General features: G+C 62.5%; 64 protein-coding genes and 2 tRNA genes (1 of these 66 only partly in view). 49 read left to right on the top strand and 17 right to left on the bottom strand.

Annotation, left to right across the window (positions count from 1 at the left end; translation table 11 throughout):
* Positions 1 to 551: 551 nt before the first annotated feature.
* The 11 genes from ACYVRU_RS08300 to ACYVRU_RS08250 all read left to right on the top strand — a co-directional run bounded on the left by ACYVRU_RS08300 (position 552) and on the right by ACYVRU_RS08250 (position 16,906).
* On the top strand, positions 552 to 1,484 hold the full coding sequence (locus ACYVRU_RS08300) for an ATP-binding protein (protein ID WP_461186013.1): 933 nt from the start codon (positions 552 to 554) through the stop codon (positions 1,482 to 1,484).
* 62 nt (positions 1,485 to 1,546) lie between these two features.
* Complete coding sequence (locus tag ACYVRU_RS08295) at positions 1,547 to 1,978, top strand: helix-turn-helix domain-containing protein (protein WP_198160973.1); 432 nt, start codon at positions 1,547 to 1,549, stop codon at positions 1,976 to 1,978.
* A complete protein-coding gene (locus ACYVRU_RS08290) occupies positions 1,927 to 3,087 on the top strand; it encodes an IS3 family transposase (RefSeq protein WP_231699631.1) in 1,161 nt (386 codons plus the stop codon). The genes ACYVRU_RS08295 and ACYVRU_RS08290 overlap by 52 nt, the downstream gene beginning before the upstream one ends.
* A 165-nt stretch (positions 3,088 to 3,252) precedes the next feature.
* The gene (locus ACYVRU_RS08285; RefSeq protein WP_461186012.1) at positions 3,253 to 4,662 is read left to right on the top strand and encodes an ATP-binding protein; all 1,410 of its coding nucleotides are present in this window, start codon (positions 3,253 to 3,255) and stop codon (positions 4,660 to 4,662) included.
* Positions 4,663 to 4,835: 173 nt separating this feature from the next.
* Positions 4,836 to 10,829: an InlB B-repeat-containing protein gene (locus ACYVRU_RS08280; RefSeq protein WP_227069490.1), complete on the top strand. Its 5,994-nt coding sequence runs from the start codon at positions 4,836 to 4,838 to the stop codon at positions 10,827 to 10,829.
* A gap of 60 nt (positions 10,830 to 10,889) precedes the next feature.
* Positions 10,890 to 11,384 carry a hypothetical protein gene (locus tag ACYVRU_RS08275; protein WP_114538866.1) on the top strand — a complete coding sequence of 165 codons (495 nt, stop codon included), beginning with the start codon at positions 10,890 to 10,892 and terminating at the stop codon, positions 11,382 to 11,384.
* A gap of 760 nt (positions 11,385 to 12,144) precedes the next feature.
* Positions 12,145 to 12,813, top strand: a complete 669-nt coding sequence (locus tag ACYVRU_RS08270) for a DUF3800 domain-containing protein (RefSeq protein WP_461186011.1) — start codon at positions 12,145 to 12,147, stop codon at positions 12,811 to 12,813.
* Between the two features lie 705 nt (positions 12,814 to 13,518).
* A complete protein-coding gene (locus ACYVRU_RS08265) occupies positions 13,519 to 14,145 on the top strand; it encodes a hypothetical protein (protein ID WP_147272670.1) in 627 nt (208 codons plus the stop codon).
* Between the two features lie 77 nt (positions 14,146 to 14,222).
* Complete coding sequence (locus ACYVRU_RS08260) at positions 14,223 to 14,381, top strand: hypothetical protein (protein ID WP_157011821.1); 159 nt, start codon at positions 14,223 to 14,225, stop codon at positions 14,379 to 14,381.
* Positions 14,382 to 14,411: 30 nt separating this feature from the next.
* Positions 14,412 to 15,362: an Rpn family recombination-promoting nuclease/putative transposase gene (locus tag ACYVRU_RS08255; RefSeq protein WP_181869638.1), complete on the top strand. Its 951-nt coding sequence runs from the start codon at positions 14,412 to 14,414 to the stop codon at positions 15,360 to 15,362.
* An 86-nt stretch (positions 15,363 to 15,448) separates the two neighbouring features.
* The gene (locus ACYVRU_RS08250) at positions 15,449 to 16,906 is read left to right on the top strand and encodes a hypothetical protein (protein ID WP_114538871.1); all 1,458 of its coding nucleotides are present in this window, start codon (positions 15,449 to 15,451) and stop codon (positions 16,904 to 16,906) included.
* A gap of 60 nt (positions 16,907 to 16,966) precedes the next feature.
* On the opposite strand, the gene ACYVRU_RS08245 is transcribed toward ACYVRU_RS08250, so the two are convergent.
* Positions 16,967 to 17,674, bottom strand: coding sequence for a TraX family protein (locus tag ACYVRU_RS08245; protein ID WP_227069380.1), 708 nt, complete (start codon positions 17,672 to 17,674; stop codon positions 16,967 to 16,969).
* Positions 17,675 to 17,747: 73 nt separating this feature from the next.
* Between ACYVRU_RS08245 and ACYVRU_RS08240 the strand changes: the two genes are divergently transcribed.
* From ACYVRU_RS08240 to ACYVRU_RS08220, 5 genes are all read left to right on the top strand, one after another.
* A complete protein-coding gene (locus ACYVRU_RS08240) occupies positions 17,748 to 18,434 on the top strand; it encodes a CPBP family glutamic-type intramembrane protease (RefSeq protein WP_114538872.1) in 687 nt (228 codons plus the stop codon).
* 9 nt (positions 18,435 to 18,443) lie between these two features.
* Positions 18,444 to 19,067, top strand: coding sequence for a J domain-containing protein (locus ACYVRU_RS08235; RefSeq protein WP_114538873.1), 624 nt, complete (start codon positions 18,444 to 18,446; stop codon positions 19,065 to 19,067).
* A gap of 148 nt (positions 19,068 to 19,215) precedes the next feature.
* On the top strand, positions 19,216 to 21,030 hold the full coding sequence (gene typA / locus ACYVRU_RS08230; protein WP_114538874.1) for a translational GTPase TypA: 1,815 nt from the start codon (positions 19,216 to 19,218) through the stop codon (positions 21,028 to 21,030).
* A gap of 300 nt (positions 21,031 to 21,330) precedes the next feature.
* Positions 21,331 to 22,668 (top strand): peptidylprolyl isomerase, encoded by a 1,338-nt coding sequence (locus ACYVRU_RS08225; protein ID WP_302011495.1) that lies wholly within the window; start codon positions 21,331 to 21,333, stop codon positions 22,666 to 22,668.
* A 98-nt stretch (positions 22,669 to 22,766) separates the two neighbouring features.
* Entirely contained in the window at positions 22,767 to 23,558 is a 792-nt protein-coding gene (locus tag ACYVRU_RS08220; protein ID WP_114538876.1) for an ABC transporter ATP-binding protein, read from the top strand.
* Between the two features lie 443 nt (positions 23,559 to 24,001).
* Here ACYVRU_RS08220 and ACYVRU_RS08215 read toward each other — a convergent pair.
* Positions 24,002 to 24,094: transfer RNA gene (locus ACYVRU_RS08215), tRNA-Ser, on the bottom strand.
* A gap of 70 nt (positions 24,095 to 24,164) precedes the next feature.
* Positions 24,165 to 24,256: transfer RNA gene (locus tag ACYVRU_RS08210), tRNA-Ser, on the bottom strand.
* Between the two features lie 260 nt (positions 24,257 to 24,516).
* Between ACYVRU_RS08210 and ACYVRU_RS08205 the strand changes: the two genes are divergently transcribed.
* Positions 24,517 to 25,308: an amidohydrolase family protein gene (locus tag ACYVRU_RS08205; RefSeq protein WP_114538877.1), complete on the top strand. Its 792-nt coding sequence runs from the start codon at positions 24,517 to 24,519 to the stop codon at positions 25,306 to 25,308.
* Between the two features lie 175 nt (positions 25,309 to 25,483).
* Here ACYVRU_RS08205 and ACYVRU_RS08200 read toward each other — a convergent pair whose 3' ends face one another.
* The 3 genes from ACYVRU_RS08200 to ACYVRU_RS08190 form a co-directional block, all read right to left on the bottom strand.
* The gene (locus ACYVRU_RS08200) at positions 25,484 to 27,190 is read right to left on the bottom strand and encodes an FAD-dependent oxidoreductase (protein WP_114538878.1); all 1,707 of its coding nucleotides are present in this window, start codon (positions 27,188 to 27,190) and stop codon (positions 25,484 to 25,486) included.
* 141 nt (positions 27,191 to 27,331) lie between these two features.
* Complete coding sequence (locus ACYVRU_RS08195; protein WP_114538879.1) at positions 27,332 to 28,690, bottom strand: helix-turn-helix transcriptional regulator; 1,359 nt, start codon at positions 28,688 to 28,690, stop codon at positions 27,332 to 27,334.
* Positions 28,691 to 28,807: 117 nt separating this feature from the next.
* Complete coding sequence (locus ACYVRU_RS08190) at positions 28,808 to 30,118, bottom strand: hemolysin family protein (RefSeq protein ID WP_114538880.1); 1,311 nt, start codon at positions 30,116 to 30,118, stop codon at positions 28,808 to 28,810.
* Between the two features lie 186 nt (positions 30,119 to 30,304).
* Between ACYVRU_RS08190 and ACYVRU_RS08185 the strand changes: the two genes are divergently transcribed.
* A complete protein-coding gene (locus ACYVRU_RS08185; protein ID WP_461186010.1) occupies positions 30,305 to 32,266 on the top strand; it encodes an MDR family MFS transporter in 1,962 nt (653 codons plus the stop codon).
* 357 nt (positions 32,267 to 32,623) lie between these two features.
* On the top strand, positions 32,624 to 33,565 hold the full coding sequence (locus ACYVRU_RS08180) for a serine O-acetyltransferase (RefSeq protein WP_452040777.1): 942 nt from the start codon (positions 32,624 to 32,626) through the stop codon (positions 33,563 to 33,565).
* 101 nt (positions 33,566 to 33,666) lie between these two features.
* Here the strand turns inward: ACYVRU_RS08180 and ACYVRU_RS08175 are convergent, their stop codons facing one another.
* A complete protein-coding gene (locus tag ACYVRU_RS08175; RefSeq protein ID WP_461186009.1) occupies positions 33,667 to 33,822 on the bottom strand; it encodes a hypothetical protein in 156 nt (51 codons plus the stop codon).
* 163 nt (positions 33,823 to 33,985) lie between these two features.
* Here ACYVRU_RS08175 and ACYVRU_RS08170 point away from each other — a divergent pair, with 163 nt between their 5' ends.
* The 3 genes from ACYVRU_RS08170 to ACYVRU_RS08160 all read left to right on the top strand — a co-directional run bounded on the left by ACYVRU_RS08170 (position 33,986) and on the right by ACYVRU_RS08160 (position 36,238).
* Positions 33,986 to 34,357, top strand: coding sequence for a hypothetical protein (locus ACYVRU_RS08170; RefSeq protein WP_461186008.1), 372 nt, complete (start codon positions 33,986 to 33,988; stop codon positions 34,355 to 34,357).
* Positions 34,354 to 34,854 carry a type II toxin-antitoxin system VapC family toxin gene (locus ACYVRU_RS08165; protein ID WP_173111151.1) on the top strand — a complete coding sequence of 167 codons (501 nt, stop codon included), beginning with the start codon at positions 34,354 to 34,356 and terminating at the stop codon, positions 34,852 to 34,854. The genes ACYVRU_RS08170 and ACYVRU_RS08165 overlap by 4 nt, the downstream gene beginning before the upstream one ends.
* 211 nt (positions 34,855 to 35,065) lie before the next feature.
* Positions 35,066 to 36,238 carry an iron-containing alcohol dehydrogenase gene (locus ACYVRU_RS08160; RefSeq protein WP_418381332.1) on the top strand — a complete coding sequence of 391 codons (1,173 nt, stop codon included), beginning with the start codon at positions 35,066 to 35,068 and terminating at the stop codon, positions 36,236 to 36,238.
* An 18-nt stretch (positions 36,239 to 36,256) separates the two neighbouring features.
* Here ACYVRU_RS08160 and ACYVRU_RS08155 read toward each other — a convergent pair whose 3' ends face one another.
* Positions 36,257 to 36,946, bottom strand: coding sequence for an ATP-binding protein (locus tag ACYVRU_RS08155; protein WP_461186007.1), 690 nt, complete (start codon positions 36,944 to 36,946; stop codon positions 36,257 to 36,259).
* Between the two features lie 284 nt (positions 36,947 to 37,230).
* On the opposite strand from ACYVRU_RS08155, the gene ACYVRU_RS08150 reads away from it, so the two are divergent.
* From ACYVRU_RS08150 to hydF, 9 genes are all read left to right on the top strand, one after another.
* Positions 37,231 to 38,604 carry an ATP-binding protein gene (locus ACYVRU_RS08150; RefSeq protein ID WP_157011835.1) on the top strand — a complete coding sequence of 458 codons (1,374 nt, stop codon included), beginning with the start codon at positions 37,231 to 37,233 and terminating at the stop codon, positions 38,602 to 38,604.
* 388 nt (positions 38,605 to 38,992) lie between these two features.
* Entirely contained in the window at positions 38,993 to 40,273 is a 1,281-nt protein-coding gene (locus tag ACYVRU_RS08145; protein ID WP_114538890.1) for an ATP-binding protein, read from the top strand.
* Between the two features lie 114 nt (positions 40,274 to 40,387).
* Positions 40,388 to 40,879 (top strand): helix-turn-helix domain-containing protein, encoded by a 492-nt coding sequence (locus ACYVRU_RS08140; protein ID WP_461186006.1) that lies wholly within the window; start codon positions 40,388 to 40,390, stop codon positions 40,877 to 40,879.
* A 199-nt stretch (positions 40,880 to 41,078) separates the two neighbouring features.
* A complete protein-coding gene (locus ACYVRU_RS08135; RefSeq protein ID WP_461186005.1) occupies positions 41,079 to 42,389 on the top strand; it encodes an aminotransferase class I/II-fold pyridoxal phosphate-dependent enzyme in 1,311 nt (436 codons plus the stop codon).
* Between the two features lie 128 nt (positions 42,390 to 42,517).
* A complete protein-coding gene (locus ACYVRU_RS08130; RefSeq protein ID WP_461186004.1) occupies positions 42,518 to 44,356 on the top strand; it encodes an NAD(P)-binding protein in 1,839 nt (612 codons plus the stop codon).
* Positions 44,350 to 46,143: a [FeFe] hydrogenase, group A gene (locus ACYVRU_RS08125; protein WP_461186003.1), complete on the top strand. Its 1,794-nt coding sequence runs from the start codon at positions 44,350 to 44,352 to the stop codon at positions 46,141 to 46,143. The genes ACYVRU_RS08130 and ACYVRU_RS08125 overlap by 7 nt, the downstream gene beginning before the upstream one ends.
* 101 nt (positions 46,144 to 46,244) lie before the next feature.
* On the top strand, positions 46,245 to 47,477 hold the full coding sequence (gene hydE / locus ACYVRU_RS08120) for a [FeFe] hydrogenase H-cluster radical SAM maturase HydE (protein ID WP_461186002.1): 1,233 nt from the start codon (positions 46,245 to 46,247) through the stop codon (positions 47,475 to 47,477).
* Complete coding sequence (hydG, locus tag ACYVRU_RS08115) at positions 47,474 to 48,919, top strand: [FeFe] hydrogenase H-cluster radical SAM maturase HydG (protein ID WP_461186001.1); 1,446 nt, start codon at positions 47,474 to 47,476, stop codon at positions 48,917 to 48,919. The genes hydE and hydG overlap by 4 nt, the downstream gene beginning before the upstream one ends.
* Before the next feature lie 11 nt (positions 48,920 to 48,930).
* The gene (gene hydF / locus ACYVRU_RS08110; protein ID WP_452040933.1) at positions 48,931 to 50,235 is read left to right on the top strand and encodes a [FeFe] hydrogenase H-cluster maturation GTPase HydF; all 1,305 of its coding nucleotides are present in this window, start codon (positions 48,931 to 48,933) and stop codon (positions 50,233 to 50,235) included.
* 452 nt (positions 50,236 to 50,687) lie between these two features.
* On the opposite strand, the gene ACYVRU_RS08105 is transcribed toward hydF, so the two are convergent.
* Entirely contained in the window at positions 50,688 to 52,862 is a 2,175-nt protein-coding gene (locus ACYVRU_RS08105; RefSeq protein ID WP_461186000.1) for a YhgE/Pip domain-containing protein, read from the bottom strand.
* On the bottom strand, positions 52,859 to 55,453 hold the full coding sequence (locus tag ACYVRU_RS08100) for a YhgE/Pip domain-containing protein (RefSeq protein ID WP_461185999.1): 2,595 nt from the start codon (positions 55,451 to 55,453) through the stop codon (positions 52,859 to 52,861). Before ACYVRU_RS08100 ends, ACYVRU_RS08105 begins: the two co-directional genes overlap by 4 nt.
* Before the next feature lie 379 nt (positions 55,454 to 55,832).
* Between ACYVRU_RS08100 and ACYVRU_RS08095 the strand changes: the two genes are divergently transcribed.
* The 6 genes from ACYVRU_RS08095 to ACYVRU_RS08070 all read left to right on the top strand — a co-directional run bounded on the left by ACYVRU_RS08095 (position 55,833) and on the right by ACYVRU_RS08070 (position 64,766).
* The gene (locus tag ACYVRU_RS08095) at positions 55,833 to 56,429 is read left to right on the top strand and encodes a hypothetical protein (RefSeq protein WP_114548524.1); all 597 of its coding nucleotides are present in this window, start codon (positions 55,833 to 55,835) and stop codon (positions 56,427 to 56,429) included.
* A gap of 1,080 nt (positions 56,430 to 57,509) precedes the next feature.
* On the top strand, positions 57,510 to 58,418 hold the full coding sequence (locus tag ACYVRU_RS08090; protein ID WP_417175481.1) for a methionine synthase: 909 nt from the start codon (positions 57,510 to 57,512) through the stop codon (positions 58,416 to 58,418).
* A gap of 27 nt (positions 58,419 to 58,445) precedes the next feature.
* A complete protein-coding gene (locus ACYVRU_RS08085; protein WP_173111117.1) occupies positions 58,446 to 59,357 on the top strand; it encodes an energy-coupling factor transporter transmembrane component T in 912 nt (303 codons plus the stop codon).
* Positions 59,330 to 61,246 (top strand): ABC transporter ATP-binding protein, encoded by a 1,917-nt coding sequence (locus tag ACYVRU_RS08080; RefSeq protein ID WP_461185998.1) that lies wholly within the window; start codon positions 59,330 to 59,332, stop codon positions 61,244 to 61,246. The genes ACYVRU_RS08085 and ACYVRU_RS08080 overlap by 28 nt, the downstream gene beginning before the upstream one ends.
* The gene (locus ACYVRU_RS08075) at positions 61,234 to 62,022 is read left to right on the top strand and encodes an ECF transporter S component (protein ID WP_157011849.1); all 789 of its coding nucleotides are present in this window, start codon (positions 61,234 to 61,236) and stop codon (positions 62,020 to 62,022) included. Before ACYVRU_RS08080 ends, ACYVRU_RS08075 begins: the two co-directional genes overlap by 13 nt.
* 410 nt (positions 62,023 to 62,432) lie before the next feature.
* Entirely contained in the window at positions 62,433 to 64,766 is a 2,334-nt protein-coding gene (locus ACYVRU_RS08070) for an anaerobic ribonucleoside triphosphate reductase (RefSeq protein ID WP_157011851.1), read from the top strand.
* Between the two features lie 322 nt (positions 64,767 to 65,088).
* Here the strand turns inward: ACYVRU_RS08070 and ACYVRU_RS08065 are convergent, their stop codons facing one another.
* Entirely contained in the window at positions 65,089 to 66,354 is a 1,266-nt protein-coding gene (locus ACYVRU_RS08065; protein ID WP_461185997.1) for an ABC transporter permease, read from the bottom strand.
* A complete protein-coding gene (locus ACYVRU_RS08060) occupies positions 66,347 to 67,165 on the bottom strand; it encodes an ABC transporter ATP-binding protein (RefSeq protein ID WP_461185996.1) in 819 nt (272 codons plus the stop codon). Before ACYVRU_RS08060 ends, ACYVRU_RS08065 begins: the two co-directional genes overlap by 8 nt.
* A 117-nt stretch (positions 67,166 to 67,282) precedes the next feature.
* On the opposite strand from ACYVRU_RS08060, the gene ACYVRU_RS08055 reads away from it, so the two are divergent.
* On the top strand, positions 67,283 to 67,882 hold the full coding sequence (locus ACYVRU_RS08055; protein WP_173111098.1) for a TetR/AcrR family transcriptional regulator: 600 nt from the start codon (positions 67,283 to 67,285) through the stop codon (positions 67,880 to 67,882).
* A gap of 183 nt (positions 67,883 to 68,065) precedes the next feature.
* On the opposite strand, the gene ACYVRU_RS08050 is transcribed toward ACYVRU_RS08055, so the two are convergent.
* Both ACYVRU_RS08050 and ACYVRU_RS08045 read right to left on the bottom strand, forming a co-directional pair.
* Complete coding sequence (locus tag ACYVRU_RS08050) at positions 68,066 to 68,347, bottom strand: type II toxin -antitoxin system TacA 1-like antitoxin (RefSeq protein ID WP_114538906.1); 282 nt, start codon at positions 68,345 to 68,347, stop codon at positions 68,066 to 68,068.
* Positions 68,348 to 68,350: 3 nt separating this feature from the next.
* The gene (locus tag ACYVRU_RS08045) at positions 68,351 to 68,605 is read right to left on the bottom strand and encodes a hypothetical protein (protein WP_114538907.1); all 255 of its coding nucleotides are present in this window, start codon (positions 68,603 to 68,605) and stop codon (positions 68,351 to 68,353) included.
* 637 nt (positions 68,606 to 69,242) lie between these two features.
* Here ACYVRU_RS08045 and ACYVRU_RS08040 point away from each other — a divergent pair.
* The 11 genes from ACYVRU_RS08040 (at position 69,243) to ACYVRU_RS07990 (ending at position 81,563) form a co-directional block, all read left to right on the top strand.
* Positions 69,243 to 70,214, top strand: coding sequence for a substrate-binding domain-containing protein (locus ACYVRU_RS08040; RefSeq protein WP_461185995.1), 972 nt, complete (start codon positions 69,243 to 69,245; stop codon positions 70,212 to 70,214).
* A gap of 19 nt (positions 70,215 to 70,233) precedes the next feature.
* The gene (gene pstC, locus ACYVRU_RS08035; RefSeq protein WP_173111095.1) at positions 70,234 to 71,220 is read left to right on the top strand and encodes a phosphate ABC transporter permease subunit PstC; all 987 of its coding nucleotides are present in this window, start codon (positions 70,234 to 70,236) and stop codon (positions 71,218 to 71,220) included.
* Positions 71,217 to 72,215, top strand: a complete 999-nt coding sequence (pstA, locus tag ACYVRU_RS08030) for a phosphate ABC transporter permease PstA (protein ID WP_173111092.1) — start codon at positions 71,217 to 71,219, stop codon at positions 72,213 to 72,215. Before pstC ends, pstA begins: the two co-directional genes overlap by 4 nt.
* Before the next feature lie 29 nt (positions 72,216 to 72,244).
* Positions 72,245 to 73,039, top strand: coding sequence for a phosphate ABC transporter ATP-binding protein PstB (gene pstB, locus ACYVRU_RS08025; RefSeq protein ID WP_114548497.1), 795 nt, complete (start codon positions 72,245 to 72,247; stop codon positions 73,037 to 73,039).
* Positions 73,040 to 73,297: 258 nt separating this feature from the next.
* Positions 73,298 to 73,396 (top strand): hypothetical protein, encoded by a 99-nt coding sequence (locus ACYVRU_RS08020; RefSeq protein WP_231699629.1) that lies wholly within the window; start codon positions 73,298 to 73,300, stop codon positions 73,394 to 73,396.
* Positions 73,397 to 73,656: 260 nt separating this feature from the next.
* Positions 73,657 to 75,003: an ATP-binding protein gene (locus tag ACYVRU_RS08015; RefSeq protein WP_114548496.1), complete on the top strand. Its 1,347-nt coding sequence runs from the start codon at positions 73,657 to 73,659 to the stop codon at positions 75,001 to 75,003.
* Positions 75,004 to 75,016: 13 nt separating this feature from the next.
* A complete protein-coding gene (locus ACYVRU_RS08010; RefSeq protein ID WP_147272672.1) occupies positions 75,017 to 76,417 on the top strand; it encodes a helix-turn-helix transcriptional regulator in 1,401 nt (466 codons plus the stop codon).
* Between the two features lie 210 nt (positions 76,418 to 76,627).
* On the top strand, positions 76,628 to 78,496 hold the full coding sequence (locus tag ACYVRU_RS08005) for an FAD-dependent oxidoreductase (RefSeq protein WP_302222664.1): 1,869 nt from the start codon (positions 76,628 to 76,630) through the stop codon (positions 78,494 to 78,496).
* A 257-nt stretch (positions 78,497 to 78,753) separates the two neighbouring features.
* A complete protein-coding gene (locus tag ACYVRU_RS08000) occupies positions 78,754 to 79,797 on the top strand; it encodes a Na/Pi cotransporter family protein (protein ID WP_461185994.1) in 1,044 nt (347 codons plus the stop codon).
* Positions 79,798 to 79,983: 186 nt separating this feature from the next.
* Positions 79,984 to 80,715: a response regulator transcription factor gene (locus tag ACYVRU_RS07995; protein ID WP_114538915.1), complete on the top strand. Its 732-nt coding sequence runs from the start codon at positions 79,984 to 79,986 to the stop codon at positions 80,713 to 80,715.
* Complete coding sequence (locus tag ACYVRU_RS07990; protein WP_231699542.1) at positions 80,712 to 81,563, top strand: sensor histidine kinase; 852 nt, start codon at positions 80,712 to 80,714, stop codon at positions 81,561 to 81,563. Before ACYVRU_RS07995 ends, ACYVRU_RS07990 begins: the two co-directional genes overlap by 4 nt.
* Positions 81,564 to 81,622: 59 nt before the next feature.
* On the opposite strand, the gene nrdG is transcribed toward ACYVRU_RS07990, so the two are convergent.
* From nrdG to pknB, 3 genes are all read right to left on the bottom strand, one after another.
* Positions 81,623 to 82,183: an anaerobic ribonucleoside-triphosphate reductase activating protein gene (gene nrdG / locus ACYVRU_RS07985; RefSeq protein ID WP_232325508.1), complete on the bottom strand. Its 561-nt coding sequence runs from the start codon at positions 82,181 to 82,183 to the stop codon at positions 81,623 to 81,625.
* Positions 82,184 to 82,552: 369 nt separating this feature from the next.
* Entirely contained in the window at positions 82,553 to 83,425 is an 873-nt protein-coding gene (locus ACYVRU_RS07980; protein WP_461185993.1) for a mechanosensitive ion channel family protein, read from the bottom strand.
* A gap of 72 nt (positions 83,426 to 83,497) precedes the next feature.
* Positions 83,498 to 84,665 carry the 3' portion of a Stk1 family PASTA domain-containing Ser/Thr kinase gene (pknB, locus tag ACYVRU_RS07975; protein ID WP_461186014.1) on the bottom strand. It continues 749 nt past the right edge of the window, so 1,168 of the gene's 1,917 nt are visible here — the last part of the coding sequence; its start codon lies off the right edge, out of view — the gene reads right to left on this strand; the stop codon is at positions 83,498 to 83,500.

Genomic DNA, 84,665 nt, shown 5'->3' with positions numbered 1-84,665 from the left:
GATCAAGCTATCATTGGGAGGGATGAGCCCCGTGCAATACAGGAGAACCTTGGGGCTTGCAGCATAGGTTTTGGGACGGAAAAACGTCAGCATCCCCAATTTTAGGATTTTGCAAAGTGACTATCGGAAACACCCGGTAAAGGCTACAATGCGCTAAGAAGCGAAACGCGAACAGGAGCGCGCTATGCCCAACGAACTGCCTCCGCGAGACGAATACCTGCCTCGCATTGTCGACGACCAAGTGCGCCGCTACCTTGAGATTTTCGGGGCGGTGGAAGTGGCCGGAACGAAATGGTGCGGGAAAACCTGGACGGCCTGTCGCCACGGCGAAAGCGTCAGCTACGTCGACGACGCCCTGGCCCTAGCCCAATCCGACCCTCAGGCGATGCTTGCGGGCGAGCAGCCCCACGTCATTGATGAGTGGCAACTTGCACCGGCCATCTGGAACACCGTTCGCCATGCCGTGGATCGCAAGCGGGGGCTGCGCGGCGCGTGGCTTTTAACGGGCTCTTCCACCCCCTCTCGCGAAAGACGAGGATCAGGCGAGAGCGATGCACAGCGGCGCCGGCCGCATAGGCCGCATTCGCATGCACCCGATGAGCCTTGCCGAATCGGGCGACTCGACAGGTCAGGTTTCCCTGGCCGCGCTTTTCCGCGGAGAATTTGCGCGGGCCACGGTGCCGGGGGACGCGGCCTCCCTTGCCGCTGCGGCGTGCCGCGGTGGTTGGCCCGAGACGTTGGATCTTTCCCCGAGCCAATCTCTTCTCACCGCAAGGGAGTACCTGAACCTATTGTTCTCGGAAAGCGTCCCGCGCCACGGCCGAGACGGAGGTTTGGCACGGCGCATCGCGCTTTCCCTCGCGCGAAACCTGGGGCAGGCAGCAACTTACAAGACGCTTCTCGCGGACGTATCGGGCGGCGATGAGCCCTTGACGACGACAGCTACGGTGGCCTCGTACCTCGAGCTGCTGAAGAATATGTATGTAATCGAAGAGGTGCCGGGCTGGGTGCCGGCGAGGCGATCCCCTAAACGGCTCTCGGTGAAGCCGAAGCGCTACCTCGCCGACCCCTCCCTGGTCGTGGCGCTCCTCGGCATGAACGAGGAGGCGCTTCTCGCCGATTGGCAGACGTTCGGGCTGGTGTTCGAGAACATGTGCGTGCGCGACCTCATGGTGTACGCGCAGGCGCTGCCCGATGCTCCGGCCGTGCCGGTGAGGTATTACCGCGACGACGCCGGCCTTGAGGCGGACGCCATAGTCGAGCTGCCCGACGGGCGGTGGGCAGCCTTCGAGTTCAAGCTGGGCATCGCGAAGGCCGATGCGGGCGTGGCGACTCTGAAGCGCGTGCGTGAGAAGGTGACGCGCAACCCCCATGCGCGCACCCGGCCGCCCGAATTCGTGGCGGTTCTGACGGGCACGGGCGAGTATGCCTACCAAGCCGAAGAGGGTATCTACGTCATTCCCCTGCGCGCCCTCGGCGCCTGAGTGCTGCTAATGTCTAAGTAGACAGTGAATTCCGGAATTCCATCTTCAAAAGTCTGTCGGCGATGGCGATAATGGAGTCGCCATCGCCTCTTTCCGAACGATGGGAGCCTGCCATGTCCAACAATATACTCAACCCTCTGGAGAAGGAGCTCCTGATAAGGCTCTACAGGAGCAATCCCGACATCAAGCTCTCCGACTTCTGCCGCGCCAACAACGTGAGCGAGGCGGCGTTCAAGACCTGGCTCAAGAAGTACGGCGCCGAGGGGCTCTCCGGGCTGTATCGCTCGAAGAAGACGCCGAGCCTGCTTCCCGAGGGCGTGGACGAGACGGAGGAGACCCTGCGCCGCGAGCTCATCAAGACCAGAATCGAGCTGGAGCGACTAAAAAAAGGCTACATCCGGATCCCGAGAGAAGATGGGACGCCGGGAGAGTTCGTGCCTGTATCCGAGAAGAGTGCGCGATCATCGAGGCGCTCTCGAAGGAGTTCCCTGTAACCGGGCTCTGCAGCCTGTGCGGCGTGAGCCGCTCCGGCTTCTACAAGTGGAGGAAGAGGGGCGGGGATCCGCCGAAAGACCGCGCGAAGGTGCTGCGGCTGGTGCAAGGCTGCCACGACGCCCACCCCTCGCACGGGTACCGGTGGGTGCACGCCTACCTCAAGAGGAGCGATGGCATAACGGTGTCCGCGGAATACGTCAGGAGATGCTTTCTCTACCTGGGCATACGCGCCGAGACCAAGCATCAGAAGAAGGATCGCGAGCGCAAGGCGCGCGATCCTTACCCCAACCTCATCTTCTCCACGTGGGAGACGGTCGATCGCCCGCGCCAGGTGATAGTCTCCGACATGACGGCGTTCTGGACGCGGAGCAGGTACTGGGAGCTCGCTCTTTACTTCGACGTGTTCACGAAGCAGATCATAGGGCGCGGCCTCACGAAAAGACGCGGCTGGCCGGGCATCTACCACGACGGCCTCGAGCAGGCGAGGGAGGAGATCGAGAGATCCAGGGCGGAGGCCGTGGGGAGGCTGGAGGCGGGATCGGGCGACATCTGCGTGCTGCACACCGACCAGGGGAGCGTCTACACATCCAAGGCCTACAACGAGATCATCCGCGAGAGCAGCATCGTCCGCTCGTGCTCGCGCGCGGGCAAGCCCACGGACAACCCCGTGAACGAGTCTTTGAACGGCTGGATCAAGGAGGAGCTCTTCACGGACTTCGGGCTCTACGACAAGCGGGATTGGGAGGTGGAGCAGGTGGTCGACGACTACATCGAGTGGTACAACGCGAAGCGACCTTGCTGGTCTCTCGGGTACATGACGCCGAACGACTTCTACGACGCCTTCATGGCGGGGGAGGTGGAGAGGCGCGACACGTTCGCGGGTCGCGTGATCGACCCGACGCCGAAGTTCGTGCGCGAGAAGCTCGCAAGGGCCGAGGCCGATGCCGAAAGCAACGCGATCGGCACAAGCGAGCTCCTCTGCTTCGATGCCGGTGTCTACGTCCCTCTAAAGAAAAACAGCTCCAGTGTCTACGAACGCGATGCGGATTCCAGCTCTGGTGTCCACCATTGCCACGGGGAAGATGGAAAAAGTGTCTACGAAGCTTGACTAGTACAAAGAACTGGTAAGCCCGAAGCCATGAAAAGCGGCAAAATCGTCAATTTCTGCAAAATGAAGAGTTACATTATCGTAGAAATCGACCAAATAAAGAATTGCATTATTGAAAAAGCCCAGCTAAAATAGACAAAACGATAGCAGCGAAAGGAGTCCTCCTTGTTTCGCAGGAAGGTCTACGAGTCTCTACAGCGTTGGGCGACCCGACGTGGTCAGACAGCACTTCTCGTGACAGGTGCGCGCCAGATCGGTAAAAGCTATCTGGTAGAGCGCTTGGGTCGCGAGAAGTATCAGCGCCTTCTGACAGTCAATCTCTACCTCGATAAGGCGGCGAAGCGCTCGCTGGCTGAGGCCTCCAATGTAGCGGATCTCGTAACACGCCTCTCTCTCATGGCTGACCAGCCCCTCGTTCCTGGCGAGACGCTGATCTTCATCGACGAGATCCAGGAGCTTCCCGACCTCATGACCATGGTGAAGGGTCTTGTTCAGGACGGCCGATTCTCTTATGCGTTCTCGGGTTCGATGCTGGGAACCGAGCTGAAGCACGTGCGCTCCTATCCTGTGGGCTTTGTGACCGAGGTCACCATGTTCCCTATGGACTTCGAAGAGTTCTGCTGGGCGACGGGTGTCCAGAACGAGGCTCTTTCCGTCGTCCGGGACTGCTGCACGTCCCTTCAGGCGGTGCCTGGCTACCTGCACGAAGCCCTACTCGGCTACTTCCGCAGCTACATGGTAGTAGGGGGAATGCCTGCAGCAGTGCAAGCCTTTCTCGACAACGCCGGCAATATGGGACCGGTGCGAGAGGTTCAGGCTGAGCTGGTGGTTTCGTATGTTCACGACATCACGAAATACGCCGGCACTGCGGCTCCAACCGTGAGGGCGATCTTCGAACAGCTTCCTCTTCAGCTGGACGCGCGCTCGCAGCGGTTCCAACTGAACTCCCTAGGAAGGGATGCGCGCTACAGCAAGTTCAGCTTCGATTTCAACTGGCTAGTTTCGGCCCATGTCGGCCTGAAATGCAACGTGGTACGCGATCCGAAGAGGCCTCTCAAGGCCACGGAAGACGCGGGGAACTTCAAGCTGTATGAGTCGGACACGGGGATGCTGGCGAGTCGCTACGACATTTCGGTGGCGCGCGGTTTGTACAGCGATGATCGCACGCTCAATCTCGGATTCATGTTCGAGAACGTGTTCGCCCAGGCGCTTACTGCTTGCGGGTGTGATCTGTTCTACTACATGAACCGCAAGAGGGGAGAGGTTGATTTCCTGGTTGAAAATGCCCGGGGAGACGTAGTTCCACTTGAGATCAAGTCGGGCCGCACGCCCCGCGCCCATGAAGCTTTGAACAAGCTGCTCGCCACTCCGGAATACGGGATTGAAAAGGGCTACGTGCTTTCGCGCCTCAATGTGGAGCAGCGCGATCGTGTTGTCTACCTCCCCTGGTACGTGACGGCGTGCCTGCCCGAGGCTCTCGGCCTGAGAAAGCGCTCCGATGAGGAGGACTCGTTCAGCATAACGCTTCCGTCCCTATCCGCGCCCACAAGAGAGAACTCCAGCGGAGTAGTGTGAGGCTTTTCTCTTTCGCCGCTCACCCCTGAAAATGTACCGCTCGAATAGGGTTTAGAGCGTTTAGAAAGCATTTTCGTCGTTCTTTACCCTGTCATTTGCCTACCAACTTGTTTTGGACACTTCGTAAGAAAGTTCCGAGAAACCCCTGGTCAGAGCTTTGAATCTTGCTGTCGGTGCTGCTGGTGTTCTCGTTCCTGAACGTGACCATGTTCACGGACTACGCCAACGCCGAGGGTGACAACGGGGAGGCGACCGAGTTCGCCGAGCCTGTCGGAGAGCCCGAGGCCCAGGCGCAGCCCGAGGACGAGGCCAACGGCCCGGAATCTGAGGAGCCCGCGGAGGAGGTGAACGAGGCCGAGCCCGCCGCCGAGCCCGAGGCCCCTGCCGTGGCGGAGGAGCCCGAGGAGAGCTATCCGGCCCAGCGCCTGACCGCCGAGGCGGGCGATGGAGTGACTGTCGTCATGGAGGCTCCCGAGGGAGCGCTCCCGGCCAACAGCTCCATGAAGGTGGAGACGGTGTCATCGCGCGCTGTCGAGAAGACAGTCGAGGAGGTCGTGGCTGATGAGGGCAAGAAGGTCGAGGAGCAATCTGCCTACAGCATCACTCTCTTCAACGCTGCGGGTGACGAGGTGTCTCCCGCCAAGAAGGTGAAGGTGTCGTTCCGCAACGCCGGAGTCGACGGCGATGAGATTACCGTCATGAAGGTCGCGAATGGAGCCCGTGCTGTCGAGGTTGCCGAGATTCGGGATAACGGCACAGCTGCTTTCTCCGATACTGCTCCGACCGAGTCTGGCAACGTCTACGTTCTGGTTGGCAAGAAGGCCGAGATCAAGGCTCCCACGGTCGAGCAGAAGACCGTCACCCTCCGCGTCGTATACGAGACGGGCGCGGTGCGCGACGTCATTCCGATAGCGGTCGAGAAGAAGGACGGTGCTTACGCCGGCACCTACAAGCTCGATCTGAACGGTTTCACCGCAAGCTGCGACGCAGAGATGGCCACCATCGACGAAACGGGGCTTGTCTCCTTCAGCTTCCAAGACGACGAGCCGGTGACCATCGTGGTGACCCTGCGGGGCGAGAAGGCGACCTACACGGTCAACCACTACAAGCGAGGCGCCAACGAGGGCGAGGAGACGCTTGCGGAATCCGTGCAGCGGGAGGGCATCGTCGGCACTTCGACGGAGGCCGTGGCCAATACCTATGAGGGCTACACGTGCGAGGGCGTCGCGCAGACGATCGTGACGGTCGAGAACGACGCCGTGGTGAACATCTACTACGCGCCCAACAGCTACAAGCTGAGCTACGAGTCCAACGGCGGCTCCTACGTCCCTCCGGTGCTTGGAGTCCACGGGCAGACGGTTGACGCCATCACCTATATCCCCTACAGCAAGGTTCTCACCTGCGGCAAGACCGTCCATTCACACGACGGCGACTGCTGGGGGCTGACGTGCAAGATTGAGGAGCATACCCATAGCTATACGGAGTCGCAATGGAAAGGTATTCCGCTCTTGGGTGGTCATATGGAGTACAAGGGCGGCTGTTACGGAAGCAGCTGGAGCCGGAATCCGAGCTGTGGGAAAACTGCCCACACCCATGGCGACAGCTGCTACGGCTACACCTGCGGACTCGAGGCGCACCAGCACACCGACGGCGAGTGCTACGAGGTGACCCTCGAGTCTTGGACGCCGACCCCGCAGAAGCAGGGCTACACGTTCGAGGGCTGGTACGAGGACGAGGCCCTGACCACCCCGGCGCAGAACACCTACGTGCTCACCGGCGACCGCACCCTCTACGCGAAGTGGACGGCCGGTCAGGCGCTCTACACCATTGTCTACCTGACCGAGAATGCTGACGACGGCAACTGCTCATACTTCGGCAGCATTGGCAATCAGCTCGCCGAGGTCGGTACTACTGTGACCGCGAACGCGAACTCCGCCAAGCCCTCCGGTCTCGATACCGCGCACTTCACCTTCGCCGAATCGACCTCCGCGACCGTCAAGGCCGACGGCTCCACCGTCGTCACGGTCAAGTACAAGCGCAACACTTATACTCTTACGTCCGAAGAAAAACACGGTGGGAAAAAGCTGACCTTGACAGCTAAATATGGGGCTCACATTACTGATGCCTTCAACAAAGCTTTCAACGAGCCAACTGGAAACGACATCGCGTGGTCTCTTGAAAACGATCAGAGCACGAAAGTCGCCGCAATCGATGTCATGCCCGGTAGGAATGCTACAGTCTACGAGTTTGAGTACAGCTCGAAAAAAAGTCAGACGCTTAGCTATTGGCTCGAGAATTATGCTTCGGATACCACTACCATGTACGACGGTCGTACTTATGGTCTGTACAAAACTATTAATGTGAAATTCAATTACCTGAATAGCGCCGATTTCCCGGATCATACTGGATATATGAGACACGACGCCTATATCGATGGTAGGTCACGGGGCGTTAATTTCGGCGAATACACTACCAGCAATGGCACAACTGGCGATTTCTACTATAACGCCGCGAGCTATAGCCTCGATCTATACGGCTACGAGGGCGTGAAACTCTCCACCAACTCCGTGAAACTAGGTGCTGACATCACTTCGTATCTCACTGAGCCGGAGGCCCCGGTCGACGGCGCGACGTTCGCCGGCTGGTTCATCGATCCCGAGCACACGACGCCATTCACTGGCACTGCGATGCCCATGGGTCTGGCGCTGTACGCGGACTGGAACATGCCGACGTATAAGATCACGCTCGACGGTCAGGGCGGTACCTTCACTGACGATGCGCAGATGCCCGAGGACGTGGAGTACGGCGAGATTATCGGCTCTCAGCTTCCCACTCCCGAGAAACCCGGCTATATCTTCACCGGCTGGGTCACCAGCCCCATCACCGAAGCGCCGTTCGATCCTCGCAAGCCCATCACCGAGGACACCACGCTCTATGCCTCCTGGATGGCGAGCTCCACAGTTGAGTACACCGTGATCCATAAGGTCGGCGGCGAGGTTATCGCTACTGAGAAGCACACCGGTATGGTTGGATCCACGGTTACGGCAAGCGCTCTTTCCGAGGATGCGCTCGGTGAATACAAGGACTACCTGCCGACTCCGGCTACCCAAACTACGACGCTCGTCCGCGGCGAGAACACGATGGTCTTCGAGTACGCGAAGCTCGACGACATCAAGTACACGGTCGAGTACAAGCTCCCCGATGGCTCCATCGTTAACGAACTCACCCAGAAGGACGTTCCCGCGGCAGCTCGGATGCAGGTTGTTGGCATCTCCCAGGAGGCCGCCACTTGGGCCTCCGACAACGGCTACATGTTCAAGAACGGCACCACCCAGGTCGTCTCCGACATGGGCCTCGGCAAAGTGGTAACTTTCGATCTCGACTACCAGCCCTACACTATTACTTATGTGCTGGGCAATGGCGAAACTTGGGAAAACGACTTCTATACAAAGAACGATCTAGAGATCAGTATCAGCAAGCAGCCTACGTGGGAAGGTCACAGATTTGTTGGCTGGAAGGTCGACGGAGTTGATACCAAGGTTGAGCAGATAATTAGCAAAGATCCATCGACTGATCTTTTGCCTCCGGAGTCGCTGGGGCAGACCATCACACTTGCCAAGGGAACCATTGGCGATCTGACGATAGAGGCGTTGTGGCAGATTGATGTCGTTGTAACGGCACCCTCAAAGACTATGACCTATGATGGCACCAATATTATGGTTGCTGGCGGGTGGACTGATGCGACCGCTACGAATTTGCTACCAGGTCATAAGGTGGTCATAAGCTCTGATGCAATCAAGCTGTCTGATGGCTCCAGTGAGATGATCAATGCTGGTGAAAAACTGACCACGCTTGATAAATCCGATGTGAAGATTTATTGGTCTGGTGTAGATGTAACACGTCTGTACAACATCACTGAGATTAAGAACGGTCTTGCTAAAATCGGCCAGCGCGAGGTGACCGTCACGGGCGAGGGCTGGCCCTCCGAGCAGCCCTACACCGGCAAGCCCTACACCAAGGACGGCGAGTACGCCTTCGACAACGTGGTCGCCGGCCAGACGGCCACCATCGGCTACGAGCTCTCGGGCACCGAGGTGGGCCACTACGACGGCGCGTTCGGCGACGACTTCAAGGTCATGGCCGGCGCCGACGACGTGACCGCCAACTACACGCTGAAGACCAAGACCCCGGGCTCCCTGGACATCACCAAGTCCGAGATCGCCCAGTACGTCACCCTCACCCCCGTCGACGTCGTTGAGACCTACGACGGCGCCGCCCACGCCGCCGGCGTGGCCACCGCCGCCGACGCCAACGGCAAGGCCGTGAAGGTCGAGTACAGCGTCAACGGGACCGACTGGACCACCGACCCGGCCTCGATCACCGCGACCGCCGTGGCCGACTCCGTGACCGTCAACGTGCGCGCCTCCGTCGAGTCCTCCTACGAGGGCTACGTCACCGGCACCCAGAAGCTGACCATCACTGCTAAGGCGTACGGTATTAATACAGCCTCCGACAGCAAGGAATACGACGGCACTCCTCTGACAAACAAAAATGCTGAGGTTGCAGGCCTGGTTGCTAAGGACACGGCGTACGTCGAGGGAACTGGAGAGATCACCGACAAGGGCGAAGTGCCGAACTCGGCTGGCGATGTCAATTGGGCTAGCGGCACCGATGAGCGCAATTACATCCACGATACCTCGCTTGACGGCATCGGGGTGCTGACCGTGACCGCAAAGAAGATCGACCCGACGCCGACTCCGACCCCGGAGGATCCGGACGCAGTTGAACACAAGCTGACCCTCCAAGGCCTCGAGAATGTTACATACAACGGCTCTTCGCAGCCGCAGCACGAGAAGATCGTCGTGAAGGACGGCGATAAGAAGCTCGTCGAAGGCAAGGATTACGAATTACGCTGGTCCTCCGACACGACCAACGTCGGCACCGTCCGCGTGACGGTCGTCGGCAAGGGCAACTACGATGGCGAGGACTGGGCGGAGTACCAGATCATGCACTTCCCCGTCACCGTGACGGCCAACGGCGCCGGTAAGACCTACGGCACGGCAGATCCGGCCCTCACGGCCACGGTCAGCCAGAAGCCCAGCGACGGCTTTGACATTGCCTGCAATGTCACCCGCGCTCCTGGCGAGGACGTCGATGACTATGTGATCACGCCTTCTGGTGACGAGATCCAGGGTAACTACCGCGTGAGCTACGTGACCGACATCTTCGAGATTGTCGCCTCCGGGGCCAACGTGGTTACCGTCTCCAACCTGTCGGACGCCACGGGCCTGACCAAGACCTACGACGGCGCGGCCACCTCGGTCTCCCCGACCGCCGCGGTGGCCGGCTCCACCTTCGAGTACTCGCTCGACGGCGTTAACTGGACTGCCGCCAACCCGAGCTTCACCAACGCGGGCACTTACTCGGTGTGGGTGCGCGCGAACGCCGCCAACTACGAGACCACCCGCGCCGTCCGCGCGACGGTGACCATCAACCCGCGGCCTGCCGTCATCGTCGCGAACAGCGCGACCAAGACTGCGGGTGCCGCCGACCCGATCTTCACGGGTACGGTGACCGGCCTGGTTCGCGCCGGAGATCTCGGTGCCGTCTCGTTCGGCCGGAGCAACGCGGCCGAGGGCGTCGGCTTCTACCCGGGCGTGATCGGTGCCACCTACCTGGCCAACCCGAACTACTCGGTGACGGTGGTTCCCGGCAACTTCACCGTCCTGGCCGCTACGGCTCCGGTGATCCCGGCTGCTGTGACGCCCGCGACGCCGGCCCCGGCTGCGCCTGCTGCCCCGGCGGCTCCCGCTCCCGCCGCTCCGGCTCCGGCCGCCACTCCTGCGGCTGCGACGCCGGCTCCGGCCGCCGAGCCCATCGAGGACGATGCCACGCCGCAGGCCGCCGCGCCCGCTGAGGGCACGCCGCTGGCCGAAACCGAGGAGATCGAGGACGAGGCGACCCCCATGGGCGCCTTCGACGAGCCGCACTGCTGGGTTCACTGGGTGATGCTGCTCGGCATCCTCATCACCGCCGCCTACGGCGCCATCGTCGTCCGCCGCCGCCTGCATTTGGCCGACGACGTGGACGACTACGAGAAGCAGGTGCTCGGCATCGAGGACGAGGCCCCCGAGGCCGTGCCCGCCGACGGTCGCCAGGCCCTGTAAGAGACAGCCGCGAGGGGGCGGCCCCGCCGCCCCCCTCCGTGAAGGAAAGGAGAGACTGAGATGAGAAAGAACAACTGGATCGTCGCAGCGATCGCGGCCGTCGCCTGCGGAGTTCTGCTGTGGGCCTGGTTCGCGCTGGGCTTCAACCACGTGGACGACCCGCTGGACCTGGTGGTCGCCGTGGTGTGGTGGCTCGCCGTGGCCGCCGTCGTGGGCGGCATCGTGTGGGCCGAGGGCAAGAGGCGCGAGAAGATGCGCCTGGCCTTTATCGGCGAGGGCATCGTGTACAACCCGGAGGCCGGGCTCGTGATGCCCGACGCCGGCGAGAGCGAGCTGGCGGCGCTTGAGCGCACGCTCGCCGGCATGGCCTTCCCCGACGAGGTGGCTGCGCTGGACGAGCGCGTGCGCCCCGCGTTCCGCTGGGTGGTGCGGAGCCGCAAGTTCGACCGCAACGGCGAGGTCTGGGAGGGCGAGGTCGTCCCCGCCCACGACCCCGAGGCCGAGCCGCGTGCGTTCTCGTCCCGCGAGGACCTGGCCGCCCTGCTGGCGGCGTAGGGGAGGCCCGCTGGCCCTTAGGGGCCGCGACATAGCCAACCGAGAGGGGGCCGGCGCTCTGGCGAGCGCCGGCCTCCTTTTCTATGAAATAGGAGGTAATTTCAGCGGAAAGATGCTGGGATGAAAAACTAAACCAGGGGAAGCAGCAAAAACGCCCGAGGAAGGTAAACTGCGTACCGTTCGGGCGTTTGCTGGCGCAATCATACCACAGATTCAGAGAATGGTTGTGACGCTTCCGTGTCGGCCGACGAACAGGAGGCGCCTTATCCCCTTGATGGTCTTCGCGCACCTTCTCAGCTCCCTTTCGATTGCGGCGTCCGGGACTTTTCTCATGCGCCTCGAGTCGAGGACGATGCAGGGCGATTGGTTGCGGGCGCGCTGCACGCGACTGCTGCGCTCCCATCAGCGCGGCCCTGCTTTCCGCACCTTCCGTATCCCCGCCAGCGGCGGGGCGCATGCCTCCGCAGCGCAATGGGGGCGCCCCTGCGACTCCGTCGCGGTCGGCGCGGGGAACGGATCGGGACATTCCCGCGTCGTTTCCGCGGTCGGGATCAAGTAGGATGGCCTTGGTTCGAAGTCGAGACCGGTCCTGACGGCCGAGCCCAGTCGATCGCGGCGCGCCAGCTCCTCGTGGCTTGACGCGAGGTTGCAGGCCGTGATATAAGATTAGCGCGGGGCGCGCGAGAGCGGGTCCACCCATCGGCGGGGAACAGTCCCCGCCTTTTTATTTCTCGGTGCCATGCTGAGGGGAGGGGGTAAAATGAGCGAGTTGAGCGTTTTCGTCGACGAGTCCGGAGATTTCGGGGCGCTCGCCGCTCACTGCCCCTTCTATATTGTGAGCCTTGTCGTTCACGACCAAGACGAGCCCATCGACGCCCAGCTGGGGAGGCTGGAAAAGGTGATGCGCGAGTCGGGGTTCGACAGGTATGGGCCGGTTCACACCGCGCCGCTGATTCGCCGGGAGGCGCCGTATTCCGAGCTCGATGGTAGGCAGAGGCGCCGCATGTTCGATGCGCTCTTCGCGTTCAGCCGCCGCTGTTCCATGAGGCACAAAGTTATTCTCGTCGATAAGCGCTGGTTCGGGGACGGCGATGCCCTGGAGGAGCGCATCGCTCGCGAGCTGGGTGAGTTTTTACCTGAGAATATTTCTTTCTTTCAGTCCTATGACAGGGTCATCGTGTACTACGATAGGGGGCAAAAGGAGATAAGTCGCACGCTCAGGGTCGCCTTCGCGGCCTCGCTCAGCCACGTCGAGCACAGGGTTGTCGCACCGGCCGATTACGTCCTGTTCCAGGTCGCGGATCTTTGTTGTACGATCGAGCTAGTTGAGAGACGGCGCACCGAGCGCGGGCTCACGAAGTCCGAGGCTGCGTTCTTCGGAGGCGCCGGAAGTTTCAAGAAGACCTATCTGAAGGAGTTCCGCCGCTGAGCCTTCTAGCTTCTGTGTGGGTTTGGGCGAGAGAGAACGGCGTTGGAGAGGGCGGATACATACTCCCCCAAAATCCGGGGCTCGCACCAATTCGTCTTGAACTCGAACCATTCTTCTTCGTGTGGGCGCGCAGCGAGCTGCGTGACGATGTCGACGAGGGATTTCTTGTTGCCCAGCTTGTCCGTACCCGTGTGCTCGCATGCGTCGAACTCGTTGAGAACTTTCGGGATGAGCGCGAAGTCGCTCGGGACGATGGACTGCTGGCCGCGTTCCTGGCGGCGTAGGGGCGGCCCTCGGGTCCGCGAGGGCCTGCGGATCCGAGGAGCAGCCGATGACCAGAGGGGGCAGCGCTGATATGTCCTCCTTCTGTGTCGCTGCGGTTTTGGGGGCATCTTCCTGGTGGTTTGCGACGCGGGTGCGGTCGGCGCGGGGAACGGATCGGGACACTCCCGCGTCATTTCCGCGGTCGCGATCGAGTAGGATAGTTTTCAGTCCGAAGCCGAAGCTAGCGGCGGTCGCAAGGGAAACAAATGAGAAAGATGCGTTTCCAGGGCCGCCTGTTTGTGGTATAAAAGATTCTGCCGGAGGGTCGGAAGGCCCGATGGCTCCAGACTGGCGAGGGTGCTCCCTCGCCGTTTGCATTTAAGGGGGCGTGCTGTTTTGCGACTACTAAGCTGCTTCACCGATGAGGCGGGGGCGCAAGACATGGCCGCCGGCTACTATTTGACGGCGTTGGTGTTTCACGACCAGAGCAAAGAGCTTGCGCAGTATATCGGGCCTTATCTGGATCGCTTGAGTCTGGAGGGGTTGGCCGATATTCCGTTCCATGGCGTCGATCTCATTCACGGCCATGGAGACTACGAGGGAATCTCTCCTGAGAAGAGAAAGCGCCATTTGATCGCGTTTTCCATGTTCGTCCGCACGTTGCCCATTACTTACAGGGTCTTTTCCTACGAGAGGGCGTACACGGAAGATCGCGATCGGCTTGAGGCGCGCTTGCGCAAGGATATAATCGACTTCGTGTTCGACCGTCTCGACGACTTTCAGCTATACGATCGGGTGGCGATATACTACGATGGAGGCCAGGAGGCGGTGACAGCGTCTCTGCACGGGGCGTTCGATTACGCCCTTGCGCGCAGTGCCGCGGTCTACAAACCGCTTTCCCACCAGGAAAAGAGGCTGGCCCAGGCGGCGGACTACCTGTGCACGGTCGGCCTCGCCGAGAGACGCTACGAGCGCGGAGACGTGAGCGCCTCCTACCGGCGCTTCTTCGGAACGCGTAGAAACTTCAGGCAGAACTTTCTTAAGCAGGTGAGACGCAAGCTCGCATAGTGCGATTCGTGCTAGGGGCCTTCGACTGAGACATAGCTAACGACCTCCGCGCGCGGGAAAGGGTTCTGCTTGTCGACGTGTATGTCGACTTGGAGGCTCTCGGCGGCACCGAGGCCTACCACGTCGGCGCCTCTATCAAGGATGCGGGAAAGCGCGCCTTTGCGGTAAGCAGAATCGAAGATCCGGAGACGGTGGCGGGGCTGCTCGCCCGTGTCGCCTCGCTGCCGGCGGGCTAGAGGAAGGCCGCGCCGAGGATGCCATCGCGGTTGGCGCGTAGCGAGCTGCGCGACGATGTCGGCTGCAGTGTCCATGGGAACCTCCTCGAGCCAATAGCAGATATCGAGTATATCGTCACCGAAGACGACGTTCGCCCAACACTCACCAATCACGGCGTGCGTCTCGATGCCTTCGTGAAGACGAAAAACGAGATCTACGATATTGAGATGCAGACAACCAAGCGAGAAGACCTCGGACGGAGAATGCGGTACTACCAGGGAGCGTTGGATACGCTGACTCTGCGGAAGGGAGAAGGTTACGAAGAGCTACCTCCTTGTATCATTATTTTCATCTGCATGCACGATCCGTTCGATGAAGGACTTCCTGTGTATACGCTCGATGTGAACTGCTTGGAGAAACCCAGTGCGCGCATCGGTCATGGCTTTCTTTGGAAAGCCCTATCCGCCCCTGCTTGGGGCAAGCTCCCCGAGGGGCGCTTGCGGAACCTGCTACACTATGTTTGGACGGGGGAAGCCGGGGAAGATCCGCTTATGGGCCAGCTTGCCGTTGCGGTGAAAAAGGCCAACAAAAACGAGAATTGGCGGAAGGAGAAGATGGCGTTGCTGACGTTTGAGGAAGACATGGAAATTCAAAGGCGCATTGCTGAGAAAAAGGGACAAGAGCGCGGTCAAATAATCGGCCTCCAGATGGGGCTTGAACAGGGCCTGGCCGAGGGCCTTGAACAGGGCCTGGCCGAGGGCCTTGAACAGGGCCTGGCCGAGGGTCGGGAGCAAGGCCTGGCCGAGGGTCGGGAGCAAGGCCTGGCCGAGGGCCGAGAGCAAGGCCTGGCCGAGGGCCGCGCGGAAGCGGCTAGCGAGGTTGCTTCGCTGATGGCGTTGCTTTTGGGCGCCGAACGGCTCGACGACGCTCGACGGGCAGCTGTGGAAGAGAGTTACCGGGATGAGCTGATACGTGAGTTTGGCATCTCCCAGGCCGAATAATGCGGTTGATGAGCTGATAATTCTGTCAATATTTGGTAAACTTGAATCATCTTTAACGAGATGCTGAAATGGGAAGGAAGCGGGTGATGATCGTGGGAGACATCACGCGGTTTACCAATAAAGGAATGGGTTTGGCGATGCGGGTTTTGGCTGCCGGCTTGGCCGCATTGCTCGCTCTGACATTTTTGAATCTGACGGTGCTTCCCGGCACCGCCCTGGCAGAAGAGGCCGACGGCGTCGATGCGGCTACCGAGCACCTTGTTTTGCCTGCACCCGAGGAGCCCGAGGCGGGATCGAACGTCTTTGTGTACCTGCATTTAAATGGGCCGGCTCTGGATACGGCGAAGGCGGCCGGGTTGGAGGTCAACCGGGAGGGCTGGTTCACGGTAGGCGTCATTGCATTGAAAGGCATTGCAAAACCGAGTGAAAAGCCCTTGAATTACGAGGTTGACCAAACTGAGCTTAAAGCTATGCAAAATCAGATAGGCACGGCTTTGCGGTCGATCAACTATTACCCTGGTGCCCAAGCACTGAGCCTGAGTGCTGCGAAGTGGACCGCCCTTAAGGTGTGCTCCGGAGCGACTGATTATGCGGTGGCAGGGCATACGTGGCACCTCGACGGAGAACTGTGCGATCAGCTGGTGAATTTCGATGTCCGCTACATTGACGCCGAGGGCAACGCACTTGCTGTGGGCGACGTAGATGATCAGGGCAACAAGACCGACACGCGCACCATTTTGGCTGCCGTTGGGTCGGAGATAGCTGCGGACGACCAAATCATCGACATCGAAGGCTACGAATATTCGAAAGAGCTAACTACAGAGAAGAATGGCGGCGAGTCCGTTACGGTAGCAGCTGAATCTCTCGCGCGATCCTCCGTTTCCGGCATGACCTTGGTCTACAAAAAGACAGCCGAAGAGCCGGTCAAGCCCGAAAACCCTGGCGATAACGATCCTGCCGGCAAGCCCGTCGTCCCCGACGATAATGGTAACGGGTCAGTCGACAACAACGGTGGCGTGAAGCCGCCGGCGCCTTCCGACAACGAAACCCCGAAGGTGCCAAGCATCAAGGTTCCCGCGCCGCCCACACCTCAGCAGTCGCAGAGCAATGCCCAGAATAACGACACCGCCACCGGTGCCAACGGCGGTGGGTTCAATGCGGGCGAGCGCACGGCTGTGTCCGAGCCCGCGCCCCAGGCCGCTCCCGCGAAGGTCGAGCTTGCCGAAACGACTTCTGCCGAGCAGCCTGCAGCCGAGACGGTTTCCATCGACGATGATGCAACACCGATGGTTGCTCGAGTCGGCGGCGCCGAAGCCATTGCCGAAGAGGAGGTTCCCATGGGGGCCTTCGACGCTCCGGTTGATCCGGCTCCTTGGGTCGCGGGTCTGGGGGCTATTGGAACGGCGCTGTGGGGCGTTATCGCCGTGCGCCGACGTCTCGTGATGGCGCAGCGGCTGGCGTCTTTCGAGGGCCAGGTGCTGGGCAATAGTGCTGTCGAGGCTGATGCCGTCGCCGTTCCGAATGCCGGGCATCAAGCGCTTTAGCCTTGCTTTAAAGGGAGCGCTTCTAAAGGACCGCCGCGCCCTCAGGGTTTGGCGTTTCAGCTAGAGAGCAAGCGCTTGCGCCAGCGCCCACAGTGCTAGAAGATGCCCAGGGTAGTACCCATAGAAGAACCATTTCAACGGTCGGCCTCGCTGGCCGTTGTAGTTCAGCATGAGCGCTGTTGCCAACCCGAACCCAACGGTGTAATAGCCGAGTACGCCTAGGCTTAGCAGCGCAGGATCGCTGACTGCCCATGAAAGAGCCGGCAGCCCTAGGCTCAAAAAAGGTACGAGCATCGCGAGCGCTACCCCGCGCGGCCGATCGTGAAAATGCCAGAAAAGCAGAATCATAAGCGGGCCGATAATGCCCCAGTCGCAAAAGGAACTGACGGCCAGCTCTCCAAGGAGGCCCAGCGCGCATAGGACAAGGTTCTGCCGCTGGTGGTCGACAAGCCACAGCATCCCGAGCCCGATAAGCAGGGTGATGAGCACGTTACCCGTCGCTCCGAACAGCAGCGAATAGGGAATTTGCGAGACAACCGCGAACACGGCGAGTCGCTCTGCATAGCGTCGCACGCTGGAGGTGTGTCGATACCCCTCGCACAGCAGATACGCCATAATGGGGAAGGTGAGGCCGCCCAAAGAATACAAAGCGACCATGGCGCCCCCTGGCAGCTCGCTGCCGAACACGTTGGCAACATGGTTGCACGTCATGCCCACGATAGCTGCCACCTTCAACACAAAGGCGGTAACGGGGGGCATAGGCTTCATGGGGATCCTTTCGCGAGGCCGGCTGAAAGGTGCCGGCGCAGTCAAAGAGGCGCACCTATTATAATGATGCGCCATGGGAAATACCAAAATCATACCGTGTGGCTTTGGGCCTGTGCTCGTCTTGGTGCTGCTCGCCGGCGTCGTGGGCGGCCTCGGTCAGTGGTGGGCCGACGGGGGTTCGCAAGCAGTGCAGCTGGCGCGCTGTGGCGCATTGCTTGCCGAGGCTTGGGAGGCGGCGGTGGTGGAAGAGGTGCTTTTCCGCGGCGTGTTGTTGTGGGCATGCCTGTCTTGGGCGCGTCGCCGGAATGAAGCATACCCAAGAAGAGCGCCGCGCGCTCATCGTCATCGGTTCGCCGGCTTACGCGCGGTCGTTGATCCCGTCGGTTTCGCGGTAATGGCGAGTTCCCTCATATTCGGATTGGCCCACCTGTTCCCTGAAGGATCGCTGATGGCGCCAGGAGCCGACATTGGTGTTGCTGCGATCCAGGGCGTTCTCAAGGTGACGCAGTCGACGTTGTTCGGGGCTGTCATGGCGCTGCTCGTCGTTCGTAGTCCCTACGGCTCGCGTCCTTTCCCGCAGCGGGCGCTTTCCCTGATGGCCCCCGTAATCGTTCACGGCCTTTTCGATCTGCTGTTCTGGGGCCCCCTTTTGCTGACAGGCGGCGTGCTGCCCTCTACCTACCTCACGGGCAATCCGGCCGATCTCGTACCTTTGGTGATCACAACGGTTCTGCTGGCATGGGCCGTAAAATCATGTTAGGCTTTGCCCATGAACAGAACTGAAGCCCTGCATATACTCGGCCTGGAAGACGACGCCACGGCCGACGACATCAAAATCGCCTATCGCGAGACGGTGCAGATTCTGCACCCGGACAAGTTCGCGGGCAATGAGAAGCTGCAGAACCGCGCCACGGAGCAGTTCAAGCGCCTGCAAGAGGCTTACGACCTGCTGTCTTCGGGCGCAGGCGGCGGCCGTGGCGGCCGCGGTGCGCGCTCCGGCAGCTCGTCCGGCGCATCCTCCTCATCCGGCGCCGCGCGTGCCTGGACCGAAGTCGAAGACGGTGTGGAAGTGGAATACCTCACCGAGGCCGAGATTAAGGCGCGCCTTGCTGGCATCGCCGCCGCCCGCGCCCAGCTGGTGGCCCAGCGCGACACCGTCTCCGACGAGCGCCGCAACGGCCTGGCCATGGCGGCCATTGGCGCGGTGGCCACGCTGCTCACCATCCGGCGGCCTTTCGGCATCCTCGGCATGATCGCCGCCGTCGCCGGCACCGCCACGGTGTGGGGCATCATTCAGTTTCTCGGCGCCCAGCGCAACCTCAACACGCTGAACGAGCATCTGGCGAAGCTCACCGAGGAACGCAAGGAGTACGAGGCTCTCCTCGAGGAGTAGTTGCTCCCGCCGTCTCGTCCGGCCGTGCGCATCGTACCCCTTCTGCCGCGCCCGTTTGTCGTCCCGGTGCCGTCTGCGGCCATTTCCCGCTATTGCCCCCGCAAAGCGCTATAATTTCTGTGCCCAAAAACGAACCGAAAGAAGATTCATGAAGCAAGAGAACATCCGCAACGTCGCTATCATCGCCCACGTCGACCACGGCAAGACCACTCTCGTAGACCGTCTTCTGTGGGCTTCCCACGTCTTCCGCGAGAACCAGCAGGTGGAAGAACGCGTCCTCGATTCCAACGATCAGGAGCGCGAGCGCGGCATCACCATCCTTTCCAAGAACATCTCCATCACCTACAAGGGCGTGAAGATCAACGTCATCGACACGCCGGGCCATGCCGACTTCGGTGGCGAGGTGGAACGCGTGCTCAACATGGCCGACGGCGCCCTGCTCATCGTCGATGCCTACGAGGGCCCCAAGCCCCAGACCCGCTTCGTGCTTTCCCATGCGCTCGAGCGCGGCCTGCGCATTGTGGTGGTCGTGAACAAGATCGACCGTCCCAACGCCGACCCCGAGGGCGCCGTGGACAAGGTCTTCGACCTCATGGTGGAACTGGGCGCCAGCGACGAGCAGCTCGACTTCCCCGTGGTGTACGCCTCGGCCGTGAACGGCTACGCCCGCCGCGAGCCCGACGACGGCAATATGGACATGGTGCCGCTGCTCGACACCATTCTGGATGAGATTCCCGCCCCCGACGTGGATATCGACGGCCCGGTGGCCCTGCAAATTTGCACGGTGGACCACTCCAGCTACGAGGGCCGCATCGGCGTGGGCCGCTTGTCCTCTGGCACGCTGCACGAGAAGGAGCAGGTGCTCGTTGTGAAGCCCGACGGGGCCGAGCGCCGCGCGCAGATTCGCAAGGTGTACACCTTCGAAAACCTTGGCAAGGCCGAGGTCACGGCCGCTGATGCCGGCGATATCGTGGCCGTCATCGGCATCGAGGACGCCGACATCGGCGACATCATCACCGATCCGGAAAGCCCCGTCACCGAGATGGCCCCCATTGCCGTGGAAGAGCCCACCATGGCCGTCGTCTTCGAGGCGTCCACGAGTCCCTTGGTGGGTCGCGAGGGCGAGATCGTCGGCGGCCGCCAGCTGAAGGAGCGCCTGATGCGCGAGAAGGAGAGCAACATCTCCATGCGCATCAACGAGCTGGAGGACAAATCCGGCATCGAGGTGGCCGGCCGCGGCGTGCTGCACCTGTCCGTGCTCATGGAGACCATGCGCCGCGAGGGCTTCGAGTTCCAGGTGGGCCGCCCCCGCGTGGTGTACAAGACCGCTGAGGACGGCACGAAGCTCGAGCCCATCGAGGAAGCCACGGTGGACGTGCCCAACGAGTACGCGGGCAAGGCCATCGAGGTCATGGGCACCGCCGGCGGCATCATGGAGCACATGGCCTCCGATGAAACTATGACGCACCTCTCGTTCTCCATCCCCTCGCGCGGCACCATGGGCCTGAAGACACGCATCCTGAACGCCACCCACGGCGAGGCCATGCTGTTCCACCACTTCAAGGAGTACGGCCCCTACACCGGCGAAATGGCCGGCCGCAAGAACGGCGGCATGATCGCCATGTCCACGGGCAAGGCCGTCGCCTACGCGCTGGACACGCTGCAGGAGCGCGGGCGTCTGTTCGTGGCGCCGGGCGACGATTGCTACGAGGGCATGATCGTCGGCGAGTCCGCCAAGGAAGGCGACATGGTGGTGAACGTCGAGAAGACGAAGAACCTGGGCAACCAGCGTTCCAGCTCGGCCGACAAGGCCATCCAGCTGACGCCGCCCATCACCTTCACCTTGGAAGAGGCCCTGGAATACATCGAGGACGACGAGCTGGTGGAGGTCACCCCGCAGTCCGTCCGCCTGCGCAAGCGCCTGCTCTCCGCCACCGACCGCAAGAAGGCGAAGAAGAACTAACCCGTACCTTATGGCCGAGCCACATACCTACCCGTAGGGGGCGACCTTGGTCGCCCCCTTTCTGTATGGGAAATTGCGTGAATCAAAATATCCGAATATGACCCAATTCATAAGCTTTGAAGTGGGATTTCTTCCTCGTTCTCATTGACGTACCGTGAATCAAAAGTGGGCAAATTGTGCGGCGGTTGTTACCGTGCCGTCATGCGTGGGAAAATGCCTTTTGAACTTATCGGGGACTGTCTCAAAACGCCATCGTGAATTGAACCTCGGCCGTCCCCGTTGCCTATGAGGAAGGTGCTTATGAAGAAGCTGTCTTTTGCGAAATCGCTTGCTTCCGTTGGTTTGGCGGCTGTGTGCGCCCTGGGTATCGTCGGGTGCTCCGAGCAGACCAGCGATACGCCCACCTATACGGGCGGTGTCGCGGCCACGGTCAACGGGGTGGAGATTCCCGAAGACAAGGTCACGCAGGCCATCCAGGACATCCGCGCCCAGATGAGCCTCACCGAGGAGGACGCCTGGGGCCAGTGGCTCGCCGACAACGATTACACGCCTGAGTCGGTGCGCGAGGAGATCGTCAACTCCTTCGTCGACCAAGAGCTGGTGAAGCAGGGCGGCGAGGCCGAGGGCATTACCGCCGATCCCACCGAGATCGATCAGTACGTGGAAACCATGCGTGGCCACTATGATTCTGATAGTGCCTGGGCCGAGGCCCTCGAGGCCGTGGGCATGACCGAGGACGAGTATCGCGACAACATCGCGCTGTCTCTGGTGTCCCAGCAGCTGCAGGAGAAGGTGGGCGAAGGCGCTGCCGAGCCCACGGACGAGGAAGTGCTCGAGAGCGCGAAAACCTACGTGAGCTCCTACGACGGCGCGAAGAAGTCCTCGCACATCCTGTTCGAGGCCTCCGACGAGGCTCAGGCCCAGGAAGTGCTCGACAAGATCAACGCCGGCGAGCTCGACTTCGCCACGGCCGCCGAGTCCTATTCCAAGGACACCGCTTCCGCCGCCGAGGGCGGCAACGTGGGTTGGGACCGCCTGTCCAACCTCGTGACCGAGTACACCACGGCCCTGGCCGACTTGAACAAGGGCGATGTGAGCGGGCTCGTGACCAGCACGTACGGCATTCACATCATCCAGTGCACCGATGTGTTCGAAGCGCCGGAAGAGCTGACGAGCCTCGATCAGCTGCCGACGGAGTTCCAGGACTCTATCCGTACCATGCTGCAGTCTTCCAACCAGTCCAATGCTTATTACACGTGGCTCGAGGAGCAGCGCAACGCTGCTGACATTCAGATCAACGACATGCCCGAGGGGCTGCCCTACTACGTCGATATGGCGAACTACTCCAAGACGGAGACCTCCACGGATGGCACGGGTGTGACGGCCGTCGATGCCGATGGCAACCCCATCGTGCTGGATGAGGAAACCGCCGAGGGCGAAGGCGAGGGCGCTGAGGCTCCCGTAGCCGAGGGCGTCGACGAGGGCGCTGAAGGTGCCGAAGATGCCGCCGCGGCCGCTGCCGATGAGGCTGCTGCCGATGCTGAGGGCGCCGCACCTGCTGGCGATGACGCCGCCGCCGAGCAGCCGACCGAGGGTGCCGCCGATGGTGCCCAGCCGGCTGAGGGAGCTGCCGAGTAAGGCGACGCTCCCGCCGCTGCGAGGACGTCCTTGCGAATGAGAGAAGAACGAAGCGCCCGCGCATCCGTGCGGGCGCTTTCTTGTTGGAGGAGAAAGCCATGACGGACCTGTCGCCGCTGCTGCGTATCCGCGACGCCCATGTGCGCCGCGCGGGCCGCGAGATTCTCGCGGTGGATGAGTTCTCCCTTGCCGAGGGAGAATCGGCGGCACTGCTGGGACCCAACGGCTCGGGGAAGTCGACCTTCATCGGCCTCATTACCCGCGAGATACACCCGCTGCACCGCGATGAGGCGCCCGTGCTTTTTCGGGGCGATGCGCGCGTCACCTTGGCCGACATCAAGCGAGCGCTGGGCGTGGTGTCGTCCACGATGCAGGATCAGATTCGCGTGCATGTGCCGGCCCAGGATATCGTGGCCGGCGGCTTGTTCGGCTCGCTGGGGATACCCCAGCGCTGCACGGTAACCGACGGCCAGCGCGCTCGCGCCCGGGCAATCATGAGCGAGCTGGGCATCGGCGACTTGGCCGAGCGGGATATTCTCACGCTATCCACGGGCCAGGCGCGGCGCGTGCTCATCGCCCGGGCGCTCGTGCACGACCCGGACGTCCTCATCTTCGACGAACCCTGCACGGGACTCGACCCCGAAGGAATGTACTATGTTCGGCAAACGATGAGCGCTCTCGCCCGCGCCGGCCGCCCGGTGCTGCTGGTTACCCATTATCCCGAGGACATTGCCCCGGAAATTCAGCGGCTGCTGCTCGTGCGCGACGGTCGTATCGTGGCTGACGGCCCTAAGGAGGCGCTGCTCACCAGTGAGACCATGAGCGGCCTGTTCGGCGTCCCCTTGGAAGTGGTGCGCACTCGCGATCGTTACAGCCTCGTGGACTGCTAGGTCGTGGACTGCTAGCGCTGCGCCGCATTTTCCTTCGAAGAGCTTCAATGAATTGTGTACGGCGCATCCTATGGTTGAGGTTCCCCCTTGCGTTTTCCTCCAAACCGTAGCACGGGGCGCCATTTTGGCAGCTGGGTTCGGCCCCCCTGTAGCACGGGGCGCCATTTTGGCAGCTGGATTCAACGTGAGCGACAGAAAGGGCGGTCGTGCTACGGTGTAATCTAGAGTTAACAAATAGTCACAAACAGCTGAACTGGGGAAACTCGAAAGTTGTCAAAGTTAGCAGAAGCAAACTCCGTAGCACAAGGCGGAATAATGTCGTATTGGCGGCAGCGCTGCGGCAAAAAGGGGCTCCGTGCTACGGATTGCGTTAGCGACGACACCAGCGCCAGCGTAAACAGAGAGAAAGGGGCCTGGATACGGGAGTATATCGGAACCGAAAATGGCGGAGGAGGAGGGATTCGAACCCTCGTCACCGGGAGCACCGGTGAAACGGTTTTCGAGACCGCCGCATTCAACCACTCTGCCACCCCTCCGCAGGGGCGATGCGCCGCCTAAAGGGGCGCCATATCAAAGCGAGCCTGGAAGAGGCTCGCGGGATAAGTCTGGCGGAGAGATGGGGATTCGAACCCCAGATACCCTTTTGGGGCATACACGATTTCCAATCGTGCTCCTTCGGCCAGCTCGGACATCTCTCCGCATAGCGTCTGCCTCACGAACGTGAAGCGTCTTAGAAGTATAGCGCAGCTGCGCTGCGGTCTCAAGAGGTTTTTTCGTGTGGAGGCTTTCGCCGCAACGGTTCGGCGGATCTTGCGAGGGATGATCCAAGACGCACCTCATCGTCGAGGATGGCTAACCGTTAAACCTTCGGATTCCCCAGTGAGCCTCCATTGTCCGTTTATCTCACGGAGGAACTGCGTACAATAGGCAAAAAGCGTGCTTGTCAAAAGGAACCGCTATGCCCGTCATTGATGCCCATTCCCACATTTATCCCGACAAGATCGCCTGCAAGGCTTCCTCGGCCGTGGGCGATTTCTACGGCGTCGACATGAACGCAAAGAATGCTTCGGCGTCCTCGATGCTCGCGGCGTGCGAAGGCTCGCCCATCACCCATCACCTGGTGCATTCCGTGGCCACGACGCCCGGGCAGGTGCCGATCATCAACGACTTCATCGCCGAGCAGTGCCGCGCCCACGACAACTTCGTTGGCTTCGCTACTATGCACCAAGATTTCGAAGACGTGGAAGGTGAGATCAACCGCGCCATTGATCTGGGACTGAAGGGCGTGAAGATCCATCCCGACACCCAGAAGGTGAACATGGACGACCCTCGGCTCATGCACCTGTACGAGGTCATCGAGGGCCGGCTGCCCATCGTCATCCACACCGGCGACTATCGTTACGACTTCTCGCATCCGCGCCGTCTGAAGCGCATCCTGCACACGTTCCCGAACCTGGTGGTGGACGCGGCCCACTTCGGCGGCTGGTCGGTGTTCGATTACGCCCTCGAGTATTTGGAAGACGAGAACTGCTACGTGGACACGTCCAGCGCCCTAGAGTTTCTGGGCCCGCGCCGCACCGTGGAGCTGGTGCGCGCCTACGGCGTCGAGCGCGTGATGTTCGGCAGCGACTTCCCCATGTGGAGCCCCGTGACCGAGTACAACATGCTGGCCGCCATGCCTTTCACCCAGGAAGAGTTCGAAGCCATCACCTGGCACAACGCCGAGCGCTTTATCGGCCAGGAAATCTAGAAGGCTCCCAGGTACCGCAAGGGGTCGTCTTGGACCTCTCGTATATCTCGCTGAACGACAGACGGAGAACCCTTTGCCCTTGGGGCTGTAGGGTTCTCCGTCTTATGGGGCAGGAGTGCCCCCATTCGGCGCATCGGGGAGGGAGGCAGGTGCGCCAGATTCGGATGTGCGGAACTTACGCCTGTTCAGCGAGATACTTGCCTGTCAGGTACCCATAGGTGAGAGCGGCGGCGTGGCTGGCCCCAGACAAGGTGAAGGGGTAGTCTTCCACAAAACGGCCGCCTTGCACGTTGCCGACGGCAAACAGACCGGGGATGGGGTTCGAGTCATCGTCCAGCACGCGCGCGTTGTCGTCGGTCACAAGGCCGCCCATGGTTACGAGCAGGCGCATGCAGCTTACGTCTTCCACTGAAGTGTGCTTGAGCATATCGTAGGTGATTGCATAGAACGGCGGGTCCACCACAGGGAACATCTTCTCCGCAGCTTTGCCGAAGTCCTCGTCGACGCCCTTCTCGCACAGCTCATTGTAGCGAGCGACCGCGGCGGACAGGTTCTGGGTGGCATCCGCGCTGAGCTCCAGCTGGGAGGCGAGCTCTTCAAGCGTGTCGGCTTGGGCAGAAAAACCCTCGCCGTCGCCGTAGCTGCGGATGTTCTGCATGACCATCTCAAGCATCGGGTATTGCTCGGGCCAGTGGCTGTCTATGATTTGGAAAACCTTGCTGCCCGGTTGGTTCTGCATGACCTTGGCGATATTGGTCATGCTGAGATCCTCGTTGGTGAAACGCTCGCCATGCTCGTTGACTTGCAGGAAGAACTCCTGGCCGAACTGAAGGATGTGAGCCATTACCGCATGGGGCCCCACGTCCAGGTGGCCGCCGACGTCCATGCCCATCTGCTGGCCGTCGCCGGTATCGGCGGGGTTGCCGTCGTGATCCGTCACCTCGTATGAGAACAGGAATTTGTCCTGGTTCTTCAGAATCCACGGAGCATACTGCCCCAGCATTTTCTCGTTGTGCGAATAGCCGCCCGTGGCGAGCACCACGCCCTTGGAGACACGATAGCGCGTGTAGCCCTCGCCCTCATCATTGCGGCAGATCACGGCAGTTACCTGCCCGTCGGTCGCCTCGAGCTTCACAGCCGGAGAGTAGAACTGCACTTGCGCGTTGCCCGTGGCCAAAGCCGCATCCACATTAGCCTGCAAAACGGGCGTATGGGTCTCGTCGCCGCCGCTGATGCAGCAGCATCCGGCGAAGAGGCGCTCGTGGTCGATTCCGAAACGGTAGATGCCGCTCGTGAGCGTATCGGCGCAGACGAACAACTGGCTAGGATCTTCGGGAAGCTCGTCTTCCATGCCGAGCCACAATAGGCCGTCATATGCGGAGGTGTACCACTCGAAAGCCTCTCCGCAGTTCTTCAGCCACTTCGTGGTTATGCGATAGTCTGCGCGATGCGACATTTGCGTCATGAGCTCGTTGGCCACCTCGGTGGGGCTGATGTCCTCGATTCCGATGGAGCGCGTCTTCTCGGTGCCGAAGGCGGCGAACATGTTCGAGCGAGCACTGGGCTTGCTGCCCTTCTCGACGCCGACTACCTTGAGTCCTCCTTCAGCAGCAGAACGCAGGGCTCCCACACCCGCCACGCCCAGGCCGACCACGCACACGTCGCAATCGACGGTCTCGAGGATTTTTTCCTCGGGGATGTCGGTTTCCACCAGGGTGCCAGTGTCAGCGAGGGCGGTCTGGTCGTCGCCAGCTGCCTCGGTTGGCTGTTTTGGCGCGCAGCCAACAAGGCCCGCGCCGGCCGCTGAAGCGCCCGCCAGGCCCAGGGCCGTTAGAAACCCGCGCCGGGTCATTGCCCCCGCGCTCTTTTCCTCCATTGCCATAATTTCCTCCTCTTCCGTTGTACGGCAAGATAGTGCCCATATCACCGCATTTTCGGAGGCGGCGAAACAGGAGAAACGTATGAAATAAGGGAAAACTCTTCTCCTACGAAACGTATGAATACCTTTTGAACAGGGAGAACTCTAATTTTCTCGAACAGCTTCAACGAGAGAGATAAGCTCCTGGCGCGAATGGACGTCGCATTTGGTGTAGATGTGCTGCAGGTGAGATTTCACCGTGCTCTCGCTGATTACGAGCTTCTCTGCAATGTAGGGGGCGCTTCGTCCGACGATATAGAGATTGAACACATCGCGTTCGCGAGCAGTCAGGCCCATGCTGTCGCCGAATGATTCAAGGGGACGACCCGAGAGCGAGGTGAGCTTCGCGCCGCCGCTTGCGGACAACAGCAGCGACACGGCTCGATCCTCCAGAATCCAAATGGATGCCACGACGAGCAGAAGGGCCATGAAGAGCATGGCGACCCTGCTTGCGATGTGGAGTCCGAAAAAAACGGAAGCTAGCAGGGGGAGGGATCCTAAAGTCCCCACACACCAGGCAGTGGCTAAGATTCTCACACGAGTACCAGGATACAGCCTCCCCAGGAGTAATCCCATGTAGAGGGCGCCGCATTCCAAAAGAGAGTATGCGATGCCGGCCAACACGTAGGCAAGGTAGGTGAGAGTCGATGAGAACAGCACTAAGATAAGAGCGACCAGCGAAAGGGTTGCAACCACTTTCGTCCACACCGACAGGTTGAAGTCCCGGCCGCGGTTAAAGAGCCAGAGCACGAGTGCGAGCGATATGGCGGTAATGATGACGGGGAACATCTCGCCTTCTGCCTGCTGCAGGAAGACCGAGTACTGTAAGGATCCCACCACCAGTCCGATAACAAAGAAGCTGCAGAGGATTTTAGCCAGCGAAGACGGCTCGAGGGTAAAAGACCGCTCGGTCTCCGATGCGGAAGGCGCGGGGCGCTGGATGAGGCAAAGTGCCACCGCAGAGGCTGCCACGCTCATGCCGGCGAGGGCTTGGCACCATGACGCAGACAGAAGCGAGGGGAGAATCGCCGCCGCCGATGCGAGCACCTCGATCTCTATCATCAGCTCGACAATGCCGATATCGCGCTGGGCGCAGACTGCCGCCAGCCAGCAGAAGAGAAGAACGGTTCCCCCGGCAGACATGAGGATGAGTCCAAAAATGGAGAGGGGCTCTCCCGTGCCTTGCACGGCCAGGCCCATTAGGCAGCACGAGGCGCTTGCTATGGCGAGGGGAACACTCGCAAGCGCGCGTCTCCCTCGGTTGCCCGCGATGATCAAAGCGCAAGAAACGAGGGAGGCGACGGCTACGTCTACAATGGTCGCCGGCACGCTGCCTTGTCCCAGGGGAAGATGCCAGGAAATCTCGCAGGGCGCCTCAAATGACTGGGCCGCCAGAAGGGCGGAGATACCCGCCACAGCTATCAGGAGATTTCTGCCGAGCCACCGCCCATGATTGCGCTGCAACGGTATGTCCCTTCTTGTTGTGGCCCTCGATCATATGGGGACATTATACATGAGGCCGTCGCTCGGTCGAAGGGCGGCCCGAAGACCGCCCGGATACGAAGCTCTCGGGGCCGCCCGTTATTCCTCGTCGGGACGGTCGATGGCCATGCAGATGCGGTCGATGCGGAGGCGATCCATGGCGAGCACGGTGAACGTCACCTTCGTGCCGCGATCTTCCAGCACCGCCACGTCGCCCTCCTTGGGAATGCGGTCGAACAGCGACAGCAGAAGGCCGCCGGCGGTTTCCACATCGTTGGCTTCTTCGGGCTCGAAGCCGAGCAGTTCCACCAGGTCATCAATGGCGAGGGTGCCGTTGATCTGGTAAGTACCGTCGGGCAGTTCCTCAATGTCATCGTCGGTGTCGTGCACGTACTCGTCGTCGATGCGGCCGACGATCTGCTCCATGATGTCGCTCATGGTGACGATGCCCGCCGTGCCGCCGTGCTCATCCACGACAACGCACATCTCGGTGCGACCCTCCTGCATGGCCTGCAGCAGCTTCGCGATGGGCGCGCCCTCGGGCACGGGCGGCAGCTCGCGAATCTTCCAATCGCTCATGGGCGCGTCCTTGGGCACGTCCACGAGGTCCTTGGTGTGCACGAAGCCGACGATGCGGTCCTTCGAGCCGTCGCACACCGGGTAGCGCGTGTACTTATACTGGCGCACGATGTCCCAGTTCTCTTCCAGCGTGTCTTCCAAATCCAGACAGATGACGTCGGTGCGCGGGGTCATGATCCCCTCGGCGTCTTTGTCGCCCAGATCGAAGATGTTGTCGACGAACTCGTTCTGCTCCGGATCGATGAGGCCGCTTTCCGTGGACTCGTCAATGAGCAGCTTGATCTCCTCGCCGGTGTACACCTCGTGCTCGTCGGCCGGGTCGTGGCCGAACAGGCGCATGACTCCGTTGGTGATGCCGTTGAAGATGACCATGATTGGGTAGGTGACGCGGTAGAACACGCGCAAGGGACCGGCGGTGTGCAGGGCGTACTTCTCGGTGGCGAAGATGGCGAAGGACTTCGGGATGAGCTCGCCGACCACTACGTGCAGGGTGGTCACGATGAAGAAGCCCACGGCCACGCAGATGGGGTACACCGTCGCCTCGGGGAAGCCCCAGGCCAGAAGCGGTGCTTCCAGAACGGCGGAGACGGCCGGCTCGCCCAACCAGCCGATGGCCAGCGATGCCAGCGTGATGCCGAGCTGGCAGGCCGACAGGTAGGCGTTGATGTGCGTGGTTACGTCGCGGGCGGCCTCGGCGCCGCGGCGCTTCTCGGCGACGGCCATGTCAATCTGGCTCTTGCGCACGCGCACCAGCGCGAATTCCGCGATGACGAAGAACGCGTTCATCAGCAAGAAGAACACCACGAGCAACAGGCATATAGCGGTTTGCATACCGATCAATCATCCTTTCAGGGCAAAAACTCTGTTCCGCATTATAGAGGTGCGGGAGATAACATGAGCGAATCCATAGATGATTTTCCCAAACAGTCGCCGAACTGATACCGCAGAAGGTGCCGGCGACGCTCATACTAGGAAAAACAAGCGAGAGCGGGGCGAGAAGCGAGTGAGGTGTTGTGTATGAAGCTAACGCGCAAACAATGGATGATGCTGGTAGTGCTCGTGCTGGGCGCCTTTGTGACGGTGCTGAACCAGACGCTGGTGACGCCGGCACTGCCGTCCATCATGACCGAGATGAATGTCGATCAGTCCACGGCCCAATGGCTGACCACCGGGTTCACGCTGGTGAACGCCATCATGATCCCCATCACGGCGTTTCTGCAGGATCGGTTCTCCACGCGGAAGCTGTTCGTGTTCTCGATGAGCTTGTTTGCCGTGGGCACGCTGTTGGCGGCCGTGGGCCTCAACTTCCCGGTGCTTCTGGGAGGCCGTCTCGTGCAGGCCGCCGGCGCCGGCATCCTCATGCCGGTGACCATGACCGTGCTCATGCTGGTGTTCCCGGTTGATCGCCGCGGCTCGGCCATGGGCATCTTCGGCTTGGTTATCGCCTTCGCGCCGGCCATCGGCCCCACGGTGGCGGGCTTCGTCATCGACCAGGCCGACTGGCACATTCTGTTCTACCTCATCTTCGCCCTGTCCATCGTTATTATCGTTCCGTCGCTGTTCCTTGTGGACAACAAGGCGCCGGCGAACAAGGGCGACTCGGTGCTCGATCCGCTGTCGCTGGCCCTTTCCACCTTGGGCTTCGGGCTTATGCTCTACGGTTTCTCGGCCCTGGGCTCGGCCGGCTTCACGTTGGTGCCGCTGCTCACCACCGCGCTCGGCATCGTCGGCGTTGTGTGGTTCTTCATCCGCCAGACGCGTCTGCCGCGTCCGATGCTGCGCGTCGACGTGCTGAAGAACCGCCGCTTCCTCGTGGGCACCATCATCGGCATGCTCGTGCAGGGTGCGCTTCTGGCCGCCGGCATCCTCATGCCCATTTACGTGCAGTCGCTCCATGGGCTGTCGGCCACGGTGTCGGGCCTCGTGCTCATGCCCGGCGCTATCCTTATGGGCATCATGAATCCGCTCGCCGGCAAGTGGTTCGACCGCCACGGCCCACGCCGCATGGCCATCGTGGGCATGAGTTTGCTGACGCTCACCACCTTCGCCTTCGCCATTCTGAACCTCACGTCCAGCATCATTTACATCACCATCGTGTACACGGTGCGCATGTTCTCGATGTCGCTGGTGAACATGCCCATCACCACCTGGGGCATGAACGCCCTGGACAACAAGGTCATGAACCACGGCACCTCCGTGAACAACACGCTGCGCCAGGTGGCAGGCTCGCTCGGCACCGCCATCATCATCGCCGTGAGCACCCAGGTGCAGAACATCGCCTCGCCGGGCCTCGGCGCCACCGAGGGCACCATGCTGGGCATCAACGCCGCCTTCCTCGTGTGCACGGTGCTCTGCCTCGTCGGCCTGGTCATGACTATCGCCCTTGTGAAGGACAAGCCCGGCGAGGAGGCTGCGGTGGACGAGGAGGGCACCCGCAAGTCGCTGCTCACGTCCATCATGAAGACCGACGTGTACTCGCTGAGCCGGGAGGCTACGGTGGAAGAGGCCATGCGCCTGTTCGTGGAGAAGAACATCTCGGCGGCGCCCATCGTGGACGAGTCGGGCGAGCCGGTGGGCTTCATTTCCGATGGCGACATCCTGAAGCGGCTGAGTCCGCGCAGCAACTCGTTCACCGATCCCATCGTGCTCATCAACAGCACCGTGAACGACGACGAGGGCTACGACGAGAAGCTGGCGAAGGTCATGCAGATGCGCGCCAGCGAAATTGGCGCCGCCAGCCCCATCTGCGTGAGCGTGCACGCGAACCTGACCGATGTGTGCCGTGTTCTGTCCGAGAACCACCTGAAGAAGGTGCCGGTGCTGGAGAGTGGCCACATCGTGGGCATCATCAACCGCAGCGACATCACCCAGTACTCCATGGCCGCTTACCTGGCCGACCATCCGGAGCGCGCCGTCTACTGCGGTGAGGGCCCCTCCGGCCAGCACGAGTGCGTGGAAGAGGCCTGCGAGGAGTGTTAAATTCAAGCAGCCCCGGCGAGCGAGGGCAACGGGGCTGCTTGCGTGTGGGAAGCCGCAGGGTCGGCTTCCGTGCGTATGGGAAGACGCCAGGTGCGCGGGGTGCGATTGTGCGCTTGCTTGCGACGGTGCGGGCAAGCGGCGGTGCGCTGGTGAGGGGCATCCGGTATCTTTACCTCGATAGTAACTGTTTTGCGCGACGGCACGGGCCGTGGGCGGTCAAGCGTCTCCGATCTGCTATCCTATCGAAAACACCCGAGGCGTTCGCATCCCTGAGGCGCGAACCCCCTTAGGCGACGACCTTGCCGCTGCTTTTTGGGCAGCGGTTGTGTCGGCGCTTTCGCACGGAAAGGAAGGCCCATGTTCGGAGACAACCTAGAGCGCATCGTCGCGGCCATCGAGAAGAACTACGAGGCGGACGAGATCTTCTTCACCAAGCCCGGCCGCCGCTTCCCCAGCCGCGCGGCTATTAAGGGGCTCATCACCGAGTTGCGCCGCGTACTGTTCCCCGGCTATTTCGGACCGGAGATGTTGTCGCCCTCTACGAGCCCCAGCTACTTCATCGGCCAGACGCTCATCGACATCGAGTCGGTGCTGCGCCAGCAACTTATCTTGGCGCTCACCTATACCTCCGACGATCGCGACGACCTCGTCGGCAGCGGCAATCATTTGTGCGGCGGTTGCACGAGTGACTCCGTGTGCGAGCAGACGGCTGAAATCTGCACGAAGTTCTTCGACGCTCTGCCCGAAATTCAGCGCACGCTGCTCACCGACGTGCAGGCGCTCTACGACGGCGACCCGGCGGCGGGCTCGAAGGAGGAGGTCATCTTCACGTACCCGGGCTTGTACGCCATCTACGTGTATCGCATTGCGCATGTGCTCTACGATTTGGGTGTGCCCATCATCCCGCGCGTGATGACCGAAATCGCCCACTCTTCCACGGGCATCGATATCGGTGCTGGCGCTCATATCGGCGAGTACTTCTTCATCGACCACGGTACTGGCGTTGTCATCGGTGAGACTACCACTATCGGTGACCACGTGAAGCTGTACCAGGGCGTTACGCTGGGCGCGCTCTCCACCCGCGGCGGCCAGCGCCTGGCCGGCGTGAAGCGCCACCCCACCATCGAGGACAACGTCACCATCTACTCCAACGCCAGTGTGCTGGGCGGCGAGACGGTCATCGGCGAGGGCTCGGTTATCGCGGGCTCCACCTTCGTGACCTTCTCGGTGCCGCCCCATTCCCGCGTCTCTGTGAAAGAGCAGGAGATCCGCGTCCGCCAGCCCGGCGAGAGGGACTAATCGACAGCAAGCAGCGTCGGAGGATACCAAACTGGCGATCTTGACAGAGCGCTTGTGGAAACGGCGGGCGTCGCCCAGAAGCCTCTTCGCTAGTCTCGCCTTTACTGCTCGCCGCCGTTGGGTTCTACGAGGTATTCGAAGCCTTCCTGGGTGTATTCGCCGGCGATGCGCACGCGGGGAAGGGCCTCTACAGGGTCGCCCACCTCAACGCGGCGGTTCTCGATGGTGAAGGCGCACAGTATCCCAGCTTCTTCCATGTTAGCACAGCCTCGCCGACCCCCATGTTTTCACGTCTCAGGCCCAGCGAAGCAAATAAAAACCGGGAGCTGCGGAGGGAAGGTTTGTCGGGGACTCTCGACCTACTATGGATAGAAGGTCGAGAGTTATGATATACTGCTAGCAATTCTGAAAGGGGTTGCTATGCCGAACATGCAGATGAACTTTCGTATCGATGCCGAGCTGAAGCGGCGCGGGGATGAGCGCTTTGCTCGGTTCGGCTGCACGCCATCGGAGGCCCTGCGGCGCTTTTACGAGGTGGCGGCGCGCTACGACGACGAGTCCGAGGCAGCCTTGCAGGCGGTTATCGGCCCCGAGACGGAGGAGACCGACACCATGAGCGAGGGCGAGAAACGCGCCCAAGCGGTCACGGACTTCCTGGCATCGCTTCAGGCGCAACGCGAGGTCCTGGGTATTCCGCCAGCTGCCTCGCCTCAGGAGTTCTCGGATGAATATTGGGACAATCTTTTCTACGAGGCGAAGACCGAAAGACTGGCTGAAAGGGGACTCTGGTGACGGTTGCGGAGAATGCTATTGTTGTAGACAAAAACATTTGGCTCGACTTCTATCTTCACGAGCGGCCCCTTCATGAAGAAGCTACTCGCCTTATTCGCGTTGCGGAGAAATACAACGCCAATTTGGGAACGCCAGCGGATGCTGTCAATGAAGTTTTTTACACCATTGGGAAGTTTTTGAAGCAGCAAGTATGTGAGAACGGTGGCACTGTCGACGAGTGCACGGCCCGTGCTATAAACAACTTCGCGTGGGGGTGCGTCGACCACATGACCGATCTTGCGATATCGGTTCCCATGGACGATCGTACGGCGTGGCTAGCTCGCCACTATCGCGATATCACCTCGGATTACGAAGACGCTTCGGTGCTTGCTTGCTGCGAGCTGAGCAAGGCAAACTATCTGGTGACCCATGACAAGCGCCTGGCTGCCCAGGCCAACATAGCCACCAAAACCGCTACCGAAATGGCCGACCTCATAACCCGCGCCCACGGGGATTAGCCTCCCTGACCAATGCGATGGCCCGGGTGCGATCCTGTGACAAGCTGCCCTGTTTGCGAAGATTGCGAGACATTTTCCGTGGCCTGACAGTTGCCTGTTTGTCGGCGATGCCCTAGCATCGACACAGAGCATGATTAGAGAACGCGCCCGACGGCGATGGTGCGGCGATGGCGATAAGGTGTCGCCCGGTCGAAAAGCAGAAAGGACTCCCATGGAAAACTTCGAATTCGTTTCCCCCACGCATTTCGTCTTCGGACGCGGAGCTGAAGAGCAGGTGGGCGAGAAGCTGGCGGCGGCCGGGGCCAAGCGGGTGCTCGTGCACTTCGGCGGCGGGAGCGCCGTGGCCTCCGGGCTCATCGACCGCGTGGGCGCCTCGCTGGACGCCGCGGGCATCGAGCATTTGGAGCTGGGCGGCGTGCGCCCGAACCCCGAGATCACCCTGGTGCGCGAGGGCGTGCGCCTCTGCAAGGAGGCTAACGTCGATTGGGTTCTCGCCGTGGGTGGCGGCTCGGTCATCGACTCCGCGAAGGCCATCGCCAACGGCGCCTGCGTGGAAGGCGATGTGTGGGAGCTCTTCGAAACCAAGGCTACCGACCACGACGTGCTGCCCATCGCCGTGGTGCTCACCATCCCTGCCGCCGGCAGCGAGGCCTCGAAGAACACGGTCATCTCCAACGACGAGCTGGGCCGCAAGACCGGCTACGCCAACAATGCCCATCGCCCGAAGTTCGCCTTCATGAACCCGGAGCTCACGTTTACGCTGCCGCCCTTCCAGACGGCCGCCGGTCTCACCGACATGTTCTGCCACCTGCTGGAGCGCTTTTTCGACGATGTGGGCGCCGTGCCCGTGACCGACAACTTGAATCTGTCGCTCATGAACACCATCCGCGCCGAGGCGCCGCGCGTGCTGGCCGACCCCGACAACTACGATGCCCGCGCCAACATCATGTGGGCCGGCATGCTCTGCCATCAGGGGCTCGCCGGAGTGGGCCGCCACGAGGACTGGGCCACCCACGGTTTGGAGCACGAGCTGTCGGCGCTGAATCCGGCCATCACCCATGGCGCCGGTCTCGCCGTCATGTTCCCTGCCTGGATGGAGTACGTGCACACCGAGAACCCGGCGCGCTTCGCCTTCTACGGCCAGGCGGTGTTCGGCCTCACGCCCACCGGCGACGTGGAAGCCGACGCGCTTTCGGCCATCGACGAGACGCGCTCCTTCTTCGCGAGCCTGGGGATGCCCACCACTCTTGCCGAGCTGGACGTGGAAGAGACCGACATCCCGAAGATGCTGCCGACGCTGGCCCAGAACAAGGGCATCCCCTTCGGCACCTTCAAGAAGCTGACCCTGGAAGACGCCGAGGCCATCTACAAGCTGGCGCTGTAGGGGGCGGGGTTCGGAAGCCTAATTCTCGAGTAGCAGTTCTCCGTTGTCGAGCTTCTCCTGCAAGTAGTCGCGGAAGTAAGGGAGGTCGAACCCCACGAGGCCGCGTGCGCGTTTGCCAATGATGCCGGCGTCGATAAGCCGCTTGCGGTACTGCGCCACGACGGAAGAGGAACGCCCCAGCCGCTCGACGAGATCGGCGATGCGGCTGTCCCCTTCATCTTCCAGCATAGCTGCGGCGAAACGAAGGTCGCCGGGGGAGAGCTCGGCGAAGGTGGCGTCCAAAATATGGTAGGTCATTTCCTGCTGTGCGATGGCGATACCGCGCGCGAAGTCGGCCGAATCGAGTGTGCTAGCCCGGGGATTTTCGTCCCAGGCGTAGTACCCGACAAGCTGGAGCATGAAAGGAAAGCCGCCGATGGACTCCGTCGCTGCAGTCAGCGCCGCTGCGTCAACGTTGCGGTTGCCTGCTTGGGCCGTGCGCACGAGCGCTGCGGAAACCTCGCCGTCGGGAATGCGGTCAAGCGCCCTGCGGTTCGAGCGCCGGAGAAACAACACGGTCTTGTTGTTGAGCAAAGATGAGATGTTGTGCGGCAGTCCCGCCATGAGGAGCGCTACCTTGCGCCCCTCCCGAACAAAGTGCTGGTAGAAGGCGGCGAGCTGAACCATTTCGTCGAGCGTCGGATCGACTTCGTCGACGGTGAAGAGCACGCCGACTCCTTGGGGGTGAAAGGATTCTCCTCGATGCCCACAATGCCTCCTTCTAAGTTTTACTAAGGAGTTCTAAGTTTCACTAAGTTTAACTAAGTTCTTCTAAGGAGTTCTAAGTTTCACTAAGTTTCTCGATTCGGAATGAGGTTGACTTTTCAGCTGCTGCTGTCGGGATACCGTTACCTATATAAAAACGTGGTGAATCCTAAAATTCTCCTATGCAAAAACGTGGTGATTTGCAAAAATAACCTATGCAAAAACGTGAATCACCCTGAAAGGATGCCATGAAGCGCCAGGCCATCGAAGATATGAAGCGCTGGAAAGAATCTCCTCGACGAAAGCCGCTCATCGTGAGCGGAGCCCGGCAGGTGGGGAAAACGTGGCTTATGAAGGAGTTTGGGCGAGCGTACTTCAGGGAAACGGCGTACATCACCTTCGATGACAATCCCCAGCTCATCGCCGCTTTCGAAGGATCGTTGTCGCCGAACAGGCTCCTTCCCATACTCCAAGCTGAAGCAGGCGTCCGCATCGACAAGCATACTCTGCTCATTCTTGATGAGATACAAGAATCCCCTCGCGCCATTCAATCGCTCAAGTACTTCAACGAGCAAACTCCCCATATTCCCGTTGTTGCGGGCGGATCGGCGCTCGGACTTGCGTTGCGGCGGGGGAAGCGAACGGAAAATAAGCCGCAGGCGCGGGCTTCATTCCCTGTGGGGAAAGTGAGCTTTCTCGATCTCTACCCTCTCAGTTTCCGGGAGTTTTTAGACGGTGTTGGTGAGGAATTGTTGGCTGAATTGGTGTCTGCTCTTGACTGGGATGCCATGGCCCCGTTCCACGACCGGTTGATCGAGCTGCTGAAACAATATCTATTCGTAGGGGGAATGCCGGAGGCGGTGCTTTCCTTCGCAGAAACGTCGGATCCAGCGGAGGCGCGCCGTGTGCACAGCGAGCTCTTGCGCTCCTACAACGCCGATTTCTCAAAGTATGCCGACGATGCGCTAGCAGAACGGATTCGTCGTGTCTGGCGGGCGGTGCCGACAAACTTGGCCAAAGAAAACCGTAAGTTTATGTTTTCCAAGATACGGGAGTCGGCGAGAGCCCGGGAGTACGAAGATGCTCTGCAATGGCTGACCGACACCTCGCTTGTGTGTCCCTCGAGTTGTGTGAGCGTGCCCGAGTCGCCTCTTGCGTCTCATGAAGACGAGGGAGTGTTCAAGGTCTATGTGCTCGATGTGGGTCTACTTGGCGCAATGTGCAACTTGAGTGCCCGAACTATTCTCGATAGCGAGGCGTTGTTCAGTTCATTCAAGGGGGCGCTTGCAGAGCAGCTCGTTGCCCAAGAACTGCTTGCGAGCGGCCAGGCGGGCAACAAAGTGGATACGGGCAACAAGCTGCACTATTTCATGAACCAGTCGACGCGCACCGAAATCGATTTCATCGTAGATGGAAACGAGCGAGTGCCGCAGCCCGTGCCCATTGAGGTGAAGGCTGGAACCAATCTGAGGGCGAAAAGCCTTGCCGCTTTCGTCAAAAAGCATCTCCCAGTACTGGCCTTGCGCACTTCGTTGGCCCCTTTCTCACGTGATGGAGTGATTAAGAACGTGCCACTGTACGCGTTCGGTGCCTATTTCCACAAGGAGATCGCAGGACAATGACAACGCTCAGGCTGCCACGCAGGGGAGGGAGATACGTGGCGGCCTGTATGGGGAAGAGCGACTAGACGAGAGTAGCCGGCGGTTTTGGCGACTATCCTTGTCTCGCGCTATGCGGCTAGGTAAACCGCAGCAGCGTTGGCGGCGTTGCGGCCAGAGTTGACGTTGTTGTTCCCTCGCACGGCACAAGGCGCTCGGCAAGATCCTCGACGTGGGTAATTACCACCTGGAGAAGGGTTACGTCCTCGGTGCGACAAATGTCTCCCAAAAGTCCAACTTCCTCAACAAAAATGATCCAACTTCCGCAATGAAAACGATCCAACTTCCGCAATCACCTCGCTGACGTGGTATAGTAGGCGCACCGATCGATCATTGATGGAAGGGGCGCGCCATGGTGGAGAAGGACGAAGAGCGGCAGGAGGGCTATTGGCCGCGCGTGGCCGACGCTGTACTTCAGCGGGCGCTTCGGGCTTCCGGCGCCGTTCAGATCGTCGGCGCGAAATGGTGCGGCAAGACCGAGACGGCCAAGCAGCAGGCGCAAAGTGCTGTGTACCTCCAAGATCCCGACGAGGGTCCCTCTCTGGTCGCTTTGGCCGAAGTGCGCCCGTCGGTGCTCTTGGAAGGCGCCGAGCCGCACCTCATCGACGAATGGCAGATGGCGCCGCAGCTGTGGGATGCCGTCCGTTTCGCGGTCGACCAGGGGAAGGGCAAGGGCCGGTTCATCCTCACCGGTTCGGCTACGCCCAAGAAGAGACCGAAGCATTCCGGCGTGGGACGGATATCCCGTATGCATATGCGCCCCATGTCGCTCTTCGAATCCCGCGAGTCTACGGGTGCGGTCTCACTAGCGGGGCTCTTCGATGGTGCCGCCGAGGTGGGCGCCATATCTGATCGCTCCATCGAGGACATCGCCTTTGCGCTCTGCCGTGGCGGTTGGCCGGAGGCCGTGCTGGAAAGCGATCCGGAGATCGCCCTCGACCAGGCTAAGGATTACGTTGCCGAGCTGCTCGACTCGGACATCGACGAGATGGACGACAAGAAGCGCAACTCGACGTGGCTGCGGGCCATTCTGCGCTCCTATGCGCGCAACATATCCACCGAGGCGAGCCAGGCGACCATCGCAGCGGATATGGGAGGAGAGCCACCTTCGGAGAACACGGTCGCCGATTACCTTGACGCGCTCCGGCGCACCTACGTTACCGAGGACTTGCCGGCGTGGAATCCGGCGTTGCGCTCCAAGACCGCCGTGCGCACCAGCCCGACGCGGCACTTCTGCGATCCGAGCATCGGGGCGGCCCTGTTGGGCGCTTCTCCGCGGAAGCTCTTGCTGGACTTTAGTACCTTCGGGCTGTTTTTCGAATCGCTGTGCGTGCGTGATCTGCGCGTGTATGCGGCCAAGCTGCGGGGAACCGTCTACCACTATCGCGATAAGACGGGTCTCGAGGCCGACGCCGTCGTCGTCTTGGACGATGGTCGCTGGGGGGCCGTCGAGGTGAAGCTCGGCGAGAAGCAGGTTGAAGAGGGCGCGGCCCACTTGTTGAAGCTCGCCTCGCGTGTTGACGATTCCAAAGAGGGAGCTCCCTCGTTCCTTATGGTGCTCACGGGCCAGCAAGCGGCCTATTGCCGACCGGACGGCGTCTACGTCGTCCCGATAACCTGCCTGGCCCCGTAGCGAGAAGGTTGTCCAAAAGCCTTTCTCCGCCCTGTTGGGGCTCCGAAAGAGTCTCGGATTTCTCAGCTGGCGGTCAGAGCGCGTCGTTGCTGCGAGCCGTCGGCGCAGCGTCTTTTGGCCCTTCTTGTCGCCGATGATTTCGAGTCTCTGGAAGCAGGCGATATCGAGGTGCTTATCGCCGGCTTTGGAGGGCATTGCGCGGCTGGGCTCTCCGAGGTGTTCGGCACCGATTGGGCCGATGGGGCCATCGTCGAGGCTCTCGGATGCGGCGAGGCGGCAAAAAGGATGGACCACTCTGCTGTTTCGTGGGACATGCTGGGCCCAGATGCCTTCCGTGTTGCCCGACAAAACGGCTGGCTGCTCGAGCGCGCCTGCGCAGCGGGCCTTGATCGACTCGCTGCCTCCGATGCTGAAGCAGGCTCCAATCTCGTCGAGAGCCTGCGGGTCTACGTGGCTTGCGGCGGTGACGCGAACGCGGCGGCTGAGCGCCTCTGCCAGCACCCCAATTCGGTGCGCAACCGCGTCAACCGTGCTCGCGCGGTGCTGGCGATGGAAGACGCCACGGACAAGCAGCTGTTCGCCTACCTGTCGATGATCTTCCTCTAGGCACCTCGCTTTCGCAGAGCGCTGCGTGCGACAGGGCGCGGCTCGTTTGCGCCGTGGGCGGCCGCAAGCCCCGTTGTGAGCGCCCACAACGGGCCGCCTGAGAGCCTGTGGCCGCCTCCACATCCTGCCTCGGGTTCGCCTTTTATGCTGGACTCACGTTCCTAGCGGAGACCGTGGATCAGCGAGAAGGAGAACCCCCATGGAGATCAAGGATTTCGAAGTCGAGCAGTGGATGAACCTCTGGGAGACGAAGTGCACCCACAACGTCGCCGAGACGTGCGTGTACTCGCTGTCCCTCGACCAGCTCTTCGAGCTGACCGGCGGCGACAAGCAGGCGTTTCTGGACGCCTTCGCGGCGCGCCGCCTCACCTACGGCGACATCGAGGGTCGCCCCGACCTGCTTTCCGGCATCGCCAAGCTGTACCGCACCGTGGCGCCCGAGCACATCATCCCCACCCACGGGGCCGCCGGCGCCAACGCGCTCGTGCTCTCGACGCTGGTGAACCCGGGCGATCACGTAGTATCGGTCATGCCCACCTACCAGCAGCTCTACTCCATCCCCGAGATGTGCGGCGCTGCGGTGGACGTGCTACATCTGGAGAAGGAGAACGGCTACCACGTGGACGTGGAGGCCCTGGACGCCCTGTGCACGCCGGAGACGAAGGTCATCTGCATCAACAATCCCGACAATCCCACGGGCGCCCTGCTCGACGGCGAGACGCTGCGGGCCATCGTGGAGGTGGCGCGCAAGAACGACGCGTGGCTGCACTGCGACGAGGTGTACCGCCACCTGAACCAGGCCGACGAGTACGCCGAGTCGGTCGTCGACCTTTGCGACAAGGGCGTCACCACCAGTTCCATGAGCAAGGTGTGGTCGCTGGCGGGCATCCGTCTGGGCTGGTGCGTCACCAAGGACGAACAGCTGCGCCGAGGCCTTCTGTCCCATCGCGACTACAACCTCATCTCCTGCGGCTTGTTCGACGAGGCCGTGGGCGCCTACGCGCCGGCCCATGCCGACGCCATCCTCGACCGCAGCCGCCGCATCGTGCGCGAGAATTTGGCTACGCTTTTGGAATGGGTGGAATCGGAGCCGCACCTGTCCGTCGTTCCGCCCGAGGCCGGCACGACGGCGCTCGTCTACTACGACTACGACATCCCCTCCTACGATTTCTGCACCGATATGGTGAAGTTCAACGGTGCCTTCGTCACGCCGGGCGACTGCTTCGAGGAGCCGAAGAGCTTTCGCGTGGGCTACGGCTACTCCGACGATACGGCCAACTGCGCGAGCAACGGCGAGATCGAGCGCGGACTGGCTGAGGGCGCCTTCGGCCTGGATCATGTGCTCGGCGAGCTGGGAGACGTGCTGGTGGGGAAGGTGCCGGGCCGCACGAGCGCCGAGGACGTCACGGTCTTCGACTCGGCGGGCACCGCGCTGCTTGACATTGCCTGTGCCAAGATCGCCCTGGACGCCGCCGCGAGGCGCGGACTCGGCACCGTGGCAGAGCTCTAGAAGGTATTCTCAGGTGGTTTAGAGTTAATTCTGCGCCGTAGTGCTTTTTCCCATGGGCTTGTTACCAATCGGAAATACTAGACGCGTTATGGTGTGTCGGTTAGCGTCAATACAGGAAAGAGAGAGCTATGGGGCGTTTGACCGTTGAGGTGGCGGCGCGGGCCGATGCACGGACGGGGGAGTTCGTCGAGGCCTTCGCCCGACGCGTGGAAGCCATGCCGCCGGGCCAGTGTCCGGTGGGGATGGTGCTGGGACAGTTGCAAGCGAGCGCCGCGCAGACCTGCGGCAAGTGCACGCCGTGCGCCCAGGGCATGCCGAAAATTGAGGCGCTGCTGGGCGATGTGGCCGCCTTCCGCGCCACGGCGGCGACGGTGGATGAGATCCGAGATGCGGCCACGCTGCTGCGCGACACCGCCGATTGCGCCGTGGGCTGGCAGGCGGGGGCGATGGTGTTGGCGGGGCTCGACGCCTTCGCCGAGGAGTTCGCCAGCCACGTGGATGCGGGCACCTGCGCTCCCGGCACGCGTCAGACGGTGCCCTGCGTCACGCGGTGCCCGGCCCATGTGAACGTGCCGGCCTACATTGCGCTGGCCGAGGAAGGCCGCCTTGCCGAGGCGGTGAAGATGATCCGCAAGGACAATCCCTTCCCTACGGCCTGCGCGCTTGTGTGCGAGCACCCCTGCGAGGATCGTTGTCGCCGCACGATGGTGGACGCGCCGGTGAATATCCGCGGCATAAAGAAGTACATTGTGGACACGGTGGCCGCCGATACCGTGGAAACCCCCGCGCCGCTGCCCGCCACGGGCAAACGCGTCGCGGTGGTGGGTGCCGGCCCCTCGGGGCTCACCTGCGCCTACTTCCTGGGGCTCATGGGTCATGCGGTGACGGTATTCGAACGTCGCAGTCGCCTGGGCGGCATGATGCGCTACGGCATTCCCGCTTATCGGCTGCCCCGCGAGCGGCTCGACGAGGATATCCGCGCCGTGCTGGGTGCCGGCGACATCGAGGTGCGTACGGGCTGCGACGTTCAGACGGACGAGATGCGCACGCTGGTGGACGAGTTCGACGCCGTGTACGTGGCCGTGGGCGCCCAGGGCGGCAAGACCCTTTCCATTGAAGGGGCCGATGCGGCCGGCGTTATGAGCGCCGTGGACGTGCTGGAGGCCATCGGCGACGAGCAGTATCCCGACTTCACGGGCAAGAATGTGGTGGTCATTGGCGGCGGCAATGTGGCCATGGACTGCGCTCGCACCGCCGTGCGCGCCGGTGCCGCCTCGGTCACCGTGGCCTATCGACGCCGCCTGGAGGACATGACCGCGCTGCCCTCCGAGGTGGAGGCGGCCATGATGGAGGGCGTGGAAATGCGCTGCCTGCAGGCGCCGGCCCGCATCGAGGCGAACGCAGAGGGGAACGCGGCGGCGCTTATCTGCCAACCCCAGCGCATCGGCGCGGTGCGCGGCGGCCGCCCGGCCCCAGTGCCGGCCGACAAGCCTGAGGTGTGTCTGGCCGCCGACCTCGTCATCATCGCCGTGGGCCAGGCTATCGAATGTGCCCCCTTCGAGGAGTTCGGCATGCAGCATGACCGCACCTACCTGTGCGCCGACGCGTGCCTGCAAGCGCCCGGCTTCGACGCCATCTTCGTGGGCGGCGACTGCCAGTGGGGTCCCAAGACCGTCATCATGGCCATCGCCGCAGGCAAGACGGCGGCGGCCAACATCGACGAGATGCTGGGCTTCCGCCATCAGCTGGATTGCGGCGCCACCGTGCCGCCGGCGCACCCCAACGACCGCACCGCCTACGGGCGCGTGCAGGTGGCCGAGCGCCCGGCGTGCGAGCGCAAGTGCGATTTCAAGTACGTGGAAGAACCGGTGAGCGCCGAGGAGGTCGCTCAGGAGTGCGGCCGTTGCCTGCGCTGCGACGTGTACGGCATAGGCGCGCTAACCGGAAGGGGGCTGGAAACATGGTAACCATTACCGTGAATGGGCAGGCGGTGGAAGCCCCCGAGGGCGCCACCGTGTTGGAAGCGGCCACCGCGGCGGGGGTTCGCATTCCCACGCTGTGCTACCTGAAGGACCTGAACTGCATCGGCTCGTGCCGGGCGTGTTTGGTGGACGTGGAAGGCGAGGGGCTTGCGGCCTCCTGCAACACCGCCGTGCGCGAGGGCATGGTGGTGCGCACCGACACGCCGCAGGTAGCAGTGGCCCGACGGGCGAATCTGCAGGCCATCATGGACGATCACCGCGCGCTCTGCGCCACCTGCGTGCGCCAGGACACCTGCGCCCTGCGCGACCTTGCGAGCACCTTCAACCTGACCGACGCCCCGGGTCCCTTGCCCGAGCCGGCGCCCTGGGACGCCGACTTCCCGCTGCAGCGCGACAGCAGCAAGTGCATCAAGTGCATGCGCTGCGTGGCCATCTGCGAGAAGGTGCAGCACTGCGCCGTGTGGGACTTCACTGGGGTCGGCCCTTCCACGAAGATCATCGTGCGCGACAACCTGCCCATCGCCGAGGCCGGGTGCGCCCTGTGCGGCCAGTGCATCACCCATTGCCCCACCGGGGCGCTTACGGCCCGTGACGACGTGAGCCTCATCATGGAGGCCATCCTGGATCCGGCGGTGGAAACCGTGGTGCAGGTGGCGCCGGCCGTGCGCACGGCCTGGGGCGAGGGCCTGGGGCTTTCCCGCGACGAGGCCACGCCGGGACGCTTGGCCGCGGCCCTGCATGCGGTGGGCTTCGACCGCGTCTTCGACACCGATTTCGCCGCCGACCTCACCATTATGGAAGAGGGCAGCGAGTTCGTGGAATTTCTCGGCTCCGACGCGCCCCGCCCCATGTTCACGAGCTGCTGCCCCGGCTGGGTGCGCTTCGTGAAACAGCACTATCCGCAGTTCACGGCCCAGCTTTCCAGCGCCAAGTCGCCGCACCAGATGATGGGCGCCGTGGTGAAGAACACGCTTGCGGCCGAGGCCGACGAGGCCGGCCGCCGGCTGTTCGTCGTGTCCATCATGCCCTGCGTGGCGAAGAAGTACGAGTGCGACGTGCCGGAGCTTTCCACAGTGGTCGGCGCGACCCATGGGAACGGCACGAGCGACGCGGACCTGGCGCCCGACGCCCCGGCCGCCCCGGAGCTGGCCGCCGAGGCGACGCCGGATGTGGACGCCGTGCTCACCGTGCGCGAGTTCGGCCGCCTGCTGCGTTTGGTGGGCGTCGATTGCGCGGCGCTTCCCGAGGCGTCCTTCGACAGCCCCCTCGGTTTGTCCACCGGAGCGGCCACCATCTTCGGGCGCACCGGCGGCGTCATGGAGGCGGCCCTGCGCTCGGCAGCCTACCTCATCACCGGCGAGAACCCCGATTTCAGCGCCTGCGACACCACGGCCGCCACGCCTGAGACGCCCTGGATGTCCCGCGAGCTTGCCATCGGCGACGCCACCGTGCGCATCGCCGTGGCCAGCGGCTTGGAGAACACGTCGAAGCTTTTGGACGCGTTGGAGTCTGGCGAGGCCGCCTTCGATTTCGTGGAAATTATGGCATGCCCCGGCGGCTGCGTGGGCGGCGGTGGCCAGCCCATCCGGTTCAACAGCGAACTGGCCCAGACGCGGGCCGGGGTGCTGAATCGGCTCGACGCTGCGGACAAGTTGCGCTACTCCCACGAGAACCCCGACATTGCGAAGCTGTACGCCGACTGGATCGGCGAGCCGCTGTCGCATACGGCCCACGAGTGGCTGCACACCGATCAGGAAAGCTGGAAGATCTAGCGCCGTTGCGGAAGAAGGAGCAGGGGGCCGGAACCGCTGCGCAGCCGTTCCGCCCCCCTGTTTTTGTAGGATCGCGCGTATTCGACGGAAAGGAGAGGCTCATGACCGACAGACCAGCGGCACTGGCTGCGAAGCTCGCGCGCGGGCACGGCCTTTCCCCGGACGAGTACGCCGCGCTCATTGATGCCCGCACCCCGGCGTTGGCCGACGAGTTGGCCGGTCGCGCCCGGGAGGTGTGCGAGGCCGTCTACGGGGACGGCGTGTTCGCACGCGGGCTCATCGAGTTCACGAACATCTGCGCCAACGACTGCTACTACTGCGGCATCCGGCGCAGCAACCGCGCCTGCGAGCGCTATCGCCTTACCGGTGAGCAGATTCTGGCCTGCGCCGAGGAAGGGTGGCAAGCAGGCTTCCGCACCTTCGTGTTGCAGGGCGGGGAAGATCCGGCGGCGACCGACGAGTGGCTGGCCGGCGTGGTGGGCAACCTGAAGGCGGCCCATCCGGGCTGCGCCGTCACGCTGTCGGTGGGGGAGCGCTCGCGGGAAAGTTACGAGTGTCTGCGCGCCGCCGGCGCCGACCGCTACCTGCTGCGCCACGAGACGGCCACGGCCTCCCATTACGAGCGTCTGCATCCTGCGGGCATGACGCTCGGGCGCCGCATGGCGCGCCTGTCCGACTTGCGAGAGGCCGGGTTCGCCGTGGGCGCCGGCTTCATGGTGGGCTCCCCCTTCCAGACGACGGAGCACCTGGCGGCCGACCTCGCGTTCATCCAGGAGTTTCGCCCCGAAATGTGCGGCATCGGGCCGTTTGTGCCCCATCGCGACACCCCCTTTGCCGCCGAGGCACCCGGCACGGTGGAGCTTACCTGCTACCTGCTGTCCCTCGTGCGTCTGGCGCATCCGACGGTGCTGCTGCCGGCTACCACGGCCCTGGAAGCGCTGGATCCCCGCAGCCGTGAGAAGGGCATCCTCGCTGGCGCCAACGTCGTGATGCCGAACTTGTCGCCTCCCGAGCACCAGGGTGACTACGCGCTCTACGACGGCAAGCCGCGCTCGTCGGCCGATGCGGCCCGCAAATGGGCCGACCTGGCGGCGCGGCTTGAGCCCTTGGGGCGCCGCCTTGTGGAAGACCGCGGCGATCCCGCTGCAGCCTGGGCTTCGGTTGTAGGCCCTGCTGCGGCATCGGTTGTCTCGCCCGCTCGGGGCGCTGTGGTACTGGCAGCAGCGTCGCGCCCGGTTTCTGCCGCCGCCGCTACCGCGCCTGGTTCGTCTTCCGCCGCTTCCTTTCCTTCGACCTTCCCCCCTGTCCCTTCAACGAAAGTGAACCCCTCATGAGCAGCTACAACGTGCGCTCGCCCCGGGCCGACGAGTTCATCAACCACGAGGAAATCTTCGACACCCTGGCTTACGCCGAGGCGCACAAGAACGATGCGGCCCTGGCTCGTTCTATTCTGGAGAAGGCCCGGGCGAACCTGACGCCGGCCCACGACCACGGCACGACGCTCACCCATCGCGAGGCCTCGGTGCTGCTGGCCTGCGAGGATTCGGAGGTGAACGCCGAGATCCGCCAGCTGGCCCGCGACATCAAGCAGGCCTACTACGGCAACCGTATCGTGCTGTTTGCTCCGCTGTACCTTTCTAACTACTGCGTGAACGGGTGCCTGTACTGCCCCTACCACGCGAAGAACCGCGACATCCCGCGTCGCAAGCTCACGCAGGAGGAGATCCGCGCCGAGGTCGTCGCCCTGCAGGACATGGGCCACAAGCGCCTGGCCATCGAGGCGGGGGAAGATCCGATCCACAACCCGCTTGACTACATTCTGGAGAGCCTTGAGACCATCTACGGCACCAAGCACAAAAACGGCGCCATCCGCCGCGTGAACGTGAACATCGCTGCCACCACGGAAGACGCCTACCGCCAGCTGAAGGCCGCGGAGATCGGCACCTACATCCTGTTCCAGGAGACCTACCACCGCGCCCGCTACGAGGAGCTGCACCCCTCGGGCCCCAAGGCCGACTACGCCTGGCACACCGAGGCCCACGACCGCGCCATGGCCGCCGGCATCGACGACGTGGGGCTCGGCGTGCTGTTCGGCTTGGAGGGCTACGCCTACGAGTTCGCCGGCCTGCTCATGCACGCGGAGCATTTGGAAGCGGTGTTCGGCGTGGGCCCGCACACCATCTCGGTGCCGCGGGTGAAGCCGGCGAGCGACATCGACCCCGACGCTTTCGACAACGGCATTCCCGACGAGATGTTCGAGAAGATCATCGCACTCATCCGCATCGCCGTGCCCTATACGGGTATGATCATCTCCACCCGCGAGTCGCAGGCGGTGCGCGCGGCGGCGCTTCAGCTGGGCGTCTCGCAGATCTCCGGCGGCAGCCGCACGAGCGTGGGCGGCTACGGGGAAGAGACGCGCCCCCACGACACCGAGCAGTTCGACGTGTCCGATACGCGCACCTTGGACGAGGTCGTCGGCTGGCTCATGGACGAGGGCCATCTTCCCAGTTTCTGCACTGCCTGCTACCGCGCCGGCCGCACCGGCGACCGCTTCATGGAGTTCTGCAAGAGCGGCCAGATCCAGGACTTCTGCCAGCCGAACGCCCTGCTCACGCTGGGAGAGTACCTGTGCGACTACGCCAGCCCCGCCGTGGCGGAGAAGGGGTGGAAGATGATCGACACCGAGCTCGCCCGCGTTCCCGACGACCGCCGCCGCGCCCTGGCCGCCGACTACCTCGCCCGCGTCCGCACCGGCGAGCGCGACTTCCGGTTCTAGGAGGAGTCCGCATGTCTCTGAACGATACCCCTTCCGGCGAGCGCGCCCACATCGTCTTTTTCGGCGTGCGCAACGCCGGCAAGTCCAGCCTGGTGAACGCGCTGACGAACCAGACCGTCTCCGTAGTGTCCGATGTGGCCGGCACCACCACCGACCCGGTGCGCAAAGCCATGGAACTGGCGCCGGCCGGTCCCGTGCTCATTGTTGACACTCCAGGTATCGACGACGCCGGCGACGTAGGCGACCTGCGCGTCCAGCGGGCCGAGGCCGCCCTGAACGAGGCCGACGTGGCTGTGCTCGTGGTGGATGCCACACGCAGCCTCACCCCTTTCGACGAGAAACTCCTCGCCGCCTTCCAAACGCGCCGCATTCCCTATGTGATTGCGGAGAATAAGGCCGATTTGCTTGCGGAAAGCGGGCGAGCCGGCGCTGCGGAGTCGTCGCTGCCTTCGCCGCGCCCGGGGACGGACGCTTCGGATAGCGAGCCCCTCTCGGAAGGCGCTGACCACAACGCCACGGCCTCCGCCGAAAACGATGGCGCTTCCGCACGGGCCGCCCGCGTGCGCGTGTCGGCGCTGACGGGGGAGGGGCTGAGCGACCTGAAGCGCGCGCTTGCCACCCTGGCCACTGGTGCAGTGGAGGAGCGGCGGCTCGTGGGCGACCTGCTTACGCCCGGTGACGTGGTGGTGCTCGTCATCCCGCTGGATTCTGCCGCGCCCAAGGGTCGCATCATTCTGCCCCAGCAACAGGTCATGCGCGACGCGCTGGACGCCGGCGCCTTCCCCTGCGCCACCGGCGTGGAAGGCCTGCCCGACCTGCTGGCCGCCCTCGCCCGACCGCCGCGCCTGGTGGTGACCGACTCCCAGGCCTTCGGCGAGGTGGACGCCCTTTTGCCGGCGGATGTGCCGCTCACATCGTTTTCCATCCTCATGGCTCGCTACAAGGGTGACCTGGCCGCCCAGCTGGAAGCGGTGCGCGCTTTGGAAAACCTTACCGACGACGACACGGTGCTCATCGCCGAGGGCTGCACCCACCACCGTACCTGCGAGGACATCGGCACGGTGAAGCTGCCCCGGCTCATTCGCGCTATCAGCGGTGCCGAGCCCCAGTTCGCCTTCACCTCCGGCCGCGACTTCCCCGACGATCTTTCCCCCTATGCCGCCATCGTCCACTGCGGCGGCTGCACCTTGAACGCCCGCGACATGGCCTCGCGCCTCCAGCGCGCCCGCGCCCAGCAGGCCCCCTTCACCAACTACGGCATGACCATCGCCCGCGCCCACAACATCCTCCCCCGCGCCCTCGCCCCGCTGGAATGAAGCTGCTACGCGAGAGGAAAAGCGGTCAAAAACCGTGTGCAGACTGCACGGGTGCCCCTCGCTAGGTCGTTACTGGCCAAAAACGGCGCGCAAACTGCACAAGCGTCTGCAAACTGCACAAGCGTCTCATGATTAAGCCGCTGTTGGCCAAAAACCATGCGTGAACTGTATATAAAGGGGCGTGCCTGACGCTTTTTGGCCAAAAAACCCGCGACAGCTGCAGTATTGGCCCGCGATTTTGAAGGCGTCGCTTCCCGCGTGTCAAGTTTTACCAGGTCAGAATCCCGTTGTAGCGAACGTGCGAGCGCGGAGGAAAGCGAAAGGAGAAAAAGAGCCCTCCGAAAAGCAGTCAGCGCGTATTTTTTGGCCATTTGACGAAAGCGCGGCGAGGCTCGTCTCATCTAGCTTGGCGAGCTTAAGACCATCGACAGGTGCCTGTACGCGGCGAGGCGCTAGAGGAACTTCGTCCCGTCCAGCTTGGCGAGCACCCACCGGTTCAGCCGGATGACGGGGCGCCGCAGGACGAGGCCGAGAATGAGGCTCGGCACCAGGATGGCCGCGAGCAGGCCCATCTGCACGAGGTACTGGTCGCCGTAGATGCCGGCCATGGCCCCTTCCAGCGCCGGCATGGAATGGGCGAAGGGCAGCCACGGGTAAATCTCCTGGAACAGCGGGGCCGACAGCATTTGAACCGGCATGAGGCCGCCGGCGCCGGCCAGCTGCAGCACGAGACCGATGATGGCGAGCGCCTTCCCGATGTTGCCGAAAGACACCGTCAGCGTGTATACCAGGTTCGTGAACACCACCGATGCCAAACAGCACGCCGCCAGATACAGCCAGAAGTGCTCGCATTCCACGCCGAGGAAGAACACGTTGCCGAGCCCCACGATGAGCGCTTGGGCGAGTCCCAGCAGGCAGAACACCCCGTAGCGACCGAGGCACAGCTCGGCCGCCCGCGGCGCGCGCCCGAACTTTCGTGTCAGGGCGGCCTGGCGCGCGGGGGAGACGGACACGCTCATGAGAGCCACCATGAAGATGGCGCCGATCCACAGCGCGAGGGAGGTGTAGAAGGGGCTCATGGCGCTGCCGTTGTCGGCCATGGGGTACACCGCGTGGCGCTCAAGGTGCGTCGGCGCGGCGAGGAACTGGGCGATGGCGGCCGGGTTGTCGCCGATGATGCGGCGCACCTCGTCGATGTCGCCGGTGTCCAGGGCGTGCCGCAGGTCGTCGCGGGCCTGGGCGAGCTGGCTTTCTGCCGTGCGCAGCGTTTCGGCGGTCTTGCGCAGCGACGCCTCGGCGGTGGCGAGGTTCGCGGCCAGAGAATCGGTGCTTGCGCCGAGGCTGTCCGCGGTGTCCTTCAGCGATCCGGCTAGGGTTTCGGTGTCGGCACCCACCTTCTGCAAGCTGTCGGCCAGCGACGCCAGCTCGCCCTTCAGCTGGTCGTTGTAGGTGATCAGCGAGTCGTGCAGACCCGCGCGCGCTTGGTTGATGCTGTCGGTCACCTTGGCGTGCGTCTCGTCGATGGACGCCGCGTCGCTTGCGATGGCGCTCTCGGCGGTGGCGAGATTCGCCTCCAGCGTGCCCAGCTGGGCGATGATGCGGTCAAGGGCGGCGACGGCCGGGCTGTCCGGGTCGGCTCCGGCCAGGGTGTCGCGCATGGTCTGGTAGGCTTGGGCGAGTCCCTGCACGTCCGAGCGACAGGCGGCCAGCACGCCCTGGGCCGCGGCTGGGTCGTCTTTCATGGTGGCGAAGGCTTCATCGGCGGCGCGGGCCACGGCGTCGTAGCTGGCATCGGCAGCGGTGAGTGCCTTCTCGGCTGCGGTGCTCGCGGCGGAAAGCCCGTCCCGGCCGCTCGTCAGGCCCTCTTGTGCCTCGCTCACCAAAGGAGCGGTAGCGTCGGGCGCCTTCCCCGCCTCCTTCAGAATGCTCGCCGTCGCGTTCACGAGCGAGGTCGTGGATCCCATGAGATCGGCGTAGGCCTGAGCCTGATCGGCCGCCGCTCCTACTTCGCCCACGGCCTCGCCAAGGCGCGACCCCAGGGTTTGCGCGTAGGTGAGGATGCCGTCCCCGCTCATGAACGAAGTGAGGCTGCTCGTGGTGCCCAGGGCCACCGATGCCACGGTTTCCGTGAACGTCTCGTCGATGGTCTCCTGCAGGGTGCTCGCGCCTGTCGCCGTCACACGCTGGGCGATGGCGTTCTCCTTCTCGTTGTCGTAGTAGATGATCCTCGGTTCGGTGATGTCGTCGGTAAACACGGTCATGAGGTCGCGCGAGAACTCCTTCGGGATGACGAGCGCCGCGTAATACTCTCCCGAGCGCACGCCGTGCACGGCCTCATCGGCGCTGACGAACTGCCAGGCGAACTGGTCGTTGGCCCGCAGCTTGCCGATGATCTGCTCGCCGGCGTTAATGGGCGTCGGGATAAGGTCGGAGGTGTAGCCGGCGTCTTCCGAGGCCACGGCCACTTTGATGTTGCCGGTGTTGCTGTAGGGATCCCAGAAGCCGAGCGTCGTGAACCAGGCGTACATGGGCGGCACGAGCGCGAGCCCCATCACCGCAATGGCGGCAATGACGTTCCGGAACAGGTTCCGCACGTCACCGATGAAAATGTCCCAAATCACCCTCACGCCGAATCACCACCGATTTGCCCGCTGGCGCGCTTCTGCAGTTCCTCGGTGCTCAGGTTCGCCAGGGCAAGCTGGTGCGCGAGGTTGGTGTCCAGGTATGAAATCACGATGAGATACGTGTCCACCACGATGACCCCCACCACCATGGCCATGAGCATCATGACCCGCGTGTCCACATCGGCATGCACCAGCACCATAATGGCGAAGGTGACAAGCGGCTGCGCGACAAGCGCCACCCAGCCGATGCGCCGCAGCACCGGGTAGGCGCGGTGGAAACGCTCGGCTCGGGCGATGAGAGCCTGGCGGAAGGCGTCGATGTTCAGCAGCGCGCGGACGAGCGTGCGCGTGCGGTATCGGGCGGGCGTCTGCCCCGCGGCTTTGGCGCTGGCCGTGACCGGCTCGGCCAGAAGCAGGTCGGTTGCTCCCAGCTTCTCGTCGAACATGAGGTTCAAATTGAAATCGCAGCGCCCGATGCCCAGCCCGATGGCGAACCCCAGGGGCACGAACAAAAGTCCCAGCAGCAACATGTCGTGCAGGTAATCCATCGCGTAAAAGCCGCCGATGGCCTCGCGCATGGCGTCGATGGAATAGGTGAAGGGCAGAAGCGGGTGAATGACCTGGAAAAAGTCCGGCATCATCTCGATGGGGAACATGCCCGAGGAGCCGGGAATCTGCACGATGAGCAGAATGACCGCGATGGCCTTCCCGATGTGCCTAAATGCGTAGGCCAGCGCGAACATGAGGTTCACGTCCACGAACACCGTGAGCAGCCCCGCGCCGATGAAGGCCGCCGGACTTTCGCACTGAATCCCGAGGGCCAAATCGCCCACGCAGCAGACGAGCCCCATGGCCAGCCCGCACACCACGTAGAACAGCCAGCGTCCGAAGTAGGCCTGCACGGCGGTGAACTTCGGCAGCCCCTCCGGATCGACGCGCAGCTTCACCATGGCCATGAGGATGAAGCCGGCCACCCACAGGGCCAGGTTCGTGAAGAAGGGGGCAACACCGCTGCCGTAGTTCTTCACGGGATACACCAGTTGCGTGTCCAGGGCCACGGGTGCGGCCATGAAGGCGCCGATCTTCTCCGGGTCGGCCTGTAGGTATTCGGCCAGATCCTTTACGGTGGTGGAGTTCTGCAGCGCGGTCAGGTCGGTCAGCGACTGCTCCAGGTTCGTCTCCATGGTGCCCAGGGAATCGGAAGTGGTGGAAAGCGAGGCCTCGGAAGAGGTCAGCGTGTCGCCGAGCTGCCCCAAAATGGCCCGCGCCTCGGCGAGCGAGGGAGTGAGTCCGCGCAGAGCCCCCTCCAGGGTACCGCAGGCTTCCACCAGGGAATCCAAGCTGGTCGTGATGTCCGGCAGCACGCTGTCCTGGAAGGTGGCCGCGGTGGCGCGAATAGTTTCAGAGGCTGAGTGCGCCGCCGTATCCAGCGCGCTCGCCTCGGTTTCCAGGGAGTCGGCCGTGGAAGCCAGGTCGTCTGAGGCCGTGCGCAGGGCGTCCGTCGTGGTAGTCAGCCGCTTGTTGGCGGCCCGGGCTTCGGAGAGAGCTTGGGCGATGGCCGGGTCGGCGCCGGCCGCTCCGGCCTGGGCAGTGAGGTCGCTGATGAGTACCTTGTTGTCGGCCAGCAGCCCCTCGGCCGTGGCAAGGGCCGTATTGGTGGCCGCTTTGGCCGCCGCGACATCGCCGCTCACGGTGCCCAGCGCGCGCTGGACCTGCGCGGCGGCGCTCGACAACTGCAGCGCTCCGTCGGTGGCGTTCTTGGAAAGCGCCGTCCCGTACTCGTTCACGGTGCTCCGCGCCTTCGCCAGCAGCTCCTTCGACTGCCCGATGGCCTCCAGCAGATGCGGCACGTCGTCTTGAAGCCCCGCCAGCGTGTCGTCGGCGCGAGCGATGGACGTCCGCGTATCGCCCACGGTGCCGACGAGCCCTTCCAAGGTTGTGCGGGTTTCGCTGACAGTTTCTTTGGCGCTGCGAACGCCGGCGGTGAGGCTGCCCTCGGCGGCGTCGGCTTTCGTTTGCGCCTCGGCTCCCACCTTCTGGGTCGTTTCCACCACCTTCTCCGACACCGTCTTCACGAAGTTTTCGTTGACGGCCGCCTCAACGGCGTTGGCCGCCGCGTCGGTTACCTTGGGCGCGATGGAGGAGGGCTTCTCGTTCACGTAGTAGTCGATGGTCGGCTGGGTGAAGTCGCCGGTGAACACGCTGGCGAAATCGGCGCTGAAATCCTTCGGGATGACGAGCGCCGCCCAGTAGCGTCCCTCATAGACGCCGTTTATGGCCGCTTCGGCGTCGGTGAATTCCCAGCCCATCTCGTGGTTGTCGTGCAACTGGGCCACCACCTGCGCGCCCACGTCCAAATGCCCCGTCTCAGGGCTGTCGGCGCTGGCGTCCTCGTTGGCCACGGCTACCAACATGCCGGTAGTGTTGCTGTAGGGATCCCAGTTGGCGACGACCACGTACCAGGCGTAAGCCGACGGCATGACGATCATGCCCAGAGCAATGACGAGCGCGACCGGGTTGCGCAGCACGCGTTTCACGTCCCGTGCGAAAATGGCGAAGATCACTCCAAGGTATGTCCGCATTCGCTTCAGCATATGCGCCTGCTTGCGCCTTTCTCTGCCCGTTTGCTGACCTTGCTTGTAATGAGAAAAGTTTCCCACATCAAGTTCTCTGCGCCACGGACAGCGGGGGATTGTCGCTATGCTGAAACGGGTGCTGCGCCTGACGATAAAGTGACGCGCTCCGGTCGCCGTTTGTCCCCGCCGAACTTCGTTCTTGCTCTGCGGCAAGGGGCGAAGCCTCACCGAAGCGGTTGCCCGCGCTGCCCGTTTGTCGCCGTGTTGTGGCTTGAGTTGCGAGGTCGTTGCTTTACACTACGGGCAAGCAACGAAGCGCCGAAGAAGGCGCCCCGTGATGCAGGCCGACGCGCAGGAGGTTGCGCCGCCTGTGAACCTGAAGGAAAGGAGGCCCTCCGTGGCCGATCGCAACATTGAGAACGCGAGTACCGAGGTGCCGGAGATTCCCGACGAGCTGGAGCGCGTGCTCGTCTTCGCCCTGGACGAGGCCAAAGAGAAGATCGAGGGCGGGGAGGACGTCATCCCCTTCACCACGCTCGTCGTGAAGGACAATCTGTTCATCGAGTCGCACCCGGGCGATTCCGCCGAGGAGTGCTTCGAGGCGGCCGAGAAGAACGTGCGCGGCGCCCGCGGGGCCGACTGCTACGCCTTCTGCTACGACGGCTACATTGAAACCGACGATGGCGTGAAGGATGCGCTCATTGCTGAGGGCGGCGTGCCGGGTGCCGATGAGGGTTACGCCATCGCCTACCTGTATGAGGTCGATGACGAGGGCGCTTATACCTTCGAATCCGAGGCCGCCTACATCGGCGAGGCCCCGAACTTCATGGCGGCCCTGAAAGAGCCGGTCGCCTACACCGACGACGAGATCGACGAGCGCTACCGCGACGAAGATGACGCCGAAGAGGCTGCCGAAGTTGCCGAGGCCGCCGACCTCGCCGAGGCTGCTGAAGAGGCTGTGGCCGTGGTTGATGCGGAGGATGCTACGGAATAGTTTGACCGCGGCTCTGCCTGAGTCGATAGGTTTGAACCGAGCGCCAGCTCATGTCTTTGTGGCAGAGCTGGCGTATTTTGTTTGCGGCTTAGGATATGTTTGCCGGATTTTGCCTCTCGATAGAAATAGATGTGAGTTTCGAGCATAGCGAAGGAGAATTTCGGAAATAGATGCGAGTTTCGGGCATAACGAGGGAAGCTTCGGAAATAGATGCGAGTTTCGGGCGCGATTTGGACAAAATCAGCGCGTGCGGTGCGAAATGATGCTCGAAACTCTCATCTACTTCCGGATTTGGGCGGTCACTGTGAGATTTGCCCGGTTCGGCTGCTCGAAACTCGCAACTATTTCCAGAATTCAGCAGACGCAGAAAACTGATGCCTACAAAAAAGCCGGCGGAACTCCGATCCAGTTCCACCGGCTTGTGCCAACAGGGTTGGCAGGTTGCTCATCGTCGCGAGCACGGCGCTTGTTTCAAGGGCAGCGCCAAAAAAGAAGTGAGGCGGCAAGGAGGGGTGCCTCGCCGCCTCGGAGGAGGGGGTAGCGGCATCGAGTGCCGCATTCTGCTTTCAAGGGGATTGAAGCAGAGCGATGGAAGCAGGGGAACTTCCAAATCGCTGAAACGAATTATAGGTCAAGACTTGTTTTGGTCACCATAATGTGCTTCATTTTCCACGAAGAACGGCATCATTTCGGCGGTGAGTAGCATATAACCCCTTGTCAGAGCCCGTTTACCTGCGTCAGAAGCCCGTTCGCCCTCTGAGAATTTTCTTCACATTCAATAAGAAAGTTTCAGATTGCCTGTCTCCCTCCTTTCCGAACCTTTTATCTTCCTTCGTTGATGCAGGGCCCTCGGCATCGGAAAGCGCCTTCTGGATGCACGAAACGATGCGCAGGATGCACGGCGGTGTTATGGACGAATAAGAATGTCACCCCCTGGTTGTTTGATTTTGCCACCCTCTAGGACGCAGGATGCACGGCGGTCGCAAAAGATCATTTGGAAGGGGTTCATGTCGAAAAAGGTTTATCCCTCAAGCAATCTTGTATCATGGAAGGCAGCAAATTCGTGGAAAGGAACTCCTCATGGCCGATCTCGCGCTGCGTTTTGGCAAGGACATGCTCGTCGTTTCGTCGCCGATTCAGGAGGCCCTGCGTCGGGCCGGCATCGAGTCGGTGTGCGATCAGGCGCTCGCGCTTTTGGTGGAGCCGGAAACCATCGAAGAAGCTTACCGCATGGAAACGGTGGCCGGCCCGCAGTGTATGGTCACCCCCGTGGCTGATTTCACGCCGGCGCGCTTGGTGGCCGTTGGCGCCGAGGGCAAAGGCGAAGCGCTGACCGAGGCGGCCCTTGCGGTCATGGCGGAGTTCAAGCCTCAGCACACGCTTGTGGAAATCGCCCCCTGCGGTTTGCCGCTGGATCCCGACTCCAAGGCGTCGCTTGTGGAAAATCGCGACCAGTACGCTCGTGCGGCGCAATTCTTCGATGGCCGCACCTTTGATGCGTTCTTTTTGAACGGGTTCACGACGGCCGATGATCTGAAGTGTGCGCTCATGGGCCTGCGCAAGGTGACTGATGCCCCCATCATTGCTTCGGTGGATGTGCAGGGTGACGGCGGCTTGGCGAGCGGCCGGGGCACCTGGCGCGAGGCCGTGGAAGTGATGGCGGAATACGGCGCGGCGGTGGCCGGCTTCTCCACGCTGGCCACCCCTGATCAGGCGCGCGGTTTGGCCGATGCGGCCCGCGAGACACTGGAGGCGCGCGGAGCGGATTTATGTCTCATGGCCACGCTGCAGGTGTTCCAGCGCGACGCCAAGCAACAGGGCCCCACGACCGAGAACCCCTACTACAGCCCCGACACCATGATGCCCGCGGCCCTTGAGCTGCGCGCGGCTGGCGTCCAGTTCCTGCGCGCCGCCGGTCAGGCGACCCCGGCTTACACCGGGGTGCTGGCCGCCACCGTTGCGGGCCTCGATGTGGCGCCGGTCCTGTAACGTTCTCGCCGAGAAGCCGCGTTGCCCATGAGCACCCTGCCATACCAAGGCCGTTGCGCCTTTGCGTCTCTGCATCCCGCGGTGACATTCGGCTTCTTCGCGGGGGCTATCGTGCTTTCCATGGTGCTTGCGAACCCCATTTGTCAGGTGATGTCCGTTCTTCTTGCGGCGGCCTGTTATCTGACGTTTCGTGGCCGTGAGGCTTGGCGCTTCATCGCGGGACTCACGGCGGTGCTGCTTGTGGTGACGCTGTCGGCGCCGCTGTTCAACACGCAGGGCGCCACGGTGCTCCTCCGCTGGTGGGGTGGCCGTCCTTACACGTTAGAAGCGCTGGCTTTGGGCGCCTCCACGGGGCTTATGCTCGTGGCCATGATGCTGTGGTTCGCCTCCTTTCACCTGGTCATGACTTCGGACAAGTTTACTTACCTGTTCGGCCGCGCTATTCCGGCGCTGTCGCTGGTGCTCACCATGGTGCTGCGCCTCGTGCCAAGTTACCGCCGCAAAGCCGACGCCCTCATGACGGCACGGGCTTGCATTGGGAAAGGCCCGGCGGAAGGCGCCTCCGTGGCGGCGCGCGTGCGCGACGGGGGCAGTGTCCTCTTGTCGCTGTCGGCCGACGCTTTAGAAAGTGCCGTGGTGGCCGCCGATTCCATGACGGCTCGTGGCTTCGGGCTGTCGGGGCGCACTCATTTCGCGCTCTTCCGCTGGGAGGCGCGCGATACGGTGCTGGTCGTGGCGATGGGCGCGCTGGTGGTTGGCGCAGTGGCCGCGTTCGCCCAGGGAGGGTTCGCGATCACCTACTTTCCGACGATCGTGTGGCCCTCTGCGGGAGCGGCCGTGCTTATGGGGGCCGTTTGCTATGGCGCTTTTCTGGCTATTCCTGCGGTTATCAATTGCGGAGGGAGGGCGTTGTGGCGTTATTCGCTTTCGAAGAGCTGACGTTTCGCTACCCGGAGGCGCCCCGCGATGCCCTTCGCGATGTTTCTGTGGCCATCGAGCCGGGCCAGTTTGTGCTGGTATGCGGTCAGAGCGGCTGCGGGAAGACAACGCTCTTGCGCCAGTTCAAGTCGGCGCTCGCTCCCCATGGGCACCAAAGCGGACAGGTGCTGTTCGATGGCGTGCCTCTCGCCGACGTGCCCGAGCGCGAGCAAGTGGCCCGCATCGGATTCGTCATGCAAGACCCCGATGCGCAGATCGTGACCGACAAAGTGTGGCACGAGCTGGCCTTCGTCTTGGAAAGCCTCGGCTGCGACGAGCGCACCATGCGCTTGCGCGTGGCGGAGATGGCCAGCTACTTCGGCATCCAGCACTGGTTCCATAAGAACGTGGGCGAGCTTTCGGGCGGCCAGAAGCAGCTGCTGAACCTAGCGTCGGTCATGGCGGCCCGGCCCGATGTACTGGTGCTGGACGAGCCCACGAGTCAGCTGGATCCCATTGCCGCCAGCGACTTTCTGGCTACGGTACACCGGATCAATCGCGAGCTAGGGACGACGGTGGTTATGAGCGAGCATCGGCTGGAAGAGGTGTATGGGCTGGCCGACCGCGTGGTGGTGCTGGAGGAGGGACGCGTCGTCGCCGACGGGGAGCCGCGGGCTGTTGCGGGCCAGCTGCATTGTGCGGTCAGCCCCATGGCATTGGCGCTGCCGGCGGCGGCGCGGATCGCTTGGGGTGTGGAAGGTCGGCTGGGTCGTCGCAGTGGGGAAGAGGCGCCGTGCGATCGACCGGGTTGCGCCGACGGGGAGGGGGCGTCGTGCGATCGGCCGGGCCGCCGCAGTGGGGAGGGGGCGCCGTGCTCAGACAGCATTGAAGTGCAGGGCTCTTCGAGGGCCACTGACGTTTCTGTATGCACTTCAATGAACTGCGCGCGGACCCCCTCCCCACTGCGGCGGCCCTACTCTTCCATAGTTGAAGAGGGAGTGGCTTTGCAGGTTGAAGTTCCTCTTACGGTGCGGGAGGGGCGGGCTTGGTTGGCTCGTGAGGTAGCCGTTCATCCGCCGCGTCGGTGGGCGCTTCCGGCGGGGGAGGCTTGCGACTCGGCGTCTGAGCGGGTGGCGGTGGAGCTGCGGGATGTTTGGTCTCGCTACGAGCGCGATGGCGCCGATGTGCTGCGGGGAACGACGTTGACTGTGCCGGGAGGGTCGTTGTTCGCGGTAGTGGGCGGCAACGGCACGGGGAAGTCGACGATGCTGCGCGCTATCTGCGGCGTTGCGCGGCCCTATCGCGGGAAGATCACCGTGCTCGGGCGACGGCTGAAGGAGTGGAAGAAGGCCGAGCTGTTCCGCGGCGGAGTGGCTCTGCTTCCGCAAGATCCGCTGAACCTTATGGTGAAGAAGACTGTTCGGGGAGATTTGGAAGAGATGCTGGATGGTCGCGGCCTCACGGCGGAGCAGCGCGTGGCCGCGGTGCGGGAAGTGGCTGTGCTGACGGACATTGCGCCGCTGCTCGACGCCCATCCCTTCGACTTGTCCGGTGGCGAGGTGCAGCGGGCGGCGTTGGCCAAGGTGCTGCTTTGCGAGCCGCGGCTGTTGCTGCTCGATGAGCCGACCAAGGGGCTCGACGCTTTCTTCAAAGATAAGCTCGCTGCGTTGCTGAGAAGCCTGACCGGCCGGGGAACGACCGTGCTCATGGTGTCCCATGACGTGGAATTCTGCGCCAGCTATGCTGATTGGTGCGCCCTGTTCTTCGACGGAAACGTGGTGACGACCAATCCGCCCCGGCAGTTCTTCGCTTCGAACAGCTTCTATACCACAGCAGCCAATCGCATAAGCCGGGGCTTCTTCGAAAATGTGGTTACCGTGGAGGAGGTGGTGGAGCTATGCCGAAGCTGACCGAAGGAGCCCGCTCCGCCGAGGCCTTCCGCGAGCGCCGTCGCGCCCGAGTCAAGACGATCCTGACGATTCTTGCGGCGTTGGTGCTCGCGCCGCTGACCGCAGTCGCGGGTATGGCTGTGCCCGGCAACGGCTACTACCTCTCCGGTACGCTCATCGTGCTATACGCTATCGTGCCCTTCTTCGTTTCCTTCGAAGGGCGACGTCCCACGGCGCGCGAAATTGCCGTGGTGGCCGTGCTGACGGCGCTCGCCGTGGCGGCCCGCGCGGCGTTCATCTGGGTGCCGCATTTCAAGCCCATGGCCGCCGTCATTATGATCGCAGGGCTCGCCGCCGGCCCCCAAACCGGGTTCCTCGTGGGTTCGGTGGCGGCGCTTGCCAGCAACTTCATCTTCGGCCAGGGGCCCTGGACGCCCTGGCAGATGCTCGCCTTTGGAGTGGCGGGGCTCGTGGCAGGGCTGCTTGCCGACGCCCGTGTGTTCCCGCGAGCGAACCTTTCCTGGCCGCGTCGTATTGCGCTGGCAACCGTGGGGTTCGTGCTTATTGTGGGGCTCGTGGGTCCCATTCTGGATACGTCCACGTTCTTCTATCTTTCCACAGCCCCCACGCCGGAGCTGGCCGCGGTGGTGTACCTCGCCGGCCTGCCGGTGAACGCCATTCATGGGGCGGCCACAGCCCTCACGCTGCTGGTCGTGGCGAACCCCCTGCTCGACCAACTCGCCCGCGTCCGCGTGAAGTACGGTTTACTCGATCGGTCGCGCCCCAACTGCCCATAAGTCGCGCCCCAACCGCCTGCAAGTCGCGTTTCAGCCGTAGTCGGTTCTCGCGCGAGCCTACATCGTTGACAACTTTCAAGCGGCTCATCGACCAAACATCGAAATTAATTCTGTTCTTTTCTGGTGCCGAAAAACACATCTTGTTCGATTGCACCCGAACACTTTCGCGAGTACTATATGTATCCGCCCTTGGAACTGCAAAACACAATATATTGTGGTTCCGATGGTGAATAACCTGTGGAAAGCCTGTTGGAAAACAAAAGCGAAAAGAGGGTCTACCCCCTTGGTAATCGCGAAGGGCAGCGGTAGGGAAAACATTGCCGCGCTTCTGCATGTTGTGGTTGGCAAGGCCGCGAGAAGCGGTGCGAATACGACGCGACAGCCGCGTCGAAGAAAGGATGTAGGAAGTTATGGTCAAGACCATCATCAAGCGCGACGGGCGCACGGCGGAATTCCATCCGGAAAAGATCGCTGATGCGGTGGAGAAATCGTTCCAGGCTTGTGCGGCCATGCAGGGGCGCGACACCGCCGAGAAGATCGCCGCCACCGTCGTCGAGAAGCTTGAGAGCGGCGCCATCGAGGGCACGCCCACCGTGGAAGGCGTGCAGGACTTGGTCGAGGAGACCCTCATCGAGTCCGGCTTCGTGCAGACCGCCAAGGCCTACATCCTCTATCGCGCCGAGCGCAGCCGCGTGCGCGACGTGAACTCCCGCCTCATCCAAACGCTGAAGGACATCACCTTCTCCAAGGCCGCCGATTCCGACATGAAGCGCGAGAACGCTAACATCGACGCCGATACCGCCATGGGTACCATGCTGAAGTACGGCTCTGAATCTGCCAAGCAGTTCTACGAGATGTGCGTCATCGACCCGCGCTACGCCAAGGCACACCGCGAGGGCGATATCCACATTCACGACATGGACTTCTACACCCTGACCACCACCTGCTGCCAGATTGAGCTGCGGAAGCTCTTCAAGGGCGGCTTCTCCACCGGTCACGGCGTGCTGCGCGAGCCCAACGACATCTCCAGCTACGCCGCGCTTGCCTGCATCGCCATTCAGTCGAACCAGAACGATCAGCATGGCGGTCAGTCGGTGTGCGACTTCGATTACGGCCTGGCCGTGGGCGTGGGCAAGACGTACCGCCGCCTGTTCAAGAAGCACGTGGCCGAGGCCGTCGACCTGCTGACCGACATCGCCGACGACCGCACCTTTGCCGAGAGCCTGCTTGCCCGTGTGGAAAGCGAGACCGGCACGGTTGCCAGCCTCGAGATGGATCCGGAGTTCCGCGCCGCCGTGGTGGCCGGGCTCGTTGAGGGCGGCGTGGATGCCGCTACGGCCGAGCGCGTGGTGGCCTACGCCGAGAAGAACGCCTCCCGCGACACCGACCGCCAGACCTTCCAGGCCATGGAGGCGCTGGTGCACAACTTGAACACCATGCATTCCCGCGCCGGCGCGCAGACGCCGTTCAGCTCGGTGAACTACGGCATGGACACGTCTCCCGAGGGCCGCATGGTCATCAAGAACATGCTGCTGGCCACGGAAGAGGGCCTGGGCTCCGGCGAGACGCCCATCTTCCCCGTGCAGATCTTCCGCGTGAAGGAGGGCGTGAACTACAATCCGGAGGATCCGAACTACGACCTGTTCAAGCTGGCCATGCACTGCTCGGCCAAGCGCCTGTTCCCGAACTTCTCCTTCCTGGATGCCCCGTTCAACGCCCAGTACTACAAGGGCACGCCGGAAACCGAGATCGCCTACATGGGCTGCCGCACCCGCGTCATGGGCAACGTGTACGACCCCGATCGCGAGGTGACGCCCGGCCGCGGCAACCTGTCGTTCACGTCCATCAACCTGCCCCGTCTGGCCATCCGTGCCAAGGGCGACATCGACCTGTTCTTCGACCTGCTCGACTCCAAGCTGCAGCTCGTGACCGGTCAGCTGGACGAGCGCTTCGAGATTCAGGCTCGCAAGCACGTGTACAACGCGCCGTTCCTCATGGGCCAGGGCGTGTGGATCGATTCCGAAAAGCTCTCGCCCACCGACGAGCAGCGCGAGGTGCTCAAGCACGGCACGCTGACCACCGGCTTCATCGGTCTGGCCGAGTGCCTGGTGGCCCTCACCGGCCAGCATCACGGCCAGTCCGCCGAGGCCCAGCGCCTGGGCCTGGAGATCGTGGGCCACATGCGCAGCTACTGCGACCGCATCTCGAAGGAGCGCGGCATGAACTACACGCTCATCGCCACGCCGGCCGAGGGCCTGTCCGGCCGCTTCGTGCGCATCGACCGCGAGCGCTACGGCGTCATCCCCGGCGTGACCGATCGCGACTACTACACCAACGGCTTCCACGTGCCGGTGTACTTCGATATCTCCGCCTTCGACAAGATTGCCCTGGAAGCGCCCTACCACGCGCTCACCAACGGCGGCCACATCAGCTACATCGAGCTCGACGGCGACCCGTCCGACAACCTGGAGGCCTTCGAAAGCGTCATCCGCTACATGAAGGACTGCGGCATGGGCTACGGCTCGGTGAACCACCCGGTCGACCGCGACCCGGTGTGCGGCTACAACGGCATTATCGAGGACGTCTGCCCCAAGTGCGGTCGCACCGAGGACGCTCACAACCAGCCCTTCGAGCGCATCCGCCGCATCACCGGCTACCTGGTAGGCACGCTCGATCGCTTCAACGACGCCAAGCGCGCCGAAGAGCACGACCGCGTAAAGCACGACGTGCCGGCAGCCGAGTAGAACGCCGTCCGAGTAGAGCGTCGCGTCCCAAGCACCCGAGCACTCAAGCGCCCGAGCTTCTAAGTATTCGAACGCCCTGAGGGCCGTCCCAACGACGGCCCTCTTTTTGTCTTTTCGCATAGTAAATGCCACTTCCACCCCGAAATGGTCGACCCGTTTGGGGGTCACTGCGCATTTCTGCCCTCAACTGGCATTTTTCTGCCACTTCAGGCCCGCAATGGCAGAGGCGTCCCGCGCCTGTCGACCATTTCTGCCCTCAACTGGCATTGTCTCGGGAAAATCGGAAAATGGCATTTGCGAAGATGGCACAACGGAAGGATCTTCAGCATGTTGTTCGGACACGTTTCTTGCGGAAGCTGGCGGCGGCTAGGGCGAAGAACAGGGCGAGGAATCCCCACAGCACGGCAAGGTCGAACCCTACGGCGGCAAGGTCGGCGCCGCGCAGCATGACGGCTCGCAGGGCATCCACGCCATAGGTCACGGGCATGAAGGCGCTCAAGGCTGCGAGCCAGTCGGGCGCGCCGGAAAGGTCGAATAGCCCGCACAGCAGAATTTGCGGCACGACGAACAGCAAAATGAGCTGGATAACCTGGAACGGCGTAGCGGCCAGCCCCGATACCAGAAGACCGAGCGCTACCGATACCATAGCCATGGAGACGCAGGTGAATACCACGAGTCCCAGATTGCCTTCGTTGGGGAAGCCGATGAATGCAAGCGCCACCCACAGGATAATGGCCGATTGCAGGTAAGCCAGAAGCCCGAAGGCTAACGTGTAGCCACCGAGAATCTGCCCCGCATTCACCGGCGTGGCGAGAAATCGCGTCATGGTGCCGCCCATGCGCTCGGTGACAAGCGACATGCCGCTGGTAATGAACGTGAACACGAACAGGAAGATGCCGATGAACACCGGTCCGTAGAAGTCGAACATCCGCCAGTCCTCATTGCCGTGGAGATAAACGGTTTCCATGTCCTCTATGGGCAGGTAGTTGCTCACATTCATCGAGAAGTCTTCGGCGGAAAGCGCCGCATCGTCGTCGAAGAGGCCTCCCAACGCCTCGGCTAGGCTGGAGCGGGCTTCGGGAGGCATCGAGACCATCACGCCCGTGAGTGCCGTTCGGGCCTCTTTGCGTTGCTGGCTCGCCTCTTCAATGGTGTCTTCTACTTCTGCTCGTTTGTCGGCAACGGCTGCTTCCATTTCCTCAGCCGCCTTGCCGCGCAACTCGCCCAAGGCTTCGGCGCACGCGGCGAGCACGGCCGCCGACTTCGTGGAATCGGTGCCTTCCAGCTCTACCTTCAGCGTGTGCTTGCCTTCCATGGAAAGCACCGCCGCCACGGCGTTGTCGGCAAGGAGCGTGCTTGCCTCGTCGGCATTGGCCTCGGTTATGCGCGCATCGGTCTGCTCGAACTGCGTTTGAAACTCAGCAGGTAAGTCCACGGTGGCGATTTTAGGGCCTACCGTGTCGGCGCCGAGAATAACCGACAGCAACCACAACACCACGAGAGGCGCTACAAACAGCAGCGCCAGCGTGCGTTTATCCCGTGCGAACTGCGTGAGGATGCGGCGAACAATGGCGAACACGCTAGTCATGGCACGCCTCCTTTTCGCCAAGAGACGGCGAGACGTTCGGCTCCGCTGCCGTATCCGGCGACTCCGACTCTTCTAATGCCAGGAAGGCGTCTTCCAAGGTGTTCGTGCCCGTGCGGGCCAGGATATCCGCCGGCGAGGCATCGGCGATCAGCCGTCCCTCGCGAATCATGGCAATGCGGGCGCAGCGCTCGGCTTCGTCCATGACATGAGTGGTCACCACGATGGCGCACCTTTGGGCGGCCAGCGCTTCCAGATGATTCCAAATGTAGCGGCGATGCTCCGGATCGAGCCCCACGGTGGGCTCGTCCAGCACGAGTACGGCAGGCTCGTGAACCAGGGCCACCGCCAGCGAGAGACGCCGCTTCATGCCGCCGGAGTAGTCGTGCACGAGCTTCTTGCGATGTTCGTCCAGGCGCACGAAGGCGAAAAGCTCGTCCATGCGGCGTGTGAGGCGCTCGCCCTTCACGCCGTAGAGCGCCGCGAAGAAACGCAGGTTCTCCTCGGCGGTCACGTCCTCGTAGAGCGCGTCGTCCTGGGGCATAAACCCGATGCGTGCTCGCGCCGTGCGGAAGGGGGTCCCTTCGCCTAGTACGCGCACGGTGCCGGAGGTGGGTACATCCACGCCCATGATGAGGTTCACGAGCGTCGTCTTGCCGCAGCCCGAAGGCCCTAAAAGGCAGAGGATATCGCCCGCCGCCACGGAAAGCGAGATGTCTTTCAGCGCGAGGAGAGTATCGCGTCGTCGCGGCCCGGGGCGCCCGTAGCAGAATTGGACGCGGTCGATGGCGATGGCTGGGGTGCATGCGTTCACTGCTGAACTCCTTTCGCGCATGAGATTTCAGCTATGATAGTAATCCAACAGTCTGTCGGGAAAAACCAGTAAAGAGCGGCGCTCTGTCGGATTACCGCTCGCAAGAAGGAGGCCGTGATGGGACGCCCTCGGAAAGACGCAACAACCCAAGATGTGCGCGAACGCTTGATTGTCGCCATGGCCGATCGACTGATCCGCGAGCCTGCGAGCGCCGTGACGGTTACGTCCCTCATCAAGGAGGTGGGGTGCAATCGCAGCACGTTCTACTACTATTTTGCCGATACCGAGCAGTTGGCCGAGGCGGCCCTTGATGCGGTGGTGCCCGTGGAGATTCCCCGGGCGCTGCTCTCGCTCATCCGACAGGGTGCTTTCTCCCTTAGTCCCGCCACTCCAAACATTCCCGATCTGGTGCAACGCAACGCTCAGGGCATCGATACGCTGTGCGCGGTGCTGAACGGCCCCAATGCGGCGCTCGCGCAAAAGCGGGTGAAGCGCCGTCTTTTGGAAGACGTGCTGCCCGATCTGGGCGTAAGCCTTTCCTCAAATACCGATGACCCGACATCCCGTATCGTCTTCGAATATGCGACGGGCGGCCTTCTGGCCCTTATGGCCTACCGCGCCGAAACGGGTTTCGCCTACCCCGTAGAGACCTTCCTGCACTGCCTCGCTCCCGAAGTCCCCGCCGCCCTGCTCGCCGTCCTTTCGGAGAAAAGGTAGGAAGCTGCACTATCTTCTGGCCTCTCTTAAAAAAGAAAGGTTACGAGCATGTGTGCGAGCTCAACCGCGTGCTTTTAGTTGGAACGCGCCTCGCAGATAGGGGAGGCGTCGTTCGTGCCGAGCGGAACTGGATCGGCGGCAATCGCGGCAATCCGGTCGGCGCCGCCTCCGTACTCCCCAGCTCTAGCTGGCGGCCAGGACGCTTTCGGCTCTGTCCAGCGCCGCCTTGCGCAAGAAGGCCGAGCGCGACTCGCCCTCCTGCTCGGCTGCGCGCTTGATGGCGAGAGCGGCCGAGTGAGGCACTTTGAAGCTGATTACGTCCAGGGGCTCATCGGCCAGCCGCGGCCGGCCGACCACCACCTCGCCCGACCATTGCCCGGGCAGCGAGCCCGCCTCGATGGCCTCGGCCATGGCCTCTATCTGCTCGTCGGTGACTACCTTGCCGCTTCTGAGGGTGTACTCCATCGTTTACTTCCTTTCCAGCCTGAGCTCGCGCTTCATTCGTTTTGTTGCCGGCGAGAGCGCGTGGATGACCAACGTTGCCCCGTCAGCCAGGACCATGCCAACCATCTCGATCTCGCGTCCAGCGCCGGTAAAGCCGATTGCAACCCAGCAATCGTCGCCTCTTGGCCGCTTTCGAGCGAAGTTGAGCCAAGCGTACGTGACTTCTTCCCTCGACAAGCCGTGCCTGAGGGCATGGGGGTGGATGCGTATCTCGTCCATAGGCGTCTTCCTTATGTAATACTAAATTGTATTATAAAACCCGATGAACCTCAAAGGCGACATCTGGCGAGAAAAGCCTACTCTCTCCGAACCGCAAAAATGACGCGAGAAAGCCCCGTTTTGTTCCCCGCGCCGACCGCATCCGCGTCGCCCGTTGTCGAAAAATCGTGAGTGAATGCCACTTCCACCCCGAAATGGTCGATCCGCTTTTCGCCTAGTGTGCATTTCTGCCCTCAACTGGCATTTTTCTGCCACTTCAGGCCCGTAATGGCAGAGGCGCCGCGGGCTTGTCGACCATTTCGGCCTCCAACTGGCATTTGCTCGGGGAAATAGGGGAATGCGCGGCGCCTGGTACTGAGGTTTTACCCAATCTTTTCGAAACTGGCGGGGACTCTTTACGAGTGCTGCTCGGTTCTTTTACGAAGCGGGGCCATCATGGATGCACGGAAGCGGCTGTTCCCTTGTGGGTCGCTTCCGCGAGTTGAATGGCCCTTGCGGGCGGTGGTTTGTGAACCTGTAGCCCATTCGAACCCCGGTGCCGGTTTTGTCGGAATCCAGGGGCGACTGAGGTCACCCCTACGGGGAGCGGATGCGCGAAGGTTCGGCACCGGCCCGCGCACGTGAAAGGAACGACGTCATGAAAGCATCTTCGGTATCTTCTCGTTTGCCGCGGCGGTTGCGGCGGATGGCGGCGCTTGTTGGAGCAGCGGCCCTGTGCGGCGCGCTGGCGCTGGCGCTTGCGGGTTGCGCGGGCGGCTCGGCCGGCGGCGCGACGGGGGCGGGCGGCTTGGGCGGCACCGACGCTGGCGACAGCGGCGCATCTGCCAGCGGCCCCATCTCGGTGTACTCCCGCGAGGACGGCTCCGGCACCCGCGGCGCCTTCGTGGAGCTGCTCGGCATCGAGCAGGCAGACGCCAACGGCGACAAGGTGGACATGACCACACCCACGGCCGCCATCACCAACTCCACGGCCGTCATGATGACGTCGGTGGCCGGCGACCCCAATGCCATCGGCTACATCTCGCTTGGCTCGCTGGACGATACGGTGAAGGCGGTGTCCATCGACGGCGTTGCGCCTTCGGCTGCGGCTGTGAAGGACGGTTCCTACGCCATCGCCCGGCCCTTCAACGTGGTGACCAAGGGGGATCTGTCCGCCCCGGCCGCCGATTTCTTCGCGTTCATCATGAGCGCCGACGGTCAGGCCGTGGTGAGCGACAACAACTACATCGCCATCGACGATGCGGCCGCCCCCTTCGCTTCCAACGGCGCCAGTGGGAAAGTGGTCGTGGCTGGATCTTCGTCGGTCACGCCGGTCATGGAGAAGCTGGCCGAGGCCTTCCAGGCGGCTAACCCTCAGGTGACGGTAGAGGTTCAGCAGTCCGACTCCACCACGGGCGTGAACATGGCCGTCGATGGCACCTGCGACATCGGCATGGCCTCCCGTGAGCTGAAGGATTCCGAGACGGGCGCGGGCGTTCAAAGCACGGCCATCGCCCTGGACGGCATCGCGGTCATTGTGGCCCCGCAGTCGAGCGTCGACAAGCTGACATCTCAGCAGGTGTGCGACATCTACACCGGCGCGGTCACCAACTGGGCCGACGTCGCTTAGCGCCCAAGCGAGTCTGACCATGTTGTTCTCTCTGTTGAGCGAGCTGTCGGCGGGTGCCGCTGGCGGTCCCGGCGCCCCCGGCGCCCCTGCGGCCGGAGCCCCCGGCGGCGCGGCCTCCGGCACCCCCGCACCTGTCCGCGCCCCCAAGCGCCCGCATGCCCTTCGCGAGGGCGTCGCCCGGGTCCTGTTCGCCACAGCGGCGGCCCTCTCCATCGCCGCCGTGGCGCTGATCTGCCTGTTCCTGCTGGTCAACGGTGTGCCGGCCATGGCGAAAATCGGTCTGCCGGAATTCCTCTTCGGAATGACCTGGCGCCCGGCCAACGACCTGTTCGGCATCTTCCCCATGATTGTGGGCAGCCTGTACGTCACGGCCGGCGCCATCGTCGTAGGCGTGCCGGGCGGCCTGCTCACGGCGGTGTACCTCTCGCGGTTCGCCCGGGGCCGTGTGGGCTCCTTCCTGCGCAGCGGCGTGGAGCTGCTGGCCGGCATTCCGTCGGTGGTCTACGGCTTCTTCGGTCTGGTCGTCATCGTGCCCTTCGTGCGTCTGCTCGGGCCGGGCACGGGGCTCTCGGTGCTGGCAGCCAGCCTTATCTTAGGGATTATGATCTTGCCCACCATCATCACCGTGGCCCAAAGCGCTCTTGATGCCGTACCTGCCCGCTACTACGAGGGCGCCCTGGCCCTCGGCGTCGACCACGAGCACGCCGTGTTTAAGGTGGTGGCCCCGGCGGCCGCCTCCGGCATCATGGCCGCCATCGTGCTGGGGCTGGGCCGCGCCATCGGCGAGACCATGGCCGTGGTCATGGTGGCCGGGAACATGCCCATCATCCCCGACTCGCTGCTGTCCGGCGTGCGCACCATGACGGCCAACATCGTGCTGGAGATGGGCTATGCCGCCGACTTGCATCGCGAGGCCCTTATCGCCACCGGCGTCGTCCTGTTCGTGTTCGTCCTGCTGACCACGATGCTGCTCAGCGTTATTCGGAAGAGAGGTGAAGCGCGATGAGCATCGCCTTCAACCCGCGCCCCCGCCGTCCGCGGTTCTCGCCGGTCGCCTGCTCGCCGGTGCTGGGCGCCCTGGGCGCCGTCGATCTTGCGCCCTCCTGGTTCGCCGAAGAGGATGCCCTTGAGGTGCGCATCGCCCGCACGGCGCGGCACCGGCGGGCGGTGTCGGCCTTGCTGCGCTGGCTCACCTATGCCGCCGCAGCGGTAACCGCCGCCGTGCTGCTGTTCGTGGTGGGCTACATCCTGGTGCGCGGCGTGCCCGCGCTTTCTCCCGACCTGTTCCAATGGGAATACACCTCCGAGAACGTGTCACTTCTGCCGGCGCTCGCCTCGACGGTCATCATGGCGCTGCTGGCTTTGGCGCTGGCGGTGCCCGTGGGCGTTGGTGCGGCTATCTATCTGGTGGAGTACGCCCGCCGCGGCAGCCGCTTCGTGCGCCTGGTGCGCGTGACCGCCGAGACGCTGCAGGGCATTCCCTCCATCATCTACGGCTTGTTCGGCATGCTGTTCTTCGTGACGGCCTGCGGCTGGGGCCTCTCGCTTCTGTCCGGTGCCTGCACCCTGGCCATCATGGTGCTGCCGGTCATCATGCGCACCACCGAGGAGGCACTCATGGCGGTGCCCGATTCCTACCGCGAGGGCGGCTTCGGACTCGGCGCCGGGCGGCTGCGCACGGTGGCCCGCTGCGTGCTGCCCTCGGCGGTGCCCGGCATTTTGGGCGGCGTCATTTTGGCTCTCGGCCGCTGCGTGGGCGAGGTGGCGGCCCTGTTGTTCACCGCCGGCACCGTGGCCCAAATCCCCGACTTCGCCGGCCAGGGCATTTTCGCCCTCTTCGACTCCTGCCGCACCCTGGCCGTGCACATGTACACCCTGGCCTGCGAGGGCCTGCATGTGAACGAGGCCTACGCCACCTCGGTGGTGCTGCTGATCCTCGTTCTTCTGCTGAACGCCGCCATGCGCGTGGTGGCACAGAAAATGGAAGTGAGCAAGAAATGACGAGCTTTTTGAAGGAACTCGCGAATGAGATGAGCGTTACCGCGGTGGCTGAGGTTCCAGGAGCCGCACCCGCTCCTGCGAAGATGGCCGTCGAGCATCTGAACCTGTTCTACGGCGATTTCCAAGGTCTGCGCGATGTTAACCTCACCTTCCCGGAGAACCAGGTGACGGCGCTCATCGGCCCCTCCGGTTGCGGCAAATCCACGCTGCTGAAGACGCTGAACCGCATGAACGATTTGGTGGAAGGCTGCCGCGTGGAAGGCTCGGTGCTCCTCGATGGCGCCGACGCCTACCGCACCCTGGATGCCACCGACCTGCGCCGTCGCGTGGGTATGGTGTTCCAGCAGCCCAACCCGTTTCCAATGAGCATCTACGACAACGTCGCCTTCGGCCCCCGCAGCCATGGGGTGCGTGCCAAGGCCGACCTGGACGTCATCGTAGAGGAATCGCTGCGCGCGGCCGCCATCTGGGACGAGCTGAAGGATCGCCTGAAGAAGAACGCGCTCGGCCTGTCCGGCGGCCAGCAGCAGCGCCTGTGCATCGCTCGTGCCCTGGCCGTGCAGCCCGAGGTGCTGCTGCTCGATGAGTCCACAAGCGCCCTCGATCCCATTTCCACGGCGAAGATCGAGGAGCTCATCGGCCAGCTGAAGGAGCGCTACACGGTGATCATGGTGACCCACAACATGCTGCAGGCCCTGCGCATTTCCGACAAGACGGCGTTCTTCCTGTTGGGCGAGGTGGTGGAAGCCGGCGACACCGACACCATCTTCTCTGCCCCCATTGACCCTCGTACCGCCGACTACGTCGCCGGGCGCTTCGGGTAATTGCAACGCCGCGCGATTTTACTTTCATTTTACGTGGCTCTTACGGCGGCTGCTCAATGAGGCTTCATACTCCTTCCCGGCTGAGACGAGCGCGGGCCGCAAGGGTGCGACCCGCCGATGAGCGCGGCTCGCAAGGGGCGAGCCGCTGTAAGAAGGAGACGCATAGGTGGAAGAACTGCTGCAAATCGGGCTGGGACTGTTCGGCGGTTTGGCCCTGTTCCTGTACGGCATGAACCTCATGAGCAACAACTCCGCCGCATCACTGGCTACCTGGTAGGCACGCTGGATCGCTTCAACGACGCCAAGCGCGCCGAAGAGCACGACCGCGTAAAGCACGACGTGCCGGCAGCCGAGTAGCGCACCCCTCGCCTCCCCGCACCCCACGGGCGGTCCTCCGGGACCGCCCTTTTTGTTTTAGGGAGACTGCCGAAGATGTCCCAGAGTTGAACGGGGAAGATGGAAAAAGTGTCTACGAAGCTTGACTAGTACAAAACGTCGCAAATCAAGTTCAGAAAACGCGAAAACTCGTCGCAAAACAGTAACTAAAACCAAAAAACTCGTCGCAAGAAGAGGTTATAATGAGCGAAAACTCGTCGCAAGACGAAAGGATTAGCAGTATGGCCCTTCAAAGGAAAGCCTATGACGACTTCCTGAAATGGAAGAGTGCGCCCGACAGGCGCGCCCTCCTCGTGACCGGCGCGCGGCAGGTGGGGAAAACGTATCTCATCCGTGAGTTCGGCCGAAACGAGTACGAGGTCTTCCTGGAGATCAACTTCATCGAGACGCCCAAGGCGAGGGAGATCTTCGAAGGCGATCTCGATGCCGATACGCTCGTAGCGAACCTCACGGCCTTCACGAAGGTGCCGCTCGTTCCCGGTCAGACGCTCGTCTTCTTCGATGAAATCCAGGAATGCCCGCGCGCCCGTACCGCCATGAAATTCCTCGTGGAGGATGGTCGGTTCGACTACATTGAATCGGGCTCGCTTCTGGGCGTCTCCTATAAGGAGGTGCCGTCGTACCCGGTGGGCTACGAGCAGCATCTGCGCATGTACCCGCTCACGTTGAGAGAGTTCTTCGACGCTATTGGCCAAAACGATCAGACGCTGGAGCTGGTGCGGGAACGAATGCGGAATCGCGAGCCCATTCCGACCGCTATTCACGAGCGGCTACTCCGGGCATTTTCCCTGTATATGGTCGTCGGGGGCATGCCGGCGGCCGTCGAACGGTTCAATGAGACCTCCGATCTGTCACACGTGCTGGCTGTGCAGCAGGATATCGTCGACCTGTATCGGCAAGATATCGCCAAATACGGGGACGATAGGGCCCACATCAAGATGATCTTCGATGCTATTCCCGAGGAACTCGACAAGAAGAACAAGCGCTTCAAGCTCAGTGATCTGGCGAAGAGCGCCCGCATGGAGCGCTATGCGAGTGATTTCATGTGGGTTGCTGACGCCGGCGTGGGGCTGCCCTGCTACAACGTTAAAGCGCCGGAGCTGCCTTTGTCGCTGAACACCCAGCACAATCTGTTCAAACTCTTTCTCTGTGACGTGGGGCTTCTGTCCGCGCAAACGTCGGGCGATGCACGATTCGACCTTCTGCAAGGGAACCTTGCGGTGAACTGGGGCAGCATGCTGGAGAACGCCATCGCCCAGGAGCTGACGGCCCACGGCTTCGATCTGCGCTACTTCGACAAGGCCAAGTACGGCGAAGTTGATTTCGTCATCGAGAAGGGATCGAAGGCGCTTCCTATCGAGGCTAAATCGGGAAAGGATTACGAGAAGCACAAAGCCCTCGACAACGTGATGGCCGTGCGAGAATGGGGCATCGACAGCGCCATCGTCTTTTGCCGTGGAAACGTGCGCGAGGAAGGCAAAGTGCTGTACCTTCCCTGGTATGCCGTTATGTTTATCGAAAAAGAGCGAGGCCCGCAGAAAATAGACCTCGCAGAGTTCTTGGGATAAGGGGGTTGCCATAGTGAGAGGATTGAAAATGCCTCCTTGGTGGCTTCTCGGTATCGGCTTTACTCATGTGCAGATTCTCTCGCAGTATGCGGGGTCAGGCCTTTTCCATGGGATGGCCGGTCTTCCGGTCAGCACCGACGTTGCCTGGTTTGTGGGGATGGGGGCGAACATCTTGGTGCTTCTCGCGTGCGGCGCCGTGTTCCGCGGTCCGCGCCTAGATCGTTTGAAAAGGCTGCTGGCTCCGTCGATCATTCTCAACATCGTAGGGTTTCTGCTCTCTGTATGGCCGACAGGGGTCACGGCGAATGACGATCCTGTGGCTTTGCTGGGAGCAATTGCTCTGGGAATGGGTCAGGCCATCATGTTTCTTCTGTGGGCCGACGTGTTCAATCGAGCCAAAATCGAAGAGGCGGAGATTGCGCTGCCCCTTTCCTCGCTTGTCGTTCTCGCCTATGCCGTTGTTGTCCCTCTGCTGCCGGCAAGTCTCAACGGCATTCCGATGCTTGTGGCTCCATTGGCGTCGGGGGCGACCCTCTACCTTTCCTTTCAGAGGCTGCCGGTGGCACAGGCATGCGAGAAGGCAGTCGCCATAGAGGGATCGCGGCCGCATTCGATGGTAAAGGAGCTGGCGCGCATAGCCGTTCCTCTGGCCGTCTTCTACCTGGTGGTAAGTTGGAACGGTCTTCTCTCGCAATTCGAAATGACGGGAGAGCGTTCCCTTCCCGAGATAATAGGCTCCTTGGCGGGCGTGCTCTGCATCGTCGTGTTCGTGCTCTTCTCGCTCAAGATCGATTTTGCCGCTTTGTTTCGGTGGCTTTGCCCTTTGGCCACACTGGCACTGATTCTCAATTTCTGGAAAAGCCCCGCTTCCGCAATGGCGGTATGTTCGATATCGAGCGTTCTGGACATTACCATCTGGATCGTGACCTACTTATATTCCTCTCGAATGGCGAGGCGCGACTATGGAACAAGTCTCACCAGGATCGCCGTCCTGCTGGCGGTTTCTCACGGAGGGGCGACAGTTGGCAATATACTCGCTGTTGCCGTTTTGGCAGACCTCGCCCAGCAAGAAGCGATGCCTCAAAGCATCTCTCTTGTGCTGGTGTGTCTGCTGGTTGCTACGACCATGGTCGTCGTCGGGCGGCCGGCGCTTCGGGTGGCTGCTGATTGGCGCAACGAGGATGGGGCGGCAGCGCCGAATATGTCCGCGCGCTGCAAGGCGATCTCCGAGCAGCATGGGCTGACGGCTCGGGAGCTCGATGTGCTCCTCCTTTTGGCCGCAGGCCGCTCTCAACCGTATATCTGCGATTATCTCGTTCTCTCGAAAAGCACGGTGTCGACCCATGTGAGCCATATCTACCAGAAGCTCAGCGTGCATTCTCGGCAAGAGCTCCTCGATCTTGTGAGCGAATAAGGCCAGGTCGGCTTATCGGGTAAAACGCCCGAGGGTGAAAAGTTCGCATGAAACACCCGATTCCTTCCGTCTTTCCGTCATGGTTGCATGATCCTGCGGGGCCGAAAAGGACGGCCCCATCCCGAGGATCGGAGGAGCATCATGCAAGAAGCACATGGGGGAAGACTGATCGGACGTCGTAGGTTTATTCAGCTGGGTGCAGCAGCGGGAATGACCATGTTCGCCCTGGGTGTGACGGGGTGCAGCCCCCTGCCGGCCACCTCGTCCGCAAAGAGCAGTTACGTCCCCGGGGCGTATACCGCACAGGCTCAGGGAAAGCAGAGCCTTGTGACCGTTGAGGTGACGTTTGGGGAGAATGCTATCGAGGCGGTAGAGGTGCTTGGCCACTACGAGTCAGAGCGCATCGCCAATACGGCGATTTCCGCCATAACATCCGACATCGTCGAGCTTCAGTCCCTCGATGTGGATGCGGTAACGGGCGCGACGCTGACGAGCATGGCCATCCTCTCTGCGGTCAGAGACTGCGTCGGACAAGCTGGCGGCAGCGTTTCCGATTTGGAGAAGGTCCCGGGGCGCGAGAAATCGGACGCTGTCGAGGTAATTGAGACGGAGGTGGCCATCATCGGCGCCGGAGCGGCTGGCCTCACGTCGGCCATTGCTCTGGCAGAGTCGGGCACTGAGGTGCTCGTTATGGAAAAGTGCGGGTTCATGGGCGGCAGTATGCTCGTCTCGGGAGGCCGCCTTCAGTACCCCGAGGCGCCGCTTGAGTATCGCCAGGAGACAACGGAGCCGATGAGACGGCTTTTTGCCGAGGTCATGGAGCGCGCTCGCGATTTGGGTGTGTCCGAGGAAAGAGTCTCACAAGTTGAGCAGCAGTACGAGCAGTGGTATGCGGAGGGAAACACCAAGACCTTCGACAGCGACGAGTTTTACGCCGTGCTCGGCGCCGTCGGTTTCGGCAACCCTCTCGCTGCGGAGACGACGTTGGACGCTGAATCGGCGCGCCGCGCGTGCGAATGGGTGACTGCGCATGGCGTGGAACTCGAGAAGCCGCTTCTCGGCATCATGGGTTTCTCCTGGCCCCGTTCGACTCACCCTGTGGGCAGGCCCGCAGGCGAAGGCTATGTCGACGCTCTCGAGGCATACATTCAGAGTGCGGGATTCCCGGCGCTCGATATCCTCTTCAGCACTTCAGCGCAAGAGCTTCTGGTGGAAGATGGCAAGGTCACGGGTGTAAGGGGCCAATGCGACGACGGAACCACTTACGAGATCCATGCGAGCAAGGCGGTCGTTCTGGCTACGGGAGGCTATACCGATAGCCCGAAATGGCTTGCCCGGCTTCAGCCCCAGTACGGATTCAATGAGGGTGAGAGCATTCACTCGGTAGCTCCCGCTGGACATTCGGGAGACGGCCTTGATATGGCGGAGGAGGTCGGTGCGGCTGTTGTCAGCTGCGGCGAGGTGATGCTCAACCCCTATGCTCATCCCCAGTACCACATTGTCGGCCACATTATTGGCGACACGGGAAACCCTCTCGTGGTGAACAAGGAGGGGAAACGCTTCGTCAATGAGACGGGGAAACGCACCGACTTGGCTCTTGCCGTTATGGATCAGCCCGACCAGTTGTGCTACATCATCGCGTGCGATCAGAACTCCAACATCATGCCCGATGGAAGGAACTTCGATGGCGAGCCTGCTGAGGGGCTGTTCGAGAACGGGCTTGCCTATCGAGCAGATACGCTTGACGAACTCGCAGATCAGATCGATATTCCTGCCAGTGCCCTAAAGAAGACTGTGGAGGAGTACAACGCCGCCTGCGTCGCTGGCGTACCGGATGAATTCGGACGGACATATTTTGAGGAAACAGCTCCCATCGTTGAGGGCCCCTTCTACGCTTCGCCAGGGACGTGGGCCGTGCTTATCACTGTTGACGGTCTTACGGTGGACGAGCGCTTCCGTGTGCTCGACGACGGTGGCCAGCCGATTGCGGGTCTTTTTGCCGTCGGGGAGGTGTGTGGTCAGCCCTGCCTCCAGGTTCTGGGGTACGGAGATGTTATTGCAAAGGGTGTTCTAGGCTAGGCGAGCCCTCTCTTGACCGATCAGCCTTGGAAGCTTAAGGCTGCCGGATGTAGACGAGCCCTCCCCCGAGCGGGGCGCCGATTAAGGTCGGTGCCCCGCTCGTGCTTCATCAGCAAAGTTTTACTTTCCCTTTACGTGTGGCTTACTCGGGGCGCTCATGGGGGCTCCATACTGCAGCCTACGGAAAACCGGCGTGCGCGAGGTGCGCCGCCATGTCTGTCCCGCGGAGGAGCGGGCCGCGTGAAGGAGACGCATAGGTGGAAGAACTGCTGCAAATCGGGCTGGGACTGTTCGGTGGTTTGGCCCTGTTCCTGTACGGCATGAACCTCATGAGCAGCAATCTGCAGGAGGCGGCTGGCGAGCGCATGCGCTCCATTCTGGCCGCGGTGACGAAGAATCCGCTGGTGGGCGTGCTCGCGGGTGCGGTGGCCACGGCGGTGCTGCAAAGCTCCAGCGCTACCACGGTCATGGCCATCGGGTTCGTGGCGGCCGGCCTCATGGGGCTGCGCCAGGCCATCCCCATCATCATGGGAGCGAACATCGGCACCACCATCACAGCGCAGATCATCGCCTTCAAGCTGTCCGATTACGTGCTCGGCATCGTGCTTGTGGGCTTCCTCATCATGCAGCTCGCCAAGCAAGGCCAGATGAAGTACGTCGGCACCGCCGTCTTCGGCTTCGGGCTTTTGTTCCTCGGCATCGATACCATGGGCGCCGTCATGAAGCCCCTGGCCGAGAACCCCGTGTTCACCGACATGATCGCCCAGGTGACGGGCGTGCCGGTGCTCGGCGTTTTGGTGGGCACCCTCATGACGCTCGTGGTGCAAAGCTCCAGCGCCACCATCGCCGTGCTGCAGAACTTTGCCGCCACGCCCGGCCCCGACGGCGCAAGCCTCATCGGCCTCGACGGCGCCATCCCCATTCTGCTCGGCGACAACCTGGGCACCACCGTCACGGCGCTCCTGGCCGCCATCGGCCAGTCCCGCGACGCCAAGCGCGTGGCCCTGTCCCACTGCATCTTCAACCTGTCGGGCTGCCTGCTGTTCGTGTGGCTCATCGGCCCTGCCGCCGCGGTGGTGGCCGCCATCTCGCCGGCCGGCCCCGAAGTGGAGGTCATCGCCCGGCAGATTGCCAACGCGCACACGCTGTTCAACGTGACCATGACGGTGCTGTGGCTGCCGCTTGTGTCGGTGATGGTGAAGATCGTTATGGCGATTCTCCCCGAGAAGCCGCGCCGTCCCCGCGATCCTTTGGCGGACACGCTGGAGACGCCGCTGGCCCCCGACGCGGCGGCCGCCTAACCCCGCACCTCGCGATCGATGACACCGCCCCGCGCCGTCGGTCGCTTTCGCGTAGGTTTCCGGTTGCGCCGAGGCCGTGTGGGCTGTTCGGTTCGCCCCACGGCTCTCTGACGTCTCACCGCCCACCTCCGCGCTACGCGGCTGTTGCGCTACAATGGCCGCGCACCTGTTCCAGAAAGGATCCCCATGAGCAAAGCCCCGCTCATCTATTACGTGGAGGACGACGAGCACATTCGCGACCTGACGGCTTACGCGCTGCATCAGGCGGGCATGGAAGTGCGTGCGTTCCATGACGGCGACGGTCTCGTTGAGCGGTGTGCGGCCGAGCCGCCCGATGCGGTGCTGCTGGACATCATGCTGCCCGGAGACGACGGCCTCGTGCTGCTGCAGGCCCTGCGCGGCAATACGGCGACGGAGAATATGCCCATCATGATGCTCACGGCCAAAGGCACCGAGTTCGACAAAGTGGTGGGACTCGACGCCGGCGCCGATGACTATCTGGCAAAGCCCTTCGGCATGATGGAACTCATCTCGCGGGTGAACGCGCTGTTGCGCCGTGCGAATCGTCCGGCCCAAGGCGCCGCAGAAGAGATAGCGGAACCCAGTGACCTTATGGTCGTCGGCGCGATCAAGCTGTCGCCGTCCGCCCGTACGGTGATGGCAGACGGCCGTGAAGTCAACCTCACGCGCAAGGAGTTCGACCTTCTGCGCACGCTTATGGAGAATAAGGGCCGTGTGCTCACCCGCGAGCAGCTGCTCGAGCAGGTGTGGGGCGTAAGCTTCGTCGGCGAGACGCGCACGGTGGACATGCACGTGAAGACGCTTCGTCGCAAGCTGGCCGAAGCGGCCCCCGGCTCCGAAGAAGCCGTCGCCACCGTGCGCGGCGTGGGCTATCGATTGAAGAAGAGTGCCTCGTGAGTGCCGCTGATAAGTCCCGTTGCGGCGATGCTCGGGCGGCTGCGGCACCTGCGTCAGCGCCTACGCCGGGCGCTGACAAGCCGGCGCGATCGGCCTCGGCTCTCGCGCGCAACGAGGAGCTGGCCCGGGCCGAGAAGATGCGCCGCGAGTTCACGGCCAATGTCTCCCATGAAATGAAGACGCCCCTGCAAGTGATTTCCGGCTATGCCGAGCTGATGGCCAACGGTCTGGTGCCCCCCGAGGATGTGCCCCGGTTCGCCCAGCTCATTTATGAGGAATCCCAGGCCATGCGCGCGTTGATCGACGACGTGCTCATTTTGTCGCGTCTTGACGAGATGGCTCCCGGCGCCGACGAAGCCGAGGCGGTGGACCTGCGCGCCGTGGCCGAACGCGTCGTGGGACGTTTGACCAAGCTGGCCGCCGATGCCGATGTGGAGGTGCACCTCAAGGCGGAACCAGTTACTGTCCAGGGCAACGAGACCCTGCTCAAGCAGATGATCTACAACCTGGTGGAAAACGCCATCCGCTACAACCGCGAAGGCGGCCACGTGCTCGTGGAGGTGTGCGAGGAGGACGTCCCCGCTGGCGAGGGCGCAAGCGGCGAGGGGGGCGTCCGTATCGGCATCGTCCGCGTGAACGATACGGGCGCGGGTATTCCCGCCGACAAGCTGGAGAAAATCTTCGAGCGCTTCTACCGCCTGGAGAAGAGTCGCTCCAAGGAACTGGGCGGCACGGGATTGGGCCTGGCCATCGTCAAGCACGCCGCCCTCTACCACGGCGGCGAGGTGTTCGTGGAAAGCGAGGAAGATGTCGGTACTCGCTTTACGGTGCGTCTACCCATCGGCTGACAAAGATTTCCAGAAATAGTAAAAGTGCTTGCAAGGCTGAGCCTTTAGAGGCTCTTGCCTTACCAGTTAGAAGGTTTTTCTAGCGAGAACGAGGCAGGTTGCCATTCCACGACGGAGCCGGCACGTCGTGTGGCCGGCACGTCGATCAGGCGCTGGTTGGAGGAGCCGCACCACTTCAGCTCGAGGGACTTGCGCGATTCCACGAAGGGGCCGTCCACCAGCACGTCGATATGGTCGAGCAAGTTGGCGATGGCAGGATCCGTCCGCCCCGCAAGATCGTCGTAGAGGTAGCCCGTGTAGCACCAGATGCCGTAACCCTCGCGCTTCAGCGCGGCCGCCAGAGCCGCGCAGGCCTCCGGCTGCTCGAAGGGCTCGCCACCGGAGAGGGTGACGTCATGCACGAGGCCGTTGGCGCGAATATCGGCCAGAAGGGCCGCCAGCGTCGTTTCGGTGCCGCCCTCGGCCGGCTGGCTTTCGGGGTTGTGGCAGCCGGGACAGTGGTGCGAGCACCCTTGGACGAACACGGCGTAGCGCAGGCCGGGGCCGTCCACGATGGAGTCGGGCACGGTGCCGTACAGCGAGATGGTGGTGTTTTCGAAGTCGTTTTCCATAGCCGCCATTGTAGCGCACTCCGGTCCATGCATCCGTCGGCTGCGTCTCTGTCATAAAGTTGGCATGACCGCTTCTTCAAGCTGCGATGGTGGGCAACGTTTACCCAACAGCTTATGTTGCGTCGCATGTCAAGACTTTCCTGTCATCGGGTTTTGCGTATACTGAAGGTAAGTCCTGTTCCCGCCATATATTGCGATGGACCGACGTATTGTGACGAGGGAGCTCTAGAAGCGGTTGGAACGGAGATTCGCATCCGTTGATGCGAAAGCCGGGAGACCCGATGCGAGCACCCACCTTTTGAGGTGGGTTCATCCTCTGGCGTGGGGCAGGGCTATTTTTGCGCCCAAAAGCGCCATGAAGTTCTGCGCTACGCGAACTCAGTTGCTGGAGGCGCCTTCCTCGTCTTTCACGGGCACGAGCGAGCCGGTGGCATCGGTAAGTTTCTGCCCGGTTAGGTCGCCCATGGCCTCTTCAATGAGATGGTTGTGCACGTAGGGGGCCACGGCGCGGATGGCGGCATCGGTGGCAGAGGAGGCCTTGGACGCCTCCGCGATAGTGAAGCTCAGCGAACCTTTGAATCCGTAGTCGCTGATGGATGAGAACGACACGCTGGGCCGCTTCTTCAGTTTGCTCACGCGGGCGACGGCCTTCTCGGCGGCGTCCTCAATGTGGTGGGCCGTGGCGGTGAGCCGCTCGCTGTTGGTGGTGACCACCAGGGGAATGGAAATCTCGTTCAAGGGGGACAGCTTGCAGACAGCCGTGGAGGTCATGAGCGAGTTGGGGATATTGATGATGGTGCCCGAGCTGTCCTTGATGGAGGTGTAGCGCCAAGTGACGTCCTGCACGACGCCGGTGACGCCGGAAGGCCCCATGCGGATGTTGTCGCCGGGTTCCACCGTGCGCGACACGCTGACGGTCAGGCCGCCGATGAGGTTCGAGAGCGTGTCCTGAAAGCCCAGCGACACCGCGATACCGACAACGCCAAGGCCGGTGATCATGGCCGAAATGTTCACGTTGAAGCACATGGAAAGCACGCAGCAGATGCCGATGACCCACACCACGATGCGCACCAAGTTGATGAAAATGGAGCTGGAGGGCAGAAGCGAGGTCTTGTTCAGCACCCGGCGCATAAAGGCCACGGTGATGCGGGCGACGACGAAGGTGATTGCGCAGATGATCACGACGCCGAGCATGGTATTGAACCAGTCGGCGTGGATGAACTTATCGAATATGTCGAGCAAATTGGGCATGGCCTCATTATAGAAGGGCGCCTCCATCCCGAAGGAGGAGGCGCCCGGTCTTCACGGTTTCGTTATCCGATCCTAGTTGGCGGAAGGCGTGGTCGTGCCGGTGTCGCCGCCCTGATTGCCGGGGTCGGTCGTGCCGCCGCTGCCGCTGCCGCCGCCCGTGCCCGGATCAGTGGTGCCGCCAGGGTTAGTGGTGTCCGGATCGGTGGTGCCGGGGTTCGACGGCTGGGCGGGTTCCGGTTCCGGTTCGGGCTCCGGCTCGGGGCCCTTCGAAATGGTGATCTGCACCGTGGCGCCGGGCTTCACCTTATCGTTCAGCGGATCCTGCTTCATGACGCGGCCCTCGCCCTGCTTGTCGCTGTACTCGCGGGCCTTCACATCGGCGCCGAATCCCTCGGACTGCAGCTTGTCGATGGCCTGCTCCTCGGTCATGCCAATGACGTTGGGCACCGTGGTCAGCTCGCTTCCGCGGGAGGTGACGACCTCGATGGTGGTGCCGGGCTTCACCGGGTCGCCGGCGGCGGGGCTTTGCGAAATGATCTTGCCCTCGGCGACATCTTCCGAGTATTTGCTCTCGGCTTCCACAACCTTAAGGCCGGCGTCCTCGGCCGCTTGGCGTGCATCATCCATGGTCATGTTCTTGAAGTTGGGCGCGTCCACGGTATCGGGCCCCACGGCAATGGTGAGGGTGATGGTCGCCCCCTTCTGCTGCTTGGTGCCGCCGGCCGGGTCTTGCTGCAGCACCGTGCCCTCGTCGACGGATTCGTCTTCCTTAGGAGTGGTAGTTACTTGGAAGCCCGCTTGCTCCAGGGTGAATGTCGCCTCGTCCAAGGTGTTGCCCACCACGCTGGGGACCTCAATGAGCTCGTCGGCAGGGGCCGCCGGCTTGAAGCCGCCGGAAACGGCGAACGCGATGCCAGCCACCAGCGCAATGGCCAAAATGGCGCAAAGGGCGATGATGACGGGTTTCTTGCTCTTCTTCGTGTTGGCGTCGTGGAAGTTCGTCGCTTGGAAGTTGCCCGTGGCGCTCGGCGACATAGCCGCCGTGCCGCCCGCCACCGGGGGCATCACCTGGGTGCTCGTCATGCCCGGCACCGCACCCGGCACCGCGCCCATCATGCGGGTCTGGGCCTCGGTGAACGACGAGCTCATCGCGCCAGCCGGCAGGGTGACGGGGCGTCCGGCCAGGTAGTCCATCAGCGCGATGCGCATGTCGTTAGCCGTGGCGAAGCGACGCGCCGGA

The organism is Adlercreutzia sp. CNCM I-6216 (genome assembly GCF_977113345.1).
Note: the sequence above shows the minus strand (reverse complement) of the source record. Positions and strands in the feature narration are given on the sequence as shown.

Coding starts and splice junctions, on each gene's coding strand:
- ACYVRU_RS08300 (WP_461186013.1), top strand. CDS start 552: ATGCACAGCGGCGCCGGCCGCATAGGCCGCATTCGCATGCACCCGATG.
- ACYVRU_RS08295 (WP_198160973.1), top strand. CDS start 1,547: ATGGCGATAATGGAGTCGCCATCGCCTCTTTCCGAACGATGGGAGCCT.
- ACYVRU_RS08275 (WP_114538866.1), top strand. CDS start 10,890: ATGAGAAAGAACAACTGGATCGTCGCAGCGATCGCGGCCGTCGCCTGC.
- ACYVRU_RS08270 (WP_461186011.1), top strand. CDS start 12,145: ATGAGCGAGTTGAGCGTTTTCGTCGACGAGTCCGGAGATTTCGGGGCG.
- ACYVRU_RS08265 (WP_147272670.1), top strand. CDS start 13,519: ATGGCCGCCGGCTACTATTTGACGGCGTTGGTGTTTCACGACCAGAGC.
- ACYVRU_RS08250 (WP_114538871.1), top strand. CDS start 15,449: ATGATCGTGGGAGACATCACGCGGTTTACCAATAAAGGAATGGGTTTG.
- ACYVRU_RS08245 (WP_227069380.1), bottom strand. CDS start 17,674: ATGAAGCCTATGCCCCCCGTTACCGCCTTTGTGTTGAAGGTGGCAGCT.
- ACYVRU_RS08240 (WP_114538872.1), top strand. CDS start 17,748: ATGGGAAATACCAAAATCATACCGTGTGGCTTTGGGCCTGTGCTCGTC.
- ACYVRU_RS08235 (WP_114538873.1), top strand. CDS start 18,444: ATGAACAGAACTGAAGCCCTGCATATACTCGGCCTGGAAGACGACGCC.
- typA (WP_114538874.1), top strand. CDS start 19,216: ATGAAGCAAGAGAACATCCGCAACGTCGCTATCATCGCCCACGTCGAC.
- ACYVRU_RS08225 (WP_302011495.1), top strand. CDS start 21,331: ATGAAGAAGCTGTCTTTTGCGAAATCGCTTGCTTCCGTTGGTTTGGCG.
- ACYVRU_RS08220 (WP_114538876.1), top strand. CDS start 22,767: ATGACGGACCTGTCGCCGCTGCTGCGTATCCGCGACGCCCATGTGCGC.
- ACYVRU_RS08205 (WP_114538877.1), top strand. CDS start 24,517: ATGCCCGTCATTGATGCCCATTCCCACATTTATCCCGACAAGATCGCC.
- ACYVRU_RS08200 (WP_114538878.1), bottom strand. CDS start 27,190: ATGGCAATGGAGGAAAAGAGCGCGGGGGCAATGACCCGGCGCGGGTTT.
- ACYVRU_RS08190 (WP_114538880.1), bottom strand. CDS start 30,118: ATGCAAACCGCTATATGCCTGTTGCTCGTGGTGTTCTTCTTGCTGATG.
- ACYVRU_RS08185 (WP_461186010.1), top strand. CDS start 30,305: ATGAAGCTAACGCGCAAACAATGGATGATGCTGGTAGTGCTCGTGCTG.
- ACYVRU_RS08180 (WP_452040777.1), top strand. CDS start 32,624: ATGTTCGGAGACAACCTAGAGCGCATCGTCGCGGCCATCGAGAAGAAC.
- ACYVRU_RS08175 (WP_461186009.1), bottom strand. CDS start 33,822: ATGGAAGAAGCTGGGATACTGTGCGCCTTCACCATCGAGAACCGCCGC.
- ACYVRU_RS08170 (WP_461186008.1), top strand. CDS start 33,986: ATGCCGAACATGCAGATGAACTTTCGTATCGATGCCGAGCTGAAGCGG.
- ACYVRU_RS08160 (WP_418381332.1), top strand. CDS start 35,066: ATGGAAAACTTCGAATTCGTTTCCCCCACGCATTTCGTCTTCGGACGC.
- ACYVRU_RS08150 (WP_157011835.1), top strand. CDS start 37,231: ATGAAGCGCCAGGCCATCGAAGATATGAAGCGCTGGAAAGAATCTCCT.
- ACYVRU_RS08145 (WP_114538890.1), top strand. CDS start 38,993: ATGGTGGAGAAGGACGAAGAGCGGCAGGAGGGCTATTGGCCGCGCGTG.
- ACYVRU_RS08135 (WP_461186005.1), top strand. CDS start 41,079: ATGGAGATCAAGGATTTCGAAGTCGAGCAGTGGATGAACCTCTGGGAG.
- ACYVRU_RS08130 (WP_461186004.1), top strand. CDS start 42,518: ATGGGGCGTTTGACCGTTGAGGTGGCGGCGCGGGCCGATGCACGGACG.
- ACYVRU_RS08125 (WP_461186003.1), top strand. CDS start 44,350: ATGGTAACCATTACCGTGAATGGGCAGGCGGTGGAAGCCCCCGAGGGC.
- hydE (WP_461186002.1), top strand. CDS start 46,245: ATGACCGACAGACCAGCGGCACTGGCTGCGAAGCTCGCGCGCGGGCAC.
- hydG (WP_461186001.1), top strand. CDS start 47,474: ATGAGCAGCTACAACGTGCGCTCGCCCCGGGCCGACGAGTTCATCAAC.
- hydF (WP_452040933.1), top strand. CDS start 48,931: ATGTCTCTGAACGATACCCCTTCCGGCGAGCGCGCCCACATCGTCTTT.
- ACYVRU_RS08100 (WP_461185999.1), bottom strand. CDS start 55,453: ATGCTGAAGCGAATGCGGACATACCTTGGAGTGATCTTCGCCATTTTC.
- ACYVRU_RS08090 (WP_417175481.1), top strand. CDS start 57,510: ATGGCCGATCTCGCGCTGCGTTTTGGCAAGGACATGCTCGTCGTTTCG.
- ACYVRU_RS08085 (WP_173111117.1), top strand. CDS start 58,446: ATGAGCACCCTGCCATACCAAGGCCGTTGCGCCTTTGCGTCTCTGCAT.
- ACYVRU_RS08075 (WP_157011849.1), top strand. CDS start 61,234: ATGCCGAAGCTGACCGAAGGAGCCCGCTCCGCCGAGGCCTTCCGCGAG.
- ACYVRU_RS08070 (WP_157011851.1), top strand. CDS start 62,433: ATGGTCAAGACCATCATCAAGCGCGACGGGCGCACGGCGGAATTCCAT.
- ACYVRU_RS08065 (WP_461185997.1), bottom strand. CDS start 66,354: ATGACTAGCGTGTTCGCCATTGTTCGCCGCATCCTCACGCAGTTCGCA.
- ACYVRU_RS08055 (WP_173111098.1), top strand. CDS start 67,283: ATGGGACGCCCTCGGAAAGACGCAACAACCCAAGATGTGCGCGAACGC.
- ACYVRU_RS08050 (WP_114538906.1), bottom strand. CDS start 68,347: ATGGAGTACACCCTCAGAAGCGGCAAGGTAGTCACCGACGAGCAGATA.
- ACYVRU_RS08045 (WP_114538907.1), bottom strand. CDS start 68,605: ATGGACGAGATACGCATCCACCCCCATGCCCTCAGGCACGGCTTGTCG.
- ACYVRU_RS08040 (WP_461185995.1), top strand. CDS start 69,243: ATGAAAGCATCTTCGGTATCTTCTCGTTTGCCGCGGCGGTTGCGGCGG.
- pstC (WP_173111095.1), top strand. CDS start 70,234: ATGTTGTTCTCTCTGTTGAGCGAGCTGTCGGCGGGTGCCGCTGGCGGT.
- pstA (WP_173111092.1), top strand. CDS start 71,217: ATGAGCATCGCCTTCAACCCGCGCCCCCGCCGTCCGCGGTTCTCGCCG.
- pstB (WP_114548497.1), top strand. CDS start 72,245: ATGAGCGTTACCGCGGTGGCTGAGGTTCCAGGAGCCGCACCCGCTCCT.
- ACYVRU_RS08015 (WP_114548496.1), top strand. CDS start 73,657: ATGGCCCTTCAAAGGAAAGCCTATGACGACTTCCTGAAATGGAAGAGT.
- ACYVRU_RS08005 (WP_302222664.1), top strand. CDS start 76,628: ATGACCATGTTCGCCCTGGGTGTGACGGGGTGCAGCCCCCTGCCGGCC.
- ACYVRU_RS07995 (WP_114538915.1), top strand. CDS start 79,984: ATGAGCAAAGCCCCGCTCATCTATTACGTGGAGGACGACGAGCACATT.
- nrdG (WP_232325508.1), bottom strand. CDS start 82,183: ATGGCGGCTATGGAAAACGACTTCGAAAACACCACCATCTCGCTGTAC.
- ACYVRU_RS07980 (WP_461185993.1), bottom strand. CDS start 83,425: ATGCCCAATTTGCTCGACATATTCGATAAGTTCATCCACGCCGACTGG.